The organism is Bradyrhizobium genosp. L, assembly GCF_015624485.1.
In the GTDB taxonomy this organism is placed as follows: Bacteria; Pseudomonadota; Alphaproteobacteria; order Rhizobiales; family Xanthobacteraceae; genus Bradyrhizobium.
In genome coordinates, this window is sequence record NZ_CP061378.1 from 3,011,023 (window position 1) to 3,123,947 (window position 112,925).

The following is a 112,925-nucleotide window of genomic DNA, read 5'->3' on the forward strand; positions in this document are numbered from 1 at the left end:
CCATCGGTGCGAAATACCTTGCGCGCAAGAATTCCAAGGTGCTCGGTCATATCGGGGCGCGGGGCACCGCTTATTGGAACGTCCGCCTGCTCGATCATCTCTTTGATTTCGACGAGATCCGCGTGCATTCGCGCCGCGTGGAGAGCCGCAACAGCTTTGCCGACCGGCTGAGCCGAGATCTCGGCAAGAAGGTGGTGGCGACGGATGACTGGAAATCCTGCGTCGAGGGAGCCGACATCGTGGTCGAGGCCTCCCGGCTCGACAAGCCGACGCCGATGCTGAAGACCGAATGGATCAAGCAGGGCGCGTTCGTCGTTCCCTACGGCACCATGAGCGCGATCGAGCTGTCGCTGACCGATCTGATGTCGAAGCTTGTTGTCGACGACTGGGGCCAGTGCAAGGGCGGCAAGTTCGGCAGCCTGCGCGCCCATGTCGAAGCCGGCAAGCTCTCCGAGAAGACGCTGCATGCCGAGCTTGGGCAGATCGTCGCCGGCCTCAAGCCCGGCCGTGAAAGCGACGCCGAGACCAATCTGCTCTGGCATCGCGGCCTCTCGCTGTCCGATATCGCGCTCGGACATGCGATGCTGGAGAAGGCCGAGCGGATCGGTATCGGCCAGCGCCTGCGCTTCGCCTGACCGGGAGGCCGCGGCATCAGGACATGCGCTGCGTCGCCAATGCACGGATGTACTCGGTCAATCCGCCGGCGGCCGCTGCATGGAAAGAGCTGTTCGGCTGGCTCGCGCAGGCAAGCGGCGTCGATCTCGAAATCCTCGATCACGCCTTTCCGCTTCCGCTGGCGGACCTGTGGTCGCGTCCCGATCTCGCCTGTGCTTTCATGTGCGGCTTTCCGTTCATGCTGGCGACGCAGCGGCCGCGGCCGGTCGCGGCGCCGGTGCCGGCCAAGGCGCCGATTGCCGGGCGGCCGGTCTACGCCACCTGTCTCGTGGTCCGGGCGGACGCGAATTTCCAGACCATCGAGGATACGTTCGGCGGACGCGTCGGCTACACCGTCGCGGACTCGCATTCCGGCTACAACGCATTGCGGCATCATTTGCTGCCGTATTTTCAACAAAACGGGGCAAAGCTCTATCGCGAGAGCATCGGGCCGTTGACGACGCCGCGGCGCGTCATCGAGGCGGTGCTGGCCGGCGACGTCGACGTCGGCCCGCTCGACGGCTACGCGCTCGACCTGATGCTGCGCCATCAGCCTGGTCTCGGGTCGCAGATCAGGGTGGTTGCCGTCACCAATCCGGCGCCGATCCCGTTCCTGGTCGCCTCTCCCGGTTGCCCGGACGAGATCATTGCCCGCCTGCAGGCAACTCTTGCGACGTTTGCCACTGCACCGGCGTGTGCGCATCTTCGTGAACGGCTTTGCCTCGAAGCGTTCGCTTCCGTCGTGCTTGAAGACTATGACCTGATGCTGCGGTGGGACACCGAGGCGCGCGCGGCCGGATATCCTGAGCCGGCCTGAGAGCGGCATTCGCGCAGCAGCACGAGATAGCATTTCGCAGTTGGCGTTGGCGCGATCCAGAATGCGGCGTCGCCTGTGCGCGTCAGCAGCGCGGCATCGCCTTCGGTCAGGTTCATGCTGTCTTGCAGGAAAGACAGTTCGAGCGTGCCGGAGCAGGCCACGGCGAGCGCGACGTCGCCGTCATCAAAGCCGCAACGTTGCGGCTCTCGAATACGCAACAGCCGATGCGCGAACCGGCCGCGTCGGGTCATGACATTCAGGTCGGTGATTGCACCGGCCGTGAGCCGGGCCGAAGTCGGCGTGTCACCCGCAAAGCTGATCGGACTCGAGTCGCTGTCGAGTACGATCGGCGCGGCATCTCCGATAGTGAGCGCCAATTTGCTTCCAGCGACCACTGCAAGCGTACGGTCGATGCCGGCAAATTCGGAGAAGGGGCCATCGGAGGCAACGCGTGCCATGCTGATGCGCCAGTCGAAATTGTCCAGCGACGCACCTGATGGCGCGACGGCGATCTCCGTGGTCGAGCCGCCGCCGTTCTTCCAGGCCGTGCTCCGGCAGTCGCTGGCGCGAATGATCCTCACGGCCAACTATCGTCCATCGAGGCTCGGCAGGTCGAGCTTGTTGGCCCGCGCGGATTCGATCGCGAGCTCGTAGCCGGCGTCGGCATGCCGCATCACGCCGCTGGCCGGATCGTTCCACAGCACCCGCTCGATGCGCCGCGCCGCTTCCGGCGTTCCGTCGCAGACGATGACCATGCCGGCGTGCTGCGAGTAGCCGATGCCGACGCCGCCGCCATGATGCAGCGACACCCAGGTCGCGCCGCCGGCGCAGTTCAAGAGCGCATTCAGCATCGGCCAGTCCGAGACCGCGTCCGATCCGTCGCGCATCGCTTCGGTCTCGCGGTTGGGTGAGGCGACCGATCCGGAATCGAGATGATCGCGTCCGATCACGATCGGCGCCTTCAATTCACCGCGGGCGACCATCTCGTTGAAGGCCAGTCCGAGCCGATGCCGGTCGCCGAGGCCGACCCAGCAGATCCGCGCCGGCAGGCCCTGGAACGCGATGCGCTGCCGCGCCATGTCGAGCCAGTGATGCAGCGAGGCGTCGTTCGGCATCAGCTCCTTCACCTTGGCATCGGTGCGGTAGATGTCTTCGGGGTCGCCGGACAGCGCGGCCCAGCGGAACGGGCCGATGCCGCGGCAGAACAGCGGCCTGATATAGGCCGGCACGAAGCCTGGGAAATCGAAGGCGTCCTTGACGCCTTCCTCGAGCGCCATCTGGCGAATGTTGTTGCCGTAGTCGACGACCGGGATTCCCATGCGGTGGAAGTCGAGCATGGCGCGGACATGCTCGGCCATCGAGGCGCGCGCGGCGCGGTCGACGGCCTTCGGATCGCTCTCGCGGCGCGACTGCCACTCGTTGATGGTCCAGCCCTTGGGCAGGTAGCCGTTGACCGGATCATGCGCCGAGGTCTGGTCGGTCACGGCGTCGGGCTTGATTCCGCGGCGGACCAGTTCGGGGAAGATGTCTGCTGCGTTGCCGAGCAGGCCGACCGAGACCGGCTTGCCGGTCTTGCCGGCTTCCGCGATGATCGCGAGCGCCTCGTCGAGATCCTTGGCCTGGCGATCGAGATAGCGCGTGCGCATCCGCATTTCGATGCGCGAAGGCTGGCATTCGACGGCAAGGCAGGAGGCGCCCGCCATCACGGCGGCTAGCGGTTGCGCGCCGCCCATGCCGCCCAGCCCCGCCGTGAGAATCCATTTGCCGGCAAGGCTGCCGCCATAGTGACGGCGTCCGAGCTCGGCAAAGGTCTCGTAGGTCCCTTGGACGATACCCTGACTGCCGATGTAGATCCAGGAGCCGGCCGTCATCTGGCCGTACATCATCAGGCCCTTGCGATCGAGCAGGTTGAAATGCTCCCACGTCGCCCAGTGCGGCACAAGGTTGGAGTTCGCGATCAGCACGCGGGGTGCGTCGGCATGGGTGCGGAACACGCCGACCGGCTTGCCGGACTGCACCGCGAGGGTCTCATCGCCCTCAAGGCGGCGCAGCGTCGAGACGATCCGGTCGAAACTCTCCCAGTCGCGCGCCGCGCGTCCGATGCCGCCATAGACCACGAGCTCGCCGGGCTTCTCGGCAACATCGGGGTCGAGGTTGTTCATCAGCATGCGCAACGGCGCTTCCGTCAGCCAGCTCTTCGCCGAAAGCTCCGGGCCGCGGGGCGCGCGAACAACGCGTGCATTGTCGATACGGGTCATGGCAACAGGTCCAGCGATGGTGGGAGCAGAGAGGTCATGTGGTCCGGCCTCGCCAGACCCGTGCGTGCAGCGGATTGAAGCCGATCCGGTACACCAGTTCGGCGGGGCGTTCGATATCCCAGATCGCGAGGTCGCAGCGTTTGCCGGCCTCGAGGCTGCCGATCTCATCGAACAGGCCAAGGGCGCGCGCGGCCTCGCGCGTCACCGCCGCCAGGCATTCATCCACGGTGAGGCGGAACAGCGTCGCGCCCATATTCATGGTCAGCAGCAGCGAGGTCAGCGGCGACGAGCCGGGATTGCTGTCGGTGGCGAGCGCAATCGGAACATGGTGCTTGCGCATCGATGCGATCGGGGGCGCCTGCTTCTCGCGCAGGAAATAGTAGGCGCCCGGCAGCACCACCGCGACGGTGCCGGCGACTGCCATCGCCGCGATGCCGGTCTCATCGGCATATTCGAGATGATCGGCCGACAAGGCGCCGAACCGCGCGGCCAGTGCCGCGCCGCCGAGATTCGAGAGCTGGTCGGCGTGGAGCTTGACCGGAAGATTGCAGTCGCGGGCCCGGGCGAAGACCCGCGCGGTTTCCTCGACCGAGAAGGCGATGCTCTCGCAGAATGCGTCGACGGCGTCGACCAGGCCTTCGGCGGCAAGGCGCGGGATCATGTCGCAGACGTCGGCGATGTAGCCTTTGGAATCGCCGGCGCGCTCGGGCGGCAGCGCGTGGGCGCCGAGGAAGGAGGTCCGCACCGTGATCGGATTGTTACGCGCGAGTTGCCGCGCCGCGCGGAGCTGGCGGCGCTCGGTCGCGAGCTCGAGGCCATAACCTGACTTGATCTCAAGGGTGGTCACGCCCTCTGCAATCAGCGCGTCGAGACGCCGCTGCGCGCCCGACACGAGTTCGTCCTCGCTGGCCGCGCGCGTCGCCCTGACCGTGGAGACGATTCCACCACCGCGCTGCGCGATCTCCTCATAGCTTGCGCCGGCCAGCCGCAGCTCGAATTCCTCGGCGCGATTGCCGCCATAGACGAGATGGGTATGGCAGTCGACCAGGCCCGGCGTGATCCAGCGTCCTCCGCAATCGGTCCACTCGGCCGCACCAAGCCCGGTCGGCGCGTCCGTCTTCGGACCGGCATAAACGATCACGCCGTCCTTCGCGGCGATCAAGCCGTCGTCGATGACGCCGACGCCCTCGCGCTGTGGGGCCAGGGTGGCGAGCCGACAGCTATGCCAGACATGATCGGCGACACTCATGACCAATGGAAACCCGCTATCCTTTGCGTCGGCACTTGGCACGGAAACGCCATTTGTCTATACATATTACATCGCCGACGCGCGCTGTCCAGCTTCTCGTTGACGCCGGAGACCAGATTGCCCCAGTTGCATTTCAAGCAAGCGCTGCTGCCTGACGGATGGTCACGTGACGTGCTGATATCGATCGCGGCAGGACGGATCGCAAACGTTCAGACCGGCGTCGCTGCAACCGGTGCAGACGAACGGCACGCGATCGGAGTTCCGGGCCTGCCCAATCTTCACAGCCACGGCTTTCAGCGCGGGATGGCGGGCCTGACCGAGCGACGCGGCGCTTCATCCGACAGCTTCTGGACCTGGCGCGACCTGATGTATCGCTTTGTCACCCGCATGACGCCCGAGGACGTCGAGGCGATCACGGCCCAGGCCTATGTCGAGATGCTTGAGGCCGGGTTCACGCGGGTCGGCGAATTCCACTACATCCATCACACCGCCGCGGGCGCACCCTATGCCGACATCGCGGAGCTCGCCGGACGCGTTGTCGCGGCAGCACAAGCCAGCGGCATCGGCCTGACGCTGCTGCCGGTGTTCTACGCCCATGCAGGATTTGGCGGCCGCGCACCGGACGACGGGCAGCGGCGCTTCGTCAACGACGTCGACCGGTTCGCGCAATTGATGGAGGCGTCGCGGCGCGTGGTGGCCGGATGTGACGGCGGATTGGTCGGCGTCGCGCCCCACTCGCTGCGTGCGGTCACGCCTGAGGAACTCACGGCTATCCTGCCGCTCGCGCAAGGTAGCCCCATCCACATCCATGTCGCCGAGCAGACCAGGGAGGTCGAGGACTGCCTTGCCTGGAGCGGCCAGCGGCCGGTGCAATGGCTGCTCGATCATGCGGCGGTCGACCGCCGCTGGTGTCTGGTCCATGCCACCCACATGACCGATGACGAGGGCCGCGCGATGGCGGCGACCGGCGCGGTCGCGGGGCTCTGTCCGGTGACGGAAGCCAATCTCGGCGACGGCACTTTCAATGCGCCGGTGTTCTGCGGCGCCGGCGGTCGATTCGGCGTAGGCACCGACTCAAACGTGCTGATCGCCGCGGCAGATGAGCTGCGTCAGCTGGAATATTCGCAGCGTCTCGCGCTGCGGGCGCGCAATGTCATGACGTCGGCGCGGAGCCCCTCGACCGGACGCGCGCTGTTCGATGCCGCGCTTGCTGGAGGTGCCCAGGCCCTCGGTGTCGCCGGCGGCCTCGCTGCGGGCGTTGCGGCCGACATTGTCAGCCTCGATGCCGACAGTCCGGCGCAGGCCGGTCGGTCGGATGACGCCGTTCTCGACGGCTGGATTTTCGCCAGCGCCCGTTCTGCTGTGGACTGCGTCTGGACATCCGGGCGCAAGGTTGTGACAAACGGCAGACACCATCATGGGGAATCGGTCGCGGCCGACTTCCGCCGCACCTTGCAGGGGTTGCTCGCCGGATGAAGGCCAGATCGAAACGGGACGCCGGCGGCGTCGCGCTCTATCAGCGGATCCGCAGCGACATCGAGGGCCGGATCGTGTCGGGCGAGTGGCCGCCGGGCCATCGCCTGCCGTTCGAACACGAGCTGATGGACACCTATTCCTGCGCGCGGATGACCGTGAACAAGGTGCTGTCGGGGCTTGCGGCCACCGGCTTGGTCGAACGCCGGCGCCGTGCCGGAAGTTTTGTGTCGCGGCCGAAAGTCCATTCGGCAGTGCTGCAAATTCCTGACCTGAAGGCGGAAGTCGAGAAGCGGGGGGAGCGCTACGGCTATACGCTGCTGCAACGGCACAAACGTATCGCCACGCGCGACGACAAAGCGCGGCTTGATCTCGCGCCGCGCACGCCGGTCTTGGCGCTGCGCTGCCGGCATGAAGCCGCCAAGCAGCCGTTTGCGCTCGAAGACCGCATCCTCAATCTGGACGCGGTTCCGGAAGCCGCGGAGCAGGATTTCTCGGTCGTGTCGCCGAGCACCTGGCTGGTCGACCACGTGCCGTGGACCGAGGCGGAGCATCGCATCTCGGCCGGCAATGCTGACAGCACGATGGCCGCGGAACTCAACATCGCGGAGGGCGCCGCCTGCCTGATCATCGAACGCCGCACCTGGCGGAACGGCGAGCCGATTACGTCGGTCCGCCTGGTTCATCCGGGCCCGCTCTACGATTTGATCGCCCGCTTCACGCCGAGCGGCTAGATCATTTGGCTTTCGCGGCATCGACGAACTGGTTGGTCCACAGATCATTCTCGGACGCCTTGGCGTCGAACTCCTTGCCGAAATTGGTGCCGACCTCCTTGGCGAAGGTCAGCGCATTCTGCATGCTTTCGACATCGATCTTGCCGCCCTCGGCGACGCCGCTGCTCATCGACTTGAGCGCGGCTGTGATCGCCTGCGGGTCTGCCTTGGCGAAGAATTGCTTCTGGATCGCAGCGGCGGTGTCGTCAGGCTTGCTGATCACCGCGGCGCTTGCCTGCTGCATGGCCTTTGCCGTCTTGGTGATGAGGTCGGCCGTCGCCGGGCTGATCGGCTTCTTGGCGACCAGCACGAGATAAGGCTGTTTGGCGAGCAGCGGGAATTCGTCACCGAGCGAAACCAGCACGGCGCCGGTGCCGGCCTTCTCAGCCAGGTATCCTTCCGGTGGCGACAGCATAAAGGCGTCGATCCGCTTTGCTTCGAGCGCTGCCTGGATCGCAGTCGGATTGCCGACCTGCGCGACCTTGAGGTCGTTCTTCGGATCGAGGCCACCCTTGCCGGCAAGCCAGCGCGCTGCGATTTCCTGCGCGCCGGCCAGCGCGGTGGCGCCGACCAGAGTGCCTTTCATGACCGCAAGCCGCTTCGCGAGCGGATCATTCGTCTTCACGCCAGTGCGTTCCAGCAGTGCAGTCGAGACGACGAGCTGCACCGTGACCTTCGACATCAACGAATAGACGATCTCGAACGGCTGGCCCTTCGCCGCGGCGCGCAGCATCGAATCGGGGCCGACCGCCGCGAGATCAATGTCGCCGGCATCGAGCGCGGCCAGCGCCGAAGGATCACCACCGGGCAGCGCGACGATGTTCGCGGTCAGTCCCTGCGGCTTGAATGTGTCCAGCGCCCGCGCCGACCAGATCGGCAGGAAACTCAGGGTCGGCGCGCCAAGCCCGATCCGCACCGTTTGCTGGGCCTTGGCCACGCCCGGCAGCACCAGAAGTGCCGCTCCGACGACAACGATCCTTGCCAGCACCATCACCGCACGCATGACTGTCTCCGTCTGTTCAGATGTCGATCGGACCGGCGCCCGACAACGAGCGCCAGCGCAACAGCCGGCGTTCGAGCCGTCCAGCAAGGAAGTTGGCAACGCCGACGAAGGCGAGCAGGATGACGATGCCTGCGAAGACGCCGGCAGGGTCATAGGTCGACGACGCTTCATGAATGAACAGGCCGAGCCCCTGCGCCGACGAGGTGAATTCGCCGACGATCACGCCGATCACGCTGTAGGGGATCGCAAGCCGCATGCCCAGCATCACGAACGGAGCGGCCGCCGGCAGGAAGACGTGATAGGTCAGCTGACGCTGGTTTGCGCCCATGATCCGCGTCAGATTGACCAGCTCGCGATCGACGCTGCGCACGCCGGCGAACACGTTGTAGAATACCAGGAAGAACACCATGATCGACGCCAGCGCGATCTTCGATCCGATGCCGATCCCGAACCAGATGATGAACAGCGGCGCCAGCGCAATCTTCGGGATGCCGTAGAACGCCATCACATAGGGCTCGAAAATCCGGGCCAGCTGCGGCGAGCGGCCGAGCGCGTAGCCGCCCAACACGCCACCGGCGACGCCGATCACATAGCCCAGCACCAGCTCCTGGCCGGTGGTCCACAGATGCGGATAGATTTCGCCCGATGCGAACAGCTCGTAAAGCCGCTCCACGACGGCCGTCGGCTTGCTGACATAGATCTCCTTGATCAGCCGGCCGGAGGCCCATTGCCAGAACAGCAGCAAGGCAAGCCCCGGCAGCAGCTTCAGAAGCCATTGCAGCGGTTTTGCTGCGCGCGCGGCGAGGGAGCGACGCGACACCGCGCTGCCGGAGGCGTCATAGGTCATCTCGGTCATCGGCTTGCTCTCGGTCAATGAACGCGCCCGATATCGATCTGCGAACGGAACTCGGTCCAGACCGCGTCATAGGCCGCCTCGAAGCCCGGATTGCGGAACGGCTCGAACATGTTGCGCGGTCGCGGCAGGTCGATCGGGATGTTGGCGAGCAGCCGCGATGGCCGTTGGCTCAGCACCACGACATGGTCGGCGAGCAGGACGGCCTCGGTTATGTCGTGGGTGACGAAGACGACGGTGGCGCCGGCTTCCATCGACAGGGTCTGCAGATCGCTCTGCATCACCATGCGGGTTTGGGCGTCGAGGGCGCCGAACGGCTCATCCATCAGGATGATGTCGGGCCGGTAGACCAGCGTGCGTGCGATCGAGCCGCGCTTCTGCATGCCGCCGGATAGCTGGTTTGGGAAATGCTGCTCGAAACCGTTCAGGCCGACGGCGTCCAGCGCGTTCGCGACCCGCTGTTTTCGTTCGTCGGCCCCAACGCCGCGAAGCAGCAGCGGAAGCTCGACGTTCTCGGCCAGCGTCTTCCAGGGAAACAGCTGCGCCTGCTGCGGCACGAAGCCGACTTCGGTGTTGATGGTCGTGACCTTCCGTCCGCGGTGATGAACCGCGCCGCGGGTCGGCAGCAACAGACCCGCCGCCATCTGCAGCAGCGTGCTCTTGCCGCATCCGCTCGGGCCGATCACCGCGACGAACTTGCCGCGGTCGACCTCGAAGCTGATGCCGTCGAGCACACGGATATTGGCCTTGGTACCGGGCGCAGGAAAATCCTGGCCGATCCCGTCGAAGGCAAGTAGGCGGTCGTTCATGCCGGCACTCCTCGTCCGAACATGTCTATACATAATCGAAGCCGCCGGAACGGGCAAGCCGGGATCGCTGCAGAGATTTTAGCCGTTGTTGCCCAACGCCTGATCAAGCCTTGCCGGGCGAGGACGTGGAATAAATCACCGCCCTTTGGGTGCGACCCATTTGGTTTTTCCTATCGGCAGCTTCAGCCGATCCGGATTGGGCGCGTCAGCGACCTTCGTCTAACGTTGCCTCACCTCACAGCAGCGTCTCGGCCACGACCGCAGACAATCAATGAAGAGAAACGATGGCTGACCAGGTTTTTGCAGGCACGATTGTTCTTCCCGACCGCGTGATCGACAATGGCTACGTCCTTATCGGCGACGGCAAGGTTCAGGCGGTCGGCGCGGGTGCTGCGCCGTCCGGCGAGAAGCACGGCGGTGCCGGTTTCCTCGTGCTGCCCGGCGCCATCGATGCGCAGGTGCACAGCCGCAGCCAACTCGGGCAGGAAGATTTCATCTGGTCGACGCGCAGCGCCGCGGCCGGCGGCGTCACCACGATCGTCGACATGCCCTATGACGACAATTGCCTGATCGCGACTGCAGAGCGGTTTCGCACCAAAGTGAAGGAAGCCGGCGCACAGGCGCGCGTCGACTTCGCGCTCTATGCCACGATCGATCCGACCGAGGGCGCGGCGCGAGTGGACGAACTGGTCGATGCCGGCGCCGCGGCCTTCAAGTTCTCGACGTTCGGGACGCATCCGACGCGTTTTCCACGGATTTCGCCGCAATTGCTTTATGCGTGCTTCGGCAAGGTCGGAAAGCGCGGCCTGATCGCCGGCATCCATAATGAGAACGACGAGATGGTGCGGGCATTCATGGCCGAGGTCGAGGCCAGCGGGGTCACCGACTACACCGCGCATGGCCTGTCGCGGCCTCCGGTGACGGAGGCGCTCGCGACCGCGGAGGTCTACGAGCTCGGCGCCGCGGCCGGCTGTCCCGTGCACATCGTGCATTGCTCGATCGGGCGCGGCTATGAGCTCGCTGCGGCCTACCGCGCGCAAGGACATGGTGCGACGATCGAGGCCTGCGTGCACTATCTCACGCTCGACGAGGAGAACGATGTCCGCCGGCTCGGCGGCAAGGCCAAGATCAATCCACCGCTGCGTCCCCGCAAGGAGGTCGAAGCGCTCTGGCATCATCTGGCCGCCGGCAATGTCACGATCGTCTCGACCGATCACGTCAGTTGGTCGGAAGACCGCAAGACCGATCCGAACATGCTGAAGAATGCGTCGGGGATTCCCGGGCTCGAGGCGCTCTACGGCCTGCTGCTGAAGGGGCTCGACCAGCGCGGCCTGCCGCTGACCCATGCCGCGCGGCTGCTCGCACTCAATCCCGCGGCCTTGTTCCGGATCACGCATGTCAAGGGCGCGCTCGAGATCGGCCGCGATGCGGACATCGTGCTGATGCGGCGCGATCCCCATCGTTACAGCGCAGCCGCCAGCGGCAACAATTTCGTGTCGTGGAGCCCCTATGAGGGGATCGAGCTGCCATTCCGCGTCATCGAGAGCTATGTTCGCGGTGAATGTGTCGCGGCTGATGGGGAGGTGCTTGCCAAGCCCGGCAGCGGCCGCTTTGTCAGTCCATTGCGTGCGCACTGACGGACAGGATCGGTGACGAAATCCAATCTTCCGCTCGATGCCGGCCGCCTGTGGTCCGACATCATGGCGCTGGCTGACATCACCGATCCGGCGCGCCCCTATACGCGCCGCTCGTTCACGCAGCGATTCCTGGATGGTCGCGCCTGGCTTACGCAGCGTTTCGCCGAAGCCGGCCTGACGACCCGGATCGATACTGCCGGCAATCTGATCGGGCGGATCGAGGGGCGCAATCCCGCGCTCGGCGTGATCGCGGTGGGTTCGCACAGCGATACCGTGCCGTCAGGCGGTCGCTTCGACGGCATTGCGGGCGTGGCGACCGGCCTGGAAATCGCTCGTGCGCTGCGCGAGTCCGGCACGCGATTGGATCACACGCTCGAGATCATCGATTTTCTCGCCGAGGAGCCTAGCGAATACGGCCTGTCCTGCGTCGGCAGCCGCGGTATGACGGGCTCGCTCGACGACAAGATGCTCGATCTGGCCGAGCCTGGCGGCGAGAAGCTGCGGGACGCGCTGCGGCGGGTCGGCGGCGATCCGGATCGGTTGCCGGAGGCGCGGCGCAGCGACATCAGCGCCTTCCTCGAGCTGCATATCGAGCAGGGCATTGTGCTCGAATCGCAATCGCTCGACATCGGTGTGGTGTCGTCGATCGTCGGCATCCGCCGTCTCGAGATCATCTTCGAGGGCGAGGCGGACCATGCCGGAACCACGCCGCTGCACTTGCGCCACGACGCGCTGGTGGCGGCTGCCGCCACGGTCGGCATCGTGTGCCGGGTCGCAGAGCAGCTCGACGGCGAAGGCGCGGACTATTTCGTCGCGACGGTCGGCATCCTTGGGGTCGAACCATCGGCATCGAACATCGTGCCTGGCCGCTGCCGTCTCGTCATCGATGCGCGCACCACCAATTCTGCACTAACGACACGTTTCATCACGGCCCTCGATCGCGAAAGCGAAGCGGCCGCGAGCGCGGCGCGGGTTCGGCGTAGCGCGTTCACCACGCTCTCCGACGGACCGCCGGTCGCTTGCGATCCGGCCTTGCAGGCCTTGCTGCGCGACGCTGCGCGCGATCTTGGCCTCAGCCAGACCGACCTTCCGAGCGGTGCGGGCCATGATGCCGCCTTCATGAGCCGCATCTGCCGCTCGACGATGGTGTTCGTGCCGTGCCGGGCCGGCAAAAGCCATGCGCCGGAGGAGTGGGCGGAACAGGACGCGGTCGCGGCGGGCGCCGCGGTGATCCTTCAGGCGGTGAAGGCGCTCGATCAGTCGCTGCAACCAGGCCGGTAGGTTGCCGGCGGCCTAATCGGCGCCGCCCGACTCGGACAATTTTCGTCGCAGGATATTGACGAGGCCGCGTTCCGGCTCGCTCAGGGTCCGCTCTCCGGAATAGATCACGTAGAGCCGCCGTGCGATCGTCGGCTCGATGATCGGATGCGCGACGAGGTCGCCACCTTCGATCTCCCGCGCCACCGCGGAGGCGGGAAGCACCGTGCAGAGAGGCAGGCGCGCCAGCAGCGACACCGCCATCGGCAGCGCGTCGATCTCCATGACGGGCTGGATCTTCAGGTCTCGCTCGGAGGCGGCGTTCTCCAGCAACTGGCGCAGGCCAAAGCGGTTGGTCGGCAGCGCGAGTTTGAGCTGGGCCAGATCGGCAAGGCGCACGGGGCCGCTGGGCAGCAGCCGGTGCGATCGGTGCGCGATGGCGGCGAGGCCTTCCGACGAGCCGAGCGGTAGCCGCGGCATGTGCGGCAGCGTCGTCTCGACGATCGCGACGCCGACGAGGCCGCGGATCACCCAGTCTTGCAGGGTGCCGTTGGGTGCCTCCTGAAACACCAGCTTCAGCGCCGGATAGCGCGCGCGGATTTCGATGGTGGCATCGGCAATGCGATTGACCAGGAAGCCGTGCTGGTTAACCGACGGCAGGATGCCGACCACGATTCGCCGCCCCTGCGACAGCGTCGCGCCGTCGTCGTTCGCCGACAGCCGGCGAAAGCCCGCTTCGATCAGAGCAGCGAAGCGCGCAAAGCGATTGCCCTTGATGGTGGGAACGACGCCGTCGCCCTTGCGTTCGAACAGCGCGCCGCCGAGCGAGTTTTCGAGCTTGTGCAGCTGTTCGCTCAGTGCAGGCTGGCTGATATTGGCGCCCCGCGCGGCGGCGGAGACGCGGCGGACGCGGTGGATCAGATTGAAATAATGCATCTGGCGCAGGCTGACGACCGGCCGTTCAGGGCGCCCCGGCCGCTCAGTGGCGAGCGCGGCCTTCAGGTGCCGCACGAACAGGTTGGTCGCAGCATTTGGCTCGGAAGACCGTGCCACCAGCTCCATGGTCAAGCCATGCTCCGGATTGACCAGCACGACGTTGGAAAGCCCGAGCCGGGGTGACATCAGGCTGCGCGGTACAAAGATGGCGGCATCGGCGTAGTCGTCGAGGGTGCGCGGCAGGTCGCCCGGATGATCGTTGAGAAAGCGCACGCCGGTCATCTTGTGCCGGCTGAAATAGCGATCGGCCTGCTCGACAAGAGGCGCCGCGAGCATCGGCACGACGATCCGGCCGGACAGCAATTCTGCGGCATCGGGAGGTTTGCGTGTGGTGGCGGGCAGGCGGAGTGCAAAGACCCAGGGGTCGGAGAGAAGCACCGTTTCCTGCCTCGATTTGCGGTAGCCGGCCTCGCCGAGGCCTATCGTGACGTGGCTCCGGTCGACCCCGCCCCAGTCGTCGGCGAGCGTCGTGACGTGCGGAAAATCCCTCTCGTCCTTCCATTGCGGGTCGACGAACACGTCCGGCCGCTCGGCCGCAATCTTGTCGATGGCCTGGCGGAGCGCCCGGCTGACGCCGCCGATCGTGAAGGTCAGGTTGATGTCGACGATGAGATGCCGCAGCCTGGCTTCGGCCGACGTCGCGACGTGGCGGCGCGCGAACATTTCGGCGACCAGCAGCGGCTCGGCGGCGCGCATCAGGGCCCGGGCCGCCTCGGTCGGATAGAGTGTGTTGTTGGAGCGTCTGAACAGGCTGACGCCGAGATCCTCGCCAAGCGCCTTCAAGGTCGTGCTCAGCGTTGAAACGGCGATGTCGAGTTCGTCGGCCGCGCGCGCCAAGCTCGTGGCCCTGCAGGTCGTCACGAAATAGGCGAGGGTGCGCAGTTCAACCATCGGACCTCTTGTCGCGGCAGCATAGCCACTCGACCGGTCGGCGTCATCCGGCTTTCGATTTTCCCTATGTGCTGGTTTAGTCGATAGACCGATGGACCGCACGGTTCCGGCCGATATGATCGATCTCGGGATGTCGTCCACTATGGACGCGGGAGCGAGATGGATTTGCGCGCGCAGGACACCGTGAAGCCCGAGGAAGCCGCTTCCAGGCAGTCGATGCGCGCGTTCTTGTCCGTGCTTGCCGATGCTGGCGACCTCGTCAGCATACCGGACGCGGTCAATCTCGATTACGACCTCGCCGCATGCCTCGCCGAAGCCGATAGCGGTCCAGCCCTGCGGTTTGTAGATGTCAAAGGCTCGGGCACCTCGACGCTGCCGATCGTCGGCAATCTGCTCAATTCGCTGCCACGCTTTGCCCTTGCAATGGGCAGTACCACGCGTGACATGCAGGCCGCACTGATCGCCGCGATCGAGAAGCCGCTGCCGCATCGACTCGTCTCTTCGGCCCCCAGCCAGGAGCGAATTATCTCCACGCCGTCCTTGCTGGACGAATTGCCCATTCCACGATTCTTCGAGAAGGAAGGCGGTCCTTACATCACCGCTGGCGCGATCGTTGCCAAGGATCGGGCGAGCGGGCAGACCAATCTCTCGATCGCGCGGCTGATGCCGCTCGGCGGCAACCGCGCCTTCGTCGGCATCGCACCCAATCATCACCTCGCGATCCTGGCGCGCGCGGCGCATGCACGCGGTGAGACGCTCGACATCGCGGTGTGCATCGGCAATCACCCGGCGGTGCTGATCGCGGCGTGCCTCTACCTCGGTCTCGGCGACGATGAACTGCCGATCGCAGGTGCCCTGCTCGGTGAGCCGCTCGAGGTGATCAGCTGCACGCAGTCCGATCTCTTGGTGCCCGCGCACAGCGAATGCGTGCTGGAGGGGAAGCTGGATGCCGGCGAGCCCTTCGTCGAAGGCCCCGTCAGCGAATTTCACGGTATGTACGAGACCTACGGCGCCGGCATCGTCGCGACGTTTTCGCGACTGACGCGGCGGCACGACGCGACCTTCCAGGTCATCCTGCCCGGTTATCACCCGGAGCACTGCCTGCTTGGCGGTGTCGCGATCGCGGCCGGGTTGCGCCGCGTGGTGCGCAATGCGGTACCGTCGGTATACGAAGTCGCGGTCGGCGTTGGCGGCGCCGGGCGGCTGCATGCCGTGGTAGCGCTGAGCACACCGCGCCCGGGCGAAGCCCGCAAGGCCATGTTCGCCATCTGGGCGGCCGTCAATTTGATCAAGCAGGTGATCATCGTCGACGACGACATCGATCCCTGGAATCCGATCGAGGTCGAACGGGCCTGCGCGACGCGCTCGCAGCCGGATCGCGATCATGTGGTGATACCGGGCGTTCGCGCCGACCGTTCCGAGCCGCTCGAACAAGGCGGCACCATTACCAAGCTCGGCATCGACGCAACGCGCAGAGCAGGCGACCGTGAGGACTGGGATCTGGCACGGCCGCCGGCGGCGGCGCTTGCACGCGCCCGAGATATCCTCAGCAGGCACAAGCTCATCTAGGGATGGCAACGATCAACTCTCACTTCGCGGAGAAAGTCATGTTGATACTGAACCTCAGGCCGTCGGCGCTCGGTGCAAAGAGCGTGTCGCGCCTGGCTTGCCTGATCTTCCTCGCCACCATCGCCGCGGCACCAGCCGCCCACGCCGATATCAAGATCGGATTCCAGGTGCCGTTGACCGGACCTGCGGCAACCGATGGCAAATCCGCCCAGATCGCCGGCGAGATGGCGGTCGAGGACATCAACGCGGCCGGTGGCGTGCTCGGACAGAAATTGCAACTCGTCACCTATGACGACCAGGCCAAGTCGGATCAGGCCATCTTCACCGCGAACAAGCTGATCGGCGAAGACGGCGTCAAGCTCGTGGTCAACGGCAGTTATTCGGCGTCGGGCCGCGCCGCGGCGCCGGTGTTCCAGAAGGCCGGAGTCGTGATGATCTCGGCCTATGGCGTGCATCCCGATATCACGCGCGCGGGCGACTACATGTTCCGCCTGGTGCATCTTGGGCCGCCGCAGGGTGCGGCCACCGCGCTCTATATCGGCAAGACGCTCGGGCTGAAGAAGGTCTCGACCATCACCATGGACAACGACTATGGCCAGGCGACGATGGACGGCTTCCTCGAGGCGGCGCCGAAATACAGCGTCGAGGTCGTCAACAAATACAGCTACTCTTTGAAGGACCGCCAGTTCGGTTCGATCGTGGCGAGCGTCAAGCGCGATAACCCCGACGGGATCTACGCAACAGGCTATTTCTTCACCGGAGGCCCGCTGGTGGCCCAGCTTCGCGCCGCCGGCATCACCGTGCCGATCGTCGGCTCGCAGGCCTTCGATTCCGAGAAATTCATCGAGATCGCGGGGCCTGCGGCGGAAGGCACCTACATCATCGACAGCTTCGATCGCGACCGTAAGGACGAGGCGCTGCAGAAGTTCTTCGCCGGGTTCAAGCAGCGTGCCGGCTACGCGCCCGAGGGCGTCGCCGCCATCACCTATTCGGCGGTGATGCTGATGGCCGACGGCATCAAGCGCGCCAACAGCGCCGAGCCCGACAAGGTGCGCGCCGCGCTGGCCGCCACCAAGGATTTTCCGCTGCTCGAAGGCAACATGAACGGCTTCAACAGCCTGCACGAGATGATCATGCCGATCCAGGTCAATGCGATCAAGGACGGCAAGTTCAAGCCTGCCGGCAGCATCACCGATCTGAACGCATTCGCGCCACCCGAGAAGTGATGGTGGCGGGGCGCGCGGGCCGGGGGTTCGCGCTCCCACCAGGAGGACAAATCCGGTGTATTACATCGATCTGGCCGTGACCGGCGTCAGCTTCGGCTGCATGTACGCCATGATGTCGGTCGGCCTGACCTTGGTGTACGGCCTGCTGCGGATTCTGCATGTGGCGCATGCCGCGGTGTTCGCACTGGGCGCCTACATCACCGTCCTCGCGGCCAACGCGACCGGCAGCATCGCGCTCGGCTTCGTCGCCGCTGTTCTCCTCACGCCATTGTTCGGAATGGCGATCTATCGTCTGCTGTATGAGCCGCTGCTGAAATATCGGCCGGACGTGCCGATGATCGCCTCGGTCGGGCTGCTGGTGCTGACGCAGGACGCCTTCCGCATCCTGTTCGGGGAGCAGGGGGTGACCTTTCGTCAGAATGCGCTCTCGTTCACGACGTTCGATATCCACGGCGTCACCATCAGCGCGGTGCAGATCGCGCTCATTGTGACCGCGGCGGTGGTGTTTGTCGGATTGCACGTCTTCACGACCCGGACCCGGATCGGTCTCGGCTGGCGCGCGACGGTGTCGAAGCCGAACATAGCGGCGAGCTTCGGCATCGATCCGATCAAGGTTCGCTATCTCAATTTCGCGATCGGCTCGGCGCTTGCCGCCGTCGCCGGTGGACTGGTCGCGCTGCTCAATAATCTCGTCGATCCCGCCATCGGCTTCGTCGTCAGCTACAAGGCGCTCGCCATCATCGTGCTGGGCGGGCTCGGCAGCGTGCGCGGCACGCTGGTGGCAAGCCTCGTGCTCGGCCTTGTCGAAGCTTACGGCACGATCTTCATCGGTGCCTGGCTCGACCGCGATGCGATCGCTTTCCTCGCGCTCATCATCCTGCTGATGATCCGGCCGCAGGGCTTTACGGGGGCGCGTGCGGCATGAGCGCCTATACGATCAGCATCGTCTCGATCATCGGCATCAACGTGATCCTGGCCACCAGCCTCAACATGATCTCAGGCTTTTGCGGTCAGATCAGCCTCGGTCACGGCGCATTCTTTGGTGCCGGCGCCTACGCGGCAGCGTTGGCCATGGTCGCGACCGCGAGTGTTCCGCTAGCGCTGCTGGCGGGCGCGGTCGCCGGCAGTGCGCTCGGCATCCTGGTCGGCTTCGCCTCGCTGCGGGTGCGCAGCGATTTCCTCGCCGTCTCGACCATCGGCGTCAACTTCCTGTTCGTCGGCTTTGTGCGCAAGCAGTCGTGGCTCGGCGGTGAGATGGGCATCAGCGGCATTCCTGCGACCGGGTTTGGCGCGTACGGCAACATGATCATGATCCTGGCGCTGGCTTGCGCCACCGTTGCCTTCAGCCTCTATGTCAGCCGTTCCTGGATGGGATTCGCATTCCGCGCCGTTGGAGAGGACGAGCACGCGGCGGCGACGCTCGGGATCAGCGCTGGCGCCTACAAGCTTGCGGCGTTCGGGATCGGGACGGCGCTCGCGGGTCTCGCCGGCGCGCTCTACACTTTCTTCACCCAGTTCATCACGGTCGACGCATTCGACTTCATCCTGTCGGTGATGCTGATGGCCATGGTCGTGATCGGCGGCATCGGTTCGACCTGGGGCGTCGTCGCTGCCGCGATCGGGCTGACGCTACTGCCGGAGGCGATTCGGTTCGTCAACGACTACCGGCTGCTGGTGTTCGGCGGGATGCTGGTGCTGGTAATTCGCCTCGCGCCCGGCGGCCTCGCCGCGGTGGTCCACAGTCTCTTTGCTCGGGTGAGGAAGGCATGAGCGCGGTCCTCGAGCTCGCTGACGTGGCGGTCCGGTTCGGCGGCGTGCAGGCCGTTGGCGGCGTGACGTGCGCGGTGGCTACCGGCGATTTCGTCGGTCTGATCGGACCGAACGGCGCCGGCAAGACCACGCTGATCCGCATCATCGCCGGGCTGCTGCGGCCGGATCGCGGCAAGGTGATGCTTGCCGGTTCCGACGTGACAAGCGATCCGACATCGACGCGGGTTCGGGCCGGCCTGGCGCTGACCCATCAGATCGTCCGTCCGTTCCGCGAGATGACCGTGCTCGACAACGTCATCCTGGCCGCGGGGATCGGCTATACCTCGGGACCACTGCGCGCGTTGTTGCATGTCAGCCGGCAACGCGAGGCCGAGCGTGCTGCGGAGATTCTCGGCGCGGTCGGGTTGGCGGGCACCGAGCGCAGGCTGGCCGGCGAGCTTCCGCTCGGACAGCTCAAGCGGCTCGAACTGGCGCGGGCGCTTGCCGTCGATCCCAAGGTGGTGCTGCTCGACGAGCCGCTTGCGGGCCTCAACCATACGGAGGCGTCAAAACAGGTCGAGACCATATCCGAGGTGCATCGGCGCGGTGTTACCGTCGTCCTCGTCGAGCACAATCTCGAGGAAGTCATGCGGGTGTGCCGCCGCCTCATCGTGCTGAACAATGGGATGGTGATCGGCGACGGTGAGCCACGCGAAGTGATGGTCGATCCTGCGGTCCAGGACGCCTATGTCGGAAGCGGAATGGTGACGCATGCTGACGCTTGATCATTTGAGCTGCGGCTACGGCGCCGTGGAAGCGGTGCGCGACGTCAGCCTCGACGTCCCCGCCGGCTCGATCTTTGCGCTGCTCGGACCGAATGGTGCGGGCAAGAGTTCGACGATCATGGCGATCATGGGCCATGTCGACATCCACGCCGGCCGCATCCACTTTGACGGCAACGACATCACGCGCCGCCGGGCGGTCAACCGGGTCGATCTCGGCATAGCCGTGGTGCCCGAAGGCCGGCAACTGTTTTCGGACCTGACGGTCGACGAAAATCTGACGATCGGCGGCTATGCGCATCCTTATGCGCGTGATGCGGCGAAGCGCGAGCGCGTGTTCTCTTATTTCCCGCGGCTTGCCGAGCGGCGTTCGCAATTGTCGGGATCGCTGTCGGGCGGCGAGCAGCAGATGCTCGCGATCGGCCGGGCCCTGATGGCCGAGCCGCGTCTGCTGTTGGTCGACGAGCTCTCGCTCGGCCTGATGCCGAAGATGGTCGATCTCTGCCTTGGCGCGCTGACGCAGCTCAAACGGGACGGCATGACCGTGGTGCTGGTCGAGCAAAACACCGCGCGAGCGCTCGATATCGCCGACAATGTCTGCGTGATGTCGTCGGGGGTGCAGATCTATCAGGGCACCGGGACTGAAGCGAAGGCAGCCGGTTCGCTGTTTGCCACGTTCCTCGGGATGAAAGAGCCGGGCCGGCCATAAGCAATCAACGCGCACAATAAGAAGGAAGAAGACATGGCACGAATGCTGACAGCGGACGATGTGGAGGCCGGGCTCGTCGGCGGGTTGTTCCTGTCGGCGGGCGGCAGCGGTCGCAACGCCGTTGCCAAGAACCGCGGGCTTGGCCAGATGGCGCTTGACTATGGCGGCGTGCGGCTGGTCGGCATCGACGAGCTCGATCCGGATGCGCCTGTGATCACGGCCACCGCGGTCGGCGCACCCGGCTTTGCCAATTGGGCGATCCGCCCGCGCGACAGCATCAACGCGGCACGGCGCCTGATCGAGCGATTCGAACGGCCGCCGGTCGGCGTGATCTGCGGTCATGTGCCGGGGTTCAACGCCTGGCTGGTCGCCGCCGCACTCGGGCTCGATTATGTCGATGCCGCCTCCAATGGGCGCGGTCATCCGACGGTGAAGATGGGCGGCATGGGGCTGGCGTCGCGGCTGGATCTTTCGATCACGCAGGTCGGCTGCAGCGGCAGCAGAGCGGAGAACAATGAATTTGCCGTCGTCGTCGACGGAGACATCGTCCGCACCTCGAACATGATGCGGCAGGCGGCGGTGATCAACGGCGGGCTGATCTACGCCGCGCGTGGACCGTTGAGTGCCGGCTACATCAAGGAGAATGGCGCACCGGGCGCCATCACGTTCCAGCTCGACCTCGGCCGCGCCATGCTGGCAGCGAGTGGCGCCGATCGTATCCGCGCCACCGTCGAGTTCCTCGGTGGCGAGCTGCTGGTCGAAGGCGAGGTCACCGAGAACACCGTTGCCTATGGCGGCGGTTTCGATCTCGGCCAGATGAGGGTGCGCGGCAGCGGCGGCGAAGCCGTGCTCGGCGTCTACAACGAGTTCATGACCGCCGATTTCGGTGGCAAGCGGGTCGCGACCTTCCCGGACATGATCGGGACGCTCGATCCGAACACCGGCGAGGTGATCTCGATCTCGGAATCGAAGCCGGGCGCGCATGTCGCCGTCATTGTCGCCCATCGGTCCAAATTCCCGGTCGGCAAGGGTGCGCTCGATCCCGCGGTATTCCCGGAAGTCGAGAAGGCCATGGGTGTCGATATGCGTTCATATCTCTGAGTAGGGGGACGATCATGCTGCGTCTGTACGACAGCCGGCTATCGGGAAATGCCTGGAAGGTCCGCATCCTGCTCACGCAGCTCGGTCTGCCGTTCGAGCGCGTCACGCTCGATCTCGCCAAGGGCGCGACATCAGATCCGGCGTTCCGCGCCAAGAGCCGCTTCGCGCGCGTGCCGGTGCTCGAGCTCGAGGATGGCCGCACCATCGTCGAGTCCGCTGCCATCATGCTGTATCTCGCCGAAGGAACGCGGTTTCTGCCGGATGATCGCTTCCTCCGTGCGGAGGTCGCGAGCTGGCTGACCTTCGAACAGGCCGATCTGTTGCGCGCACTGGCATTGCCGCGCTTCTATCGCATGCGTGGCATTGCCGATCAGATGGCCAGCCGCATCGCCGATTTTCAGGAAGGCGCTTATCCGGCGCTGGCGAAAGCCGATGTCTGGCTGTCATCACATGATTGGCTGGTGGACGGCCGCTACACCATCGCGGATATCGGCCTGTTCGGTTACGTCTCGATGGCGCATCAGGGCGGCTACGAGATGGAACGATTTCCGGCGATCGCGGCATGGCTCGCGCGGGTGAAGGCGCAGCCCGGCTGGGTCCCGTTGGTGGAGGAGACAGACGCATGAACATTCCCGTACGCCGTGGCAGGGACGTCAAGGCCGGGCGCGGCACCGAGCTACGCTGCAAGGGCTGGCGGCAGGAAGCGATCCTGCGCATGCTGGAGAACAATCTGGAGAATGGCGAAGCGCCCGACGATCTCGTGATCTACATGTCGGTGGCGCGCGCGGCGCGCGACTGGAAGAGTTTTGATCGCATCGTGGCGGCGCTCACCAGCATGCGCGAGGATCAGACCCTCGTCATGCAGTCGGGCAAGCCGATCGGTGTGTTTCCCGGGCAGGCGACGACACCGCTCGTGATCATGGCGAACGGCAACCTCGTCGGCGGCTGGAGCGACGAGGAGCACGTGCGCAAGTTCCACGATATGGGCTTGACCATCTACCCGGGCATGACGGCCGCCGCCTGGCAGTACATCGGCAGCCAGGGCATCTTGCAGGGCACCTACGAGACCTTCATGGCAGTTGCGCGCCAGCATTTCGGCGGCACGCTGGCCGGCCGGCTGCTGCTGACCTCGGGCTGCGGCGGAATGAGCGGTGCCCAGCCGCTGGCGGGAAAGCTCGCCGGTGCGTCGACGCTGGTGGTGGAGGTCGATGCGGCGCGGATCGACCGCCGCATCGCCAGCGGCTATTGCGATGCGACGACTGACAATCTCGACGAGGCGGTCGCGCGCTGGCTTGCCGCGCGGGATGCGCAGCAGCCATTGGCGCTGGCGCTCTGCGCGAACTCGGCGGTCGTGCTGCCGGAACTGGCCCGGCGCGGCATCGTGCCCGACATCGTGACGGACCAGACCTACCCGGATCCTTTGAAGGGATACGTGCCCGCTGAATTGTCGGTCGAGCAGGCGCGCGCGATGCGGCAGGATGATCCCGAGAAATTGATGGCGCTGGCACGGCAGTCGGTCGCCGGCCATCTTCGCGCGATCCTTGGCTTCATGGATCGCGGCGCGATCGCTTTCGAATACGGCAACAGCTTGCGCGCCGAGGCCCATTCGGCCGGCGTGGAGGATGCGTTCCGGATGGGTTCGTTCGTCGATCTCTACATTCGACCGCTGTTCTGCCAGGGAATGGGACCGTTCCGCTGGATCGCGCTGTCGGGCGACCCGCAGGACATCTATACGATCGACGAGATGATCCTCGAGACCTTCTCGTCGAACCACCCGATCTCGTCCTGGATCAGGCTGGCGCGCGAGCACGTCAAGTTCACCGGCTTGCCTGCCCGCATCGGCTGGCTCGGCTATGGCGAGCGCAGCCGGCTTGCACTGCTGGTCAACGACGCCGTTGCCAGCGGCAGGATCTCGGCGCCGATCGCCTTCACCCGCGATCACCTCGATTCCGGCTCTGCGGCGCTTCCCTACCGGGAGACCGAGAACATGAAAGACGGCTCGGATGCGATCTCGGATTGGCCGCTTCTCAACGCGCTCCTGAACTGCTCCAATGGCGCCGATCTCGTTGCCATCCACGGTCTGGGCGGCCGCGGTGTCAGCGCCGGCGTCACGATCGTCGCCGACGGAAATCCGGCCACGGCGGAAAGACTGAAACGCGTGCTCGACGGCGATCCCGGCATCGGTGTGTTGCGTCTTGTCGACGCCGGCTATGACATCGCAATCGAGCAGGCGGACCGGTTCGGCCTCTCGGCGACGGTGCCGCCGGGCTTGTCGGAGTAAAGGAGGGCCGCGCCGATGAATGCTAGTGCGCAGCGACGGCTGATCGTCGGCATTTCCGGGGCGTCCGGCGTCGTCTACGGGCTGCGCACGCTGCAACTGCTCCGCAACTCCGGGATCGAAACCCATCTGGTGATGTCGAAGACTGCGGAGGTGACCTTCGCCCACGAGACCTCAGTCAAGGTCGCCGAGGTCAAGGCGGCCGCCCACACCGCCTACCGCATCGATGACATGGCCGCGGCGATTGCCAGCGGCGGGTTTCGCACCGCTGGCATGATTGTCGCGCCATGCTCGATCCGGTCGATGTCGGAAATCGCGACCGGCGTGACCTCGACCTTGCTGACGCGGGCAGCGGATGTCACGCTCAAGGAACGACGGCGGCTGGTGCTGATGGTCCGCGAAACGCCGCTGCATGCTGGCCATCTCAGGACGATGGCCGCGCTGTCGGAGATGGGTGCGATCGTCGCGCCGCCGGTGCCGGCGTTCTATACCAAGCCGCGGTCGCTCGAGGAGATGGTTGACCATACGGTGGGGCGGATGCTGGACCTCTTCGACATAGACATCGGCGGGGTGCCCCGATGGGGCGAAGATCGGTAATCTCATGGATCGCTTCAACCTCGGCAGCCACTCGCGAAAAGTATCGACGGCGTCGCCGGACGCGCAGCGCTGGTTCGACGCCGGATTGAACTGGTGCTTCGCCTTCAACAAGGCGGAAGGCGTCAAATGCTTCAGGAGGGCGCTCGAGTTCGACCCGGACTGCGTCATGGCGCATTGGGGCGTCGCCTATGGCAGCGGGCCGTTCTACAATCTGACCTGGCGGGATCTCGGCGAGCCGGAGGCGGTTGCGGCGACTGGCACGGCCTACGCCCATATCCAAAGAGCTCGCGAACTGGCGCATGGTGCAACCGAGCTCGAGAATCGCCTGGTTGAGGCGCAGGCCAGCCGCGTGCAACGACCGCATCCGGTTGCGCCCGAGGAGTACGATCGCTGGGACGATGCCTATGCGGCGGAGATGCGTAGCGTCTATCAGCAGCATCCCCACGACAGTGACGTCGTCGCTTTGTACGTCGAGGCCTTGATCACGCGCACCCCGCGGCGTCTCTGGGATGTTCGTACCGGCGCGCCGGCATCGAACTCTGATGTCGTCGAAGCGCTCGATGCCTGCGAGCGCGGCATCGCACGTGCTCCGAAGCATGCTGCGCTGCTGCACCTGCATATCCACATCCTCGAAATGTCCGACGAACCCGAGCGTGCGCTGGCGTCGGCGCAGGCGCTTGGCCCGCTATGCCCGGATGCCGGTCATCTCAATCATATGCCCGCGCACGTCTACATGCTGATCGGGGATTACGAGAGCGCGAGGCTCACCAGCGAGAAAGCGATCGTGGCCAATGACAAGTTCCTGGCCTATGCGGGACCGCTGACCCCGTACACGACAGCCTGCGCGCACGATCTCCTGCTCATGATGCACGCCTCCATGTTCATGGGCCGGTACGGCGATGCGACCACCGCCGCGGACAAGCTGCGCAGCATGATCACGACGGACGTTCTGCGCGTTGCAGGCCGACCGAAGTTCTCGACGAGCCTCGAGGGCTATTACTCGATGACAGCGCACGTGATGGTCCGGTTCGGGCGCTGGCAGGACATCATCGACGCGCCGCTGCCCGGCGATCCAGGCCTCTATCCCGTCTCGACGGCCATGCTTCACTACGCCAAGGCGGTCGCGCATGCGACACTGAACCAGTTCCCCGAAGCCGAGGCCGAACGTACGCACTTTCATCAGTCGCTCGCGCGCATCCCGCCGCAGCGGAAGGTCTTCAACAACAGCGCACGCAGCATCCTGGGCGTGGCTGAGAAGATGCTGGACGGTGAGTTGAACTATCACCAGGGGAACTATACGCGCGCCTTTGAGTGCCTTCGTGAGGCCGTCGTTCGCGACGACAATCTGGAATATGTCGAGCCCTGGGCGTGGATGCATCCACCGCGGCATGCGCTTGCGGCGCTGTTGGCGGAGCAGGGCCATTTCGCCGAAGCCGAGCAGGTCTATCGCGACGATCTGGGGCTGAGCGGGAAAATCCAACGCTGCGCGCAGCACCCCGACAATGTCTGGGCGCTGCGTGGTCTGGCTGAATGCCTCGAACACCGCAACGAGACGGTCGAGCTGGCTTCGGTTTCGAGGAAACTGGAAGCCGCGACGGCGTTGGCAGACGTTCCGATCAATTCGTCCTGCATGTGCCGCACGACCGCCAGCTCGCTGAAGGCGAACCACTGCTGCCATTGAGCCGCGCCCAAAGGCTTGCGTGCAGGCGGGATTACGAGAAGATCGCCGGCAGCGGGACCGCCGCACTGGCTGCGATCGTGCCGCTACGCACCATCGCGATAGCCTGCTGAAGATCCGGGTAGAAGTACCTGTCGTTATCGAGATGGGGAACGTCCTTGCGTACCGTTGCGCGCACCCGCTCGAGCGCCGGGCTGGACGCAAGCGGCGCGTGGAAATCGCAGCCCTGGGCTGCCGCTAGCAACTCGATGCCGATCACCGCGACTGCATTCTCGACCATTGGCAGAAGACGCCGCGCACCGTGTGCCGCCATCGAGACATGATCTTCCTGATTGGCTGACGTGGGGATGGAATCTATGCTGGCCGGAAAGGCGCGCTGCTTGTTTTCCGAGACGAGCGCGGCGGCCGTCACCTGAGGAATCATGAAGCCGGAATTAAGCCCCGGCTTCGGGGTCAGGAATGCGGGCAGGCCCGATAGAGCGGGGTCAATCAGCATGGCGAGACGGCGCTCGGCGATCGAGCCAATTTCGCAGATCGCCAATGCGATCATATCTGCGGCGAACGCCACGGGTTCGGCGTGGAAGTTACCTCCCGAAAGCGCCGCGCCATCGTCGGGGAAGATCACCGGATTGTCGGTGACGGCGTTCGCCTCGGTTGCAAGGGTCAAGGCGGCTTGCCGCAGCAAGTCGAGGACTGCGCCCATCACCTGAGGCTGGCACCGGAGGCAATACGGATCCTGGACCCGCTCGTCGCCGACAAGATGCGACGCGCGAATCGCGGATCCCGCCATGAGTGCGCGCAGCGCATTCGCGGTCTCGATTTGGCCGACGTGTCGGCGCAGCAGATGGATGCGCGGGTCGAAGGGGGTGTCCGAACCCTTGGCAGCGTCGGTCGAAAGTGCGCCGGTAACAAGTGCGCTACGAAATAGGTTCTCGGTTTCGACCAATGCGGCAAGCGCGACGGCCGTCGAGAATTGCGTGCCGTTCAGCAGCGCCAACCCTTCTTTTGGACCGAACTCCAGTGGGGTAAGCCCGGCGTTGGCCAGGGCCGTCGCCGCCGGAACACGGGCGTCCGCTACGAAGATTTCCCCGATGCCGATCATTGCGGTGGCCAGATGCGCCAGGGGCGCAAGATCGCCTGAAGCGCCAACGGAACCCTGCGACGGGATCACTGGCGTCAATCCGCGTGCGAGAAGCGCCTCCAGCATAGCCAGGCTCGTAGGCCTCACTCCCGAGGCGCCCTGAGCAAGGCTGGCGAGCTTGAGTGCCATCATCAAGCGGGTCGTCTCGACCGGAAGGGGCTCGCCGACTCCAGCTGCGTGTGAAAGGACGAGGTTCTGCTGGAGCTTCTCCAGGTCACCGGCATCGATCCGTTCTCGGGCGAGCTTTCCGAACCCCGTATTGATCCCGTAGACAGGAGCGCCCTTCGCGACAATGGCTGCGACCGCAGCCGCGCTACGTTCAACGACAGGCAAACAGGCGGGATCGAGGCGAACGCCCGCCCCACGATAGATGCTGCTCCATTCGCTGGGGAGGACTTGTCCTGGCCGCAGAAGGATGTCGTTCACTTGCAACTCCGTGCCAGCGCAACTGTGCCCGGCCGTGCTCTCCGCCCGATTCTACCTCGCGATCATCTATGCGACCATAGCGCCGCAAAAGAATGGTGGCTCTTGCGGCTATCGGGAATTCGCGTCGTTGCCGGGCGAGCAAGTTCCGATACGCGCTGGCGTTGCGCATCGGTCTTTCCCGGAGACATCGTTCTATTGAACGTTCAGTAAAGTGTTTTGCTAAACATCCCCAAGGGCTCGGCTTCCGCCTCTTACTTCAATCTAGCGGTACGAAAAATCCGCCGAGTGCCGGATCGATGATCAAGCTGGTGGCTAATTCAGAAGGGTTTTCGCTGCACCACGGCGCTGCGTTGGCAGATGCGAAATTCCCTCCTGGGCTCGTGCGAAAGCTGCTTGACGGCCGCCGAAATTTAGTAATACGTTTAGTCAATAAGAAAAACTAAACATCGCATCGAGCTGATGTGTGGGAGGAGCCCGTCCCGTCCGAACAAAGGTTTCGGAGGGAGCTGTCTCGTCTTTCGCCCATCGCTCCTCAACTCGGCTTCAGGTTCTTGGCGTCGCTCCGGCAGGGAGGACGCAGCGTGGGTTAGATGCATCAACGAGAGAGGAAACGGACATGCGAAGATTCAAATGGCTAGGCAGCTCTGCGGCGACGGCAGTCCTTGGGGCCGCGCTGCTGGGGATATTCGGAGGAGGCGAGGCTGCCGCGCAGGGCAAGCAGCTTACGCTGTGCTGGGCGGCATGGGACCCCGCCAACGCGCTGGTCGAGCTGGGCAAGGACTTTACCAAGCAATCCGGCATCGAGATGAAATACGAGTTCGTTCCGTGGACGAGCTACGCCGACCGCTTTCTCAACGAGCTCAACTCCCATGGCAAGCTCTGCGACCTGATCATCGGCGACAGCCAATGGATCGGCGGCGCCGCCGAGAACAAGTGGTACGTCAAGCTCAACGACTTCTTCGACAAAGAGAAGATCTCGATGGAAGATTTCGTCCCGGCGACGGTGGTCGGCTATTCGCAATGGCCGAAGAACACGCCGAACTACTGGGCGCTGCCGGCGATGGCCGACGCGGTGGGCTGGACCTACCGCAAGGACTGGTTCGCGCGTCCCGAGATCCAGTCGGCGTTCAAGGCCAAGTACGGCCGCGACCTGGCGCCGCCGAAGACCTATGACGAGCTGAAGCAAATCGCCGAATTCTTCCAGGGCCGCGAGATCGACGGCAAGAAGGTCTATGGCGCCTATATCTTCACCGAGCGCGGCTCGGAAGGCATCACCATGGGCGTGACCAACGTGCTCTACAATTACGGCTTCAACTATGAGAATCCGAAGAAGCCGTACCAGATGCAGGGCATCGTCAATTCGCCCGAGGCGGCCAAGGGGCTCGAATTCTACAAGGAGCTCTACAAGTGCTGCACCGCGCCGGGCATGACCAATGCCTACATGCAGGAAGGGCTTGATGCCTTCAAGTCCGGCCAGGTCGCGATGCAGATGAACTGGTTCGCCTTCTTCCCCGGCCTCTACAAGGATCCGAATGTCGGCGGCGACAAGATCGGCTTCTTCGTCAATCCGGCCGGCCCGAAGGGGCACTTCACTCAGCTCGGCGGACAGGGCATCTCGGTGGTCGCGAGCTCCGACCACAAGGACGACGCGCTCGCTTACATCAAATGGTTCGCGCAGCCCGCCGTGCAGCAGAAATGGTGGCAGATCGGCGGCTATTCGGCGCTGAAGGCGGTGGTCGATGCGCCTGACTTCCCGAAGAGCGCGCCGTTCGCGCCGCAATTCCTGGAGTCGATGGGCATCGTCAAGGACTTCTGGGCCGAGCCGTCCTATGCGCAGTTGCTGCTCGACATGCAGAAGCGGGTGCATGACTACGTCGTCGCCGACAAGGGCACGTCGCAGCAGGCGCTCGATCTCCTGGTCAAGGACTGGACCAAGGTGTTCAAGGAGCAGGGCAAGGAAGTCGCCTCGCAATAGACCTGCGCCTTCGCAAACCAACTGAACCGGCTTCCCGGAGGGCCCCTCGGGGAAGCCGACCCAGCCCAGCCGATGGACAAGATGACGACGATCCTGCAACCCGATCATGCTATGATCCCGGGCGTGAGCGAGCCCGCCAAATCCCGCGCCGCGCGGCGCGTCCGCGGCCTCTCGGACCGCGCCATTGCGTGGCTGTTCGTGACGCCGACGATCGCGCTGCTGCTCGCGATCAACATCTTCCCGCTGATCTGGATGATCCGGCTGTCCTTCACCAGCCTCAACCTAAGCATGTCCTATCTGCCGCTGCGGTTCGTCGGAACAGATAATTTCAGCGACATCCTCTCCGATGAGGACGTCTGGTTCCGGCTGCAGACCACCGCCCAATTCGTGATCTCTTCGGTGGCATTGCAGGTCGTGGTCGGGTTCGGCCTTGCGCTCCTGATCAACCGCCAGTTCCGCGGCCACAGCTTCTGGACCACGATCATCCTCCTGCCGATGATGCTTTCGCCGGCGGTGGTCGGCAACTTCTGGACGCTGCTGCTGCAGCCCCAGATCGGCCCGTTCAACTATCTGATCAGCCTGTTCACCGGCGTGCCGCCGAGCTCGTTCAGCATGACTGGGCAGGTCTCGCTTGCACCATGGACCATCGTGCTGGTCGATACCTGGATGTGGGCGCCCTACGTGATGCTGATCTGCCTCGCCGGCCTGCGCTCGATCCCCGACTACATCTATGAAGCTGCCGAAGTCGACCGCGCCTCGCCCTGGCGGCAGTTCTGGTCGATCACGCTGCCGATGACGGTGCCGTTCCTCATGCTTGCGGTTCTGTTCCGTGCGATCGAGAATTTCAAGATGTTCGACATGGTCAATCTCCTGACCTCGGGAGGGCCGGGGTCGACCACCGAGCTCGTCTCGATCACGCTGAAGCGCGCGGCGTTCGAGAAATGGCGCACCGGCTACTCCTCTGCGCTCGCCATCATCCTGTTCGTGACCGTGTTCGGTGCCGCCAACATCTATGTCAAAACGCTCAACAAGGTGAAGCAACGATGACCGCTGCTGTTGCCAGATCCACCGCCCACTCCATCGTCGAGGCCTCTCCGCGCGCCAAGAGGTTCGCCGGCGCGCTGGTCATCCTCTATGCCGTCATCACGATCCTGCCGCTGCTCTGGATCGTCGCCACTGCATTCAAGTCGCAGAGCGACGCCATCGCCTATCCGCCCAAGGTGATCTTCGAGCCGACGCTGGAAGGCTATGTCAATTTGTTCACCGTGCGCACCCGGCAGACGCCTGACTTCATCGCCAAGCTGCCGCCGCCGGAGACCTGGTACGACAAGCTGGTCCGTAAGCACGACATGGTGATCGCGGGTCCCTCCAAGGTCGTGCCGCGCTTCGTCAACTCGCTGATCATCGGCTTCGGCTCGACCTTCCTCGCTGTGTTCCTCGGCACGCTGGCGGCCTACGCGTTCTCGCGCTTTCGCATTCCGCTAGCGGACGATCTCCTGTTCTTCATCCTCTCGACGCGGATGATGCCGCCGGTCGCCGTCGCGATCCCGATCTACCTGATGTACCGGCAGCTCAACCTGACCGACACGCGGCTCGGCATGATCCTGCTCTACACCGCCGTGAACGTCTCGCTCGCGGTCTGGCTGCTCAAGGGCTTCATCGACGAAATCCCGCGGGAGTACGAGGAGGCGGCGCTGGTCGACGGCTACACGCGGCTGCAGGCGCTGCGCAAGGTGGTGCTGCCACAGGCCGTGACCGGTATTGCGGCGACCGCGATCTTCTGCCTGATCTTCTCGTGGAACGAATACGCTTTCGCGGTGCTGCTGACGAGTGGCGAGGCGCAGACCATGCCGCCCTTCATCCCCTTCATCATCGGCGAGGGTGGTCAGGACTGGCCGGCGGTGGCGGCCGCGACCACGCTGTTCGTCGTGCCGATCGTCATGTTCACCGTGCTGTTGCGCAAGCATCTGTTGCGCGGCATCACCTTTGGAGCGGTGCGCAAATGAGCGGCTCTGTGGTTGCCAGAGGGGCCTTGCATCGCTTGTTCCAGCGCTCCCGCTGGGAGGCCGTCGCGATGACCCTGATCGGGGGCGGCATCGTCATGCTGGTGCAGCCCTGGTCGATCGATCTGTACGGCTACTCCTTCGTGACGATCCTCGCCGGCACGGTCGGCTACGTCATCGTCAGCCATTTTCCGGAATAGCGCCATGGCACAGATCCGCATCGAAAATCTGCGCAAATCGTTCGATCAGTTCACGGCGGTGGAAGGCTCGACCTTTACCATCGACGACGGCACCTTCTTCGCGCTGCTCGGGCCCTCCGGCTGCGGCAAGACCACGACCTTGCGCATGATTGCCGGCCTCGAGCTGCCAACCGAGGGCAAGATCCTGCTCGATGGCGAGGACGTCACCTTCCACCGCGCCGCCGCCCGCGACATTGCGTTCGTGTTTCAGCTGTTCGCGCTTTATCCGCACATGAATGTCGGCGAGAACATCGGTTTCCCCCTGAAGTGCCAGGGCATGGGGCGGCGCGAGATCCGCGTGCAAGTGCAGGAGACGGCGCGGCTGCTGCGGATCGAGCATCTGCTGTCGAGCAAGACCTCGAAGCTGTCGGGTGGCGACCGGCAGCGTGTCGCGCTCGGACGGGCCATGGTGCGGCGGCCGAAAGCCTTCCTGATGGACGAGCCGCTGGGCGCGCTCGACGCCGAGTTTCGTCATCTGATGTGCGGCGAGCTGCGCGACCTGCACGATCGTATCAAGGCGACCACGGTCTACGTCACCCACGACCAGCTCGAAGCGATGTCGATGGCCGACCAGATCGCGATCATGAACAAGGGGCGCGTCGAGCAGATCGGCACGCCGCAGCAGGTGTATGACCGGCCTGCGAGCATGTTCGTCGCCGACTTCATCGGCTCGCCGCCGATGAATTTTCTGCGCTTCGAGGGCGGGCTGCAATCCGGCGACTGCGCGATCAGCTTCCACAACACAAGGATCGCGGTGCCGGAGATCCGCGAGGATCGCGCCAGCGCGCCGCTGGCGCTCGGTATCCGTCCGGAGCACATCCGCTTCGCCGACGCCGGCGCCGTCCGCGGCGAGGTGTTCGGCGCGGAATATCTCGGCACCACGCAGATCGTCACCGTCGACACGGCGTATGGGCGGGTCGCGGCGCGGCTGCCGTCCAGCGCGTCGGTGCAGATCGGCGAGACCATCGGTCTCGAATTCCGACCCGAGCGGCTGGCGCTGTTCGATGTCGGCAGCGGGCTTGCGATCCGGACTGCCGGCGAGGAGGGCGTTCGCCATGGCTGACGTCACCCTGCGCAACATCAGCAAGCGCTTCGGTGCGGTAGAGGCGGTGCGGGACCTCTCGCTCAGCGTGAGCGACGGCGAGTTCGTGGTCCTGCTCGGGCCGAGCGGTGCCGGCAAGACCACGACCTTGCGGCTGATCACCGGGCTCGAGAGCCCCGACGCCGGCTCGGTCATGATCGACGGCCGCGACGTGACGCATGACCCGCCGGGCGCGCGCGATATCGCGTTCGTGTTCCAGCAATACTCGCTGTATCCGCATCTGTCGGTCTACGACAATCTGGCGTTTCCGCTACGCTCGCCTGCGCGGCGGGTGCCTGAGCCGCTGATCCGCAAGCGCGTCGAGCAGACCGCGGAGCTGTTGCATATCGCCAGCAAGCTGAACAACCGCGCCACAAGGCTGTCCGGCGGCGAGATGCAACGGGTTGCGATCGGCCGCGCGCTGGTGCGCGATCCCTCGATCTATCTGATGGACGAGCCGCTGTCCTCGCTCGACGCAAAACTCCGCGCCGAGCTGCGGCTCGAGCTGAAGCGGATTCAGCTCGAGCTTGGTGCGACCATCCTCTACGTCACCCACGATCAGGTCGAGGCGATGACGATGGCCTCGCGAATCGGTGTGATCAAGGACGGCCAGTTGCTTCAGCTCGGCACGCCCCGGGAGATCTACGAAAACCCGTCCAGCAGTTACGTCGCCTCGCGGCTCGGGACGCCGCAGATCAATTTCCTACCCGCGCGCCTGCTCTCGGACGTGGCGATACCGCAGGGGACCGAGACGGTCGGTATCCGCACCGAGCACCTTCAAATCGCCGCGCGCAATGGCGGGCAGATGGTCGGCCGGGTGCATCGTGTCGAGCACCTCGGCGAGCAGAATCACGTTCACCTGGACTATAAGGGCGAGACGCTGGTCACGCTCGCGGACCCGCATCAACCGTTGCGGGCCGGCCAGGAGGTCGAATTGCAGCTGGTGCATCCGCTGTGTTTCGACTGTGCCGGGCGGCGCATCGGCGCTGCGGTTCATTAAAGGAGCGAGAGGTTCGAATCGATGTCGGTGCAACCGGAAACACTTAAGTCGCTGCTCAAGACGGCCGCGGAGCAGGTCATCGCCAGCGCGCCGGAGCTCACGCGCCTGGACCAGGCGATCGGCGACGGCGACCATGGCACCAACATGAAGCGCGGCTTCGAGGCCGTGCTGGGCAAGCTCGATGCCATCTCGGCGCAGCCGCTCGACGAAGCCTTCAAGATGATCGGCAAGACCCTGGTGATGACGGTCGGCGGCGCATCGGGGCCGCTCTATGGCAGCTTCTTCCTCGCCGCCGGCGAGGCGCTCTCGCATGACAAAGACTTGCCCGACGATCTCGCCGAGGTCTTTGGCAGCGGCGTGAACGCGGTCAGCGCGCGCGGCCGCTCGCAGATCGGCGAGAAGACCATGCTCGATGTGCTCGTCCCGGTGCTGGAGACGCTGAAGACTGGCGCCGGCCAGCCGGATCTGATTGCGCGGGTGCGCACCACCGCGTCGGAAGCGGTCGAGCGGACCGCGCCGATGCAGGCCACCAAGGGGCGGGCGTCATTCCTTGGCGCGCGCAGCGTCGGCCACGTCGATCCGGGCGCGCGGTCGAGCTGCGTGCTGCTGGACGCGGTGTGTTCCGGCCTGGAGGCGCAGCGATGACCGACACCGTGGGCATTGTGATCGTCTCGCATTCCCTGGATATCGCCAGGGGCACCGCTGACATGGTGCGGCAGATGGTCGGCAGCGAGGTCAGGGTGGCTTTCTGCGGCGGCAATCCCGACGGTGGCCTTGGCACCAGCGTGCCGCTGATCATCGACGCCATCAACGACGCCTGGTCGTCGAAGGGCGTCGCGGTGCTCGTCGATCTCGGCGGCGCCGAGACCAACAGCGAAATGGCGGTCGAGATGCTGGAGCCGGCGCGGCGTGAGCTCGTCGTCGTCTGCAACGCGCCGATCGTAGAAGGCGCCGTGATGGCGGCAACCGAAGCGGCCGGCGGCAGCTCGCTGGCCCAGGTGAAGGCCGTGGCCGAGGAACTCTCTGCCGACTGAAGCGTCGGCGAAGCGATGATGGATGATGAGCATGCTTGATAAAGCGGACGGACAGATCTTCACCGGCAACGTGCGGCTGGTGCATGCGGTGGGCATGCATGCGCGCCCAGCGGTCAAGCTCACCAAGCTCGCCAAGAAGTTCGAGGCGCAGATTTCCGTGCGGGTCGAAGGTGCGCCGGATTGGATCAACGCCAAAAGCGTGGCCAAGATCATGGCGATGCGCGCGGCGCATGGCAGCACGATCGAGATCAAGGCCTCCGGCAGCGACGCCGAAGCGGCCGTCGCGGCGCTGGTCGATCTGGTCGCAACCGATTTTCCGGATGGAGCGCCGTAGCATGCAGGCAGGCGCTGCAACGCTGGCTTACCGCGGCAGGACCGCCTCGATCGGCTTTGCCCATGGCCCGTTCGTGCGCGTCGATGCGGGATCGGGCGGCGAGCGGGTGGCCGGCACGCTGGTCGAGGAGGCGCTGGCCCTGCGCAACGCGATCGACACCGCGAGCGGGCAGATCGCAGACCTTGCCGCCAGCGCCGGCGGCGAGGCCGCACAGATCCTCGAATTCCAGGTCGCGCTGCTGGAGGATGAGGATCTGATCGAGGCGATCTTCGCTTCGATCGGCGAGGGCAGCCCGGCCGACGTCGCGTGGCGTTCGACGCTCGACGCGCAGATCGCGGATTATAATTCCGCACCAGACGACTATCTGAAGGCGCGCTCGTCCGACCTTGAGGATTTGCGCGACCGCGTGATCCACATTTTGCGCGGCGACCAGGGCCAGCCGCTGAAAATCCCGAGCGGCGGCGTGGTCTGTGCCGACGATTTGCCGCCGTCGCGGTTCCTCGAGATCGACTGGTCCGGTGGTGGCGGCCTGGCGCTGTTGCGCGGCAGCCCGACCAGCCATGTCGCGATGCTGGCGCGGGCGCGCGGCATTCCGATGGTGGTGCAGCTTGGCACCATGCCAGATAGCGGCACGACCGCGCTGCTCGACGGCGAAGGCGGAACGCTGGAGCTCGATCCCAGCGCGGAGCAGGTTCGCCTGTTCGAGAAGCGGCGCGACAGCCATCGCAAGAGCCGGGCATCGGCGCGCGCGATCCTGCGGCGCCCGACCGCCTCATGGCGCGGCGAGCACATCAAGCTCCTTATCAACATCCAGCGCGTCGAGGATCTCGATCATGCGGACGCGCAGTATGCCGATGGCATCGGCCTGATGCGCACCGAATTCCTGCTCGCCGATCGGGCCGCCATGCCGGACGAGGAGGCGCAGTTCCAGGCCTATGATTCGGTGTTGCGCTGGGCCGGACCGCGGCCCGTCACCATCCGTACTTTCGATGCCGGCGGCGACAAGCCGGTACCGGGCTTCACGCTGGACGGCGAGGCAAATCCGTTCCTTGGGGTGCGCGGCTTGAGGCTGTGCCTGGCCAAGCCCGAAATCTTTGCGGTTCAGCTCCGGGCGCTGGCGCGGGCGGCGATGCGCGGCAATCTCAAGGTCATGTTCCCGATGGTCACGTCGGCGGATGAGCTCGAGGCGGGACGGACGCTGTTCGCCGACATCGTGCAGCGCTTGCAGGCAGACGGCATTGCCGCGATGCTGCCCGAGCTCGGAATCATGGTCGAGGTTCCGGCGGCGGCCCTGTCGGTTGCGAGCTTCAAGGCCTCCTTCCTCTCGATCGGCTCGAACGACCTCGCGCAATATGTGCTGGCCTGCGATCGTTCCAACGGAGCTCTCGCACCCCTGATGGACCCCTTGCATCCGGCTGTGCTCGAACTGATCACGCGGACCGCCGAGCATGGCCGGCGCGCCGGCATCAGCGTCAGCCTGTGCGGCGACATGGCGGGCGATCCGCGCTGCCTGCCCGCGCTGCTGAATTGCGGCTTGCGTGAATTGTCGGTGAATGCATCGGCGCTGGCGCAGATCAAGCACACGATCGACCGGCTCAGCAGCGGAGGCGGCGTTGGCTGACGCGGCGGGCGATGACGCGCCTGAAGCCGGCGCGGTTGCGGTCTACAAGCGCATCTTCAAGGAGGTGCTGGAGAGCCGCCCCTCCGGCATGCGGCTACGGCTGGCCCACGCCATGGGCAAGAACCGCAGCTTCGTCAGCCAGATCAGCAATCCGGCCTATCCGGTGCCGATTCCGGTGCAGCATCTCAACACGATCTTCGATGTCTGCCACTTCCCGCCGCAGGCGAAGACGGCCTTCCTCCGCGCCTATGCCCGCGCGCATCCGCGCCGCGTCGGGCGCTTGAGCGAAGGATCGCATGAGCGGACCTTGACCTTGCATTTGCCTGACCTCGGCAGCGCCAAGCGCAATGCCGAGCTCGATGCGCTGCTGCAGGAATTCACGCGGCGCCTGATTGCGATCATGCGGGAAAAATAGGCCGATAACGCCGACCAAAAAGGAGGGGAGGACATCATGAAGAAGTTCATCAATGCGGTCGACAATGTGCTCGCAGAGAGCCTCGACGGCTTTGTGGCCGCGCATGCCGATCTCGTCACGCTCGGCGCCGAGCGGAAATTCGTTCGCCGCCGCGAGCTGAACCCGAAGAAGGTCGCGCTGGTGTCGGGCGGCGGCAGCGGGCACGAGCCGCTGCATGCAGGCTTCGTCGGCACCGGCATGCTGGATGCCGCCTGTCCCGGCCAGGTTTTCACCTCGCCGACGCCGGACCAGATCGTCGAGGCGGCGCAGGCGGTCGCGGGCGACGCCGGCGTGCTGTTCATCGTGAAGAACTATGCCGGCGATCGCATGAATTTCGAGATGGCGGCCGAGATCGCCGAAGGCCGGACTGCGACCATCGTGACCGACGATGACGTTGCGGTCGAGAAGTCGACCTACAGCATTGGCCGCCGCGGCGTCGCCGGCACCCTGATCGTCGAGAAGATCGTCGGCGCGGCCGCCGAGAAGGGCGCCGATCTCAAAGCCTGCGTTGCGCTCGGCGAACGCGTCAACGCGCAGACGCGCTCGATGGGGGTGGCGTTGACCAGTTGCACCGTCCCGGCCGCGGGCACGCCGACTTTTGCACTGGCTGAGGACGAGATGGAGATGGGCGTCGGCATCCACGGCGAGCCGGGCCGCCGCCGCGTCAAGCTCGAACGGGCCGATGCGATCGCCCAGGAGATGACGACCGCCATCGCTGATGACCTCGGCGCGCGGCCCGGGACCGAGGCGCTGCTGCTGGTCAATGGCTTCGGCGGCACGCCGACGATCGAGCTCTATCTGATGTACAACGCGGCGCGCCGGATGCTCGAAGGGCGCGGCCTGCGCATCGCCCGCTCGCTGGTCGGCAGCTATGTCACGTCGCTCGACATGGCCGGCTGCTCGCTCACCGTGAGCCTGCTCGATGCTAAGACGATAGCGCTTTGGGACGAGCCAGTGCGCACAGCTGCGTTGAAATGGTGACCGTGGTCGCAACTTGACGAACGGCCGGCTCCGGGTCGGGCGGAAGCCAGGCTCGACGCGATCGAATTAGCGAGGCAGCTCGCTAGAAGACGGCAGGGTAGCGGCCGCCATCCAACATGACATTCTGGCCGGTCAGGTAACCGGCATGGACGCTGCAGTAAAAGGCACACACGGCGCCGAATTCTTCGACGCGTCCCATGCGCTTGGCGGGGCTGCTGGCGGCTGCCGCGGCGACTTCCTCATCGAGCGTCCGACCGCTCTTGGCGGTCAACTTCTGGATGTTGGAGCGCAGCCGATCGGTCTCGAACTGCTCGGGCAACAGGCTGTTGATCGTCACGTTCGCCCCCACATATTGGGCCGCGATAGCCTTGGTGAACCCTGTCAGCCCGATGCGCGCCGCGACCGACAGGCTCAAAGCAGCGTGCGGCTGCTTCACCATCGCGGACGTGATATTGATGACCCGCCCGAACTTGCGTTCGGCCATGCCGTCGATCACTGCGCGTATGAGCATGATCGCTGCGACCATGTTGCCGTCGGCTGCGGCCAACCATTGATCGCGCTCGAAGCTGCGCCAGTCGCCGACCGGCGGTCCGCCGGCGTTATTGATCAAGATATCGGGAACCGGACAGGCGGCCAGGGCGGCTGCGCGGCCGCCTTCAGTGGTGACGTCACCGGCGGCGGTGACAACCGTGACGGAAAATCGTTGACGGATCTCCGTCGCCGTCTGTTCCAAGAGTTCCGGACTGCGCGCCGTGATCACGAGGTTGACGCCTTCGGCGGCCAACGCTTCTGCACACGCGCGACCTAGCCCCTTGCTCGCGGCGCAAACCAGCGCGGTGCGCCCCTTGATTCCGAGATCCATTGTATTCCGATCCTGATGAAAGCGGTGGAAGCTCTTGCTCGCGTCGACCGTGGCGAAGATTCTGTCTGCCGTCCGTCCACGACCAAATCGATCATTCGAGCGGCTAGATCTGAATCACGCCGCCTTGGCCAACCCATTTCTCGCCATCGAACTGGATCAGTTCCATGGCATGGAAAGCGGCGTAGTCGGTCGAAGAATTCGACACCTTGATTCCATTCAGAAGCATCGGCAAGGCAAGGTCCTTGAGCGAGGTCGCCTGCTTCAGGAGATTGTCCCGTGTCAGCTCGTCGCCGCAACGTTTCAGCACCTCGGCGATCGCACAGGCGCAGTTGTAGCCGGGGATCGCATTGAGATCGTCCAGACTGTATCGCGGCATGTATTGGCTCGCGAATCGCTTGAATTCTTGGACGCCCGGGTCGCCGGCGAATGCCGGATCGCTTGGCGCCTTTTCCCAGCGCGCGGAAACGATGCCCTTGCAGTTCTCGACGCCCGCCGGGACCAATGTTTGTCCGATGCTCGCCGCATTGGAGCAGATGATTTGCAGCGGCTTCCAGCCTGAAGCTGCCGCCTTGCGGATACCTTGCGCGGCATAGCGTTGGTTGGTGAATTGCAGGAATGTGTCCGCACCCGCCGCCTGGATTGAAATGACGGCGCTGTCGATCGTCGGATCGGTGGTCTCATGAGACTTCTCGGCAACGATCATTGTCGACGCCTTGTCGCCAAGTCCCTGTTTCAAGCCACGCAGATAATCCCGCCCAAGATCGTCGTTCTCGTACAGCACGCCGACCTTCGCGTTCGGCTTGGTCGCAAGCAGGAAGCGCGCATATATCGCGCCTTGCGCGACATAGGAGGGATAGAGCGGAACGATCCAGGGATAGTTGGTCGGATCGTTGAAACGCTCGGAGCCCGACGTGAAGAACAGGTTCGGGACCTTCTTGGAATTGAGATACTTCTGGACCGCGGCGTTGGTCGGCGTGCCGAGCGCGCCGGCGACCGCGAACACGCCGTCGGACTCGACCAGCCGTCGGGTTTGCTCGATTGTCTTGGGCGGAGAGAAGGCGTTGTCGAGCGAGATGAAGTTGATCTTGCGGCCGTTGATGCCGCCGCGATCGTTGATCATCTTGAAATAAGCCACCTGCGCTTCGCCATAGGAGGCGATCGCCGAGACGGGTCCGCTATAGGTCGCCGTCGATCCGAGCTTGATTTCGATATCGGTGATGCCCTCGTCATTGGCGCTTCGCGCCTGGCGCGACAAGAGGAATGGTGTTGCGAGTGCCGAAGCGGTGACCGCAAGCGCGCGGCGTCGGGTGATGCTCAATCGCATGTTTCTCCCCATGTGTGGCGCCCTGACGCGCAATTATTATTCAAGCCACGCGTTGCTCCGCGTCGCCTTTTCACAGACTTGAACTAGGCAACTCGGTCTATTCGAGACGTATCGTCACCTCGCCCCGCACGGACGGAAGCAAGGCGCTATCGATGTCCTGGAAATCTGCGTCGTTGAGTTCGATGCCGGCCGAAAAGCTGAGTGGATCCATATGGCCGTCGAGAACCGTCGGGTAGGACCATTCCGCCTTGGCGACGGCGCGGGCGCCGACGCGAAACTCGATCGCCAGCGGCTGTGGCGCGCTCGATCCGCGCCCGCTCTGATAACCGTCGCCGATGCAGTAGATTTCGAACTGAAACGATCTGGGGCCGCGACGCTGGATTGAAATCTCGATGTCCAGAAGTCCGAAGGCAGGATCGGCTTTCGCGTCCTTCTGATAGAAATAGATAAAGGGTATCCGGCCGTACTTGCTTTCGCCGCGGTTGGAGTCCGATGGCACCTGAGCGTCGCTCCGACCCGGCGTACGCGGAGGGATCGGGCCGAGCAGGCACATCTGCGGCAGCGACCGGCACTCAACCACGGCGGCTCCCCTGCTTCGATCCGGTATCCCTTGCCATCGAACCCGTAAGCTCCTTCGCGTCGTGATCTCGGCCGAGAAAGGCGAAGGCATTTTCCGTGAGTGTCGCTTCGCTCAGGGTGCTCGCTGCAAATGCGCCGGGCTGCTTCTGCATGATGGTGAAGGGATAATCCGACCCGACAACGATGTGATCGCTTCCGACCGCACCGGCGAGATACGACAACGCAGAGGCGTCATAGAGGATCGTGTCGTACCAGAACTGACGGGCGGTCTTCGAAGGCGGCTGCTTCATCTGGCCCTTCAGGCCTAGCGACCATCCGACCTCGAGTCTCGGCAATATCCAGGACAGAGCCCCGCCGCCGTGGCTGAGCAATATTCTCAAGCGCGGGAAACGCTCGGGAATTCCAGCGGCGAGCAGCGACACCGACGCTAGCGCGGTTTCAAGCGGAAATGCCGCTATCGCCGCAAATTCTGGACCAGATCCGATCCTGTCCACGCCGGCCGGGTGCAGCGGATGCACAAAAAGTGCGAGATCCATCGCTTCTGCAGCCTCGTAAAGCGGAAGCAATGTATCGCTGCCAAGCGCGACCCCATTGATGTGCGTTCCGATTTCAATTCCGGAGAAGCCAAGCGCCTTGACTTTTTGCAATTGGCTGATGGCGCGGGGAACGTCCTGCGCGCAAACCATTCCGATGCCCGCAAAGTGGCGGGGAGCGCGCGAGACCATTGCGGCGATCTGTTCGTTCATGAGGTCCGCGAGGTATTCGGCATCACCGGCGGGCAGCCAATGCGACAGCAGTTCCGGCATAGGTGACAGCACCTGCATGTCGATGCCGTCCTCGCGCATGTCCGAGAGCCGCCGGTCGACGTCCCAGGACCGCGCATCGATCTTCCGGAAGACTTTGCCTGCGATCATCACCGCGGCCTGATCGCCGCCCGACAGCGCGATGCTGGGCCATCGCGCATCCCGGCCGGAATCGGCAGGAAGCCGCGAAGGCACGACATGGGTATGGACATCGATCACCGGGCCCACTGCGTCGCTCCCTGTTGCTGCTCGAAACTCTTTGCGTCGACCGGACCTGGAAAGGGTGGGCCGGTCGCGAGCAGCGTTTTTACTTTACAAACAGGATTGATTGTTTCTAATCTGGAGTCAAGACGTGTTTAAAGCGTCAGAAGGACTGCCGGATTGGCAAAGGGAATGAAACGCCGACGCTGTCGAACACGAGCGTCGGGATAGCCAGAGGGACAACGCCATGAGCGCGCATAACGCCCAGCCAGCTTTGCTCGTCGATCCGGCGCAACGGATTTTCAAGGTCGCGCGCCGCAACTTCGTCGACCATGAGATCTTCGAGGCGGAGAAGGAAAAAATCTTCGACCGCTGCTGGCTGTATCTCGGCCATTCCTCGGAATTGCCGAAGCCCGGCGACTTCCTCGTCCGCCCGGTTGCGGGCCGCAACATCCTGTTTACGCGCGATTCGAAGGGGCGGCTTCGCGCTTTGCTGAACACCTGTCCGCATCGTGGCGCGCAGGTCTGCCGCGAGCGCAAGGGCAACGCCAAGTCGTTCCAGTGCTTCTATCACGGCTGGACCTTCAGCGCCGACGGAAAGCTGCGGGGGCAGCCGGGCGAGGACTCCTATCCGGAGGACTTCAAAGGCCGCAGCACGTCGAACATGCAGCCGGTGCCCCGCTACGAAAGCTATCGCGACTTCAATTTCGTTTCCTTCGATCCTGATATCGTGCCGCTCGAGCAGTATCTCGGCAACGCCAAGGAATATCTCGATGTCATCTGCGACCAGACCGAGGCCGGCATGTCGATCGTGGCCGGCAGTCAGGAATATTCGATCCGCGCCAACTGGAAGCTGCTGACCGAAAACAGCATCGACGGCTATCATGCGGTCACGACGCATGCGAGCTACTTCGATATTCTGATGACTAGCACCGACAATATGAGCTCCGGTACCGGCGGCGGCTTCGGTTACGATCTGGGCGGCGGGCACGCGGTTCTGGAATATGGCGCGCCGTGGGGCCGGCCGGTCGCACAGTGGATCCCGGGCTGGGGCGAGGCCGGCAAAACGGAAATCGCCCGGCAATACGACAGGCTGGTCGCCCTCTATGGCAAGGACCGCGCCGACCGGATCGCGCTCAAGAACCGCAACCTGTTCATTTTCCCCAATCTCGTGGTCAACGACATCATGGCCCTGACCGTCAGAACCTATTTTCCGATGGCGCCCGACTACATGGTCATCAACGCCTGGGCGCTGGCACCGAACGAGGAAACGGCTTGGGCGCGCAAATACCGACTTAACAACTTCCTCGAATTCCTTGGCCCCGGCGGGTTTGCGACCCCTGACGATGCCGAAGCGCTCGAACATTGCCAGCGCGGGTTCAAGAATTCGAAGGAGGCGCTGTGGAACGACATCTCGAAGGGCATGGGCAAGGACAAGCCATCCCACAATGACGAGCTTCAGATGCGGGCGTTCTGGACCCAGTGGAACCGGCAGATGTTCCCGACGCCCGTTCCCAGCGTCAAAGACGTTGCCGCTTAAGGAGGCCGACATGGATTCGGTGAGCCGTGCTGACGTCGAGGATTTTCTGTTTGCCGAGGCCGATTTGCTGGATCAGTGGCGGCTGCCGGAATGGCTGACCCTGTTCACGGACGACGCCAAATATGAGGTGCCCTGCACCGACCTGCCGGCGGATGCTTCGCCTGATACCAATCTGTTCTACATCGCCGACGACCGCATCAGGCTCGGCGAGCGGGTCAAGCGGCTGATGAAGCGCACCGCGCATGCAGAGTTTCCGCATTCGAAGACCAGCCGAATGGTCGGCAATGTCCGGATCCGCAGCCGAACCGATCACGAGATCGAGGTCAGCTGCGTCTTCCAGACCCTGCGGACCAAGGACGGCACCACCGACCTGTATTTCGGGACCAGCAACTACCGCCTGGCGACCGACGGCGAAGGCCTGAAGATCCGGGAGAAGCGCTGCTTGCTCGGCAGCGAAGGGCTGCGGCCGGCCGGCCGCATCAGTATCGTGCTTTAGCCAAGGACGGGTGGCGGATGACTTCTCGTTTTGACAGCCAGGTGGTGATCGTCACCGGCGCGGCCAGCGGAATTGGCGCCGTCATCGCCAGGCATTTCGCCGAAGATGGCGCGCGCCTGATGCTGTCGGACGTCAACGAAGCGCAACTCACGGCCGTTGCCGAGGATATCGCCGTAAGCGGATACGAGATGCCGAAGGTCAAGGTCGGCGATCTCTCCAAGGAAGAGATCGCCGGCGATGTCGTCAAGTCGGCCATCGATGCCTACGGAACTCTGGATGTGCTCGTGAACAATGCCGGCGGCGGCATCATCAAGCCGTTCCTCGAACATACCCCGGCCACCTTGCGCACCACGGTCGATCGCAATCTGTGGACGACGGTGTGGTGCACATGGCACGCGGTGCCGATCATGAAGGCCAAGGGCTACGGCCGGGTGGTGAATATCGGTGCCGACTCGGTTCGCAACGGCCTCTGGGATCATGCGGCCTACAATGCCGCCAAGGGCGGCGTGCATGCCATGGTGACCGGTTTGGCCCGGGAGTTCGCCAAGGACGGCATCACCTTCAATGTCGTGGCGCCGTGCATCGTCAACACGCCCCAGGTCCAGAAGGCCACGTTGATGTCGGCGCAAGCCCTGCAAAGGTTTGTCGACGTGGTTCCGATGGGGCGGGCGGGCGACATGGACGAAATCGCATCCATGGTCTGCTATCTCGCTTCAAAGGAGGCATCGTTCGTGACCGGGCAGGTCATCAGCGTCAACGGCGGCAGCACGATGTTATGATGCGTGCGGCGGCGGAGGCCGTCTCGGTTCAAATCATCGCAGAAAGTGTCTATGTCCAACACCAAAGATCCGAAACCGATCGGCCAGCCCGGTTCTCGAACGCTGCAAGCCCCGGCTCCGCGGCAAAAACTCCGATCGCGGCGAGAGAGCTCTGCCGAACCCAAATATGCACTGCGTCGGACACAGGCGGAGCGCACCGAGGCCACGCGCAAGCTCTTGCTCGAAGCTGCGACCAAGCTCATTCGGAAAAATGGCTTCGGCGGTTTGCGGACGATGGAAGTCGCCAAACTGGCCGGCGTCTCGCGCGGCGCCTTGCTGCACCATTTCCCGAGCAAGCATGCGCTGGTGGTGGAATTGTTGACTTACGTCAATGAGATGACTTTCGCGCAGAGCACGCGTCGGGCGCGGTTGGCGCGAAGCAGTGGCGATCCGATCGGAGACATCATCGAGGACGCCAAGGATTACTTCCTTGGCGATCACTTCTTCATCGGCCTTGCGATAGCGATGAGCGATGAGAGCACGCGGCGTCTCAGGCGCGAGACCTCCGAGCTCACGCGCCAGACCCGGTTTTCGATCGAAGCTGCATGGCTCGATACCCTGATATCCTCGGGAATTCCCAAGCAGCTTGCGAGCGACATCCTCGCGCTGACCTTGAGCGTGGTCCGCGGATTTTCGGTCAGAACCCTGCTCGAAAACGATCCCGAGCAATTTGCCCGCCTGATGAACACCTGGCGTACGATCGTCGGGCAGCACATCGCGGCATCGACGTCCAGGCCGTCGAGGAAACGGACATGACCACATGAAAGCGCCAGGCATATCTCCGCTGAAACAACTGCGCTATGTCCGACTTCCGGTTCAGGCGATGCAGCCCGCGGCGGCATTCGCAACCGACATTCTCGGCCTGCAACACGTTCCGAACGATCTGGAGCCACATCTGTATCGTTCCGATGATCGTTACTACACGCTTTGTTTCGCGGCCGGCGCCGAGAGGCCGAGCATTGGTATCGAAGTATCGGACGAACATGAGTTCGATCGCATCGCCGAAGCCTTGGCGAAGGAGCAATTTCGTGCGCAGGAAGCCACGAAGGATCAGTGCGCTCAGCGTTTCGTTCGCCGAGCGCTCATCATTGAGGATGCCACCGGCAACGAAATCGATCTGGTGCTGCGGCCCTACCAAAGTGGCCGCCGGTATTTCCCGAGCCGCGATGGCGGCGTCACCGGATTGCAGGGCGCAGGCCTTCGCAGCCGCGCGATGAAAGACGATCTCAGGCTATGGTCGACGATCCTGGGTGCGAAGATCACCGACCGGGTCGGCGAGATCACCTATCTCGGTATCGACCAAATGCATCATCGCCTGGTGCTCTATCCGTCGGACAGAGCCGGTCTCGTCTATGTCTCGTACGGCGTCGAGAGCATGGATGCCTTGATGCAAAATCACTATTTCGTCGAAGAGCGTCAGATCAAGATCCTGCACGGGCCGGGACGGGAGCCGGCATCCGGCCAGATGTTCGTCAGGTTTGCCGGGCCGGAAGGTTACGTCTTCTCCTATGGCTACGGTCTTGGCGGCATCGCGCCGGATCATCGCCCGCGACAATTCACCCTGGAGGCGTCCTCACTCTGTGAATGGGGAAGCCGATGCACCGATATCATCGAACTACAGCCGGCATGACCGGCCAATCTGGCGCCGCACTCGGGAGAGACACATGATCGAGCTCAAGGACCTCTCATACGTCCGGTTTGGCACATCCAATCTCGAAGATGCGGAAAGCTTTGCGACGAAATGCCTGGGCCTGCAGGTCGGCGAAGAGACCGGCAAGGCGCTCTATCTTCGCTCGGACGATCGGGCTCACACGCTCTGCTATTTCGAAGGCGACCCCGCCGAGCAGACTGTCGGCTTCGAAGTGGAAGACGAAAGCACGCTGAGCGCTGCCGCCGCGACGCTGGACCAATTGGGCCACCCGGTTCACGCGGGAACGCCGAGCGAGTGCGCCTTGCGCAAGGTCAAGGCATTCATCGGCTTCAAGGACCCGACCGGCAACCACATCGAACTGGTGGTTCGACCGGAACGCAGCGGCAAGCGTTACTTCGCGTCCCGGGACGCAGGCATCACGGGATTCAGCCATGTCGGTCTTTTCACGACCGATCCCGTGCGGGACGAACGGTTCTGGACCCAGGTTTGCAACGCGCGCGTCAGTGACCGGATCGGTGACATTGCGCTGATGAGGGTCAACGCCATCCATCACACGATCGCGCTTGCGCCAGGACCCAAGGCGGGCGTGCACCACGTCAACCATCAGGTCGAGAGCAACGACGACGTGTTGCGGTCCTACTATCATTTGTCGGGTCAGCGTGTGCCGATCGTATTCGGCCCCGGTCGTCACCCGACATCGGGCGCAAGGTTCCTCTACTTCAAGGGCCCGGACGGAATGGTGTTCGAATATTCCGTCGGCGTGGACGAAATCGAGGACGAGGACACGCACCGGCCGCGTCAGTTTGGTTTCGAGCCATCGAGCCTTTGCATGTGGGGTTCCAAACGCAGCTGGTGAACCGACCGGAAGGCGTGAAGGGAAGGAAGCAATGCCTGCCAGCACCGAACAGTTTGACGTCATCGTAGCGGGGGCGGGGCCTGCCGGATTCTGTACGGCAATCGATCTTGGCCGGCGTGGCGTGAAGTGTCTGCTGCTGGAGCGCCGCCCCGCCACGGCACCATGGCCGAAGATGGATCGAACCAACGCCCGATCGATGGAGTTCTTTCGCCGTATCGGCATCGCCGATCGCATCCGCGAGCTCGGCTTTCCATCTGATATGCCGATGGACGTCTTCCTCATGACGCGTCTCAGCGATCCGCCAGTCGCGGTGTTGCCGTTCCCGTCGGTTGCCGAGTCGCGGAAGCGGATTGCGCGCACCCATGATGGATCGTTGCCGCTCGAGCCCTACCAACTGGTTGCGCAGAACAAGGTCGAACCGTTGTTGAAGGAGGTGGCCGAGAGCACGCCCAACGTGACGGTACGCCATGGATGCGAGGTGACTGATTTCGTGCAGGACGAGACCGGCGTGACCGTCACGGCGCGCCGCATCGATGGTGACGAAATCGAGGCGCGCGCTTCCTATCTGGTCGGCTGCGACGGCGGCGTCAGCACCGTTCGCAAACGCCTGGACATCAAGCTCGAAGGCGAGGGGTCTATTCGCGAACTTCGTCAGGTGATCTTCTATTCGCCGGATCTCTTCGACAAGATTCCCTACGGTAAGGGACGTCACTACTCGTTCCTCGATCCGGAAGGCAGCTTCACGATCGTCGTCCAGGGCGATCGCAAGGAATTCACCCTTCACACGTCGCTACCGGAAGACGCTGACTTCAAGGCCGTCATTGCAAGGCTCGTCGGCTACCCTTGCGATATCAAGATTTTGCACGTCCTGACGTGGCGCTACCACCTTCTGCTCGCGGACCGATACCGGGATCGTCGGGTGTTTCTGGCCGGCGATTCCGCGCATCTCGTCATTCCAACCGGCGGGTTGGGGATGAACACGGCGCTCGGCGATGCCTTCGACCTGTCCTGGAAGCTGGCCGGCGTGATCAAGGGCTGGGGAGGGGCGGCGCTGCTGGATTCCTATGAGCTGGAGCGGCGTCCGGTTGGCGTGCACAACGTCGCATGTTCCGGCTGGGCGGCGTCTGGCGTCCCGATCTGGCAATCCCTTGTGAAGCCTAATGTCCTCGACGATACGCCTGAGGGCGCCGATCTGCGCCACGAGATCGCGAAGTCCTTCAGGATCAATCACGCGCGCATGCATGGCATGCGCGGCGCCGAATTTGGCTACACCTATGCGGGTTCAGCCATCCTGGACGAGGAGTCCGGATCCGAGACCTGGGACGCTAATGTCTACACGCCACATACGCGGCCCGGCGCGCGCGCGCCGCATATGTGGCTGAGCGATGGGAGACCGCTGCAAGACGTGGTCGGCACCTGGTACACCCTGCTGCATTTCAATGACGGGCGCGACATCAGCGAATTCGAGGCTGCATTCCGCGCTATCGGTGCGCCATTGACTGTGGTGAAGCTGGATGAGCCTCACATGCGCAAACTGTACGATAAGTCGCTATTCCTGCTGCGACCCGACATGCACATCGCCTGGCGCGGTGACAAGGCGCCGGCAAATGTGGGCAAGCTCGCAGGCCGGGTGACCGGTCGCGCAAATTGCTAGTCGTTCCGCCCCCGTCTGCGCGTATGATGACGCCGGCGGGCAGCCGACCCGCGGCTGCGGCAACTGGCTGTTTCAGGCGGCCACGCGCCGCTTTCTCCTGGGCTTGGAACGCTGCCCCTCCTCTTCCTCGCCCTCTTTGCTGACGGCAACCGTACCGTCCGACATGGCGAGAAGGTTGTGCTTCATGGCGAGCAGCGCCTCCGAAGCCGCTTCCAATTGCTTGCGGTCGATCCCGTTGACGATCCTGGTGTTGAACTTGTCGGTTTCCTTTCGGAGTTTCTCCAGGAAGCCACGCGCTTGTTTGGTGACATAGACCCGCTTGACCCGTCGGTCGACTGGATCGGCCTGCCGGATCACGAAGCCGGAGGACTCCAGCCGGTCGATCAGGGCGCCGACGGCGACCTTGCCGACGTCGAGCTCATTGGCGAGCTGGGTCTGGGGCAGGCCGTCCTTGCGCGAGATGAACGCCAGCACCCACCATTGCGAACGCGTGATGCCGAGCGGCGACAGCGCGCGGTCAAACATCATCCTGCGGAGCCGCGACACGTCGTGGATGAGATATCCAAGCCGCAGATCCCAGTCGGGCTGATCAACCATTGATGTTTCCCATGCGGCGAGTCGGAGATTGGACGTCAACCAATACCATACACCAGCGTATTTTAAAGGGAAGACCACGGACGCCGGGACGAGGTCACCCATCGTTCGCAACGGATCGATTTACAAAATAAGTACGCTAGTGTATTAGTTGTGGAGAGCGAACGATGGTTCGGCAGGTCGCGGAAGCGGCCGGCCGCGCCGGGAATTCGGCCGCAGGGGAGGAGGTTGCCCATGTTCGACACTGCCGTCCTGAAAGGGAAGCGCATTCTGGTGACGGGCGGGGGAACCGGGCTCGGCAAGGAGATGTCGGTCGGATTCGCCGCCCACGGCGCGCATGTCTACATCTGCGGGCGGCGCAAGGAGGTGCTCGAACAGGCCGCGCAAGACATCCGTGCGCGATCGGGAGGACAGGCGACCGCGCTGCTCGCCAACGTGCGCGATCCCGACAGTATCGATGCTATGCTGACCAGCATCTGGACCGAGGGGCCGCTCACCGGCCTCGTCAACAACGCCGCCGCAAATTTCCTGGCGCCGACCGAAAGCCTGTCGCCACGCGGCTACGAGGCGGTGCGGGCGACGGTGATGGATGGCTCATTCTATGCTTCGCTTGCCTGCGGCAAGCGGTGGATCGCAGCCGGCTTGCCCGGTGTGATTATCTCCAATCTCGTTACCTGGGTCTGGACCGGCTCGGCCTATGTGGTGCCGGCGGCGATGGCGAAGGCGGCCGTGCACGCCATGACGATGTCGCTCGCGGTCGAGTGGGGCCCCAGGAACATTCGCGTCAATGCGATCGCGCCCGGGCCGTTCCCGACCGAGGGGGCCTGGGACAAGCTCAATCCGCTGGCGGAGACCGGCGTCGGCGCGACGCAAGCGGACGAGGTGCCGCTGCGCCGTTTCGGCAAGATGGACGAACTGCGCAATCTCCTGATCTTCCTGATGTCGGATGGCTGCAGCTACATCACCGGCGACACGATCAGCATCGATGGCGGTCATCATTTGGCGGCGCCCAGCACGTTCGCGGGGCTCGCGAAGCTGTCGCCGGCCGATTGGCAGCGCGCGCGCGAGGCCATGCAGGCCTCGGTGCAAAAGGAAAAGCAGGCACGGTCGATCTGACCACCGACGCCAGCGGCCCGGCTTGATGTTCAGGAACGGAGAAACGCCGATGGGATTGGCGATATCGACGACGAGCTTCGACTGCGCCATCGATGACGGCCTGGCGCATATTGGGCTCAATCGACCCGACCGCGGCAATCCCATCGATGGCGAGTTTTGCCGCGAATTCAGCCTGGCGATCGCAGAGCTCAGCGAACGCGCCGACGTCCGCGCGGTGCTGCTCTCCGCGCGTGGACGGCTGTTCGGCGTCGGCGGCGACCTGATGTCGCTGGTGAACGAGGGTGACGCCCTGCCGCGGACGATCAAGGCATGGACGGCCGACCTTCATGCGGCAATCGCCAGGATGGTCCGGATGCGTGCGCCGGTCGTCGCTGCCGTTCACGGCAATGTCGCGGGCGGGAGCGTTTCGCTGATGGCGGCCGCCGACCTCATCGTGATGGCGGAATCGGCCCGGATCTCGGCGGCGTTTTCCAGGATCGGCTTCAGCCCGGACAGCGGATCGACCACCACGGTCACGCGCCGGATCGGCGTCGCGCGCGCCAGGCGCTTCTTCCTGCTCGGTGAGACGCTCGATGCGGGGACGGCGCTGTCGCTCGGGCTGGTCGACTTCGTGGTCCCGGACGATGCGGTGCAGGGCGAGGCGGAGCGCATGGCACGCGAACTCGCCGCTGGGCCGACCGAGGCCTATGGCGCAATCAAGCGCCTGTTTTCGGAGACGCTGGAGCGATCGCTGGAAAGCCAGCTGGAGGAGGAGGCGCGGACGCTGGCTGCGATCTCGCGAACCGAAGACGCCCGCGAGGGCGTCAAGGCCTTCGTCGAGAAACGCAAGCCGGTCTTCGCCGGCAAGTGACCGCGCCGGCGGCTGGAGACGACAATGCTGCCCATTTGCAGAATATTGTAATATGAAATAAGGTACGCTAGTGAACGATAATCCGGGATTCCAAACCGGAAGGGAGCGATCAGAGGAGGGACACATGACCGTGGTCGCCGCCAAGCGCGATGCGTCTCACACCGGGTTTCGCCGGGCCGGATATTGGCTGGACAAGACCGTCGATCAGCTTCTGTCCGAAGCGGCCGCCAAGGCGCCCGACAAGGTCGCAATCGTCGCCGACCGGGCGGATCGCGACCAGAAGCGTCGACTGAGTTACGCCGAATTGGAAAGGCTCGCCGACCGCGCCGCGAGCTCGCTGCTCCGGCTCGGGGTCGGGCGCGGCGATATCGTCACCGTGCAGCTGCCCAACTGGTGGGAATTCGTGGTCACCGCGTTTGCCTGCAGCAAGATCGGCGCGGTGATGAATCCCGTGATGCCGATCCTGCGGGAACGCGAGCTGCTCTACATTCTGAACTTCTGCGAGGCGAAGGTCTTCATCGTGCCGAAGGCCTATCGTGGCTTCGACTATGTGGCGATGGCGCAGGGCATGCGCAGCGAGCTGCCGCACCTGAAGCAGGTGGTCGTGGTCGACGGCGAGGGCGAGGCGGGCTTTGATCGGATGCTGCTGTCGTCCGAAGCGGGCAAGCTTCCCGCCGGCTTGCGCCCGGACGATATGGCCGTGCTGATGTTCACGTCGGGCACCACGGGCGAGCCCAAGGGTGTCATGCACACGTCGAACTCGTTGATTGCCTGCTGCAAGGCGCTGTCGGGACGGTTCGGGCTCGATTCGAGCGACGTGCTGCTCGTGGCCTCCCCGGTGGGGCACATGACGGGCTATGCCGCGATTGTGCTGCTCTCGGTCTATCTCGGCGGCACCATGATCCTGCAGGATGTCTGGGAGGCCAAGCGTGGCGTCGGCCTGATGGCGCGCGAGGACGTCACCTACACGGCAGCGTCCACGCCGTTCCTCGGCGACATCTGTGAGGCCGTGAAGGGCGGCGCGCCGCAACCGCGGAGCCTCCGTTCATTCTTGTGCGGCGGTGCGCCGATCCCGTCCGTCCTGATCGAGAGGGCAGCCGACGAACTCGGCCTCAAGGTCTGCTCGCTCTGGGGCATGACCGAGGTTCTGTCCGGCACGCTCACCGAGCCTGCGCGCGCGGCGGAGAAGTCGGCGAGCACCGACGGCCGCTCGCTGGAGGGAATGGAGGTCAGGATCGTCGATAGCGAGGGACGGCCGGCGCCGACCGGAGAGCCAGGACGCCTGCTGGTTCGCGGCGCCCAGATGTTCAAGGGCTACTACAAGCGGCCAGAACTACTGACCTTCGACGGCGATGGCTGGTTCGATTCCGGCGATCTCGCCCATATGGACAAGGACGGCTATATCCGCATCTCCGGCCGCGTGAAGGACATCCTGATCAGGGGCGGAGAGAACGTGCCCGTCGTCGAGATCGAGAACCTGCTCTACAAGCACCCGGCGGTCGCTGCCGTGGCCGTGGTCGGCTTTCCGGATGCCCGGCTCGGCGAACGCGGCTGCGCGTTCATCGTGCCGCGCACCGGAAGCGCGATCGATCTGCTGGCGGTGCAGGCCTATCTCGGTGAGGCCAGGATGGCGAAGCAGTTTTGGCCGGAACGTGTCGAGGTTCTCGCTGAACTTCCGCGCACTGCCAGCGGCAAGATCCAGAAGTTCAAGCTTCGGGAGATCGCCGCCGCGTTTGCCGACGCAAAATAGGTCACTGGTCGGAATAACCCGGATCCCGTCGCTCGCGAAACGCGGCGACGGCCTCCGCGTGATCATCCGTCTCCAGCAGGATGACCTGCTGCCGGTCTTCCATCATCAGCGCCGCATCGAGGCTCGGCGCGTCGATCAGCATGTTGAGCGCCTGCTTCGTCATCCGCAATCCCATGGGTGAGACGCGCAGCATTTCTGCGGCGAACTCCAGGCCCTTCGCGAGCAGCTGCTCCACAGGCACGATGTCGCCGACGAGGCCGATCGCCTTCGCCCGATCGGCCTTGATGAAGCGCCCTGTCAGCAGAAACTCGGAGGCCACGGACAATCCGACAAGTCGCGGCAACAGGTAGCCCGAGCCCATATCGCAGCCGCCGACGCCGATCCGGATATAGGCGGCGTTCATCCGCGCGTCCGGCGCAGCGAAGCGCACGTCGCAGGCGAGCAGGAAGGAAAAGCCCGCGCCGCAGGCCGCGCCATGGACCAGCCCGATGATCGGCTGCGGACATGACCGCATCAGGCGGATGACACCGGAGTAGTTCTGCTGCATCTTGAGCTGGCGCTGCGGCCGGCCCTTGCCACCGGCGGCAAAGGCGTCCGATCCAAGCTCGGCGCCTGCAGAGAACTCAGGCCCGTTGCCATGAAAGATCACGACGCGCGTCGCCGGTCGGTCGTTGAGCCCGGAGAAATAGGCCGTCAGGTCCGCGATCATCTCGGGTGAGACCGCGTTAAGCTGGGCGGGGCGGTTCAAGGTCAGGATATCGATCGCGCCGCACGTCTCTATCGTGATGGTGTTCGGCCGGGTCACGGGGCGCTCCCATCGTGATTGTCGTTGATCGTATATCGTAATATAGCGTACTATCATGAGACGCAACAGCCAGAAGACCTTCAGGGAGGTGAGGAGATGCCGTATCAGTCCGTGTTCAGGCCTGAGCTGTTCAAGGGGCAGACCGTCATCGTGACCGGCGGCGGCAGCGGCATCGGACGCTGCACCGCGCACGAACTCGCCGCGCTCGGCGCCAATGTGGTGATCCTCGGCAGGACAGTGGAGAAGCTCACCGAGGTGCAGCGGGAGATCGAAGAGGATGGCGGGCAGGCGATGGGCCGTGCCTGCGACATCCGTGACGAGAGCATGGTGGCTGCTGCGATCGATGCGGTGCTGGCGAAATATGGCCGCATCGATGGTCTGGTCAACAATGCCGGTGGCCAGTACCGCGCGCCGCTGAAGGCGATCTCGACCAAGGGCTTCGAGGCGGTCGTGCGCAACAATCTGACCGGCGGCTTCATCTTCATGCGCGAGGTCTATAACCGCTGGATGGAAGCCAATGGCGGAGCGATCGTGAACATCATCGCCGACATCTGGCATGGCTGGCCGGAGTTCGGCCATTCGGCGGCCGCGCGCGGCGGCATGCTGACCTTGACCGAGACGGCAGCCTGCGAATGGTCGTCGTCGGGGGTGCGGGTAAATGCCGTCGCGCCCGGCGGCATTGTGTCGAGCGGCTTTGATACCTACACGCCCGAAATGCAGAAGAAGCTGCATGACTTCACCGAACGTGTGCCGCTGCAGCGCTTTGGCACCGAGGCGGAGATATCGGCCACCATCACCTACCTGCTGTCGCCCGCAGCCGCCTACATCACCGGCTCGTGCCTGCGCGTCGATGGCGGAACGCCAAATGCCCGCACCACCTGGAAGCTCGAGCCGCATGACAGGAGCGCGCCGTTCGAAGGCTTCCATCGCGCGAAACTGCCCGAGGCGATGCAGCGCAAGGCGAGCGCATAAGCCGGGCAATCGCTCAGTCCACGGCGATCATCAGCTTGCCGTGGTTCTCGCCTCGGTAAAGCCGGGCAATGGCGCCGGGCGCGTGATCCAGGCCCGGCAGGATCTCCTCGTCGTGGACGATCTTGCCGGCAAGCGTGAGTTCGGCCAGCCGTTCTGCCGCGGTTTCGAATTCGGCGATGTGGTCGAAGATGATGAAACCTGACCATCGCAGGCGCCGCGTCAGGATTTCCCGTTCGGGGCGCAGGCCGGTGGGGACAGGTGTCCATGACGGGTTCGCGGCCGTGCCGCACTGGATCACGCGTCCGCGCAGCCGCATGGTTCGAATGGCGGCATCGGCGATCGGGCCGCCGGTGTTGTCGAAGAAGATATCGTTTCCTTCAGGACACGCGGCGCGGATCGCCGCGCCGAGGTCGCCCGCCTCGCGGTAGTTGATCATGTCCTGATAGCCGTAGCGAGATTTGGCCAGCGCGACCTTGTCGGCGGAGCCGGTCAGCCCGACAGCCCGACACCCTGCGATCTGCGCGAGCTGGCCGACGAAGCTTCCAACGCTGCCTGCCGCGGTCGAGACAAGCACCTGTTCGCCCGGCTTGGGATCGCCCAGGCCATGAAGGGCGAGGTAAGCTGTGATACCGTTCATGCCGAGCACGCTGAGATTGGCGCTCAGCGGCAGGCTCGAACGGGTGACTCGGCGCAGCACCGCTTCCGGCTTGGTGACACAATATCGCTGCCAGCCGAACCATCCGTAGACGTGCTCGCCGGCAGGATAGTCCGGCACATTGCTCTCGATGATCTCGCCGACCGCGAGCGCGCGCATCGGGGTGTCGAGCGGCACGGGCGCACTGTAGTTTCCCTCGTCGTTGGCCCATCCACGTTGCGCCGGATCGACGGAGAGATAGCGATTCGCAATCAGGATCTCGCCCGTGCCGGGCGCGGCGACCGGTTCCGTCACCAGCGAAAAATGTTCCGACTGCGGTATCCCACGCGGCCGCGCCACGAGCCGCACCTGCCGGTTCTCACGCAGGGTCATGAGTGTTCCCCATAGTTAGTACGCTTGTGTACAATATGACGATACGGTAGAAAACAGGCGGGAGACAAGGACGTTCCGGCGGCGTCGGCCGCAGCGCAAACCCTGCAACGCAAGAGGCAAACCCATGGCGGGGCTCTACTTCGAGCAATTTTCGGTCGGGCAGACCTTTGTCCATGAAATCCGGCGCACCGTGACTGACATGGACAACATCCTGTTCTCGTCGCTGACCTACAATCCGGCGGCGGTGCATATCGACCACGAATATGCCAAGGGTACCGAGTTCGGAAAGCCCTTGATGAACTCGATCTTCACGCTCGGCCTGATCATCGGTCTGTCGGTCCAGGACACCACGCTCGGAACCACCGTCGGCAACCTCGGCATGGAGGACACGCGGTTCCCGCGCCCGGTGTTCGCTGGTGATACGCTGCGCGCCGAGACCAAGGTGGTGGCCGTGCGCGAGAGTAAATCGAGGCCGACCCAGGGCATTGTGACCTTCGAGCATCGCGGCTTCAATCAGCATGGCGAGGAGGTGGTGTATTGCCGCAGGAACGGGCTGATGATGCGGAGGCCAGCATGAAGCTACGTTCGCTGCTCTTTGTGCCGGCCGACAGCGAGCGAAAGTTCGCCAAGGCCGACGGCATCGGTGCCGATGCGCTGATCCTCGATCTCGAGGATTCAGTGGCGCCGGGGCGAAAGACGTTCGCGCGTGGTGCCGTCAAGGATCTGTTGGGCGGCGGTCCGAGGAGCTGGTCGTTCCTGGTACGGATTAATCCGTTCGGCACCGGTCTGACCTTGGAGGATTTGGCGGCGGTGGTCCGTCCGGGTCTCGACGGCATCCTGATCCCCAAGGTCAACGGCATCGAGGACGTCGACCTGGTCTCGCACTATGTCGATGTGCTCGAGGTCGCGAACGGCATCTCCCCCGGTCACGTCAAGCTGCTGACTGTCGCGACCGAAACACCTGCTGCCATGATCGGCTTTGCCGGCTATGTGCGCAAGAACAAGCGACTGGCGGCAATGACTTGGGGCGGCGAAGATCTGAGCGCTGCACTCGGCGCGCTCACGCCGCGGGAAGCCGATGGAAGCTGGACCTTTCCCTATCAGGTGGCACGCGCGCAATGTCTGTTTGCTGCCGGTGCCGCCCATGCCGCGGCGCTCGAAACTCTCTATGTGGACTTCAAGGATCAGCAGGGGCTCGCCGAAAGCTGCAGGATCGCGCGTCGCGACGGTTTTGTCGGTCGGATCGCGATCCACCCAGATCAGGTCGCAACCATCAACACCTGCTTCACGCCGTCGGACGCTGATCTGGCGCATGCGCGCCGCGTCGTTGCGGCGTTTGCGGCCGCGCCTGACGTCGGCACGATCGGGATCGACGGCAAGATGTACGACATTCCGCATCTGGTCGCGGCGCGGCGCACCCTGGCATCGGTCGGGGAAGGCAATGCGAATGGATAGATCGTTCTTCAACCAGCTCGACGTTCCCGAGGATCATGCCGCGATCCGCGAGGGCGTGCGCGCTGTCGTCACACGCTTCGACGATGAATACTGGCTCGCGCGCGACGATGACGGCGAGTTTCCGCGTGAATTCCATCGCGCCATGGCGGATGCCGGCTGGCTCGGCATCACCATGCCGGAGCAATATGGCGGCTCGGGTCTCGGCGTCACCGAAGCCGCGATCATGATGCATGAGGTGGCAAGCCATGGCGGCGGCATGACCTCGGCGTCCGCGGTCCATATCAATTTGTTCGGGCCGCACCCGATCGTGGTGAAGGGCACGGACGAGCAGAAGCGGCGCTGGGTGCCGCGGCTGGTCTCCGGCGAAGACCAGTGCTGCTTCGGCTTCACCGAGCCCGATGCCGGGCTGAACACCACGCGCATCAAGACCTTTGCGGAGAAGGTGCCGGGCGGCTATCTCGTCCGCGGCCAGAAGGTCTGGACCTCGACGGCGCAGATCGCCAACAAGATCATGTTGCTGACGCGGACCACGAAGTTCGAGGATTGCAAGCGGCCGACTGACGGCATCACCATCTTCTACACCGATCTCGATCGCTCCAAGATCGAGGTGCGCCGCATCCCGAAAATGGGACGCAAGGCGGTGGATTCCAACGCCATCTTCATCGACGGCCTGTTCATTCCGGAAGCCGACCGGATCGGCGAGGAAGGCAAGGGCTTCTCCTACATCCTGCACAGCCTCAATCCCGAACGCATCCTGATCGCGGTCGAGGCCATCGGCATCGGGCAAGATGCGCTGCGCCGGGCGACGCGCTATGCCCGGGAGCGCGTGGTGTTCGATCGCCCGATCGGACAGAACCAGGCGATCCAGCATCCGCTCGCCGAGAAGTGGATGTATCTGGAATCGGCCTGGCTGATGGCGATGCGCGCCGCCTGGCTTTACGACGCCGGCAAGCCATGCGGCGCCGAGGCCAACAGCGCCAAATTGCTCGGCGCGCGCGCCGGGCACGACGCAGCATGGCAGGCGATCATGACCCATGGTGGCTTCGGTTATGCCAAGGAGTATCACGTCGAGCGGCTATTCCGCGAGGTCTCGATCACCAGGCTTGCGCCGATCACCGAGCAGCTCATCCTGAGCTTCATCGCCGAAAAGGTACTCGATCTGCCGAAGAGCTACTGAGCGACGGTCGCTGTCAAAGGTTGCGCGAGATCAACTCGCGCATGATCTCCGAGGTGCCGCCATAGATGCGCAGCACCCGCGCATCCGCAAACAGCCGACAGATCTCGTATTCGCGCATGAAGCCGTAGCCGCCGAAGAACTGCAGGCACTGATCGACGAGGCGTCCGTGCATCTCCGTGACCCATAATTTTGCGGTCGATGCGGCATAGGTTGTGAGCTCACCGCGGATATGCTGGGCCAGGCATTGGTCGACATAGGCCCAACCAACCTGAAGGTCCGATTTCAGGTCGGCCAGCTTGAAACGTGTATTCTGGAACGTCCCGACCGTCTGTCCAAAAGCCCTGCGCTCCTGGACATAGGCCTTGGTGATGTCGAAGGCCTTCTGTGCCGACGCAATCGAATGGAGCGCGATTGTCAGCCGCTCCTGCGGCAATTCGCTCATCAGCGCCGCCATGGCTCCGCCTTCAGAGCCTAGGAGATTGCTGGCGGGCACCCGAACCTGGTCGAAGAACAGCTCCGAGGTGTCGGAGGAGAGATGACCGAGTTTGTCGAGGTTGCGACCGTGCTGGAAACCGGGACGGTCGGTCTCGACCAGGATCAGGCTCATGCCGCGTGAGCCGCCGTCCGGATTGGTGCGGACGACCACAATGACAAGGTCGCACATCTGGCCGTTCGAAATGAAGGTCTTCTGACCGGAGATGACGTAGTCGTCGCCGTCGCGCACCGCACGCGTACGGATGCCCTGCAGATCACTGCCGGTGCCGGGCTCGGTCATCGCAATCGCGCAGACGGTCTTGCCGGCGATCATGCGCGGCAGCCACGTCTTCTTCTGCTCCTCCGTCCCGTAGCTCAGCAGATAACCACAGCAAACGTCGTTGTGGACCGAGAAGTCGGTGGCAGGACCCGCGAAACCGGAATAGGCGAGCTCCTCGATGACGACGGCGTTGTGACGAAAATCACCGCCGATGCCGCCATAGAGCTCCGGCACCTGCGGACAGAGCAGGCCGGCCTCGCCGGCCGCCGGCCATAGCGCGCGGTCGATGATCCCGGCCTTCTCCCATTCCTGGAAATGCGGCGCGATGTTCGCCACGGCGAAGCGGCGGACGCTATCGCGCAGCAGCGCGTGCTCTTCGTCGTAGACCGGGCGATTTGCAAGCATGTCGGTCGAACCGTCTCTTGAAACTGGAAGGCGACCCCGTCACTTCGCGAATTTGTGGAAGTCCGGGTCGCGCTTCTCGTTGAACGCTGCGACGCCTTCTTTCGACTCAGCCGTGTCGTAGAACATCTTCACGGCGTGCAGCGCGAAATTGCTGATGCCGCGGATGTTGTCGGAATCGGCGTTGAAGGAGCGCTTGGCGAGCGCGATGGCGGTCGGCGACCGCTGCGCGAGCTTGTCGGTCCAGTCCTTCACTGCGGCATCGAGCTGCGCTATGGGGACGACCTTGTTGACCAGGCCCATCTCGCGCGCCTGCTCGGCGGTGTAGCGTTCGTTGAGGAACCAGATCTCGCGCGCCTTCTTGTCGCCGACGTGGCGCGCCAGGAAGGCCGTGCCCCAGCCGGCGTCGACCGAGCCGACCTTGGGGCCGACTTGGCCGAACTGGGCGTGTTCGGCCGCGATTGTCAGATCGCAGAGCGTGGCGAGCACGTTGCCGCCGCCGATCGCAAAGCCGTTGACCCGGGCAATCACCGGTTTCGGCACATCGCGGATCAAGCTCTGAATCTCATCGATCGGCAACCCGACGACGCCGCGGCCATCATACTGGCCTTCATGCGCGGACTGGTCGCCGCCGGTGCAGAACGCCTTCTCGCCGGCGCCGGTCAGCACGATGCTGGCGACGTTGCGATCGTTGCCGGCGAGCTGGAAGGCCTGGATCAGCTCTTCCAGCGTCTGCCCGCGGAAGGCGTTATAGACCTTGGGCCGGTTGATGATGATCCACGCGGCGCGGTCGCGCACTTCATAGATGACGTCGGTGAACTGCTTGGGGTCGGTCATGATGTTTTCCTTCAGCGCTTAGATCATGTTCATCCCGCCGGAGACGGAGATGGTTTGCCCGGTGATGAATTTACCGTCGTCGGACGCAAGCATCGCGACGATGCCGCCGTAATCGTCCGGCTCGCCCATCCGCTTCAGCGGAATGCCTCGGACCATGGCGTCCTTCCATTTCACGGCATGCTCGCCCTCACCAAGGACTGCGGCCATCATCGGCGTATTGGTGGGGCCGGGGCAAACCGCGTTGACCAGGACGTTCTTGCGCGCGAGCTCGCGCGCCAGCGATTTCGTGAAGGAGATCAGCCCGCCCTTGCAGGCAGAGTAGACCGCCTCGTCGCTGGTACCGACCCGTGCGGCATCGGAGGCGATATTGACGATGCGGCCGCCGCCGCGCTCGGCCATCAACGGAGCAACGGCCTTATGGGTGTTGAGCGGCCCATAGAGGTTGATGCGGATGATCTTGTCCCACAGCTCCTTGTCGGTCTTCAGGAACGGCATCGGCCGGTCCCAGCCGGCATTGTTGACCAGCAGCCAGATCGGGCCGAGCTCGGCTTCGACCCTGGCCACCGCGGCATCGACTGAGGCGGCATCTCCGACATCGACCGCATAGGTCTTGATCACGGCCTGCGGCGCGAGCCTCGCCGTCTCCTCGCCACCTTGCGGGTTGATGTCGAAGATCGCGACCTTGCAGCCTTCTTCGGCGAGCCGCAGCGTCAATCCTCGTCCGATGCCCTGTCCGCCGCCGGTTACGACGGCGATTGTTCCCGATAGGCCCTTCAACGCTGATCTCCCTTGTTGTTGTTTTGTGGCTTGCAGCCGTCGCTCGAAGCAGGTGGCAGGGCTTATGAGCCCGACCCGTTCTTCTGAATGTCGAACCCGCGCTGCGAATACATTTGCCGGGCAATGATCGTCTTCATGATCTCAATCGAGCCGCCCGCGATCTTGACGATCCTCGCATCCGCATAGGCCCGTGCGATCGGATATTCCCACATGTAGCCCCAGCCGCCGAACAATTGCAGGCACTCGTCGACCGTTTCGCAGTGTAGCTCCGAGGTGAACATCTTGGCCATTGCCGCGTCGACGGGATCGAGCTTGCCGTCCATGAACAGCGAGATGCACTTGTCGGTGAAGACGCGCGCGACGGCCGCCTTGGTCTTCAGCTCCGCCAGCTTGAACTGGGTATTCTGGAAGTCGGCAAGCTTCTGGCCGAACGCGCTGCGCTCGGAGGTATATTGCAGCGTCCAGTCGATGACCGTCTCGGTGACCGTCGCGGAGCGGATCGCCTGCGCCAGCCGCTCCTGTGAGAGCTTGGTCATCATCTGGGCAAAGCCTTTGCCCTCCTTGCCGAGCAGATTGTCGGCGGGGATCCGGACATTGTCGAAGAACAGCTCCGAAGTGTCCTGCGCCTTCATGCCGAGCTTTTCCAGATTCCGGCCGCGTTTGAAGCCGGGCCGGTCGCTCTCGACAATGAACAGGGTGACGCCTTTGGCGCCGGCATGGCTGTCGGTCTTGGTCGCGAGGACGACGAAGTCGCAGAGCTGGCCGTTGGAGATGAACACCTTCTGGCCGTTGATGACGTAATCGTCGCCGTCGCGGGTTGCGCGCGTCCTGATCGCCTTCAGGTCGCTTCCGGCGTGCGGCTCGGTCATGCCGAGCGAGCCGATCGCTTCGCCTGAGACCATTTTGGGCAGCCACTGGCGCTTCTGCGCCTCGGTGCCGAAGGACAGGATATAGGTCGCGACCAGGTCGGTATGGATCAGGAAGCCCGGTCCGCTGGCGCCGGAGCGCCAAAGCTCTTCGAACACGACGACGTCAAAGAGATAATCAAGCCCCATGCCGCCATACTCTTCCGGAACGGTGCAGCAGAGCAGGCCGGCGGCGCCGGCTTTCAGCCACAGGTCCCGCGGGACGATGCCGTCGTCTTCCCATTTGGCATGGAAGGGTACGATCTCGCGGTCGACGAAACGGCGGACCGTTTCCCGGAAGATTTCGTGTTCTTCGCGAAAGATCGTGCGCGCGATCATTGTCAAAAGGCATCCCGTCTGATTTAGTTCGCTAGTGTACAGTATTCGGATTGGGCATACAACCTGAAACAGCGCAGCCAAGCGTAATCGTACACCAATGAACGATAACGGGAATGAGAGAGGGAATGATGCCGGTCGGACCGGAACTGAAGCAGTTTCGATGCGAATTGTCGCCGAATGGCGTTCTGCATCTCGTCTTCGACATGCCGGGCCGCTCGATGAACGTGTTCTCGAACGCAGCGATCGAAGAGCTTGGCCTGTTCGCGGACTGGCTCGAGCAGAGCGACACAGCCGGCGTCGTGATCCGCTCCGGCAAGGCGTCGGCGTTCTGCGCGGGCGCCGACCTCGCTGAACTCGAGACGGCCTACGACATGATCATGGCGGCGCCATCCGTGGAGCGTGACCGTCTCGCCTTCGATCATTTCTTTCGGCTGAGCCATGGCCTGCGGAGGCTCGAGACGGCCGGCAAGCCGGTTGCGGTCGCGATCTCGGGCCTCGCTTTGGGCGGCGGCTGCGAATTCGCGCTCGCGGCGCATCACAGGGTGATTGCGGATCAGCCGCAAGCCACGTTCGGTCTGCCGGAGTCGCTTGTTGGATTGCTGCCGGGCGGCGGCGGAACACAGCGGCTGCCGCGCCTGATCGGAATTGCGGCGGCGCTTCCGGTGCTGCTTGAGGGTGCGCGGATCGGCGGGCAGGCCGCCATCGCGGCCGGCCTCGCGCATGAACTCGTGGCCCCGGGCGAAGAGGTCGCTGCCGCCGAGCGCTGGGTGCTGTCCCGACCGCAGGCAATTCAGCCCTGGGATCGGCCGGACTGGCGTGCCGAAGACATCCCGCGCGCCCCGGCCATCATCGGCGAGAGCCGGGCAAAGGTCCTGACCGAGACGCTCGGGCACTATCCGGCGCCACTCGCCATTCTCGATTGTGTCGAACAGGGGTTTCCGCAGGCCTTCGATACCGCAATCCGGACCGAGATGCAGATCTTTGCAAAGCTGATCCAGCGGCGTGAGCCGCGCAACATGATCAGGACGCTGTTTCTGGGTCGGCTCGATCATGATCGGCTGAAGAAGAATGGACTGAGTCCGAAGGTTACGCAGGCGGTTGCCGCCGTCTTGAGCGTGCTGGATGCGCGGTCGGAGCGCGACCAGGAACTCTCGGACGCGTTTGCGCGCGCCGGATTCCGCGTCGAGCCGCGGCAGAAGGCAGTCTTCGATGGCCGGATCGCCGAGGCGAATTTCTGGTTCGACGATGAACCGAAATCCCGCGGCAAGGAGCTGCTACGTGCGCGGCTGGCCGAAGCCGGAACGGTGGCCGCGTGCTGGCGCCCGGAGCTCGATGAGGCCGAACGCCGTGCCGCCGACTATCTCCTGGTCACGCAAGGCGGGTTCCCCGGCTATCTCGGCGGGCTGTTTGCCGTCGGTCTGGACTAATTGGCGCTCCTGGGAAGGACAGACATCATGTCACGACCGCTCGACGGCATCAGGGTTCTCGATCTCTCGAAGGTGCTCGCCGGTCCGCTGTGCGCGCAATATCTCGGCGATCTCGGCGCCGAGGTCATCAAGGTCGAAGCGCTGGGGCAGGGTGATGAGACGCGGGGATGGCCGCCGTTTCCCGCGCCCGGCCTCGGCACGGTGTTTCTCAGCGCCAATCGCAACAAGCGAAGCATCGCGATCGACATGAAGTCCGGCGAGGGTCGGCAGCTTGTGCACGAACTTGCGAAATCGTCCGACGTCGCCATCGAGAGCTTCGGCACCGGTGTCGCCGAGCGGCTCGGGATCGATGCGGCTAGCCTACGCGCGCTCAACGACCGGCTGGTCCATTGCAGCATCTCCGGTTTCGGCCGGACCGGACCGCTCAAGAATTCGCCCGGTTACGACGTGATCCTGCAGGCCTTCAGCGGCATCATGTCGATGACCGGAGACGAGGGCGGCGGATATATCCGCAGTCCGATCTCCCCGATCGATCAGATGACCGGTGTGCACGCCTTCAGCGGCATCCTGGCCTGCCTGTTCGCGCGCGAGAAATCCGGCAAGGGCGCGGCGATCCAGGTGTCGCTGTTCGACACCGCGCTTGGCCTGCTCGGTTACAATCTGCAGACCTTCTGGGAACGCGGAACGCAGCCCGCCAAATGCGGCTCCAGCCATGAATCGCTTTGCCCTTACCAGGCGTTCGAGGCGGCCGACGGGCCGATCATGATCGGGGTGGCGAACGACAATCTCTGGCGCAAATTCTGCGCGGTCGCAGGCCTGGGCGCGATCGTGGACGACCCGAAGTTTCGCACCAACGCGGACCGGGTCAGGCACCGCACCGAAACGCTGCATCATGTGCGGAACGTGATCGCGAGCAACACGGTCGCGCATTGGAACGCGGCGCTCAATGAGGTCGGCATCCCCTGTTCGCCGATCAACACGCTGGCGCAGCTGCTCGAGCATCCGCATACCAAGGCCAACAGGCTCATCATGCAATACGACCACGCGGCCGCCGGTCGGCTCAATGCCGTCGGTTACCCCGTGACCTTCGTCGATCAGGAGCAAAGCCCGGGCCTGCCGCCGCCGATGCTGGGGCAGCACACCGACGATGTCTTGAGCGAGCTCGGCCTGTCCGCCGCGGCCATCGAAGCGTTGCGCCGCGGGGGCATCGTGGGGTGAGCGAACAGCCAGACCGGGGTGGCGAGACGATCGCGCGCCGCGTCCGTTGTTTCGACCTGACTATTCCTCCAGCAGCTTCCAGGAGGTCTTCTCGAAGATCGCCATGCGCAGCGACCGGTAGGGCGCATAATTGTCCTTCGAGTTGGTGAGCTCGATACCCGGCAGCAGCATGCCGACGCGCTCCTTGCTGAAGCTTGTCGCCTGGGCCAGCAGGTTCTCGCGCGTCAGATTGTCGCCGCAGCGCTGGATGCCCTTGGCGATCGCCTGCGCATTGATGTAGCCGGACAGTGCGACGGAATCGTTCGGACTGTCGTTCGGCGCCCATTTCTTCATGAAGGCGACGTATTGCTTCACGTCGGCGTCGTCGGCCCAGGCCGGATCGCCGGCCTGCTTAGTGAACTGGGTGGTATAGGCGCCCTGAACGTTCTCCAGCCCCGCGGGCGCGAGCACGCCCTGGATGGAGTTGACCGGGCTCGCCAGGAATTGTGTCGGCTTCCAGTTCAGCTCACCGCTCTTCTTGATTCCCTGGGCTGCGAACTTCGGCGTCGCGAAATAGACGATCGTGTCGGCGCCCGATGCCTTGAGTTTGAGGACTTCGGAGTCCACCGTCGGATAGCTCAGCTCATAGGATGCTTCCGCCACGATCTTCGCTGTGCCATCGGCGCCGAGCGCCGCCTTGAAGCCGGCGAGGTAGTCCTTGCCGTAATCGTCGTTCTGATAGAGCACCGCGATCTTGGCGTTGGGCATGTGCTTGAGGATGAACTTGCCGAACGTGGCGCCCTCCATTTCGAAGGGCGGATAGAATGGAACGGTCCAGGGGAAATTCTGCGGATCATTGAAGCGGCGGCCGCCTGCCGAGATGAACACCTGTGGCACCTTGTTCTGGTTGAGATATTTTTGAACGGCCACGTTGGGGACGGTGCCGACTGTGCCGACTTCGGCGAGCACGCCGTCGTCGTCGACCAGCTTGCGGGTCTGCTCGATGGCTTTCGGCGGGCTGTAAGCGTTGTCGAGCGAGATCAGGTTCACCTTTCGGCCGTTGATGCCTCCGGCTTCGTTCAGCATCTGGAAATAGCCGGTCATGACGCGGCCGTAGCTCGAAAACGCCGATGCCGGACCGCTATACGGCACAGTCTGGCCGATCTTGATTTCGGTGTCCGTGACGCCTGGTCCGTATTGCTTTTCGGCCGCGCTGGCATCGCCGGCACATGCACCCAACAGGGCCGAGACAGCGACCAGTGTCGAAATCCTCATGCTCCCCTCCGACGTTTTTTGTTCGTCACCGATCGCGAACAATCAGTACGCATATGTACGATATACTATAAAACGGTGGTTGAGAACGGAAAATGTGTTTCGGCGTTGTTGCGATGCGAAGACGCTGTAATACCGATCGTGCGGCGGCAAGGGGAAGCTCCTTGAACCGAGGTCGCTTTGTGATACTACTCGTAATAAAGCGTACTAATTGATCTCGGACCGCCGGTGCACGTCGCCCGCAGTCCCTCGATCGTCAAGACCGCGGGGAGAGAACATGGGTGCCTCAAGCGCGACGGCCCTGGCCGCATTGAAGATCGGGGGTCGCGTCGCCTTCGAACGGCTGGTGCGCCCGAAGGCGCGGAGGCGCGACGACGTGCCGTGCTCGCCGGGCGCGATCACTCCGGAGTGGCTGACAGCGGTGCTGTGCGACAAGGTGCCGGGAGCCGTCGTGACCGGGGTCGAGGTCAAGCCCGCCAGCGCCGGAACGCATGAGCGGCACCGCCTGGTCGTCACCTACAACGAACAGGGTAGGCGCGCCGGCCTGCCGACCTCGATGTTCACGAAGTCGCTGCCGAGCGTCGTCACAAGGATGATCGGCGGGTTCAATGGCACGGCGCGCGCGGAAGGCAGCTTCTACATGCAGCTCCGGCCGCAGCTCGAGATCGAGGCGCCGGTCGGCTATCATGCCGCATTCGACACGCGAACCCTGGCCTCGATCCTGCTGCTCGAGGATCTCGTAGCCGCGAAGTCGGCGACGTTCTGCAACCACACGACATACGTCACGCGCAGCATGGCCGAAGACATGGTCGATCTTCTCGCCGTGCTGCACGCCCGCTTCCATGGCGATACGGCGCTTGCGACCAAGTACCGCTGGGTTGCGCCTTATCCGCGCTGGTTCACCATCGGCGCGCAGAAGATGGATCTTCAGCATTACACGACGAAGGCGTTTGACGTGGGGGCGCATGTCATTCCGCAGAGCGTGCTGGCCCGGCGCGACGAGGTCTGGCCGGCTGCGATGCGTGCGCTCGCAGTCCACGACAATGGGCCGCAGGGCCTACTTCATTCCGACGTGCATATCGGCAACTGGTATCAGACGGGCGCGGGCAACATGGGCCTGTGCGATTGGCAATGCTTGGCGCGGGGGCACTGGTCTCGGGACGTCGCCTATGCCGTGGCGGCGGCGCTGACACCGGAGGATCGGCGGGCGTGGGAGCGGGATCTGCTGACCCGCTATCTGGAGCGCTTTGCGGCGCTGACCGGAACCCGGCCGGATTTTGACGAGAGCTTCAACAATTATCGGCGACAGATCGTGCACGCACTCCTGATGTGGACGATCACGCTCTGTCACTCGCCGCTGCTGCCCAATATGCAGTCGAAAGAGACCACCCTGACGATGATTGAGAGAATTTCAACGGCGATGGCCGATCTGGATACGCTCAAGAGCTGACATTGTGTTCAGAGCGGACGGGTGCGCACGAGTCTGTTGCTCGCGCAAATCGAACCCCATCATGAGGTCGGTCAAGGTCACGCGGCGACCGAGAACCGAAGGCGCGATTTCTACTTCCAATTCATGCATATATGGTCCTAGAACAGCCAGGTTGCGGACGTCCCGCCAGACTGGATTTCTCAATCGGTCCAATTGCACAAAGGGTCGTTGGAATCTGAAAATATCAGCAAAATGAATAGTTTGGACCGAAAATTCTCTATTGCGCCGATGATGGATTGGACCGACCGGCATTGCCGCGTGTTCCATCGCCTGATGTCGCGGCAGGCGCGGCTTTATACGGAGATGCTGACGACCGGCGCGGTGATCCATGGCGACCGGGCGCGGCTGCTCGGCTTCGATGTGAGCGAGCATCCGCTGGCGCTGCAGCTCGGCGGTTCCGATCCAGGCGAGCTCGCTGCGGCGGCCAGGATCGGCGAGGATTTTGGCTACGACGAGATCAATCTCAATGTCGGTTGCCCGTCCGACCGCGTGAAGGACGGCCGCTTCGGCGCCTGCCTGATGGCGGAGCCTGCGCTGGTTGCCGAGGGTGTCGCGGCGATGAAGCGCGCGGTGAACATCCCGGCGACGGTGAAGTGCCGGATCGGCATCGACGACCAGGACCCGGAAGTGGCGCTCGATGTGCTGGCGCGCGGCGTGATCGCGGCCGGTGCGGATGCGCTGATCGTGCACGCCCGCAAGGCCTGGCTCAACGGGCTGTCGCCGAAGGAGAACCGCGACATCCCGCCGCTCGACTATGATCGTGTCTACCGCCTGAAGGCGGCGTTGCCGAACGTGCCGGTCATCATCAATGGCGGCATCGCCGGCGTCGCGGAGGCGAAGCAACACCTCGCTCATGTCGACGGCGTGATGCTCGGCCGTGCCGCATATCAGGAGCCGTGGCGATTGCTTGCGGTCGATCCCGAACTGTTCGGCGAGGCCGCGCCGCACGCGACGATGAAGGATGTGTTCGCGGCGATGACGCCCTATATCGAGGCGCAACTCGCACAAGGCACGCGGCTGCACGCCATCACGCGGCATTTCGTCGGTGCATTCCATGGCGTCCCCGGCGCGCGCGCGTTCCGCCGCCACCTCGCGGAGAACGGCGTCAAGCCGGGTGCAGGCCTCGAGGTGCTGCGCGATGCGATCGCGCGCGTCGACGACCGCGCCCCGGCGCCGATCGCGGCTTAGGGACTCTTCATCCCCTCCAGCAGGCGGAGCGGACTGATCGGGCCCACGGGGATCAGCTCGAAGCTCATCAGATGGGCCTGGCCGAGCGGCAGCTTCTCGAGCATGTCATGGGCGGCGGCGGGATCGGTGACGTTGAGCAGGAACACCACCCCGCGACGGTCTTGCCTCGAATACCACTGGTCGATCTTGCCGGTCAGATAAAGCTCGACGGTTTCCCGCGCCTCGTTCGGCAGGATCGCAAGTGCCTTTGCCTGATCGACACCGGGATTGAGGGTGCCGATGGCGAGGATCTTGGTGGTCGGCGTCGGAGCTGGCTGGGCAACGCCGGCGCCTGCGCCGATCATCCCAACAAGCAGCGCCAGGCCGGTGGCAAGGGCGTATCTCATTTTCCGTCTCCCATTTCCTCGGGTGCAAAGTCAACGCGTGAGCGGTGGATCGATCGCTGGAGCTGTCAGTCGTCGGATGATTTCGCGGCCATGTCGTCCACGGCCATCCGGCTCAATCCCTGCCGCAGCGCCGCTACGTCTTTCCTGCCGTTGAGCTGCTCGAATTGCCGCTGCGCCTCGTGCCAGAGCGGAGAAGCCTCGTCGTGCAGGCGACGGCCCTTGTCGGTGAGCTCGATCAGCCGGCTTCGTCCGTCGCTCGGCGAGGGACGGAGCCTGATCAGGCCGTCACGCTCCAGGAAGCCGAGCATTTTCCCCATCGCCGTCCGTTCGATGTCGAGGCGCTCGGCAAGCGGATGGATCGCGGCGCGGCCCAGCTCCTTCAGGGCGGCCAGCGTCAGGAATTGCGTGACGCGCAGGCCCGCCGGCTCGAGATGGGCATCATAGAAGCGTGTGATCTGCCGGCTCGCTTTTCGCATCGCGTTGCAGTGGCACGCGTCGACCCGAAGCGGCTGGTTGAGCGGCGACATCTCGTTCAATCCCTGTTGACGGCCGGCATCTCGATCAGGACGCGATGAGCAACTGAAAGCATATGCTCTTATCGGTCAAGCCGTCTGGAATGTCCGGCCGTACGATGCCGCTGATGTGATCGCGGATGTTTGCGTGCTCCGCGAGGAGCAAAATGCTGCGTGGCAGCAAGCCGCCCGACGCCGCCTGTGTTCAGCGCAGCATGTCTGCGCACGGTTAGACCAATTGCGAATTTGTGCTGCATTGAAGAGTGGGGCAGTCTGTCGCACCTGAGCGCCGCGGCAAGCGCCTCCTGCGATGCAGGAAGAATAGAGAGCCGCTCCACGCGCCCAATTCCAAACTGCGATGTCAAATCGCCCTCTCTCTCCGAGACCGTGATCTCTTCGAGATCATCGAGGGCAACAGGAACGAGTTTGTCTTGATGAAATAACGTCTGCAGAAAACGACAAAAGCCGGGAGGTCTGGAATGGGTACGGTTCGATTTTCGATCAATCGTCGCACGCTCATCAAGTCCGGAATTGCTCTGGCCGGTAGCCAGGCGATTGGTGCGCCCTTCATCGTCAAGTCGCTCGCGGACGAGCCGATCAAGATCGGAATGGTCAACCCACTGACCGGGGTGCTTTCCGCGCTGGCGCAAAGCGAGGTCGACGGCGCCAGATATGCCGAGGCCGAGATCAACAAAAAGGGCGGCATTCTGGGCCGCCAGATCCAGCTCCTGGTCGAGGATTCTGCGAACGACGTCGGCACCGGGGTGCAGAAGACCCGAAAGCTGATCGATCGCGACAACGTCGCCGTCATTCTTGGCGACGTGAATTCCGGCATCGCCTACGCGATGTCGCAAGTCACCAACGAGAAGAAGGTCTTCCACATCGTTCCCGGCGGTCACACCGATCCGATCACCGGCGTGAACTGCAAGTGGAACGTGTTCCGCATCTGCAACACTACGACCATGGACGCCAACGCGATCACCCCCCAGCTGGTGCAGAAGTTCGGCAAGAAATGGTTCTTCATCACGCCCGACTATGCCTACGGTCACACCTTGCAGGACGCCTTCGTCAAGGCGCTCAAGAAGGCGGGCGGCACGTTCGAGGGCGACATGCTCCCGATCAACAACACCGATTTCTCCGCGACCTTGATCAAGGCCAAGTCCTACAAGCCGAACGTTCTGCTCAACAACATGGGCGGCCTGACGCAGATCAATTGCATGAAGCAGTTCACCCAGTTCGGGATGCAGAAGGAAATGGCGCTCGGCGGCGCGTTGTTCGAGCTGGAAAGCGTCAAGGGATGTCCGCCCGACGCGCAGACCGGCTGGTGGACTATGGAGTGGTGGTGGAACCAGCCCAACGTGCCGGAGGTCGTCAAGTTCGTGAGTGATTTCCGCGCAGCAACCAAGAAGACGCCGTCGGCGCGCGACTGGTTCGGGTACGTGGCGATGCATACGGTCCGGCTTGCGGCAGGGAAGGCGAAGTCGCTCGAGGGTCCGAAAATGGCGAAGGCGCTGGAGGACTTTGAACTGCCGCCGGACGTCGCCTTGCAGCCCGGAAAGGTGCGCTACCGGGCCGGAGACCATGAGCTGATGCCAAATATTTTCGTCGGCGAAGTGCATCCGCCCAAGTCGGCGCCGGATGACGTCTTCACCACCTCGGCGCTCGTGCCCGGCGACGAGGCCGCGGGCTCGGTGGCGGACACCGGCTGCAAGATGGCGGAGCCGGCCTGATCGAGCCCGAGTGTTTTCGAGCGAAGTGGGGCTGAACAACCGGCAATGCCGAGGGCGGGATGATCCAGGTCATATTGTTCAACGTCACCAATGGTCTCATCATCGGTGCGTTCTATGTGCTGATGGCGCTGGGCCTCTCCCTGATCCTCAATCTCAGCAACGTCATCAACTTCGCGCACGGCAACTTCCTTGCGCTTGGCGGCTATATTGCCTTTACCCTGTCGCCGGCGCTGGGGTACTGGGGCGCGCTGCTGGTCTCGCCGTTCATCACCGCGCTGATCGGACTTGCGGTCGAGCGCTTGATGATCCGGCGGGTCTATAACCGGGATCCGGTCTATAGCCTGCTGCTCACGTTCGGCTTCGCCTTCGTGATGCAGGATGCCGCCCGCTACATTTGGGGACCCAACGGGCTGCCGCTCGGATTGCCCGACTTCCTGGCGCAGCCGATCAGCCCCACGCTGTTCTTCATCACCTGGTATCGCGTCTTCATGGTCGGCGTCGTGATCGTCGCGGTGCTCGGGCTGTTCGCGTTCCTGCGCTACACGCAAGTGGGGGTGCGCATCCGGGCAGGTACGCTCGATCTCGAGACGGTGGCTTCCCTCGGGGTCAACATCAGCCTGTTGCGAACGCTCAATTTCGCGCTCGGCTGCCTGCTGGCCGGCCTAAGCGGCGTGCTTGCCGCCGGGCAGATCGGCCTCAATCCCAACATGGGCGACGATTTGCTGATGCCGAGCTTCATCGCGATCATCGTCGGTGGTGTCGGCAGTCTGATCGGCACGCTGTGCGGCGGACTGCTGATCGGGGTGGCGGCGGCGCTCACGACGGTCTTCTTTCCGGCTGCGAGCGAAGCCGTCATCTATGCCATCATGATGATCGTCCTTCTCGTTCGTCCCCGTGGGCTGATGGGCGAGGAGGGGATGATGGCATGAGCACCGATGTCGGCACGCGCGTGGGCGGCGCAGCAGTCGGAGCGGGACGAACGCCGGGCGTTCCGCGATGGGTCATGCTCGTCGCGGTATGGGCCGTTCTGATCGCGGTTCCCTATTGGCTTCCATTGCTCGGCGGTTACACGGCGCTGGCAGGGCGGGTGCTGGTGTTCGGGCTGGCTGCGATGGGGCTGAACCTGTTGCTGGGATTCACCGGCGTCCTCAGCTTCGGTCATGCCGCCTATTTCGGCCTTGGTGCCTATGGCGCCGGCCTCACCTTGCGATATCTCGCCCACAGCACGCCGCTTGCCATGCTGCTCGGAACGCTGCTGGGCGGCCTGGCTGGCACCCTGTTCGGCCTTCTGATCGTGCGCCGCCGGGGCGTCTATTTTGCCATGTGCACGATCGCGTTCGGGCAGCTCTGGTACTACCTCGCCTACAGCTGGAACGACTTCACCGGCGGCTTCGACGGCTTGCGCGATTTTCACCGCGAGCCGATCGGATTGGGGCGCTTGACGCTCGACATCTCCGATGGCGGCAACAGATTCTATTTTTTCCTGCTCGCCGTGTTCGCCATTGCCGTGGCGCTGCTCGGCCTGCTGGTCCGCTCGCCGTTCGGCCACACCTTGCGCGCGATCCGGGAGAACGAGCGTCGCGCGCGCTTTCTGGCGATCCCGGTCGAGCGTCAGATCTGGCTGTCGTTCTCGATTTCCTGCTTCTTCACGGCACTCGCGGGTACCCTCTATGCCTTGCTGAACAACTTTGCCGATCCGCTGACCCTGCATTACTCGCTGTCCGGCTATTTCGTGGTGATGTGCGTCATGGGCGGCATGCGAACCTTCTGGGGGCCGCTGGTCGGTGCCGCCGTGTTTGTGGTGCTGCAGGACTACATCTCGTCGATGACCGTGAACTGGATGTCGTTCGTCGGCGCGATCTTCGTGCTGGTCGTGCTGTTCTTCCCGCGCGGCCTGCTCGGCATGCGGCGCAGGCGCGGGTCGGTGTGACATGCTCGAGGTTCGCAACATCACCAAGCGGTTCGGCAATCTGGTTGCGGTCAGGGACGTGTCGATGCACGTCAAGACCGGCGAATTGCGCGCCATCATCGGCCCGAACGGGGCGGGCAAGACGACCTTCTTCAACATGATCAGCGGCTACTTTCCCCCGACCGGAGGATCGATCCTGTTTGAAGGCCGGGATGTGACGCGCGTACCGGCACACCAGCGGGTCGGGCTCGGCATGGGACGCACGTTCCAGATCACCGAGGTGTTTCCGGAACTGACGGTCCACGAGAACGTGCTGACCGCGGCCGAGGTCGCGGCCGGACAGACGCTGCAACTGTTGCCGAATCGGGCGGGCGCCAAGCTTGCCAACGACGTCGCGGCCGAAACCCTGGCGCTGGTGGGGCTCGCCGCCAAGGCCGACCGGCTGGTCGGCGAACTCTCGCACGGCGACCAGCGGACCACCGAGATCGCGATGGCGCTGGCGCAGCTTCCTCGCCTGTTGCTGCTCGACGAACCGACGGCCGGGATGGGTGACCAGGAGACGTATGAGATCACGGCACTCATTCGTCGCCTGCACAAGGAGAGGAATTACACGATCGTGCTGATCGAGCACGATATGCGGGTGGTGTTCCATCTGGCGGATTACATCACGGTACTCGATCAGGGTGGCTTGCTTGCCGAGGGCAGGCCCGAAGAGATCGCGGCGTCCGAGGCGGTGCAGGCGGCCTATCTGGGAGAGAGCCAATGACACCGCTCGAGGTCGCGGGATTGCAGACGTTCTACGGCAAGAGCCACATCCTCCACGGTGTCGGCCTGACGGTGAACGAAGGCGAGATCGTCGTGCTTCTCGGCCGCAACGGCGCCGGCAAGACGACGACGCTCCGCAGCATCATGGGGCTCACTCCGCCGCGCGGTGGCCAGGTGAAGCTGTTCGGGGCGGACGCGACCCGCATGTCGCCTTATCAGGTTGCGGGACTTGGTGTCGGCTATGTGCCGGAAGGCCGCAAGATCTTCGCCAATCTGACCGTCGCGGACAATTTGCGGGTCCCTGTCGCGCGTCCCGGTCCGTGGAACACCAAGCGCGTGTTCGAGACCTTCCCGCGCCTTGCGGAGCGGCGCGACAATCGCGGCCGCCAGCTCTCCGGCGGCGAGCAGGAGATGCTTTCAATCGCCCGGGCCCTGCTGCTCAATCCGAAGCTTCTGCTGCTCGACGAGCCAAGCCAGGGACTGGCGCCGCTGATCGTGAAGGAGGTCTTTCAGATCATTCAGACGATGCGCAAGGAGGGGATCTCCGTGCTGCTGGTCGAGCAGAACGTTCGCGTCAGCCTCGCCATCGCGGATCGCGCCTATGTGCTGGACGACGGCGCCATCATCTACAGCGGCAGCGCCGCCGAACTCGCCAACGACGAGGAGCGCGTCCGCTCGATGGCTGGCGCCAGCGCGAAGGAATGGGTTACGAGTGATCATTAAAGCGCGATGAGATCGGGTTGAACCATCATCGCGCTTCAGCGTCTTGTCTGAGCATGGTCTTTCGGAAAACCGCGTCGCAACTTTCCGGATCATGCTCTAAGCATGAGGCGAATCGCGATCTTCAGAGCCAGGAGGGAAAAGATGCTGACGTTCGTCGAAGGACATCCCAACACCGATGCCATGATGCTCTACGTGATCGCCGCAATCACGATGGGCATCCTGCTCTATCGCTTCCATCAAAGGCGGATCTGACGAAGCCGATCTGTTCAAGGCGATGTGCTCTAACGCCGCGTGAATTTTTGCGCGATCTTGAGGAAGTTGAAGAGCTGCGGCATTCGATTGTCGCGCCGGTAGTTCAGCGAAAGCGCCGTACCGGGATTATGTCCTTCATAGGCACGGTAGGTGACACCGGGCCGTTCCGACTGCGACACCGATTGCGGCACCAGCGCAATGCCGACGCCGACGGACACCAGGCTGATCGCGGTCTGATAATCCTGGGCCAGGATCTGTGACTTGGGGATGAAGCCTTCCTCGAGGCAGATCCTGAGGATGTGGTCGGCGAAGCTCGGGCGCGGCTTGCGGGGATAGAGAATGAAAGTCTCGGTCTTGAGCGCCGACAGTCGCGTGACGTGCTGGTCGAGCAGGGGCGAGGTGTCGGGCACCGCGATGATCAGCGGCTCGTGCAGCAGCGGCTCAGACTTCAGTTCCTCATCCTCGAGCGAGGGGCGGGCGATGGCGATATCGATCTCGCGCTGGATCACGGCGCGCTTCAGCTCGGCATTGTTCATCGCCGATAGCGCGAGCTCCACATCGGGATAGGCCGAACGAAACGCCTTGATCACGTTGGGCAGGACGCCGTAGGTCGCGGAGCCGACGAAGGCGACGCGCAGGTGACCCGAAAAGCCTTCTCCGATCCGCTTGATCTCGCGCTGCGTCCGGTCGAGTCGCTCGAGGACATCGCGCGCACGCTCCAGAAGAACATTGCCCGCCTGGGTCAACCGGATCTGGCTTCGGCTGCGATCAATCAGCATGACGCCCAGATCGCTCTCCAGCTGGGCGATCTGCCGGCTGAGCGGCGGTTGAGCGATCGCGAGCCGCGATGCAGCCCGTCCGAAATGCAATTCCTCGGCAACGGCAACAAAATAAGCTAGTCGCCTGAGGTCCATGACATCGTCGCGACCGGTCACGGGCTAACCGGACGTTTGTTCACGCGCTTCCAGGGAAGCTTGTCGGGTTTCGGACCTGGCGGGCATCGGGGCAGCATCGAGACGATGGTTCCGGGCCAAAGACTGGGCGTGGGTCGCTGGTTTGTCAATTGTCCGCTGGCGTGGCGCCATTCGGCTACTCCTTCCGAGCGAAGGCTTGAATCTTGTCCTCGTCGATCTCCACGCCGAGACCGGTGCCATCAGGGACGCAGATCTCGAATTCATCGAATCTGACCGGGTTGGTGACGAGGTCCTCGACGAGAATCCGCGGACCGAAATGTTCGGTGCCCCATTCGAGCTTGGGCAAGGTGGCGAAGGCGGCGAGATGCGCTGCTGCGCCGATGCTGCTCTCCAGCAGGCAACCGCCATAGAGCTCGAGACCATGCGCCGCCGCGACCGCTGCTGCTCGCTTCATTTCGAACAGGCCGCCGCTTTTGACGAGCTTCAGGGAATAGACACTGCCGCATCCCATCCTGGCCGCGCGGGCGATTTCTTCCTTGGCGAAAGCCGCTTCGTCGACGAGCAGGGGGATCGAGGTGCGCGCCGCAACACGGGCCATCACTTCGAGTTGCAGCGCCGAGACCGGCTGCTCGACGAGGGCAACGCCGAGCTCCTCCAGCGCTGGCATGAAACGGATGCATTCCGCCTCGCTCCAGCCCTGGTTGACATCGACGATCAGGCGCACGTCGTCGCCGAGACCGGTGCGCAGCGCCTGTAGCCGTTTCAGATCGGCTTGCGGCTGGTTGAAGCCGAACTTGATCTTGAACTGCCGGTGTTCGCGGCGCCGCAGCTTTTCCCTGGCTTCCTCCAGCTCCTGGCAGCTGTCGCCGGACGCCAGCGCCCAGATCACCTCCATGCGCTCGCGAACCGCGCCGCCCAGCAGTGCGCTGGCGGGCAGGCCGAGCGTCTTGCCGGTCGCGTCCAGCAGGGCGGACTCGACGGCGCCCTTGGCCGCAAAATTGCGGCTCGCGGCCTTGCCCATGCGGATCGCGTTGGCCTCGAAGGCGAGGGCAGATTGGCCATGGAGCGCCGGCGCCAGATAGTTCATGACTGCGGCCTGGATCGATTCCACACTCTCCTCGGCCCAGCGCGGACCGCCGAGCGTCGACGCTTCACCGACACCCGACACGCCGTTGTCGAGCAGGATCCGCACCAGCACGTAGCCCTGATGCGTGACCTCGGTGTTCGAGAGCTTGTGCCGCCGGCGCGTCGGGGCCTCCACGATGGTGGCCCGGACGCTGCGAATCGCCGTGTCCTTGGCGAGAGCCCGTGGCGGCACCACCGGCTCGGTGATTTCGATGATGGGACGACCCATGGTTCCTCGCATGTCCGATCGGGGTAAGCCCCGCCAGGGGTGTGCCTGGCAGGGCGCAACGTGTATCACTCGGCCGCAACCAGTCGCTCGACCGTGGCCTTCTTGAGTTTGAAGTCGAACTCGAGAACGAGATCGGTATCGGCGCCGGCCGGGGCCTTCCTGAACTGGCCGATCAGGCTTTGCTTGACGGCGAAGACCGAGTCGTTGTCGAGATACTTGGTCTCGGAATCGTAGATCTGCGAGATCAGCGACTGATAGCCGTCTTTCGAGAGCATGAAGTGGATGTGCCCGGGACGCCAGGGATGGTGACCCATGTACTTGAGGAGTTCGCCGCCGGCGCCGTCATAGGGGATCGGGTACGGCTCGGGACGGAGTGCCACGAACGCATATTCGCCGTTGGCGTCGGTCGTGAGGCGGCCGCGCAGATTGTAGGCCGGCTGCTCCGGATCTTGCAGATCATAGAGGCCGTTCGGCGCGTCTTCCCAGACGTCGATGGTGACGCCCTCGATCGGCCGTCCCATGGTATCGGTGATCCGGCCGCTGACCTTGACGGTCTGCGCATTGTCGAAGGTCTTCTTGATGATCGAGGCCCCCTTGGGCAGGACCGGCGGATTCTCCCGGTAGAACGGTCCGAGTACCGTGGATTCACTCTCGCCGTCGGTGACCCGGTGGTCGAGCATATCGACCAGCACTTCGATGCCGAGAATGTCGGCGATCAGGATGAACTCGTTGCGCTTCTCGTCCGAGATATCGCCGGCGCGCCGCAGGAACTCGCAGGCGGCGAACCATTCGGCGAAACTCAGATCGACCTCTCGGCAGAAGTCGTGCAAGTGGCGGATCAGGCTCGTCAGGATTTTGCGGTTGCGCGGCGGAATATCCTTGTCGAGAGCAGCGATCACCAGATCGGTAATGCTGTCCTTGTTGACGTTCAGCATGGTCGTTTCCTCCTTTTGTTGCAGTTGAACCAGTTTGGCTTCTCGTTTCCGGGAAGATCGAGGCACCTGCGCTCACCAGATGAACTCGTAGCCGGCATTCTCCAGCAGCGCGGGGGCAGGATGCGGGTCGGCGAGACCGCCGAAGCGGCCGCGGAAAAACAGCAGCGGCTTCTTGTCGTGCTCGAGCGACATCTGGCGGACATGGCCGAGGAAGATGGTGTGGTCCCCTGCGACGATCTCACTGGCGAGATCGGTCACGAAATACGCCGCCGCATTGGCGATGACAGGCAGATCGTCGCGCCGTTCGAAGACGTCACAGAGGTCGAGCTTCGGCTTGCCCGCGAAATGCCAGGCGAGGTCCTCCATGCCCTCGGCGAGGACGCTGACGGCGAAGCGGCTGGTCCTCTGGATGTTGGAAAGCATTTTCGCGCTTCTGGCGATCGAAATCGCCACCAGCGGTGGATCGAGCGACACCGACATGAACGCATTGGCGGTCATTCCGTGATCCCGTCCCTCATGGTGCGTTGTGATGATCGTGACACCGGTGCCGAACTGGCCGCAAGCGTCGCGCAGCTCTCGCGGATCGATGGTGGTCATTGGTTGGCTGTCCGGAATTGGGTTGGACGGGGCAGATTGACCGGCGGCGCGGTCAGGACGTCCTTCCAGTTCTCCAGCGTCGCCGCGGCGGCCGCCAGACCTGATCGCCGCAGCGCCCGGATGCGGGTGCTCGACACGATCTCGCCATTGCCGCATCGCACCGGCGGCAGAACACGCGTGTTGAAGCGTTGGCGCAGCATCAGGGCGCTTCCGCCCTTGCAGGACCCGAAACGAAAATCCTCGCCGATGATGATCTCATGAGGACGCAGCCGTTGTAGCTCAGCGATGAAGTCGAGCGCGGTGCGCTGGACGTACGCCTGGTTGAAATCTGCAACGATCACGTGGTCGGGAGAAAATGTTGCGATGCGCTCGAGCTTTTCGGTCAGTGAGCTTAACGCCTCGGCCCGACCGAAATAAACCTTCGGCGGAGGATCGAAAGTGTAGACCACGGCGGGAACACCGCGACGTTGCGCCGCCGCAGTCGTCTGCCGAAGCAGCTCCTGATGACCGCGGTGCACGCCATCAAATGCGCCGATCGTCACGACGCTCGCACCGAGATCAAGTTCGTTGGCATGGTGTAAAGCAACAGCCGAGCTGCCTAGACCCTTGCCCATGGTTCCGCTCCCTTGCCGTGTTAGCAAACGCTTTGTCCGCTGCGGCGTTGCGTCGGCCGGAAGGTCGCTGCCGTCAGGTCCGCGCCACCTAGTCATAGCGCGACCGTGGCGGTCCGCACGGTATCGTGTGATACCTTTCGCCTGCTCCGGTGGAGCGCGTAGTTCTTCGTCCGATGTCACGCCGACCAAGAGCGTGGCGAATGTTTTCGGGCGGTGCGGCAATCGTCGCCCGTCCGACGACGCAGCGGAGGAGAAGCGACCATGACTACTGCAGCGCTGCGGGCCGATGCGCCCGCGTCGACGACCAGCGTCTATACCGGCGGCGAATTCCTGGACAGCATCCAGGACGGGCGCGAAATCTATATCTACGGCGAGCGCGTCAAGAACGTCGTCACGCATCCGGCCTTTCGCAATTCGGCACGGATGGTCGCGCGGTGGTACGACCGCTTTCACGAGAAGAAGGATGAAATTGGTGTCCTGACCGATACAGGCTCGGGACAAATGACCCATCCGTTCTTCCTGGGGTCGCGGACGGCCGAGGATCTGATCAAAGGCCGCGATGCAATCGCCGAATTGCAGAAAGTTGCCTTCGGCTGGATGGGCCGCTCACCGGACTACAAGGCGGCATTTCTTGGAACGCTCGGCGCGAATTCAGCCTTCTACGGCGAGTATGCCGGCAATGCCCGAAAGTGGTATGCGCGGACCCAGGAACGGCTCGACTTCTGGAACCACGCGATCGTCAATCCGCCGATCGACCGCGACCGGGCGATCGAGGACGTGCGCGACGTCTTCATGCATGTCGAGAAGGAGACCGATGCGGGCCTGATCGTCTCAGGCGCCAAGGTGGTCGCGACCGGGTCGGCGCTGACGCACTACAACTTCATCGCCCACTACGGCATCCCGATCAAGGACAAGTCGTTCGCGCTGATCTTCACGGCGCCGATGGATGCGAAGGGCGTCAAGCTGATCGCCCGCTCGTCCTACGAGTTCACGGCGGCGGCGACCGGCTCACCGTTCGACTATCCGCTGTCCAGCCGTTTTGACGAGAACGACTCCATCCTCGTCTTCGACAAGGTGCTGGTGCCCTGGGAGAACGTCTTCATCTATGGCGACGTCGACAAGATCAACCAGTTCTTCCCGGCGTCGGGCTTCGTGCCACGGTTCACGCTGCATGGCGTGACGCGCTTTGCCGTCAAGCTCGACTTCATCGCCGGCCTGTTCTCGATGGCGGTGGAGGCGACGGGATCGAAGGATTTCCGCGGCGTCCAGACCGCGGTAGGTGAGGTGATCGCATGGCGCAATCTGTTCCACGGGATTGCGGATGCGATGGTGAAGTCGCCGATCACCTGGCAGGGCACGGAGGGCTACAACCTGCCCAATCTGAACTACGGGCTCGCCTACCGCGTGTTTGCACCGATGGCCTATCCGCGGATCAAGGAACTGATCGAGCGCCACGTGGCGAGCGGCCTGATCTATCTGCCGTCGAGCTCGGCGGATCTCGAGAGCGAGGCCATCAGGCCGTATCTGGACCGGTTTGTCCGCGGCTCGAACGGCTATGCCGCAATCGATCGGATCAAGCTGCTGAAGCTGCTCTGGGATGCGGTAGGCTCGGAGTTCGGCGGACGCCACGAGCTCTATGAGCGCAACTATGCGGGCAACTACGAGAACCTGCGCGTCGAGACGCTGACGGCCGCGGCCGCGACCGGCGACCTCGGCGCCATGCAGGATTTTGTGCGCAACTGCATGGGCGACTACGATGTGTCGGGCTGGACTGCGAAGGATCTCGTCAATCCCGACGATATCAATCTTGTCAGCCGTGGTTTGGTGCAGGGCTGATCTCGCCGACCAAGACAGGTAATTGCCGGGGCCGCCGCGATCGCGTGGCGGCTCCGGTCCGTTTTCCCCGCCGCGGTTTGTTCGGCTCGTCCGACGGTTTGAAGGAGCTCATCGTCATGCTGTTCCACGTCGAAATGGATGTGCGGATTCCACACGATCTCCCCGTCGAACGGGCCGACGCGCTGAAGCAGGCGGAACGTGCCCGCGCCACGGAGTTGCAACGTGCGGGCGTCTGGCGTCACTTGTGGCGCGTCGCTGGACGCTATGCCAATGTCAGCATATTCGATGTATCTGGCGCGCAGGAATTGCACGACATCCTGTCCAACCTACCGCTCTTTCCGTTCATGGAGATACGGGTCACCCCGTTATGCCGGCATCCGTCATCGATCCACGACGATGACCGATAGGCGCTGCGCCATGCGATCCGGCTAGTTGACCACCGTGTGTGGACGCCGGTGGCGGCTGGCGCTGCCGATGCTGCCAGTGACATCGGGGTAGCCGTTCAGCATCAGCGTGTCGGCGCGCACGCCCCAGCTTTCGAGCCGGTCGAGGAAGCTCATGCCGAGCAGATTGGTCTTCATCTGGCCGCGCTGCACCACCAGCGCCGGCACCGATTTCTCGACCAGTCTGCCGACCGCAAGGCGATCGAGCGTCAGCCGCGCCGCCTTGGTATGGCCGCCGGCGGTTTCGAGATCGACATTGTATTCGAGCATCTCGATCGGCAGCCCGATCGCCTTCGCGGTTTCCCAGGTCAGCACCACCGAGGTCGCGCCGGTGTCGATCACCATCGGCGCGCTGATGCCGTTGATCTTGGCGCGGAATGCGAACTCGCCGCTCTGGCTGCGCGCGATCTGCACCCCAGGCGCGGGAGCAGGCGAGGCCGCCGCCGGTGCCGCGCTGCGGCCGAACAGCTGCGTGAGATTTTCCCTCGCGCGCGCGATCTGATCGGGATCGCCATAGGCGACGACGGCGCCGGCGGTTGCCATCAAGAGCAGGATGACGAGGAGGATGCGGCTCACAGCGCGCCTCCACCGATCGCATCGATCAGGCGCGTTTCGGACGCGGCTCCAGCCGTTCGAGCCCGGCGGCATCCATCCGCGCCGGCAATGTCGCCATAACCGCCAGCCGCTCCGCGCGGTCCATCTTGTGCCAGCGCGCGATCTCCGGAAGCGTGCGCCCGCATCCGAAGCAGAGCTTGGTCTTGGGATCCATCATGCAGACTGCGATACACGGCGTCTCGGTGCTCATTGTCAGGTGTTTGAACGGTTTTGGCCGCTCACGCAAGCCGGCGGAAGCGCGATGGTCGCCATCGCGCGTCCGCTCTTTGTTTTGAGCATGACCTCTCGGAAAACCGCGTCACACTTTTCCGGGCCATGCTCTAGAGTCCGGTACCTGCACTCATGATCGACTTGCGCCGCACGCGTTTGCGGTCGGCGTTCGGCGCGGTCTCCACGGGCTCCGGCTGCACCGGCGGGGCCTCTTCGGCCATCGGCGCCAGCGCGCTCATGACGCGCTCCGGCGGCAAGGTGACGATCACCTCGGTGCCGATGCGCAGCTTCGATTTCAGCGTGAAGGTGCCGCCATGCATATCGATCAGGCTTTTCGCGATCGGCAGCCCGAGGCCCGCGCCCTGTTCCGCCGACTTGATCGAGTTGGAGCCCTGACCGAACGAGGCAAGCACGACCGGGATCTCGTCCTCGGCGATGCCGCTTCCGGTGTCCTTGACGCTCAGATATTGCCCGCCGGATGCGGTCCAGCCGACCTTGAGCCAGATCTCGCCGCCCTGCGGGGTGAACTTGATCGAGTTGGAGAGCAGGTTCAGCACGACCTGGCGGATGGCGCGCTCGTCGCCCCAGATCCTGGGCATGCCGTGCTCGAACACCTCATGGATGGTGATGCCGCGGCTGGAGGCGCGCAGCTTCAACAGATGATGGCAGTCGGCGACGACATGCACCAGCGCCACCGCTTCCTCGTTCAATTCGTAGCGGCCGGCCTCGATCCGCGACAGGTCGAGGATCTCGTTGATGAGATTGAGCAGGTGCACGCCGGAATTATGGATGTCGGCGGAATACTCCTTGTACACCGCGACCGCATGCGCGCCGAAGATCTCGCTCTTCATCACCTCGGAAAAGCCGAGGATCGCGTTCAGCGGCGTGCGCAGCTCGTGGCTCATCTGGGCGAGGAAGCGCGACTTGGCGACGTTGGCGGATTCGGCACGGTGGCGCGCCTCGTCGGAGATCGCCTTGGCCTGCTCGAGCTCGCCGATCAGCGCGTCCTTCTCGGCGCGTGCCTCGAGCGTCGCCAGCGTCGTCGAATGCAGGCGGTGGGCGAGCAGCGCGAAGTAGCCTTCGGCAGCCAGCGCGAGCAGCGCCAGCACGTAATTGTCGAACGAGCCGCTCAGCACGAGATCGAGCGCAATCGCCACCGTCACCGGTGCGGTTGCCGCGAGGGCCGCGATCGGCAGGCTTGCCGCCAGCATGCTGGAGACCGCGATCACCAGCAGCATCAGGAACATCATCAGCGTGTTGGACGATAGATCCCGGCCGGCGGGATGGATCAGGATCACGGTCCAGCACAGGCCGTAGAGCAGGTCGAGCAGCACGAAGCGGGTCCGCCATTTGCGGGTCATCGCAAGCGAGGGCGGCTCGGCGAGGAAGCGGGAACAACTGCGGATGATGGCGGCATGGACGCAGAGCATGCCGACAGTCCAGGCCCCGGCCACCATCGACTGCATCCACAGGGCAAACAGCATGCCGGTCGCAACCACCAGCAGCATGACGACGTAGGACGCCGACATCCTGGTCTGGGCGTATTGCCGGAGCAGTTCGGCGTCGAACGCCGGGCGGGTTCCGCTGGTCGACGTTAACCGATCGCGCGCCTCGCGCACCCGCTGCGCGGCAGCGCGCCGGCTGTTCACCGGCGCCGCCACCTGAGGTCCGGCCGGAAGCGCGACAACTTCAGGCTTTTCTGCGGGATCACTCATAAACAACACAAATCCTGCCCGCAAACGCACGGGCGTTTTGCATCGTCTATCTGTGCTCTCAAATTCTTAAGCGATGCCTTAAAGAGCTAAAGAAACTCCTTAACGGGGAGTTAAATTAACTCTTTCGATGACCTCGCCCCGCTTGCGGGCGAGGTCATCGCATGTTGCCTTTGCGGCCTCTCGAGCCGACATTTCCTCGTATCGTCATGGCCGGGCTTGACCCGGCCATCCACGTCTTTTTTCAAGTCGAAGACGTGGATGCCCGGGTCAAGCCCGGGCATGACGAGTTGCGCAGAACGACTGACCGAACCCCGAGGGCGAGAATCTAGCGCTGCAGCCGCGCCAGCAGGCTCGACGTATCCCAGCGCTTGCCGCCCATCTTCTCGACCTCGGCGTAGAACTGGTCGACCAGCGCGGTGGCGGGTAGCGTAGCGCCGTTGCGGCGGGCTTCGGCCAGCGCGATCGACAGGTCCTTGCGCATCCATTCGACCGCGAAGCCGAAATCGTACTTGCCTTCGTTCATGGTCTTGTAGCGGTTTTCCATCTGCCAGGACTGCGCGGCGCCCTTCGAAATGGTCTCGATCACGTCTGCGACGTCGAGGCCCGATTTCTTGGCGAAGTGGATGCCCTCGGAGAGACCCTGCACCAGGCCGGCGATGCAGATCTGGTTGACCATTTTCGTCAGCTGGCCGGCGCCTGCCGGTCCGAGCAATTTGCACATCCGCGCATAGGCGCCGGTGATGATCGGCTCGGCCCCGGCATAGGCATCCGCAGCGCCGCCGCACATCACGGTCAGCACGCCGTTCTCGGCACCGGCCTGGCCACCGGAGACGGGGGCGTCGACGAATTTGAAACCGGCCTTGGTGGCGGCGGCATCGAGCTCGCGGGCGACCTCGGCGGAGGCGGTGGTGTGGTCGACGAAGGTCGCGCCCTTCGTCATGCCGGCAAACGCGCCGTCGGCGCCGATCGTGACCGCGCGCAGATCGTTGTCATTGCCGACGCAGCACATCACGAAGTCCTGGCCTTCGGCAGCGGCCTTCGGGGTTGCCGCGGTCTTGCCGCCGAACTTGTCGGCCCATTCCTTCGCCTTCGCCGCGGTCCGGTTGTACACGGTGACCTGATGGCCGCCCTTTTTCACGAGGTGTCCCGCCATCGGGAAACCCATCACGCCGAGACCGAGAAAAGCGACTTTAGCCATGTCTGCTACCTTGTAATTTGCCTTGGTGATCGCCCCAGAGGCCTGCCGGCAAGGCCGGGCGGGCAGGGCATTCCGTCCATGGAGGGAGCCGCACCATACCCCCTGTGCAGCGGAGGGCAACGGCTTCGTGGGATGCCAGCTCCCGGTTTTGTGCTAGGATCGCCTCACCAAAACAACTTCACAAAAACGGGAGTGTTTCGCATGGGCATGAGCGTCGGTGTGCTCGATCATTTCAACATCCGGACCCGGAATCTCGCCGATACGGTCCACTTCTACGAGGACATTCTGGGGCTGGAGAAGGGCCCGCGGCCGAACTTCGCATTCGCTGGCGCGTGGATGTACAGCGAGGGCAAGGCGGTGGTGCATCTGGTCGATATTTCCAAGACCGACGAGGCACAAAAGCCGGATTCCGGCGTCGTCCATCACGTCGCCTTCGCCAGTCAGGGTTTTGCCGGGATGAAGAAGCGGCTGGAGACCAAGGGCGTGGCGTACGACTCGCGCCAGGTTCCGGGCGGCGATCTCTGGCAGATCTTCGTCAACGACCCCAACGGGGTCATGATCGAGCTGAATTACGAAGCTGCCAAGGAAGACGGTGGCGCCGCGCCGGTCGAGCGGCGGGACGACGTCGGAGCGAGGTAGCCTTTTGCGCCGCAACGCTCTAATGCGTGGTCTCTTGAACCTTCCAGGAGACGTGCCGTGAGCGTGACGCAGCAACAGGTTTTGGATGCCTTGGCCAAGGTGATGTCGCCGCGCGGCGTCCCCTTGACCAATGCCAATGTGCTGTCGGCGATCACGGTCACCGACGGCAAGGTATTCTTCTCGATCAACGTCGATGCCGCCGAGGCGCGCGCCTGGGAGAGCGTGCGTGCGCAGGCCGAGAATGCGGTACGCGCCATTCCCGGCGTCAGCGTCGCGATGATCGCGCTGACCGCCGAACGCAAGGCCGGCGGCGCGGCTCCGCCGCCGCGGCCGGCCGGCGGCGTACAGCCGGCCTCGACCCATCGGCACCCGCATCCGCCCGGCGCCGCCTCGCCGATGGCGCGGCAGGCCGAGATCCCCGGCATCTCCGCGATCATCGCGGTCGCCTCCGGCAAGGGCGGGGTCGGCAAATCGACCACGGCGCTCAACCTTGCGCTCGGCCTGCGCGACCTCGGCCTCCGGATCGGGCTGCTCGATGCCGACATCTACGGCCCCTCGGTGCCGCGGCTGACCGGCATCCGCGAGAAGCCGCAGCTCAACGACGACAAGAAGATGATTCCGCTCGAGCGCTTCGGCCTCTCGATCATGTCGATCGGCTTTTTGGTCGAGGAAGACACCGCGATGATCTGGCGCGGGCCGATGGTGATGTCGGCGATCACCCAGATGCTGCGCGACGTCGCCTGGGGCACGCTCGACGTGCTGGTCGTCGACATGCCGCCCGGCACCGGCGATGCCCAGCTCACGCTGGCGCAGAACGTTCCGCTCAAGGGCGCCGTGATCGTCTCGACGCCGCAGGACCTCTCGCTGATCGACGCGCGGCGCGGACTTGCCATGTTCACGAAGGTCAACGTGCCCGTGCTCGGCATCGTCGAGAACATGAGCTACTTCCAGTGCCCGCATTGCGGCACGCGCTCGGACATCTTCGGCCATGGCGGCGCGCGCCACGAGGCCGAGCGGCTCGGCGTGCCGTTCCTCGGCGAAATCCCGCTGCATATGGCGATCCGCACCACCTCCGACTCAGGCAATCCGGTGGTGGCGAGCGAGCCTGACGGCCCGCATGCGGCGATCTACCGCGCCATCGGCGCCAAGGTTCGCGAGCAGCTCAAGGGTGCGATCACCGCAGCTTGACGGCTGCCGGCCTCGAGGCCGGCACGGTCGTTCTTCACAGGACGGGTGCGCTGGACGATTGCCGGATCGCCGGCAGCCTGTATGTTTGTCCGGATATTGGCGAATCGTGCGACCCGGTCCGACCGTTTGACGGAGACCGTGGAGAGGCCGAAATCGCCGGAGGGGCCGCAAGGCTGCGATCGACATGGCAGCGTCACGCGAAGTCAAGCGCCGCAAGCATCTCACGCGCGAGAAGCGCGCAGAGGCGTCCCGTATGGCGTTCAACATGGCGAAGAAATCCGACTCGCTGGGAGAGGCTGCGGCCGTGGTCGCCAAGACCTATGGTGTCAGCTTCACGACGGCGCAAAGCTGGATCCGGCGCGGGCGTCATCTCGCCGATAAAGCCAAGAAGGCAAGGCAAGCGGCGAAGCGCTGACTGGCGCGGAGGCGTTTCGAGAAGCAACTTCAGGTCGCAATCGCTGTAGTCCCCGCGGCGCATCTTCCAGGACATCGCTGCACCATCAGACTTTCGTTTAATGGGCGCAGTCATGCCATTGTCGCGTTTCCGACAGGCCGCTTCCGTGTTAAAGGGCCGAGCCAGAGCGTCCCGGCATCCCCTCGGAATCGCCGGAGGAAATGCTTGCGGTCACTGGGAAAACGCCCTCAAGGAGAAGGCTTACGATGAAGCGTCGTGATTTTTTGAAAGTTTCTGCGGCCGGTGCTGCCGCGACCGCCGTCGCCTCGCCGGCGATCGCGCAGTCTTCGCCTGAAATCAAGTGGCGCCTGACCTCGAGCTTCCCGAAGTCCCTTGACACCATCTATGGCGGCGCCGACCAGCTGGCGAAGTACGTCGCCGAAATGACCGACAACAAGTTCCAGATCCAGGTGTTCGCGGCCGGTGAAATCGTGCCCGGCCTGCAGGCGCTGGATGCGACCTCGAACGGCACCGTCGAGATGTCGCACACGGTCTCCTACTACTATGTCGGCAAGGACCCGACCTTTGCGATCTACTCGTCGGTCCCGTTCGGTCTCAACGCGCGGATGCAGAACTCCTGGTGGTACCAGGGCGGCGGTGAGGCACTCGGCAACGAGTTCTTCAAGAAGTTCGGCGTGATCGGCTTCCCCTGCGGCAACACCGGCACCCAGATGGGCGGCTGGTTCCGCAAGGAGATCAAGACCGTCGCCGACATGTCGGGCTTGAAGATGCGGATCGGCGGCATCGCCGGTCAGGTGCTGCAGAAGGTCGGCGTGGTGCCGCAGCAGCTCGCCGGCGGCGACATCTATCCGGCGCTGGAGAAGGGCACCATCGACGCTGCCGAGTGGGTCGGTCCTTATGACGACGAGAAGCTCGGCTTCCAGAAGGTCGCCAAGTACTACTACTATCCGGGCTTCTGGGAAGGCGGCCCGACCGTGCACGCCTACGCCAATCTGGAAAAGTGGAACGCGCTGCCGAAGAACTACCAGGCCATCCTGACCAACGCCTGCGCCAACGCCAACAGCTGGATGGCCGCGCGCTACGACATGCAGAACCCCTCGGCGCTGAAGCGGCTGGTCGCCGGCGGCACGCAGCTCCGTCCGTTCACCAACGAGGTGCTCGAGGCCTGCCTCAAGGCGACCAACGAGCTGTGGGGCGAAATCTCCGCCAAGAACGCCGACTTCAAGAAGTCGATCGATGCCATGCAGGCCTACCGCTCCGACCAGTATCTCTGGTGGCAGGTCGCCGAATACACTTTCGACAGCTTCATGATCCGCTCGCGCACCCGCGGCTGATCGGCGCAGCGTTCTCCTCAGGAGAATGCTGCAAGACAACGGGCGCGGGCTTCAGGTCCAGGACTTGAGCCCGCAACACCTCGACTTAAGTAGCCCGGCCGTCGCGAGACGGCCGGGCTTTTTGCGTCTGGCGTTCGGTGAGGGGATGTTCCATGCTCTCGCCCAAGCCTCTGCACGAAGGCGGCGCGCGACCAGCGATGGATCGCGACGGCCAAGAAAAGCGAGCGCGGCGCCGCATTGCGCGCATCGACGCTCCTGCAACACAAACACAAAGGGCAGGATTCAAATGAAGCGAAGAGATTTCATCAAGGTCACAGGTTTAGGCGTCGCGGGCGCCGCAGCAGTTGCAGCCCCCGCGATCGCGCAGTCGATGCCCGAGATCAAATGGCGGATGACGACGAGCTGGCCGAAGTCGCTCGACACGCTGCACGGCGCCGCCGAGCAGATGGCCAAGGTGGTCGGCGAGGCGACCGACAACAAATTCCAGATCCAGACTTTTGCGGCCGGCGAAATCGTGCCCGGCCTCCAGGTGCTCGACGCCGTGCAGAACGGCACGGTCGAGATGGGTCACACCGCGTCCTACTATTATTTCGGCAAGGACCCGACCTTCACCTTCGGCTCGTCGATCCCGTTCGGTCCGAACGCGCGCCTCAACCAGGCCTGGTACATGCTGGGCGGCGGCAAGGAGCTGCTCAACGAGTTCTACAAAGGTTACAACGTCACCTCGCTGCTCGCCGGCAACACCACCTGTCAGATGGGCGGCTGGTTCCGCAAGGAGATCAACACCGTCGACGATCTCAAGGGCCTGAAATTCCGCATCGGCGGCTTTGCCGGGCGCGTGATGCAGAAGCTCGGCTGCGTGCCGCAGCAGCTCGCCGGCGGCGACATCTATCCGGCGCTCGAGAAGGGCACCATCGATGCCGCGGAATGGGTCGGCCCCTATGACGACGAGAAGCTCGGCCTGCAAAAGGTCGCGCCGCATTACTACTATCCCGGCTGGTGGGAAGGCGGCCCGATGCTGCTGGCGATGATCAATCTCGACAAGTGGAACGCGCTGCCGAAGTACTATCAGAACATCCTCGAGCAGGCCGGCCACTACGCCAACAACTGGATGATGGCGAAATACGACACCGTGAATCCGATCGCATTGAAGAAGCTGCTCGCCGGCGGCGCCAAGCTGCACGGCTTCTCGCCGCCGATCATGGAGGCGAGCTTCAAGGCGGCGCGCGAGCTGCATGCCGAAGTCGCGGCCGGCAACGCCAACTTCAAGAAGCTGCTGGACTCGCTGACATCCTATTCGAGCACCGGCTACCAATGGTTTCAGGTCGCCGAGGTCGGCTACGACAACTTCATGGCCCGCCACGCGCAGACCTGATGTCTTTGCGCAACTGACCTATCCACGTCATCATGCCCGGACGAACCCGGGCATGACGAACGATGGACCCTGGGGCTGACAGCCCGATGCGATCGCCTGCCGTCGTGGGGGGGCACTGCCAAAACATCGAAAACAACCCCATGCAAAGGAGCCGGGCTGCCGGCGTTCGGCACGGCCACGTTCGGCACGGCCACTTGACATGTCGGGCAACTCAGCGGTATTATTCCATTATTCCGAAATCGTGCGGGCTTCCATCGCCCCGAGGCTACCGCATGTGGCAGGACGAGCTTACGACTTCGCTGCAACCCGCGTCTCGAACACGCAACTGCGCCAATCGCTGGTCGGGCAATCGGTCGGCCAGCCGCCGCCGAGCGCCATGAACAGCGCTGCGGTGTCGGACAGCCGCGTCGCCACCGCCTGCACGCGGGTGATCGCGGCGTTGAGGTAGACCTGCTGCGCGTTCAGCACGTTGACCTGATTGACCTGCCCGAGCACGAGCTGCTTCTGCACGATGTCGAGGCTGGCCTTCGCGGCGTTCTCCGCCCTGATCGCGGCCTGCACGGCGCGGGCATCGGCCTGCAGGCTGCGGATCGCGTCGGCGACGTTCTGCAACGCCGTGACGACCGCCTGGCGGTACTGCGCGTTGGCCTGGTCGAGCGCGGCCTCCGCGGCCTTCTGCTTGTGGTACAGCGTGTAGCCGTCGAACAGCGTCTGCGTCGCGCTGCCCGCGACCGTGTAGAACAGCGTGCCGGGCGTGAACAGTTGGCCGATGTTGAAGGCGGTGCTGCCGGGATTGGCCGAGATGACGAAGTTCGGAAGCCGGGCGGCGATCGCGACGCCGACCAGCGCGCTGGCCGAATGCAGGCTCGCTTCGGCGGCCCGCACGTCGGGGCGCTGCGCCACCATCGTGCTCGGCAGGGTCACCGGCAGATTGGCGGGCAGCGTCAAGCGCTCGAGGTCGAACTTCTGCAAGATCTCGTCGGCGGAGAACTGTCCGGCCAGCGCGGTGAGGAGGTCGCGCTGGATCGCGAGCTGCTTCTGTAAGGGCGGCAAGGTCTGTTCGGACTGCGCCAGCGCGGCCTCCTGCGCCAACACGTCGACCTGCGCCGCCTGACCCGCATTGAACTGGTTCTTGAGGATGCCGAGGATGTCGCGTTCGATCTTGATGATGCGCTCGGTGGCGGCGATCTGGCCGCGCAGCGAGCCCTCCTGGATCGCCGCCGTCACGACATTGGCGGTCAATGTCAGATAGGCGGCCTCGAGCTGGAACTGGGCCTGCTCGGTGACGGCGTCGAGGTTCTCGACGTTACGCATGTTCTCGCCCCAGACGTCGGGCACGAAGCTGATATTGAGCTGGGCGGTGTGCAGCGCATAGGAGTCCTGCGCGGTATTGCCGGGGCCCGAGGACGCATTGGAGATCAGCTGCTGCGAGGCGGTATAGTTCGCCCCGACCTGCGGGAAGAACAGGCCGCGCTGCGCCAGCGCGTTGAAGTTCGCGACCTTGATCGCCGCCTCCGCCGATTGCAGCGATGGATTGTGCTCGACCGACAGGCGGATCAGCGCGTTGAGCGGCGCGGAGCGGAACGCTGCCCACCACAGCGTCGGCATGTCTGCGCCACTGACGAAGCGCTGCGTCGTCACGCGCGGGCCGGAGGCGTCGGTGCCGGGCGATTGCAGCTTCTCGGGCGTGTAGCCGGCGACGTCGGGCGCCGGCGGTGACGAGAAATTGGGGCCGACCGCGCAGCTTGCAAGCATCAGCGCGCCGGCCGCCGTGGCCAGCCCGCGCATCGCTGAGGCGGCATGATGAGAGGTTCTTGTCCTGAGGTCGTGCATGACAGGCGCCTAATGTGCCGCTTCGGGCGGCGCCGAAGCCGGCGTCTCGTCGACGGCCGGCACCCGCTCGCGCGACAGGAAGATCTTGCGCAGCGCCGGCGCCACGACCAGCAGCAACAGCGGCCCGATGAACATGCCGCCGACCGCGACGGTCGCGAGCGGCCGCTGGACCTGGCTGCCGATGCCGTGCGACAGCGCCGCCGGAAACAGGCCGACGCCGGCGGAGAGCGCCGTCATCAGCATCGGCCGCATGCGCTGCTCGGCGCCGTTGAACACCGCCTCCGCGATGCTCATGCCGGAGGCGCGCAATTCGCGGAAATAGGTGATGTTGAGGATGCCGTCCATCACGGCGACGCCGAACAGCGAGATGAAGCCGATCGCGGCCGAGATCGAGAAATCGAGCCCTGCGAAATACAGCGCGATCAGGCCGCCGCCGACCGCGAACGGGATGCCGGCCAGCGCCAACAGGCTGTCGCGCAGCGAATTGAACAGGCTGTAGAGCAGGACGAAGATCAAGAGCAGCGTCACCGGCACCACGATCATCAGCCGCGCCTTGGCGGCCTCGAGATTGTCGAACTCGCCGGACCAGATGATCCGGTAGCCGGTCGGCAGCGGCACCGCCTCGGCGATCTTGGCCTGCGCCTCCGACACCGTGCTGCTGAGGTCGCGGCCGCGCACGCTGAACTTGATCGGGATGTAGCGCTGGCTGCGCTCGCGATAGATGAACAGCGCGCCGGTATCGAGCGAGATGTCGGCGAGCTCGCTCAACGGGATATAGGCGTTGCTGCCGGACGGGTTGGCATAGGCGACCTTGATGTCGCGCACCGCATCGATGCTCTCGCGGAATTTCGGATCGAGCCGCACCACCACGGCGAACTGCCGGTCGCCTTCCAGCACCGTCGTGGCGTTGGCGCCGCCGAGCGCCGCCTGCACCACGGTGGTGACGTCGCCAGTGTTGAGGCCGTAGCGCGCCGCCTTCTCCCTGTTGACGCGGATGTTGAGGTTGGGCTGCCCGACCAGATGGAAGATGCCGAGATCCTCGACGCCGCGGATCTTGGCCATCTCCTGCGCCACCTTGGTCGCGAGCCCTTCGAGCACGTCGAGATTGGGCCCGATGATCTTGATCGAGTTGGCGCCCTTGACGCCCGACAGCGCCTCCTCGACGTTGTCCTGGATGTATTGCGAGAAGTTGAGGGTGACGCCGGGCAGCTCGTCGTCGAATTCCTTCTGCAACTCCTCGGTGAGCTTCTCCTTGGTGAGGCCCGGCGGCCACTGGTCGAACGGCTTGATCGGCGCGAACAATTCGACATTGGAGAACGGCGAGGCGTCGCTGCCATTGTCGGGGCGGCCGTGCTGCGACACCACGGTGATGACTTCGGGATGACGCAGCAGGATCTCGCGCATCTTGCGGGTCGGCTCGGTGCCGGCATCGAGCGAGATGGTCGGCGGCAGCGAGGCGCGGATCCAGAAATTGCCTTCCTCCAGCGCCGGCAGGAACTCGCTGCCGAGCCGGCTTGCCGCAAGCCCGCTGAGGCCGAGGAAGATGAGGCCGGCCACGACCGCGACCTTCACGTTCGACAGCGACCAGCGCAGCAGCGGCGTGTAGCTCTTGCGCAGCCAGCGCACGATGACGGTTTCGGTCTCCTCGATGTGCCGCGGCAGCAGCAACGAGGCCAGCACCGGCGTCACGGTGAAGGTCGCGAGCAACGCGCCGGCCAGCGCATAGCCATAGGTGCGGGCCATCGGCCCGAAGATCTGGCCTTCGACGCCCTGCATGGTGAACAGCGGCACGAAGGCGGTGACGGTGATCGCCGCGGTGAAGAACACCGCCTTGTCGACCTGCAGCGCGCTGACGAAGATCATGCGCAGGCGCTCGGTCCAGCCCGGCGCAGGCTGGCCGTTCGGCGCGGCGGTCGGATCGCCGCCCCAATAGCCCTGCGCCAGCTGCTGCAGCACCCGCAGCCGGTTCTCCGGCGCGGACTGGAAGTTGCGGAAGATGTTCTCCATCATGATGACGGCGGAATCGACGATGATGCCGAAATCGACCGCGCCGAGCGACAGCAGATTGGCGTCTTCGCCCTGCAGCACCAGGATGATGATGGCAAAGAACAGCGCGAACGGAATATTGGCGCTGACGATCAGCGCGCTACGGAGGTCGCCGAGGAACACCCATTGGATGATGAACACCAGGACGCAGCCGAACACCAGATTGTGCAACACCGTGTGCGTCGTGACGCTGACCAGCGACGTGCGATCGTAATAGGGGACGATCCGGACGCCGGGAGGCAGCGTACCGTCGCTGTTCATCCTGGCGACTTCCTCCTCGACCTTCGGAATGATGTCGTTGGTGTGCTGGGTGCGCCCCATCACCACGATCGCCGCCGCGACGTCGTCGTCCCGGTCCTTGCCGGCAATGCCGAGCCGCGGCACGTAGCCGACCGAGACCTTGGCGACGTCCTTGATCTGGATCGGCAGCCCGTTGGACTGGGTCAGGACGATGTTCTCGATGTCCTGGACCTTGGTGCCCTTGGTGACGTCGTCGTCGCCGCCGGAATTGATCAGGCCGATGCCGCGGATGTTGACGGATTGCTGGCCGATCGCGATCTCGCGGCCGCCGACATTGACGTTGGCGTTGCCGAGCGCGCTGATCAGCTGCGGCACCGTGATGTTGTAGGATTCGAGCTTGGCGAGGTCGGCGTCGACGTTGAACTGCTTGGTGGTGCCGCCCCAGGAATTGATCTGCACCACGCCCGGTATCGTCATCAGCCGGCGGGTGACGACGTAGTCCTGCAGGGTCCGAAGATTGGTCAGGCCGAAATTCGGCGGCCCGACCATCTGGTAGCGGTAGATCTCGCCGACCAGGCTCGACTGCTGGATTTGCGGGATCTGGTTGGCGGGAAGCTGGACGTTCTGGGTGAGGCTGTTGGTGGCCTGCGTCAGCGCGAAATAGTAGTCGACGCCGTATTTGAACGTGACCCGCACGAACGACAGGCCATAGAACGAGGTCGAGCGGATGCTGACGACGCCGGGCGTCGGATAGAGCCCGACTTCCATCGGGATCGTGTAGTACTTCTCCATCTCCTCGGCGGAGAGGCCGGCGGCCTGCGCGGTGATCTCGAGAATGACCGGTGCCGGGTTCGGGTAGGCCTCGATGTTCAGCCTGGCGAATGCGGCGAAGCCTGCGGCGCAGAACACCGCAAGGCCGAGCACGATGACGGCGCTTCGGGTCAGGCCGAATTGGAGGAGGCTCTTGATCACGGTGCTGCTTCTTCTCCCTCTCCCCGTTCTTACGGGGCCGCGACGAGCGGAGCTCGCGCTGAGAGGATTGGGGTGAGGGGCTGTTGCGGCAAATACGGCTGAGCGATGAGTTCGCGGAGGCTCTCCCTCACCCGGAATTCAAGCGGTGCTTGAATTCCGGCCTCTCCCCGCGAGCGGGGAGGGGCGAAAGTGGAGCCGTCGTCATGCCCCGCCCGTGGTCGCGTTGGCGAACTTGTTGCTGAGGAAAATCGCGCCGGTGGAGGCGACTTTCTCGCCGGCGCCAAGGCCGGCCAGGATCTGGCGCCAGCCGTTCTGCTCCGGCCCGATCGTCACCGAGCGCCGATCGAACCTGCGGCTGTCGCTCGTGACCCACACCGTCATCGTGCCGTCGCCCTCGCGCACGATGGCGTCGGCGGGGACGCTGACCGACATCTCCGGCGGCTCGGTCTCGATGGTGAAGCTTGCCAGCATGCCGGCGCGCAGCTTGTGCTGGGGATCCTCGATCACCGAGCGCACCAGCTGGCGATGCGAGTTCGGATCGATGTTGAGCCCGAGCGTCGTCACCCGTCCGCGAAACACCTCGCCGGGATAGGCCGGCACCCGCACCTCGACCGGCTGGCCGATCCGGTAGGCGGGCGCATCGGTCTCGATCACATAGGCGAGCATCCACATCGTCGAGATGTCGGCCAGCGAATACGGCGCCGGTGCGTTGCCGGGCTGCACGTAGAGGCCGGGCGCGGCATTGCGCGCGATGATCCGCCCCGAGATCGGGCTCGGCACCACCAGGATGGAATCGACCTTGCGATCGGCCACGATGCGATCGATCTCGGCGTCGGTCTTGCCGAAGATGCGCACCGCGTCGCGCGCCGCCTTGAAGTTGCCTTCGGCGGTCTGCTGGTCCGAGATGGCCTGGTCGACGTCCTTCTGGGCGCCGCCGCCGGTCTTCAACAGCTGCTTGACCCGGGCGAGCGTGCGGGTCTGCAGCTCGAGCACGCCGGCCGCGGCCAGCAGCGCGGATTCCGCCTGCAGCAAATCGGGGCTGTCGATCGTGAACAGCGTGTCGCCCTTCTTCACCTCGTCGCCGACATTGAGAAGCGTGTCGACGATGCGGCCCGGATTCGGGGTGAAGGACTGCACCAGCATGTTCTGATTGAAATCGATCGAGCCGACCGCATTCTTCAGGGTCCGGAAGGAGCGCTGCGCCGCCGCTTCGACCTTGAGGGTCGCGGCTTGCTTGTCGGTCAGCACGACGTATTGCTGTTCGATGTTGACGTCCTGGGGGGCTTTGTCCGCAGCCCTCGCGCTCTGCACGCCGTCGGCGCGCATCGTCAGCCACGCGCCGGCGAGAACCGCCGCGAGCACGGGCATCGCCGCATAGCCTGCATATCTGACCCGAAATGACATCGCCCGCCCGATCATCGCCACATTGGAGCGAGCACGTGTTATCAGGGCCAGCTGACGCCAGCCTTACGCTGCTTCGCGCAATTGCGTGCGCGCCGTGCGAATTTTGATTGCAGCGCCGGCGCGATTATCTATTTTCCATAAGGGGCCGGCGATGTCGGCCATCGCGAAAACATAGCGTATGTCGCGCGCGCACCGCGGTGTGCAAACGGAGCACGGATCGAATGAAGGCGGGATCGTTGCCATGCGACTTCTGATCGTCGAGGACAATGCAGAGCTGTCGCGCCTGCTCGCCAACGGGCTGATGGCGGCCGGCTATGCGGCCGATATCGTCAGCAGCGTTGCCGAGGCGCGCGACGCATTGCGCAGCGTCAGCTATGCGGCGATGATCCTCGATCTCGGCCTGCCCGACGGCGACGGCCTGTCGGTGCTGTCGGAGCTTCGCCGCAAGACCGACCCGCTTCCGGTCCTGGTGCTGACCGCGCGCAACGGCTTGCAGGATCGCGTCTCGGGCTTGCGCACCGGTGCCGACGACTACCTGGCGAAGCCGTTCGCGCTGGAGGAGCTGGTGGCGCGGCTTGAAGCCATCCTGCGCCGGCCCGGCCAGTTGCTCGGCTCCTCGCTCAACCTCGCCAATCTGATCTACGACACCGAAAGCCGCCAGGTCTTCATCGACGGCGCGCCGCACGTGTTCTCGGCGCGCGAGACCTCGGTGCTGGAGATCCTGCTGCGGCGGCAGGGGCGGGTGGTGCCGAAGAAGAATGTCGAGGACCACATTTTCGGGCTGGCCGGCGAGGTCGCCTCGAACGCCGTCGAGGTCTACGTCTCGCGGCTGCGCAAGCTGTTGGCCGAGCACCGTGCCAGGATCGTCATCCACACCATCAGGGGCGTCGGCTACCTGATGGCGGAGGAGAAGTAGCGTGTTCCGCTTCAAGTCGCTGACCTCGCGGATCGTGTTCCTGCACATCGTAGCGGTCGCGGTCGCGGCGATCTTCCTGCCGCTTCTGCTGCTGTGGCTGCTGAATTCGGAGATCGACCAGCTGCATCGCGAGGCGATGCGGGACCAGGCCGATGTGCTCGGCGAGAAGCTCGCGACCGGCCCGGACGGCAAGCTGACCCTCAATCTTCCCGAGAGCCTCAAGGACCTCTATTCCGAAGCCTATGGCCGCTATCGCTACGACATCTACGCCGCCGACGGGCGGGTGCTGTTTTCGTCGCATCACGGCAGCCCGGCGAAGCAGGCATCGTCGGATACGATTGCGGGTGCGAGCGTGATGCGCGACATCGACGGCGACAGCCTGCGCATCCACGTCGCCGAGGACCTGTCGCATCGCGACGTCATCACCGACGACATCGTGGCGAATTTCTTCCGGCGCGTCGGCTGGATCACGATCCCGATCCTGCTGATCCTGCTCGCCGCCGACATCCTGATTTTCCGCCGTGCCGTGATTCCGCTGTTGCAGGCCTCGGAGACGGCGCGCAGCATCGGACCGGCGCGAACCGACATTCGGCTGCCGGCGGACGGAATTCCGAGCGAGATCCTGCCGCTGGTGACCGCGGTCAACCAGGCCTTCGATCGCCTCGAGCATGGCTTTCGGGTGCAGCGCCAGTTCACGGCGGATGCCGCGCATCAGTTGCGCACGCCGCTCGCGATCCTGCGGACCCGGATCGAGACGCTGCAGGCTGGCGAGGGCATCACGGAGCTGCACGCCGACATCGAAAGCATGAGCCGGATCGTCAGCCAGCTGCTCGAGATCGCCGAGCTCGACACCCAGATCGTCGATCCCGACGAGACGGCGGATCTGCGCGCGGTGTGTGCCGAGGTGGTGGGCTCGATCGCGCCGTTTGCACTGGCGCAGCAGAAGGACATCGCGCTGCGCGGCACCGACGAGCCGGTGCAGGTCAGGGGCAATGCGGAGATGCTGCAGCGCGCGATCTTCAACCTGGCGGAGAACGCCATCAAATACACCGCCGATGCCACCGCCGTGGACGTCGAGGTGCGCGAGGACGGCTCGGTGCGGGTGCGCGACTGCGGGCCCGGTATTCCGCCCGCCGAGCAGGGCCTGATCTTCCAGCGCTTCTGGCGCGGCGACCGCCGGCGCACCGACGGCGCAGGCCTCGGGCTTTCGATCGTGCGCAGCGTCGTCGACGATCATTCTGCCGCGGTCGAGGTGGAGAATTTACCGGAGGGCGGCGCGCAGTTCACGCTGAGTTTTCGGCTGGCGGAGGCGGGATCGTGAAGCAGCAGCTCCAACCTCACCGTCATTGCGAGCAGCGATTGTTCGCCGGTCGTTCGTCAACAGCAACTGTCGTCCCTGCGAAAGCAGGGACCCATACTCCGCGGCTCGCAATGTGAACGGGACTCGTCGTTCCGGCGTAAAGAAACAATCAATATTTGTGGTTATGGGTCCCTGCTTTCGCAGGGACGACACCGAGTTTGTGGTGCAGGCCAAAGCTCCGTCATTGCGCGGAACGCCCGCTACTGCTTCGGCTGCCCGAAATCGAGCGGTGGCAGGTCGATCTGCGGCACGTCGATCTTGACCTTGTCGAGGTCGACATTGGCCGGCTTGTCGAGCAGGCCGGTCACCACGACCGGGAACGCGATCACCAGGATCACCATGATCGCCTGCAGGCCGATCCAGGGCATTGCGCCCCAGTAGATGTCGGAGCTCTTCACTTCCTTCGGCGCCACGCCGCGCAGATAGAACAGCGCGAAGCCGAACGGCGGATGCAGGAACGAGGTCTGCATGTTGACGCAGAGCATGACGCCGAACCAGATCAGCGCGGCGTCGGGGCCGACCACCGGCGCCAGCACCTTCTGCGCGATCGGCGCGATCATCGGCAGGATGATGAAGGCGATCTCGAAGAAATCGAGGAAGAACGCCAGGAAGAAGATGAACAGGTTGATGAAGATCAGGAAGCCCCAGACGCCGCCGGGCAGCGAGGTCAGCAGGTTCTCCAGCCAGACGCCGCCGGAGACGCCGAGAAACACCACCGAGAAGCAGGTCGAGCCGATCAGGATGAAGGTGACCATGCAGGTGATGCGCATGGTGGTTTCGTAGCCCTGCTTGATCAGGTCGCGCAGGTCCGGAATCTTGACCGCCTCGATGCAGATCCAGGCGACCGCGAGATAGGTGATCGCAAAGGCGAGCTTGAAGATCAAGTTCTCGGTGAAGAGCATCGCGATGATGGTGCCGATGCCGCCGGCAATCACGCCGATGATCAGTATTTTCTTGCCGGTCGCGCTGAAATCCTTGTGGTGGATCGCGGCGAGCACGATGGCGCCGACCGCGCCCATCGCGCCGGCTTCGGTCGGGGTCGCAAGCCCCATCATCATGGTGCCGAGCACGACGAAGATCAGCACCGCCGACGGGATGATGCCGAGCAGGCACTTCTTCCACAGCGCCCAGCCGGTCAGCGTGCGGGCTTCCTTCGGCACCGCGGGCAAATGGCTCGGCTTGATGATGCTGAGCAGGAAGGTGTAGCCGGCGAACAGCAGGATCTGGAATACCGACGGGCCCCAGGCGCCGAGATACATGTCGCCGACCGACTTGCCGAGTTGGTCGGCCAGCACGATCAGGACGAGAGAGGGAGGAACGAGTTGCGTGATGGTGCCGGAGGCGGCGAGCACGCCGGTGACGTAGCGGATGTTGTAGCCGTAGCGGATCATCACCGGCATAGAGATCAGCGCCATCGCGATCACCTGCGCCGCCACCGTGCCGGTGATGGCGCCGAGGATGAAGCCGACGATGATCACGGAATAGCCGAGGCCGCCCCTGATCGGACCGAACAGCTGGCCCATCGAGTCCAGCATGTCCTCGGCGAGCCCGCATCTCTCCAATATCGCGCCCATGAAGGTGAAGAACGGGATCGCGAGCAGCAGCTCGTTGGACAGCACGCTGCCGAAGATGCGGCCCGGGATCGCCTGCAGGAAGTTGAGGTCGAAGAAGCCGAGGTGGATGGCGAGGAAGCCGAACGACAGGCCGACCGCGGCCAGCGTGAACGCCACCGGATAGCCGATCAGCATCGCCATGATCAGGCCGCCGAACATCAGCGGCGGCATCATCTCCAGCGTAATCGTCATTGCGTCGGCCTCTCGTACTTCGCGTCGATCGTCACGTAGCCCTGCAGCGCGGCGATCCGCTTGATCACCTCGGAGACGCCTTGCAACGCGAGCATCACGAAGCCGGACGGGATAACGAACTTGATCGGCCAGCGGATCAGGCCACCGGCATTGCCGCTCATCTCACCGACCGAATAGGACTGGTAGAAGAACGGCCAGGACAGATAGGCGAGCAGCAGGCAGGCCGGGATCAGGAAGAGCAGCGTGCAGATCAGGTCGAGCCAGAGCTGGCCGCGCTCGGACAGCATCAGATAGAGGATCTCGACCCGGACATGCTCGTTGCGCTTGAAGGTGTAGGACGAGCCGAACATCACCAGGATCGCGAACATGTACCACTGCGCCTCGAGCCAGCCGTTCGAGGAGGAACTGAAGGCGTAGCGGATCATGGCGTTGCCGGCGCTGACCAGGCAGGCGAGCAGGACCAGCAGGTTGCAGATGGTTCCGATCTTTTCGTTGAGCTTGTCGATGGCCTGACTCAGTGCCAACAATGGGCGCATCACGATCTCCGCGGCCGCGCCGTCCGCGCGCCGAATATCTTTTCAAGCATCATCTGGCCGCCGCGCGCACGCGCGCGGAGCCGCGGCTCACTTTCAGGAGCATTTGCAAACCGTCGTCCTCCCCCGAAAACGCTTTCCCCGTTCTTGGCTGCGCCCGTCGGGGCAGCGGCCTGTCCGACCGGCCGGCATGAAAGCCGCCGCACCAAATCAGCGCGGCGAAACGCCGTCAATTGGAAAATGGGCAAATTGACGATGTGGCAAGCCGTTGTCCCCGCTTGGTAAATCGGGGACGGGAGGGGACGATGGGGCAGGTGGTATCAGGTTTGTCCGTCACGGCGGGGCGCCGGAACCCGCCCCGGCGGACGATACGCCTTAACCGCCGGTGACGCTCATGTGGCGGCTGACGCTCGGGCGGTTGTGGCGGCGGTCGATGATGAAATCATGGCCCTTCGGCTTCAGCCCGATGGCGCGGTCGATCGCGGCCGAGAGCAGGCCGTTGTCGTCAGAGGCGCGCAACGGACGGCGCAGGTCGGAGGCGTCCTCATGGCCGAGGCAGGTGTGCAGCGTGCCGGTGCAGGTGATCCGCACCCGGTTGCAGGCTTCGCAGAAATTGTGGGTCATCGGCGTGATGAAGCCGAGCTTGCCGCCGGTCTCGGCGACACGGACGTAGCGGGCCGGACCGCCGGTGTTGTCGTCGAGATCGGTCAGCGTGTAGTGCTTCTCGAGCCGCGCGCGGAGCAGCGACAGCGGCACATACTGATCGATGCGGCCTTCGCCGATGTCGCCCATCGGCATCACCTCGATCAGGGTCAGGCCCATGCCCTTGCCATGCGCCCACTCCATCAGGGCCGGGATCTCGTCCTCGTTCATGTTCTTCAGCGCGACCGCGTTGATCTTGACCGCAAGACCCGCGGCGCGTGCCGCCTCGATCCCCGACAACACCTTGTCGAGATCGCCCCAGCGGGTGATAGCGCGGAACTTGGCCGCATCGAGCGTGTCGAGCGAGACGTTGACGCGGCGCACGCCGCAATCGGCGAGCTCGCTTGCGAAGCGCGCGAGCTGCGAGCCGTTGGTGGTCAGCGTCAACTCATCGAGCGCGCCGCTCGAGAGGTGCCGCGACAGCGCGCGCACCAGGCCCATCACATTGCGGCGGACCAGCGGTTCGCCGCCGGTGAGACGGATCTTGCGCACGCCCTTGTCGATGAACGCCGAGCAGAGCCGGTCGAGCTCTTCCAGGGTCAGCAGATCGGCCTTCGGCAGGAACGTCATGTCTTCCGACATGCAATAGAAGCAGCGCAGATCGCAGCGGTCGGTGACGGAGACGCGCAGGTAACGGATCGTCCGGCCGAACGGATCGGTCATCGGACGAAACAGCGTATCGGAAAGCGCCTCTGTGGATGCGTTCATTCAACCCGGGCCCTGCAACTTGTTCCCTGCCTGCCGCGCCGCGCGCGGCGCCGACACCGACAATGTATGCATGTTGGCACGTTGTCACAATGCGTTCCAAGGGAGGATCGAGCGCGGATCAAGCAACGATCCGCGACATGCAAAATGGATTTCGCGCGATAGGCGAGCCATATCGCGCGATGCGTGATCGCAATCGCCGGGACTTCACGACAGAAACGGAAGAACCCGGCGCTGGCCGGGCTCTTGTGCGGTGCAATTGAATGCGGTGCGCCTTAGCGCGTCGGCGCGGCAGGAGCCGCCGGCGGCGGTGGCGCTGCGCTCGGATCGGCGGGGGCCGCGCCGGCAGGGGCTGCGGCGGCCGGCCTCGGCCGCTTCTTCTTCGGCCGCATCGGCTTGCGCGTCGCGCGGGGCGGCGGCCCGGCCGGCTGTAGCGCGGCGAACACCGGGCTCGGATCGAGCGTGGTCGTGGCCGGGGTGGTGAAGTCGCCTGGCACGCGGGTGACCGTCACCGGCACCGTCGCAGGCTGGAATTTCGGCGCGTTGAAGGTGACGGAGAAATTGGTCTCCGGCGTCGGGATCGACACCGAGCAGGGCGTCTTGCAGCCCGGCCCGAGCGAGGTCACGGCGTCTGCGCCCTGCGGCGCCGAATCTAGCTGCACCTGCATCGGCGGCGGCGCCGACTTGAAGTAGTCCATTGAGAATGACGAGCAGCCGCCCAGACTCAGTCCGGCGACGGCAATCGCGATGACACGACGCATGATCCACACTCACCTGCGGCTATCAGCCACAATCCCCGCGGGCGACCATAGGGGCGTCGGAACAGGGGCGCAACAGCGCGGGGCCTGTTCGTTAAAGGATGGTTAACAGCAAAATCGCATGGAAAAATATTTCCACGCGATATCAATATGTTACATAAAAACTATGATGCCGCCAGGCTGGCGACGGCCTCCGGCAGATCGCGCATATGACTGATCAGCCGGTCCGGTTTGAGCTCCGCCATCGGCACGTCGGTATAGCCGAAATCGACGCCGATCACCGGGACCTGGGCCCGCCGCGCCACGCCGACATCGGTGCCGGCATCGCCGACCATGATCGCGCCCGGCAGCCGGCCGCCGGCGCGCGCCACCGTCTCGCGCAGGAACGCCGGATCGGGTTTGGCGACCCCGAAGGTGTCGGCGCCGCAGATCGCGGCAAAGCGCGGCGTCAGTTCGAGCCGGTCGAGCAACAGCTTCGACAGCCATTCCAGCTTGTTGGTGCAGACCGCGAGGCGATGCCCCTTCGACGCAAGGACGTCGAGCGCGACTTCCAATCCGTCGAACGGGTGCGAGCCGTCGGCGATGTGGTCCGCGTAATAAGCGACGAAGTCGCTGGTCATGCGGTCGAGTTCGGCGACCGTGACCGCGCGCCCTTCCACCTCGAGCCCGCGCTCGATCAGCTTGCGCGCGCCGGCGCCGATCATGTTGCGCGCGGCGGCCAGCGGAACCGGCTGCAAGCCTTCGCGGTCGAGCACGTAATTCAGCGCGGCGATCAGATCGGGCGCAGTCTCGACCAGCGTGCCGTCGAGATCGAACACGATGATGGGGGGAGAGGAGGTGGACATGATGCATTTGGCTATCGGGTGTCGGGCCACGATGCAAGGGAAGATGCCGATCCTCATCGTCCGCAGTGGAATTGGCCCCGTTTCGCTGCAAATCGACCCCGAAATCCCTCATTAAATCGGTCCGGGACGCCTTTGTTGGTGCTATTCCTGCCCGCCAAACGACGCTAGATATGCGCCCGCCGGTCGGGGCGGATTCCAGGCCCCGGGCGCAGCAGAACAGGGGCTCGGTCGGCACGTGGACATGGATGCACTGAAACGCCAGGCGGCGGCGCGCGCGCTCGACGAGGTGCGCGACGGCATGAAGCTCGGGCTCGGCACAGGCTCCACGGCGAAGCATTTCGTCGAACTGCTCGGCGAGAAGGTCAGGTCCGGCCTGAAGGTGGTGGGCGTGCCGACCTCGGAGGTGACCCGCGCGGATGCGATCCGCTGCGGCGTTCCCCTGACCACGCTGGACGAGATCGACCATCTCGACCTCACCGTCGACGGCGCCGACGAGATCGATCCCGCGCTCAATCTGATCAAGGGCGGCGGCGGCGCGCTGCTGCGCGAGAAGATCGTGGCCGCGGCCAGCGCTCGCATGATCGTGATCGCCGACGACAGCAAATGGGTCGATGCGCTCGGCCGCTTTCCGCTGCCCGTGGAGGTGATCCCGTTCGGGCTCGCGGCGACGCAGGCGGCGATCACGCGCGCCTTTGCCAGGGCCGGCGTGTCCGGCCAGATGGTGATCCGCAAGGCCAAGGACGGTCACGTTTTCGTCACCGATGGCGGCCACTGGATCGTCGACGCTCACCTTGGCCGGATCGGCGATCCGCCGCATCTCGCCGGCCTGCTCAGCGCAATTCCTGGTGTCGTCGAGCATGGCCTGTTCATTGGGCTCGCGAGCCGCGCCGTGCTGGCCGGCGCGCAGGGAATTCGGGTTGTTGAACGGCGATGACGCCGCAAGCAAGGAGACTTGGAATGAAGCGTTTCTCGGGACTTTTGTCGGCTGCGACCGTGGCCGTCGGACTGGCGCTTGCGGCCGCGCCGGCGATGGCGCAGCAGCAGGCGCCGGCCGCGGGCGGCGCGCCCGCCGCGCCTGCCGTCAAGCAGTCGTCGCCCGCGGCGATCGGCTACGCCAAGGAGATCCTGGCGATGAAGAACGTCGCCGCCATGTATGCCGGCGCCGTTCCGGGCATCATCGAGAAGACCAAGACCGGCCTGCTGCAGCAATATCTGAACTATCAGAAGGACCTCAACGAGGTCGCGGTGATCATCGCGAAGGCCCAGGCCGGGCGCGAGAAGGAGATCGGCGAGGGCATGGCGCAGATCTACGCCAGCGAGTTCACCGAGCAGGAACTGAAGGACCTGGTCGTGTTCTACAAGTCGCCGCTCGGTCAGAAGCTTTTGACCTCCGAGCCCAAGGCAATCAATGAATCGCTGAACTATATGCAGCAGTGGGCGCAGCAGTTTGGCGTCCTCGTCGCCGGCCAGTTCAAGACCGAGATGAAGAAGCGCGGCAAGGATATCTAAAGTTACCTCGCCCCACTTGCGGGGAGAGGTCGATCGCGGAGCGATCGGGTGAGGGGACCCTCCACGACCTGAGATAGTGGAGGTAGCCCTCACCCCGACCCTCTCCCGCAAGAACGGGGAGAGCGGGAAGAAAGGTGGTTGCCATGGCCGAGTATGATGTCGACCTGTTTGTCATCGGAGGCGGTTCGGGCGGGGTTCGCGCCGCCCGCATCGCCGCCGGCTATGGCGCCAAGGTCATGGTCGCCGAAGAGTACCGGATGGGCGGCACCTGCGTGATCCGCGGCTGCGTGCCGAAGAAGCTGTTCGTCATGGGCAGCCACGTTCACGACGAGATCGCGGATGCCGCCGGCTTCGGCTGGAGCATCGGCAACGTCTCGTTCGACTGGGCGACGCTGGTCGCCAACAAGGACAAGGAGATCGACCGGCTCGAGCGCGCCTACACTACGAATGTCGAGAAGTCCGGCGCCAGGATCGTGAAGACCCGCGCCGTGCTGGAGGATGCTCACACCCTGCGCCTGGCCACCGGCGAGAAGGTCACCGCAAAATACATCCTGATCGCGACCGGCGGCGCGCCCAATCACGGCACCGAGATCCCCGGCATCGAGCACGTGATCTCCTCCAACGAGGCATTCCATCTGAAGCAGCTGCCGAAGCGCATCGTGATCCAGGGCGGCGGCTATATCGCGCTGGAGTTCGCCGGCATCTTCAACGGTTACGGCTCCGACGTCACCGTGGTCTATCGCGGCGACAACATCCTGCGCGGCTTCGACGAGGACGTACGCAAGCATGTGCGCACCGAGATGGAGAAGCGCGGCATCACCATCATCACCGGCTGCACGGTGACCAAGGTCGAGAAGCACGGCAGCGAATTCACGTCACACCTGTCCGGCGGCTCCAGCATTGCCTCCGAGCAGGTGATGTTCGCGATCGGCCGCCACCCCAGCGTCGCCAATCTCGGGCTCGAGACCGCCGGCGTCGCCATCAATCCGAAGAACGGCGGCATCCAGGTCGATCACTGGTCGAAGACCTCGGCCGACAACATCTATGCGATCGGCGACGTCACCCATCGCCACAATCTGACGCCGGTCGCGATCCGCGAGGGCCACGCCTTTGCCGACACCGTGTTCGGCAAGCGCCCCGTGCAGGTCGATCACGCCACGATCCCGACCGCGGTGTTCTCGCAGCCCGAGGTCGGTACCGTGGGTCTGACCGAGGAGGAGGCGCGGGCGCAGTTTGCCCATGTCGACATCTACAAGACCGATTTCCGCCCGATCAAGGCGACGATGTCCGGCCGCGACACCCGCGTGCTGATGAAGGTCGTGGTCGACGGCGCGAGCGACCGCGTGCTCGGCTGCCATATCGTCGGCGATAGCGCCGCCGAAGTCACCCAGGTGGTTGCGATCGCGATCAAGATGAAAGCGACGAAAGCGGATTTCGACGCCACCATCGCGCTGCATCCAACGGCCGCCGAAGAGCTGGTGACCATGCGCACCCCGACCGCGCGCCACGTGCGGCAGGCGGCGGAGTAGGGGCACGGTTCGCCGCCTTACCTCCCCCGTCGGGGAGAGGTCGATTTGCGCAGCAAATCGGGTGAGGGGCCGCAGCTCAACGAGGGACCCGTCAACCCTCACCCGGGGCTGCGCCATAACCGAGGCTTCGCTTCGGCGTTCTCCGAAAGAACGGCCGCCAAAGGCGGTCTGCGCCTCTCCCAAGGGAGAGGTGAGCCTCCGACGACGTGCCAGCCTGACCTGATCTCATCACGCCTTCGATCGCGGCGGCCTCTAATCAGCGGAACCAGCCGCCCCGGTTGCGCGTATACGCTCCAAGCCCCGCTCTGATTGTTGCTTCGCAGCACGCGCGCCGAAAGTGCGTTTCTCCAAAATAGAACTTGCGTCGGTGTCGGGTGAGGAGAATCATTCGGAGACCGGGATCCAGGCTCGTAATCTTGATGGCAGGCCGCATTGGCCGCGATCGAAGGAGATGTCGCCATGACTGATCTGGGTTTGATGACGCGAAAGTCGGTCGCCACCATCATCGCCGAAGCGGGGGAGCACACGCTCGGCAAGACGCTCGGGGCGCTCAGCATCACCGCACTCGGCATCGGCTGCATCATCGGCGCCGGCATCTTCGTCCTCACCGGCACCGCGGCGGCGCATTATGCAGGCCCCGGCATCATGCTCTCCTTCATCGTCGGCGGCATCGCCTGTGCCTTCGTCGGCCTGTGCTACGCCGAACTCGCTGCGCTGTTGCCGGTGTCCGGCAGCACCTACACCTACACCTATGCGACGCTGGGCGAACTCGTCGCCTGGGTCATCGGCTGGGACCTGATCCTCGAATACGCGATGGGCGCCTCCACCGTCGCGGTCGGCTGGTCGGGCTACATCGTCTCGCTGCTGCATAATTTCGGCATCAACATTCCCCCGCAATTTGCCGCCGCGCCGTGGACCGAGACCAAGCTGCCTGACGGCACGACCGTGGCCGGGGTCATCAATCTGCCCGCCGCGCTCATCGTGCTGGCCCTCACGGCCATGCTGATCGGCGGCACCAAGGAATCGGCCCGGCTCAACAACATCATGGTCGGCATCAAGCTCGTCGTCGTGTGCGCCTTCATCCTGCTCGGCGTCGGCTACGTCACGCCGGCGAACTGGCACCCGTTCGTCCCCGACAATACCGGCACCTTCGGTCAGTTCGGCTGGAGCGGCGTGATGCGCGGCGCGTCGGTCGTGTTCTTTGCGTTCATCGGCTTCGACGCCGTCTCGACCGCGGCACAGGAGGCCAAGAATCCGCAGACCGACATGCCGATCGGCATCCTCGGCTCGCTGTTGATCTGCACCATCCTTTATGTCGCGGTCGCCGGCGTGCTCACCGGCCTCGTGCCCTACACCGAGCTCGGCGTGCCCGATCCGATCGCCAAGGGCGTCGACGTCATCGGGCTGACCTGGTTCTCGGTGCTGATCAAGATCGGCGCGCTTGCCGGCCTCACCACGGTGATCCTGGTGCTGCTCTATGGCCAGAGCCGGATCTTCTTCCAGATCGCCAAGGACGGCCTGCTGCCCAAGATGTTCTCCGACGTGCATCCCTCGCTCGGGACGCCGCACAAGAGCCAGCTGCTGATCGGGATCGTGGTGGCCGTGGTCGCGGCGCTGACCCCGATCGACATATTGGGCGAGATGGTCTCGATCGGCACGTTGTTCGCGTTCGTGCTGGTCTGCGGCGCGGTGATCTATCTGCGCAAGAGCGATGCGGATATCGCCCGTCCGTTCAAGACGCCCGGCGTTCCGGTGGTGCCGGTGCTCGGCATGGCGTTCTCGCTGATGCTGATGGTGTTCCTGCCTTTGGCGACGTGGCTGCGTTTGATCGTGTGGCTGGTGATCGGCCTTGCCTTGTATTTCGCCTATGGCCGCAGTCACTCGGTGCTGCTCAATGGTGAGGCATCGCGCTAGACTAGCCGCGCGCCGCTGCTGCCCGCGGTGCCGCTTCAGTGAGGTGCCATGATGCCGGTGTGCAGCGGCGTCATGGTGCGCATTTTGGAACCTTGTGCAGCGTCGGATGTTCCAACTCTCAAATACTTAGTTGTCACAGATATTGAGGGAGCCGCCCATGACAGGTCCCACCGAACAAGAGATCCGGACCCGCGCCTACGAATTGTGGAAAGACGCCGGCGAACCCCAGGGCACCATGGATCAGCTCTGGTACCAGGCCGAACGCGAGCTGTTGGAGCGCAAGGCCGCCAACGGCAACGGCAAGGCGGCAAACGGCAAGCCGAACGGCGAAATGAACGGTCATCACAAGCCGGCAACGTACCAGTAGGGCGAATGAGCGAAGCGTAATCCGCCGTTTGGCGTATGACACGACAGCAGTGGCGGGTTACGCTACGCTAACCCGCCCTACGCACGATAGGCGGGCTACCTCGAGGCCCGATGAGCGACCCGATCGATCTCGCCGAAAAACTCTCGACCTTCTCCGAGCACTGGTCGCCGCGCACGGTGGCGCAATTCAATGCCTGCGACGTCATGGTCGTGAAGGTGCAGGGCGAATTCGTCTGGCACAAGCATGACGACACCGACGATTTCTTCCTGGTGCTGAAAGGCGTGCTCGACATCGAGCTGCGCGACCGCATCGTCACGCTGCGTGCCGGCCAGATGTTCGTCGTGCCGAAGGGCGTCGAGCATCGCCCGGTCGCGCGGGAGGAAGTGCACCTGATGCTGATCGAGCCGACGGGGACGCCGAACACGGGAAATGAAGAAACAGCGGCGCCGCGAAAGTTGGCGTGAGGGCAGCCGACGTCGCGGCTACTTGATGCAAACGCCCTGGATCGAACCTCGCTTGAAGCAACGACTGCCAGGACCGCAATCGGTGTCGCACGAACAGGTGTCGCCGTAGGTCCCGTTGATATCGAGGGGAAATTGCGCCCGTTGCTGATCGTTGGCGTTACCCGGCGACAGGCCGCCGGCGCAGACGCCGTAAATGCTCGTTGACGCCTTCAGGCACTCGCTGCCCGGCCGGCAATCGGTATCAAACTGGCATGCCATCGCGGGCGTCGCCGCGAGCAGAACGGCCAGAACAAGGTATCTCATCGAAACAGCCTGCCGCCGGTGGGATGCCCGATCGCAGACGCCGAGGCGGGTGCGATCTCTTCCACGCTACTTTGCATTGCGCGACCGGATAATCAATCGCATTGATTCTCGTCGTTCCGGGCTCTCGCTTCGCGATCCCCGGAATGACGAAGGATGGGTTATCCGCAGACAACGGAGCGTGCTGCGCTACCCCTCCGCCTCGAGCCACTCCGCCGCACCGCGCCACAGCGCGTCGCGGTGCTCGCTGCGGAAGAAGCCGAGATGACCGATCTTGATCGCACCCACGTCGGCCGGGCGGATCGAGATGATCTCCGGCGTCGTCGAGGTGAATGCGGAGCACAGCAGTTCGACGGCGGGCCGCGTCGCCCAGGTGTCGTCGGTCATCGCCAGCGCGCGGAGCCCGCCCTTGAATTTTGCAAAATTCTCGCGCGCGGTGAGGGTGGAGTCGTCGAGCAGGTAGCGGTCCGACATCACCCAGCGGGTCCATTGCTCGAACACGCCCTTCGGCAGGTCCATGCCGAGGCCGGCCCAACCCGGCGCGTAGCCGAGCACGCGGGTCAGGGGCAGGCCGACGCCGTTCATGAAGGCGACCACGCGGTAGCGCTCGGGCGAGGCCATCAGCTTCCAGGTGGCGGCCTGCGCCGCGACCAGCAGCGCGCGCGGGATCTCCGCATTGTTGGCGAGCAGCCCGAGTGCCTGGCCGCCGAAGGAATGGCCGACATAGGCGAAGGGCAGGTCGCGGTAGCGCTCGCGCATCCACCTCACCGTCGCGGTGACGTCGAGCGCGGCCCAGTCGGTCATCGTGGCCTTGAATCCGACCAGCGACTTCGGCTGGTTGAGGCCGGTCATCGCCTGTTGCCTGGAATCGCCGGTGCCGCGGTAATCGTAGGTCAGCACCGCCGAGCCGCGGCGGGCGAGGTAGCCGGCAAAGCCGCGATAGAGCTTTCGGGGGACTGCAGTCGCCGAACTGATCAGCACGGCGTGGCGTTTGGTGCCGCGGGGCAGGAACAGGGTCGCGCCGAGCGGATAGCCGTCGGCGGCGGGCACCACGATGTCGTCGCTAAAAACGTCGTCCAGCGCGGCCTCGGCCACGGCACTTCCCCCGGCATTCATGCTATGGTGTAACAAATGCGAATTCGGCTTTCCCCGCAAGAGCTTGACGGAATTGCGGGAATTCGCGTCTAGCGGGGAAGGGGGCGGCTGTGTATATAGCGGACCTTTCCTCCCCGTCACGTAAGTTGCGGTTTTTGCTCAGGAGTTGACCTCATGTCCGAGCGGTGGACACCCGATAGCTGG

109 protein-coding genes (2 of these 109 only partly in view) are annotated in these 112,925 nt (G+C 64.3%); 68 read left to right on the forward strand and 41 right to left on the reverse strand.

Translation table 11 applies throughout. The annotated features are described in order from the left end of the window. Nucleotides 1-635 carry the 3' portion of an ornithine cyclodeaminase family protein gene (locus IC762_RS13970; protein WP_195789353.1) on the forward strand. It extends 367 nt beyond the left edge of the window, so 635 of the gene's 1,002 nt are visible here — the last part of the coding sequence; its start codon lies off the left edge, out of view; the stop codon is at nucleotides 633-635. Between the two features lie 23 nt (nucleotides 636-658). After that, the gene (locus IC762_RS13975; protein WP_195789354.1) at nucleotides 659-1,471 is read left to right on the forward strand and encodes a phosphate/phosphite/phosphonate ABC transporter substrate-binding protein; all 813 of its coding nucleotides are present in this window, start codon (nucleotides 659-661) and stop codon (nucleotides 1,469-1,471) included. On the opposite strand, the gene IC762_RS13980 is transcribed toward IC762_RS13975, so the two are convergent. From IC762_RS13980 to hutI, 3 genes are read right to left on the reverse strand one after another with little or no spacing between them, the layout of a single operon-like run. Then, nucleotides 1,408-2,052 carry a HutD/Ves family protein gene (locus IC762_RS13980; RefSeq protein ID WP_195789355.1) on the reverse strand — a complete coding sequence of 215 codons (645 nt, stop codon included), beginning with the start codon at nucleotides 2,050-2,052 and terminating at the stop codon, nucleotides 1,408-1,410. The two genes, IC762_RS13975 and IC762_RS13980, sit on opposite strands and share 64 nt — an antisense overlap. 6 nt (nucleotides 2,053-2,058) lie before the next feature. Next, a complete protein-coding gene (hutU, locus tag IC762_RS13985) occupies nucleotides 2,059-3,729 on the reverse strand; it encodes a urocanate hydratase (RefSeq protein WP_195789356.1) in 1,671 nt (556 codons plus the stop codon). A 34-nt stretch (nucleotides 3,730-3,763) separates the two neighbouring features. Then, nucleotides 3,764-4,978 carry an imidazolonepropionase gene (gene hutI / locus IC762_RS13990; protein WP_195789357.1) on the reverse strand — a complete coding sequence of 405 codons (1,215 nt, stop codon included), beginning with the start codon at nucleotides 4,976-4,978 and terminating at the stop codon, nucleotides 3,764-3,766. A 117-nt stretch (nucleotides 4,979-5,095) separates the two neighbouring features. Between hutI and IC762_RS13995 the strand changes: the two genes are divergently transcribed. Both IC762_RS13995 and hutC read left to right on the forward strand, forming a co-directional pair. Then, nucleotides 5,096-6,454: a formimidoylglutamate deiminase gene (locus tag IC762_RS13995; protein ID WP_195789358.1), complete on the forward strand. Its 1,359-nt coding sequence runs from the start codon at nucleotides 5,096-5,098 to the stop codon at nucleotides 6,452-6,454. Then, nucleotides 6,451-7,185, forward strand: coding sequence for a histidine utilization repressor (gene hutC, locus IC762_RS14000; protein WP_195789359.1), 735 nt, complete (start codon nucleotides 6,451-6,453; stop codon nucleotides 7,183-7,185). The genes IC762_RS13995 and hutC overlap by 4 nt, the downstream gene beginning before the upstream one ends. Nucleotide 7,186: 1 nt before the next feature. Here hutC and IC762_RS14005 read toward each other — a convergent pair whose 3' ends face one another. From IC762_RS14005 to IC762_RS14015, 3 genes are read right to left on the reverse strand one after another with little or no spacing between them, the layout of a single operon-like run. Continuing rightward, nucleotides 7,187-8,227 (reverse strand): ABC transporter substrate-binding protein, encoded by a 1,041-nt coding sequence (locus tag IC762_RS14005; protein WP_195789360.1) that lies wholly within the window; start codon nucleotides 8,225-8,227, stop codon nucleotides 7,187-7,189. Nucleotides 8,228-8,243: 16 nt separating this feature from the next. Beyond that, complete coding sequence (locus IC762_RS14010; RefSeq protein ID WP_195789361.1) at nucleotides 8,244-9,083, reverse strand: ABC transporter permease; 840 nt, start codon at nucleotides 9,081-9,083, stop codon at nucleotides 8,244-8,246. Nucleotides 9,084-9,097: 14 nt separating this feature from the next. Next, nucleotides 9,098-9,889 (reverse strand): ABC transporter ATP-binding protein, encoded by a 792-nt coding sequence (locus IC762_RS14015; protein ID WP_195789362.1) that lies wholly within the window; start codon nucleotides 9,887-9,889, stop codon nucleotides 9,098-9,100. A gap of 284 nt (nucleotides 9,890-10,173) precedes the next feature. Here IC762_RS14015 and IC762_RS14020 point away from each other — a divergent pair, with 284 nt between their 5' ends. Continuing rightward, on the forward strand, nucleotides 10,174-11,526 hold the full coding sequence (locus tag IC762_RS14020) for a dihydroorotase (protein ID WP_195789363.1): 1,353 nt from the start codon (nucleotides 10,174-10,176) through the stop codon (nucleotides 11,524-11,526). A gap of 12 nt (nucleotides 11,527-11,538) precedes the next feature. After that, the gene (locus IC762_RS14025; RefSeq protein ID WP_433995891.1) at nucleotides 11,539-12,807 is read left to right on the forward strand and encodes a Zn-dependent hydrolase; all 1,269 of its coding nucleotides are present in this window, start codon (nucleotides 11,539-11,541) and stop codon (nucleotides 12,805-12,807) included. Between the two features lie 12 nt (nucleotides 12,808-12,819). Here the strand turns inward: IC762_RS14025 and IC762_RS14030 are convergent, their stop codons facing one another. Continuing rightward, the gene (locus IC762_RS14030; protein WP_195789364.1) at nucleotides 12,820-14,670 is read right to left on the reverse strand and encodes a LysR family transcriptional regulator; all 1,851 of its coding nucleotides are present in this window, start codon (nucleotides 14,668-14,670) and stop codon (nucleotides 12,820-12,822) included. Between the two features lie 216 nt (nucleotides 14,671-14,886). Between IC762_RS14030 and IC762_RS14035 the strand changes: the two genes are divergently transcribed. Genes IC762_RS14035 through IC762_RS14085 form a run of 11 tightly spaced genes read left to right on the forward strand, consistent with a single transcriptional unit; the run spans nucleotide 14,887 to nucleotide 26,362 of the window. Beyond that, complete coding sequence (locus tag IC762_RS14035; RefSeq protein ID WP_246801655.1) at nucleotides 14,887-16,239, forward strand: UbiD family decarboxylase; 1,353 nt, start codon at nucleotides 14,887-14,889, stop codon at nucleotides 16,237-16,239. Nucleotides 16,240-16,277: 38 nt separating this feature from the next. Continuing rightward, nucleotides 16,278-17,465, forward strand: a complete 1,188-nt coding sequence (locus IC762_RS14040; protein ID WP_195789366.1) for an ABC transporter substrate-binding protein — start codon at nucleotides 16,278-16,280, stop codon at nucleotides 17,463-17,465. A 55-nt stretch (nucleotides 17,466-17,520) separates the two neighbouring features. Beyond that, the gene (locus IC762_RS14045) at nucleotides 17,521-18,390 is read left to right on the forward strand and encodes a branched-chain amino acid ABC transporter permease (protein WP_195789367.1); all 870 of its coding nucleotides are present in this window, start codon (nucleotides 17,521-17,523) and stop codon (nucleotides 18,388-18,390) included. Continuing rightward, nucleotides 18,387-19,235: a branched-chain amino acid ABC transporter permease gene (locus IC762_RS14050; RefSeq protein WP_195789368.1), complete on the forward strand. Its 849-nt coding sequence runs from the start codon at nucleotides 18,387-18,389 to the stop codon at nucleotides 19,233-19,235. The genes IC762_RS14045 and IC762_RS14050 overlap by 4 nt, the downstream gene beginning before the upstream one ends. After that, nucleotides 19,232-19,999, forward strand: a complete 768-nt coding sequence (locus tag IC762_RS14055; RefSeq protein WP_195789369.1) for an ABC transporter ATP-binding protein — start codon at nucleotides 19,232-19,234, stop codon at nucleotides 19,997-19,999. Before IC762_RS14050 ends, IC762_RS14055 begins: the two co-directional genes overlap by 4 nt. Further along, nucleotides 19,986-20,705 carry an ABC transporter ATP-binding protein gene (locus IC762_RS14060; protein WP_195789370.1) on the forward strand — a complete coding sequence of 240 codons (720 nt, stop codon included), beginning with the start codon at nucleotides 19,986-19,988 and terminating at the stop codon, nucleotides 20,703-20,705. Before IC762_RS14055 ends, IC762_RS14060 begins: the two co-directional genes overlap by 14 nt. A 33-nt stretch (nucleotides 20,706-20,738) precedes the next feature. Then, entirely contained in the window at nucleotides 20,739-21,806 is a 1,068-nt protein-coding gene (locus IC762_RS14065) for an S-methyl thiohydantoin desulfurase domain-containing protein (RefSeq protein ID WP_195789371.1), read from the forward strand. Nucleotides 21,807-21,820: 14 nt separating this feature from the next. Next, the gene (locus tag IC762_RS14070; protein WP_195789372.1) at nucleotides 21,821-22,432 is read left to right on the forward strand and encodes a glutathione S-transferase family protein; all 612 of its coding nucleotides are present in this window, start codon (nucleotides 21,821-21,823) and stop codon (nucleotides 22,430-22,432) included. After that, nucleotides 22,429-24,087, forward strand: a complete 1,659-nt coding sequence (locus IC762_RS14075) for a urocanate hydratase (protein ID WP_195789373.1) — start codon at nucleotides 22,429-22,431, stop codon at nucleotides 24,085-24,087. The genes IC762_RS14070 and IC762_RS14075 overlap by 4 nt, the downstream gene beginning before the upstream one ends. Nucleotides 24,088-24,102: 15 nt before the next feature. Then, nucleotides 24,103-24,681, forward strand: a complete 579-nt coding sequence (locus tag IC762_RS14080; RefSeq protein WP_195789374.1) for a UbiX family flavin prenyltransferase — start codon at nucleotides 24,103-24,105, stop codon at nucleotides 24,679-24,681. 4 nt (nucleotides 24,682-24,685) lie between these two features. Then, nucleotides 24,686-26,362, forward strand: a complete 1,677-nt coding sequence (locus tag IC762_RS14085; protein WP_195789375.1) for a tetratricopeptide repeat protein — start codon at nucleotides 24,686-24,688, stop codon at nucleotides 26,360-26,362. Between the two features lie 31 nt (nucleotides 26,363-26,393). Here the strand turns inward: IC762_RS14085 and hutH are convergent, their stop codons facing one another. Then, on the reverse strand, nucleotides 26,394-27,926 hold the full coding sequence (gene hutH, locus IC762_RS14090) for a histidine ammonia-lyase (protein ID WP_195789376.1): 1,533 nt from the start codon (nucleotides 27,924-27,926) through the stop codon (nucleotides 26,394-26,396). A 616-nt stretch (nucleotides 27,927-28,542) separates the two neighbouring features. Here hutH and IC762_RS14095 point away from each other — a divergent pair. From IC762_RS14095 to dhaK, 12 genes are all read left to right on the forward strand, one after another. Continuing rightward, nucleotides 28,543-29,901, forward strand: a complete 1,359-nt coding sequence (locus tag IC762_RS14095) for an ABC transporter substrate-binding protein (RefSeq protein ID WP_195789377.1) — start codon at nucleotides 28,543-28,545, stop codon at nucleotides 29,899-29,901. Between the two features lie 111 nt (nucleotides 29,902-30,012). Beyond that, nucleotides 30,013-30,948 (forward strand): carbohydrate ABC transporter permease, encoded by a 936-nt coding sequence (locus IC762_RS14100; protein WP_195790125.1) that lies wholly within the window; start codon nucleotides 30,013-30,015, stop codon nucleotides 30,946-30,948. Then, nucleotides 30,945-31,907: a carbohydrate ABC transporter permease gene (locus tag IC762_RS14105; protein ID WP_195789378.1), complete on the forward strand. Its 963-nt coding sequence runs from the start codon at nucleotides 30,945-30,947 to the stop codon at nucleotides 31,905-31,907. The genes IC762_RS14100 and IC762_RS14105 overlap by 4 nt, the downstream gene beginning before the upstream one ends. Beyond that, nucleotides 31,904-32,104 carry a hypothetical protein gene (locus IC762_RS35775; RefSeq protein ID WP_195789379.1) on the forward strand — a complete coding sequence of 67 codons (201 nt, stop codon included), beginning with the start codon at nucleotides 31,904-31,906 and terminating at the stop codon, nucleotides 32,102-32,104. Before IC762_RS14105 ends, IC762_RS35775 begins: the two co-directional genes overlap by 4 nt. Before the next feature lie 4 nt (nucleotides 32,105-32,108). Beyond that, nucleotides 32,109-33,206, forward strand: a complete 1,098-nt coding sequence (locus tag IC762_RS14115) for an ABC transporter ATP-binding protein (protein WP_195789380.1) — start codon at nucleotides 32,109-32,111, stop codon at nucleotides 33,204-33,206. Further along, entirely contained in the window at nucleotides 33,199-34,224 is a 1,026-nt protein-coding gene (locus tag IC762_RS14120) for an ABC transporter ATP-binding protein (RefSeq protein WP_195789381.1), read from the forward strand. The genes IC762_RS14115 and IC762_RS14120 overlap by 8 nt, the downstream gene beginning before the upstream one ends. A 21-nt stretch (nucleotides 34,225-34,245) precedes the next feature. Further along, nucleotides 34,246-34,869, forward strand: a complete 624-nt coding sequence (gene dhaL, locus IC762_RS14125) for a dihydroxyacetone kinase subunit DhaL (RefSeq protein ID WP_195789382.1) — start codon at nucleotides 34,246-34,248, stop codon at nucleotides 34,867-34,869. Further along, entirely contained in the window at nucleotides 34,866-35,258 is a 393-nt protein-coding gene (gene dhaM / locus IC762_RS14130; protein WP_195789383.1) for a dihydroxyacetone kinase phosphoryl donor subunit DhaM, read from the forward strand. Before dhaL ends, dhaM begins: the two co-directional genes overlap by 4 nt. Nucleotides 35,259-35,289: 31 nt before the next feature. Continuing rightward, nucleotides 35,290-35,592, forward strand: coding sequence for an HPr family phosphocarrier protein (locus IC762_RS14135; protein WP_246801557.1), 303 nt, complete (start codon nucleotides 35,290-35,292; stop codon nucleotides 35,590-35,592). A 1-nt stretch (nucleotide 35,593) separates the two neighbouring features. After that, nucleotides 35,594-37,213: a phosphoenolpyruvate--protein phosphotransferase gene (ptsP, locus tag IC762_RS14140; RefSeq protein WP_195789385.1), complete on the forward strand. Its 1,620-nt coding sequence runs from the start codon at nucleotides 35,594-35,596 to the stop codon at nucleotides 37,211-37,213. Beyond that, on the forward strand, nucleotides 37,206-37,628 hold the full coding sequence (locus IC762_RS14145) for a hypothetical protein (protein ID WP_195789386.1): 423 nt from the start codon (nucleotides 37,206-37,208) through the stop codon (nucleotides 37,626-37,628). Before ptsP ends, IC762_RS14145 begins: the two co-directional genes overlap by 8 nt. A 36-nt stretch (nucleotides 37,629-37,664) precedes the next feature. Further along, complete coding sequence (gene dhaK, locus IC762_RS14150) at nucleotides 37,665-38,648, forward strand: dihydroxyacetone kinase subunit DhaK (protein WP_195789387.1); 984 nt, start codon at nucleotides 37,665-37,667, stop codon at nucleotides 38,646-38,648. An 82-nt stretch (nucleotides 38,649-38,730) separates the two neighbouring features. Here dhaK and IC762_RS14155 read toward each other — a convergent pair whose 3' ends face one another. From IC762_RS14155 to IC762_RS14170, 4 genes are all read right to left on the reverse strand, one after another. Next, entirely contained in the window at nucleotides 38,731-39,510 is a 780-nt protein-coding gene (locus IC762_RS14155; protein ID WP_195789388.1) for an SDR family NAD(P)-dependent oxidoreductase, read from the reverse strand. Nucleotides 39,511-39,613: 103 nt separating this feature from the next. Next, nucleotides 39,614-40,834 carry an ABC transporter substrate-binding protein gene (locus tag IC762_RS14160; protein ID WP_195789389.1) on the reverse strand — a complete coding sequence of 407 codons (1,221 nt, stop codon included), beginning with the start codon at nucleotides 40,832-40,834 and terminating at the stop codon, nucleotides 39,614-39,616. 97 nt (nucleotides 40,835-40,931) lie between these two features. Beyond that, nucleotides 40,932-41,333, reverse strand: coding sequence for a hypothetical protein (locus IC762_RS14165; RefSeq protein WP_195789390.1), 402 nt, complete (start codon nucleotides 41,331-41,333; stop codon nucleotides 40,932-40,934). Between the two features lie 73 nt (nucleotides 41,334-41,406). Continuing rightward, the gene (locus IC762_RS14170) at nucleotides 41,407-42,444 is read right to left on the reverse strand and encodes an amidohydrolase family protein (protein WP_195789391.1); all 1,038 of its coding nucleotides are present in this window, start codon (nucleotides 42,442-42,444) and stop codon (nucleotides 41,407-41,409) included. Between the two features lie 220 nt (nucleotides 42,445-42,664). Between IC762_RS14170 and IC762_RS14175 the strand changes: the two genes are divergently transcribed. Genes IC762_RS14175 through IC762_RS14205 form a run of 7 tightly spaced genes read left to right on the forward strand, consistent with a single transcriptional unit; the run spans nucleotide 42,665 to nucleotide 49,432 of the window. Next, nucleotides 42,665-43,957: an aromatic ring-hydroxylating oxygenase subunit alpha gene (locus IC762_RS14175; RefSeq protein ID WP_195789392.1), complete on the forward strand. Its 1,293-nt coding sequence runs from the start codon at nucleotides 42,665-42,667 to the stop codon at nucleotides 43,955-43,957. A gap of 10 nt (nucleotides 43,958-43,967) precedes the next feature. Further along, nucleotides 43,968-44,453 carry an aromatic-ring-hydroxylating dioxygenase subunit beta gene (locus IC762_RS14180; RefSeq protein WP_195789393.1) on the forward strand — a complete coding sequence of 162 codons (486 nt, stop codon included), beginning with the start codon at nucleotides 43,968-43,970 and terminating at the stop codon, nucleotides 44,451-44,453. Nucleotides 44,454-44,494: 41 nt separating this feature from the next. Continuing rightward, complete coding sequence (locus IC762_RS14185) at nucleotides 44,495-45,232, forward strand: SDR family NAD(P)-dependent oxidoreductase (protein ID WP_210338442.1); 738 nt, start codon at nucleotides 44,495-44,497, stop codon at nucleotides 45,230-45,232. Between the two features lie 3 nt (nucleotides 45,233-45,235). Beyond that, complete coding sequence (locus IC762_RS14190; protein ID WP_195789395.1) at nucleotides 45,236-46,027, forward strand: TetR/AcrR family transcriptional regulator; 792 nt, start codon at nucleotides 45,236-45,238, stop codon at nucleotides 46,025-46,027. 4 nt (nucleotides 46,028-46,031) lie between these two features. Continuing rightward, nucleotides 46,032-46,901 (forward strand): VOC family protein, encoded by an 870-nt coding sequence (locus IC762_RS14195; protein ID WP_195789396.1) that lies wholly within the window; start codon nucleotides 46,032-46,034, stop codon nucleotides 46,899-46,901. 34 nt (nucleotides 46,902-46,935) lie between these two features. Continuing rightward, nucleotides 46,936-47,778, forward strand: a complete 843-nt coding sequence (locus IC762_RS14200; RefSeq protein ID WP_195789397.1) for a VOC family protein — start codon at nucleotides 46,936-46,938, stop codon at nucleotides 47,776-47,778. 31 nt (nucleotides 47,779-47,809) lie between these two features. Next, nucleotides 47,810-49,432, forward strand: a complete 1,623-nt coding sequence (locus IC762_RS14205; RefSeq protein ID WP_195789398.1) for an FAD-dependent monooxygenase — start codon at nucleotides 47,810-47,812, stop codon at nucleotides 49,430-49,432. Between the two features lie 72 nt (nucleotides 49,433-49,504). Here the strand turns inward: IC762_RS14205 and IC762_RS14210 are convergent, their stop codons facing one another. Beyond that, nucleotides 49,505-50,029, reverse strand: a complete 525-nt coding sequence (locus IC762_RS14210) for a MarR family winged helix-turn-helix transcriptional regulator (protein WP_195790126.1) — start codon at nucleotides 50,027-50,029, stop codon at nucleotides 49,505-49,507. A gap of 231 nt (nucleotides 50,030-50,260) precedes the next feature. Here IC762_RS14210 and IC762_RS14215 point away from each other — a divergent pair, with 231 nt between their 5' ends. The 3 genes from IC762_RS14215 (at nucleotide 50,261) to IC762_RS14225 (ending at nucleotide 53,742) form a co-directional block, all read left to right on the forward strand. Beyond that, complete coding sequence (locus tag IC762_RS14215) at nucleotides 50,261-51,142, forward strand: SDR family oxidoreductase (protein ID WP_195789399.1); 882 nt, start codon at nucleotides 50,261-50,263, stop codon at nucleotides 51,140-51,142. Between the two features lie 49 nt (nucleotides 51,143-51,191). Further along, the gene (locus tag IC762_RS14220) at nucleotides 51,192-51,992 is read left to right on the forward strand and encodes an enoyl-CoA hydratase/isomerase family protein (protein ID WP_195789400.1); all 801 of its coding nucleotides are present in this window, start codon (nucleotides 51,192-51,194) and stop codon (nucleotides 51,990-51,992) included. A 124-nt stretch (nucleotides 51,993-52,116) separates the two neighbouring features. Next, nucleotides 52,117-53,742 (forward strand): AMP-binding protein, encoded by a 1,626-nt coding sequence (locus tag IC762_RS14225; RefSeq protein WP_195789401.1) that lies wholly within the window; start codon nucleotides 52,117-52,119, stop codon nucleotides 53,740-53,742. A 1-nt stretch (nucleotide 53,743) separates the two neighbouring features. On the opposite strand, the gene IC762_RS14230 is transcribed toward IC762_RS14225, so the two are convergent. Then, nucleotides 53,744-54,547, reverse strand: coding sequence for an enoyl-CoA hydratase/isomerase family protein (locus IC762_RS14230; RefSeq protein WP_210338443.1), 804 nt, complete (start codon nucleotides 54,545-54,547; stop codon nucleotides 53,744-53,746). A gap of 96 nt (nucleotides 54,548-54,643) precedes the next feature. Between IC762_RS14230 and IC762_RS14235 the strand changes: the two genes are divergently transcribed. Then, a complete protein-coding gene (locus IC762_RS14235) occupies nucleotides 54,644-55,519 on the forward strand; it encodes an SDR family oxidoreductase (RefSeq protein ID WP_195789402.1) in 876 nt (291 codons plus the stop codon). 13 nt (nucleotides 55,520-55,532) lie between these two features. Here IC762_RS14235 and IC762_RS14240 read toward each other — a convergent pair whose 3' ends face one another. Further along, nucleotides 55,533-56,546 carry an NADP-dependent oxidoreductase gene (locus IC762_RS14240; RefSeq protein WP_195789403.1) on the reverse strand — a complete coding sequence of 338 codons (1,014 nt, stop codon included), beginning with the start codon at nucleotides 56,544-56,546 and terminating at the stop codon, nucleotides 55,533-55,535. Between the two features lie 124 nt (nucleotides 56,547-56,670). Between IC762_RS14240 and IC762_RS14245 the strand changes: the two genes are divergently transcribed. The 3 genes from IC762_RS14245 to IC762_RS14255 are packed head-to-tail and all read left to right on the forward strand — an operon-like array spanning nucleotide 56,671 to nucleotide 59,178. Further along, nucleotides 56,671-57,123, forward strand: a complete 453-nt coding sequence (locus IC762_RS14245) for a MaoC family dehydratase (RefSeq protein WP_195789404.1) — start codon at nucleotides 56,671-56,673, stop codon at nucleotides 57,121-57,123. Further along, nucleotides 57,120-58,001: an HpcH/HpaI aldolase/citrate lyase family protein gene (locus IC762_RS14250; RefSeq protein WP_195789405.1), complete on the forward strand. Its 882-nt coding sequence runs from the start codon at nucleotides 57,120-57,122 to the stop codon at nucleotides 57,999-58,001. Before IC762_RS14245 ends, IC762_RS14250 begins: the two co-directional genes overlap by 4 nt. Beyond that, entirely contained in the window at nucleotides 57,994-59,178 is a 1,185-nt protein-coding gene (locus IC762_RS14255; protein WP_195789406.1) for an acyl-CoA dehydrogenase family protein, read from the forward strand. The genes IC762_RS14250 and IC762_RS14255 overlap by 8 nt, the downstream gene beginning before the upstream one ends. A 13-nt stretch (nucleotides 59,179-59,191) precedes the next feature. Here the strand turns inward: IC762_RS14255 and IC762_RS14260 are convergent, their stop codons facing one another. From IC762_RS14260 to IC762_RS14275, 4 genes are all read right to left on the reverse strand, one after another. Beyond that, nucleotides 59,192-60,337 carry an acyl-CoA dehydrogenase family protein gene (locus tag IC762_RS14260; RefSeq protein WP_195789407.1) on the reverse strand — a complete coding sequence of 382 codons (1,146 nt, stop codon included), beginning with the start codon at nucleotides 60,335-60,337 and terminating at the stop codon, nucleotides 59,192-59,194. A gap of 39 nt (nucleotides 60,338-60,376) precedes the next feature. Then, nucleotides 60,377-61,171, reverse strand: a complete 795-nt coding sequence (locus tag IC762_RS14265) for an enoyl-CoA hydratase-related protein (RefSeq protein WP_195789408.1) — start codon at nucleotides 61,169-61,171, stop codon at nucleotides 60,377-60,379. Nucleotides 61,172-61,189: 18 nt separating this feature from the next. Further along, nucleotides 61,190-61,948, reverse strand: coding sequence for an SDR family oxidoreductase (locus IC762_RS14270; protein ID WP_195789409.1), 759 nt, complete (start codon nucleotides 61,946-61,948; stop codon nucleotides 61,190-61,192). 62 nt (nucleotides 61,949-62,010) lie between these two features. Then, nucleotides 62,011-63,273, reverse strand: a complete 1,263-nt coding sequence (locus tag IC762_RS14275) for an acyl-CoA dehydrogenase family protein (protein WP_246801558.1) — start codon at nucleotides 63,271-63,273, stop codon at nucleotides 62,011-62,013. Nucleotides 63,274-63,317: 44 nt separating this feature from the next. On the opposite strand from IC762_RS14275, the gene IC762_RS14280 reads away from it, so the two are divergent. Then, a complete protein-coding gene (locus IC762_RS14280; protein WP_210338444.1) occupies nucleotides 63,318-64,619 on the forward strand; it encodes an enoyl-CoA hydratase-related protein in 1,302 nt (433 codons plus the stop codon). Between the two features lie 27 nt (nucleotides 64,620-64,646). Continuing rightward, nucleotides 64,647-65,837: a CaiB/BaiF CoA transferase family protein gene (locus IC762_RS14285; protein WP_210338445.1), complete on the forward strand. Its 1,191-nt coding sequence runs from the start codon at nucleotides 64,647-64,649 to the stop codon at nucleotides 65,835-65,837. 60 nt (nucleotides 65,838-65,897) lie between these two features. Here the strand turns inward: IC762_RS14285 and IC762_RS14290 are convergent, their stop codons facing one another. After that, entirely contained in the window at nucleotides 65,898-67,091 is a 1,194-nt protein-coding gene (locus tag IC762_RS14290; RefSeq protein ID WP_195789411.1) for an ABC transporter substrate-binding protein, read from the reverse strand. A 274-nt stretch (nucleotides 67,092-67,365) separates the two neighbouring features. Between IC762_RS14290 and IC762_RS14295 the strand changes: the two genes are divergently transcribed. Together IC762_RS14295 and dusA are read left to right on the forward strand one after the other, a co-directional pair. Continuing rightward, on the forward strand, nucleotides 67,366-68,538 hold the full coding sequence (locus IC762_RS14295; protein WP_195789412.1) for a phosphotransferase family protein: 1,173 nt from the start codon (nucleotides 67,366-67,368) through the stop codon (nucleotides 68,536-68,538). Nucleotides 68,539-68,805: 267 nt separating this feature from the next. Beyond that, entirely contained in the window at nucleotides 68,806-69,765 is a 960-nt protein-coding gene (gene dusA / locus IC762_RS14300; protein ID WP_246801657.1) for a tRNA dihydrouridine(20/20a) synthase DusA, read from the forward strand. On the opposite strand, the gene IC762_RS14305 is transcribed toward dusA, so the two are convergent. Further along, a complete protein-coding gene (locus IC762_RS14305) occupies nucleotides 69,762-70,151 on the reverse strand; it encodes a hypothetical protein (protein ID WP_210338446.1) in 390 nt (129 codons plus the stop codon). The genes dusA and IC762_RS14305 overlap by 4 nt on opposite strands. A gap of 65 nt (nucleotides 70,152-70,216) precedes the next feature. Continuing rightward, nucleotides 70,217-70,678, reverse strand: a complete 462-nt coding sequence (locus IC762_RS14310) for a MarR family winged helix-turn-helix transcriptional regulator (RefSeq protein WP_195789414.1) — start codon at nucleotides 70,676-70,678, stop codon at nucleotides 70,217-70,219. Nucleotides 70,679-71,142: 464 nt separating this feature from the next. Here IC762_RS14310 and IC762_RS14315 point away from each other — a divergent pair, with 464 nt between their 5' ends. The 5 genes from IC762_RS14315 (at nucleotide 71,143) to IC762_RS14335 (ending at nucleotide 75,790) form a co-directional block, all read left to right on the forward strand. Continuing rightward, nucleotides 71,143-72,393 (forward strand): ABC transporter substrate-binding protein, encoded by a 1,251-nt coding sequence (locus IC762_RS14315; RefSeq protein WP_195789415.1) that lies wholly within the window; start codon nucleotides 71,143-71,145, stop codon nucleotides 72,391-72,393. A 59-nt stretch (nucleotides 72,394-72,452) separates the two neighbouring features. Next, entirely contained in the window at nucleotides 72,453-73,322 is an 870-nt protein-coding gene (locus tag IC762_RS14320; protein WP_195789416.1) for a branched-chain amino acid ABC transporter permease, read from the forward strand. Then, nucleotides 73,319-74,323 carry a branched-chain amino acid ABC transporter permease gene (locus tag IC762_RS14325; protein WP_246801561.1) on the forward strand — a complete coding sequence of 335 codons (1,005 nt, stop codon included), beginning with the start codon at nucleotides 73,319-73,321 and terminating at the stop codon, nucleotides 74,321-74,323. Before IC762_RS14320 ends, IC762_RS14325 begins: the two co-directional genes overlap by 4 nt. A 64-nt stretch (nucleotides 74,324-74,387) precedes the next feature. Further along, nucleotides 74,388-75,068: an ABC transporter ATP-binding protein gene (locus IC762_RS14330; RefSeq protein ID WP_246801563.1), complete on the forward strand. Its 681-nt coding sequence runs from the start codon at nucleotides 74,388-74,390 to the stop codon at nucleotides 75,066-75,068. Beyond that, a complete protein-coding gene (locus IC762_RS14335) occupies nucleotides 75,065-75,790 on the forward strand; it encodes an ABC transporter ATP-binding protein (RefSeq protein WP_195789418.1) in 726 nt (241 codons plus the stop codon). The genes IC762_RS14330 and IC762_RS14335 overlap by 4 nt, the downstream gene beginning before the upstream one ends. A gap of 281 nt (nucleotides 75,791-76,071) precedes the next feature. Here the strand turns inward: IC762_RS14335 and IC762_RS14340 are convergent, their stop codons facing one another. The 5 genes from IC762_RS14340 to IC762_RS14360 form a co-directional block, all read right to left on the reverse strand. After that, entirely contained in the window at nucleotides 76,072-76,977 is a 906-nt protein-coding gene (locus tag IC762_RS14340; protein WP_349629754.1) for a LysR family transcriptional regulator, read from the reverse strand. Between the two features lie 154 nt (nucleotides 76,978-77,131). Beyond that, on the reverse strand, nucleotides 77,132-78,310 hold the full coding sequence (locus IC762_RS14345) for a muconate/chloromuconate family cycloisomerase (RefSeq protein ID WP_195789419.1): 1,179 nt from the start codon (nucleotides 78,308-78,310) through the stop codon (nucleotides 77,132-77,134). Between the two features lie 65 nt (nucleotides 78,311-78,375). Continuing rightward, nucleotides 78,376-79,245 carry a dioxygenase gene (locus IC762_RS14350; protein ID WP_195789420.1) on the reverse strand — a complete coding sequence of 290 codons (870 nt, stop codon included), beginning with the start codon at nucleotides 79,243-79,245 and terminating at the stop codon, nucleotides 78,376-78,378. A gap of 72 nt (nucleotides 79,246-79,317) precedes the next feature. Continuing rightward, on the reverse strand, nucleotides 79,318-79,842 hold the full coding sequence (locus IC762_RS14355) for a flavin reductase family protein (protein ID WP_195789421.1): 525 nt from the start codon (nucleotides 79,840-79,842) through the stop codon (nucleotides 79,318-79,320). Beyond that, complete coding sequence (locus IC762_RS14360; RefSeq protein WP_195789422.1) at nucleotides 79,839-80,456, reverse strand: FAD synthetase; 618 nt, start codon at nucleotides 80,454-80,456, stop codon at nucleotides 79,839-79,841. Before IC762_RS14360 ends, IC762_RS14355 begins: the two co-directional genes overlap by 4 nt. A 261-nt stretch (nucleotides 80,457-80,717) precedes the next feature. Between IC762_RS14360 and IC762_RS14365 the strand changes: the two genes are divergently transcribed. Beyond that, nucleotides 80,718-82,292, forward strand: coding sequence for a 4-hydroxyphenylacetate 3-hydroxylase N-terminal domain-containing protein (locus tag IC762_RS14365; RefSeq protein ID WP_195789423.1), 1,575 nt, complete (start codon nucleotides 80,718-80,720; stop codon nucleotides 82,290-82,292). Between the two features lie 116 nt (nucleotides 82,293-82,408). Further along, nucleotides 82,409-82,699, forward strand: a complete 291-nt coding sequence (gene catC / locus IC762_RS14370; protein WP_195789424.1) for a muconolactone Delta-isomerase — start codon at nucleotides 82,409-82,411, stop codon at nucleotides 82,697-82,699. A 21-nt stretch (nucleotides 82,700-82,720) separates the two neighbouring features. Here the strand turns inward: catC and IC762_RS14375 are convergent, their stop codons facing one another. The 4 genes from IC762_RS14375 to IC762_RS14390 all read right to left on the reverse strand — a co-directional run bounded on the left by IC762_RS14375 (nucleotide 82,721) and on the right by IC762_RS14390 (nucleotide 86,473). Further along, on the reverse strand, nucleotides 82,721-83,311 hold the full coding sequence (locus tag IC762_RS14375; protein WP_195789425.1) for a TIGR02281 family clan AA aspartic protease: 591 nt from the start codon (nucleotides 83,309-83,311) through the stop codon (nucleotides 82,721-82,723). A 25-nt stretch (nucleotides 83,312-83,336) separates the two neighbouring features. After that, nucleotides 83,337-83,540, reverse strand: coding sequence for a DUF1289 domain-containing protein (locus tag IC762_RS14380; RefSeq protein ID WP_195789426.1), 204 nt, complete (start codon nucleotides 83,538-83,540; stop codon nucleotides 83,337-83,339). 130 nt (nucleotides 83,541-83,670) lie between these two features. After that, nucleotides 83,671-85,275, reverse strand: coding sequence for a sensor histidine kinase (locus IC762_RS14385; protein WP_195789427.1), 1,605 nt, complete (start codon nucleotides 85,273-85,275; stop codon nucleotides 83,671-83,673). A gap of 325 nt (nucleotides 85,276-85,600) precedes the next feature. Next, entirely contained in the window at nucleotides 85,601-86,473 is an 873-nt protein-coding gene (locus IC762_RS14390; protein WP_195789428.1) for an NAD(P)-dependent oxidoreductase, read from the reverse strand. A gap of 201 nt (nucleotides 86,474-86,674) precedes the next feature. On the opposite strand from IC762_RS14390, the gene IC762_RS14395 reads away from it, so the two are divergent. The 5 genes from IC762_RS14395 (at nucleotide 86,675) to IC762_RS14415 (ending at nucleotide 91,424) form a co-directional block, all read left to right on the forward strand. Beyond that, the gene (locus IC762_RS14395) at nucleotides 86,675-87,112 is read left to right on the forward strand and encodes a VOC family protein (protein ID WP_195789429.1); all 438 of its coding nucleotides are present in this window, start codon (nucleotides 86,675-86,677) and stop codon (nucleotides 87,110-87,112) included. A 57-nt stretch (nucleotides 87,113-87,169) separates the two neighbouring features. Then, on the forward strand, nucleotides 87,170-88,300 hold the full coding sequence (locus tag IC762_RS14400) for an Mrp/NBP35 family ATP-binding protein (protein WP_195789430.1): 1,131 nt from the start codon (nucleotides 87,170-87,172) through the stop codon (nucleotides 88,298-88,300). A 184-nt stretch (nucleotides 88,301-88,484) separates the two neighbouring features. Next, complete coding sequence (locus tag IC762_RS14405; protein ID WP_195789431.1) at nucleotides 88,485-88,715, forward strand: hypothetical protein; 231 nt, start codon at nucleotides 88,485-88,487, stop codon at nucleotides 88,713-88,715. Nucleotides 88,716-88,960: 245 nt separating this feature from the next. Next, nucleotides 88,961-90,049, forward strand: a complete 1,089-nt coding sequence (locus tag IC762_RS14410) for a TRAP transporter substrate-binding protein (protein ID WP_195789432.1) — start codon at nucleotides 88,961-88,963, stop codon at nucleotides 90,047-90,049. Nucleotides 90,050-90,335: 286 nt separating this feature from the next. After that, nucleotides 90,336-91,424, forward strand: coding sequence for a TRAP transporter substrate-binding protein (locus tag IC762_RS14415; RefSeq protein ID WP_195789433.1), 1,089 nt, complete (start codon nucleotides 90,336-90,338; stop codon nucleotides 91,422-91,424). A 288-nt stretch (nucleotides 91,425-91,712) separates the two neighbouring features. On the opposite strand, the gene IC762_RS14420 is transcribed toward IC762_RS14415, so the two are convergent. The 3 genes from IC762_RS14420 to IC762_RS14430 form a co-directional block, all read right to left on the reverse strand. After that, complete coding sequence (locus IC762_RS14420) at nucleotides 91,713-93,212, reverse strand: efflux transporter outer membrane subunit (RefSeq protein WP_246801565.1); 1,500 nt, start codon at nucleotides 93,210-93,212, stop codon at nucleotides 91,713-91,715. Nucleotides 93,213-93,266: 54 nt separating this feature from the next. Further along, entirely contained in the window at nucleotides 93,267-96,515 is a 3,249-nt protein-coding gene (locus tag IC762_RS14425) for an efflux RND transporter permease subunit (protein WP_195789435.1), read from the reverse strand. A gap of 201 nt (nucleotides 96,516-96,716) precedes the next feature. Further along, nucleotides 96,717-97,919 (reverse strand): efflux RND transporter periplasmic adaptor subunit, encoded by a 1,203-nt coding sequence (locus IC762_RS14430; RefSeq protein WP_246801566.1) that lies wholly within the window; start codon nucleotides 97,917-97,919, stop codon nucleotides 96,717-96,719. Between the two features lie 241 nt (nucleotides 97,920-98,160). On the opposite strand from IC762_RS14430, the gene IC762_RS14435 reads away from it, so the two are divergent. Both IC762_RS14435 and IC762_RS14440 read left to right on the forward strand, forming a co-directional pair. Further along, entirely contained in the window at nucleotides 98,161-98,835 is a 675-nt protein-coding gene (locus IC762_RS14435; protein WP_195789436.1) for a response regulator, read from the forward strand. A 1-nt stretch (nucleotide 98,836) separates the two neighbouring features. After that, nucleotides 98,837-100,156 carry a sensor histidine kinase gene (locus tag IC762_RS14440; RefSeq protein WP_195789437.1) on the forward strand — a complete coding sequence of 440 codons (1,320 nt, stop codon included), beginning with the start codon at nucleotides 98,837-98,839 and terminating at the stop codon, nucleotides 100,154-100,156. A 239-nt stretch (nucleotides 100,157-100,395) separates the two neighbouring features. Here the strand turns inward: IC762_RS14440 and IC762_RS14445 are convergent, their stop codons facing one another. The 5 genes from IC762_RS14445 to IC762_RS14465 form a co-directional block, all read right to left on the reverse strand. Next, on the reverse strand, nucleotides 100,396-102,000 hold the full coding sequence (locus IC762_RS14445) for a TRAP transporter large permease (RefSeq protein ID WP_195789438.1): 1,605 nt from the start codon (nucleotides 101,998-102,000) through the stop codon (nucleotides 100,396-100,398). After that, nucleotides 101,997-102,536 carry a TRAP transporter small permease subunit gene (locus tag IC762_RS14450; RefSeq protein WP_195789439.1) on the reverse strand — a complete coding sequence of 180 codons (540 nt, stop codon included), beginning with the start codon at nucleotides 102,534-102,536 and terminating at the stop codon, nucleotides 101,997-101,999. The genes IC762_RS14445 and IC762_RS14450 overlap by 4 nt, the downstream gene beginning before the upstream one ends. 372 nt (nucleotides 102,537-102,908) lie before the next feature. Continuing rightward, nucleotides 102,909-103,943, reverse strand: coding sequence for a GTP 3',8-cyclase MoaA (gene moaA, locus IC762_RS14455; RefSeq protein ID WP_195789440.1), 1,035 nt, complete (start codon nucleotides 103,941-103,943; stop codon nucleotides 102,909-102,911). A 272-nt stretch (nucleotides 103,944-104,215) separates the two neighbouring features. Continuing rightward, entirely contained in the window at nucleotides 104,216-104,701 is a 486-nt protein-coding gene (locus IC762_RS14460; RefSeq protein ID WP_195789441.1) for a hypothetical protein, read from the reverse strand. A 161-nt stretch (nucleotides 104,702-104,862) separates the two neighbouring features. Next, nucleotides 104,863-105,543: an HAD-IA family hydrolase gene (locus tag IC762_RS14465; protein ID WP_195789442.1), complete on the reverse strand. Its 681-nt coding sequence runs from the start codon at nucleotides 105,541-105,543 to the stop codon at nucleotides 104,863-104,865. A gap of 235 nt (nucleotides 105,544-105,778) precedes the next feature. Between IC762_RS14465 and rpiA the strand changes: the two genes are divergently transcribed. The 6 genes from rpiA to IC762_RS14495 all read left to right on the forward strand — a co-directional run bounded on the left by rpiA (nucleotide 105,779) and on the right by IC762_RS14495 (nucleotide 111,326). Further along, on the forward strand, nucleotides 105,779-106,477 hold the full coding sequence (gene rpiA, locus IC762_RS14470) for a ribose-5-phosphate isomerase RpiA (RefSeq protein WP_195789443.1): 699 nt from the start codon (nucleotides 105,779-105,781) through the stop codon (nucleotides 106,475-106,477). Nucleotides 106,478-106,500: 23 nt separating this feature from the next. After that, nucleotides 106,501-107,052: a DUF2059 domain-containing protein gene (locus IC762_RS14475; protein ID WP_195789444.1), complete on the forward strand. Its 552-nt coding sequence runs from the start codon at nucleotides 106,501-106,503 to the stop codon at nucleotides 107,050-107,052. A 143-nt stretch (nucleotides 107,053-107,195) separates the two neighbouring features. Next, nucleotides 107,196-108,581, forward strand: coding sequence for a glutathione-disulfide reductase (gene gor / locus IC762_RS14480; protein ID WP_195789445.1), 1,386 nt, complete (start codon nucleotides 107,196-107,198; stop codon nucleotides 108,579-108,581). Between the two features lie 459 nt (nucleotides 108,582-109,040). Next, the gene (locus tag IC762_RS14485; RefSeq protein ID WP_195789446.1) at nucleotides 109,041-110,495 is read left to right on the forward strand and encodes an amino acid permease; all 1,455 of its coding nucleotides are present in this window, start codon (nucleotides 109,041-109,043) and stop codon (nucleotides 110,493-110,495) included. 157 nt (nucleotides 110,496-110,652) lie between these two features. After that, nucleotides 110,653-110,862 (forward strand): DUF2934 domain-containing protein, encoded by a 210-nt coding sequence (locus tag IC762_RS14490; protein ID WP_195789447.1) that lies wholly within the window; start codon nucleotides 110,653-110,655, stop codon nucleotides 110,860-110,862. Nucleotides 110,863-110,972: 110 nt separating this feature from the next. Then, nucleotides 110,973-111,326 (forward strand): cupin domain-containing protein, encoded by a 354-nt coding sequence (locus IC762_RS14495; protein ID WP_195789448.1) that lies wholly within the window; start codon nucleotides 110,973-110,975, stop codon nucleotides 111,324-111,326. 18 nt (nucleotides 111,327-111,344) lie between these two features. On the opposite strand, the gene IC762_RS14500 is transcribed toward IC762_RS14495, so the two are convergent. Next, nucleotides 111,345-111,629, reverse strand: a complete 285-nt coding sequence (locus tag IC762_RS14500) for a hypothetical protein (RefSeq protein ID WP_195789449.1) — start codon at nucleotides 111,627-111,629, stop codon at nucleotides 111,345-111,347. Between the two features lie 186 nt (nucleotides 111,630-111,815). Further along, nucleotides 111,816-112,742, reverse strand: coding sequence for an alpha/beta hydrolase family protein (locus IC762_RS14505; protein WP_195789450.1), 927 nt, complete (start codon nucleotides 112,740-112,742; stop codon nucleotides 111,816-111,818). Between the two features lie 153 nt (nucleotides 112,743-112,895). Between IC762_RS14505 and IC762_RS14510 the strand changes: the two genes are divergently transcribed. Continuing rightward, on the forward strand, nucleotides 112,896-112,925 hold the 5' portion of the coding sequence (locus IC762_RS14510; RefSeq protein ID WP_195789451.1) for a class II 3-deoxy-7-phosphoheptulonate synthase. 1,359 nt of this gene lie beyond the right edge of the window; the window shows 30 of its 1,389 coding nt (coding positions 1-30); it begins with the start codon at nucleotides 112,896-112,898; its stop codon lies off the right edge, out of view.

Excerpts from the sequence above, each read along its gene's own strand:
- IC762_RS14495 (WP_195789448.1), top strand. The coding sequence starts at position 110,973 with ATGAGCGACCCGATCGATCTCGCCGAAAAACTCTCGACCTTCTCCGAG.
- IC762_RS14475 (WP_195789444.1), top strand. The coding sequence starts at position 106,501 with ATGAAGCGTTTCTCGGGACTTTTGTCGGCTGCGACCGTGGCCGTCGGA.
- catC (WP_195789424.1), top strand. The coding sequence starts at position 82,409 with ATGCTGTTCCACGTCGAAATGGATGTGCGGATTCCACACGATCTCCCC.
- IC762_RS14280 (WP_210338444.1), top strand. The coding sequence starts at position 63,318 with ATGATGCCGGTCGGACCGGAACTGAAGCAGTTTCGATGCGAATTGTCG.
- IC762_RS14345 (WP_195789419.1), bottom strand. The coding sequence starts at position 78,310 with ATGGGTCGTCCCATCATCGAAATCACCGAGCCGGTGGTGCCGCCACGG.
- IC762_RS14265 (WP_195789408.1), bottom strand. The coding sequence starts at position 61,171 with ATGACCGACCCCAAGCAGTTCACCGACGTCATCTATGAAGTGCGCGAC.
- IC762_RS14160 (WP_195789389.1), bottom strand. The coding sequence starts at position 40,834 with ATGCGATTGAGCATCACCCGACGCCGCGCGCTTGCGGTCACCGCTTCG.
- IC762_RS14290 (WP_195789411.1), bottom strand. The coding sequence starts at position 67,091 with ATGAGGATTTCGACACTGGTCGCTGTCTCGGCCCTGTTGGGTGCATGT.
- IC762_RS14115 (WP_195789380.1), top strand. The coding sequence starts at position 32,109 with ATGGCACAGATCCGCATCGAAAATCTGCGCAAATCGTTCGATCAGTTC.
- IC762_RS14415 (WP_195789433.1), top strand. The coding sequence starts at position 90,336 with ATGAAGCGAAGAGATTTCATCAAGGTCACAGGTTTAGGCGTCGCGGGC.
- IC762_RS14360 (WP_195789422.1), bottom strand. The coding sequence starts at position 80,456 with ATGGGCAAGGGTCTAGGCAGCTCGGCTGTTGCTTTACACCATGCCAAC.
- IC762_RS14015 (WP_195789362.1), bottom strand. The coding sequence starts at position 9,889 with ATGAACGACCGCCTACTTGCCTTCGACGGGATCGGCCAGGATTTTCCT.
- IC762_RS14315 (WP_195789415.1), top strand. The coding sequence starts at position 71,143 with ATGGGTACGGTTCGATTTTCGATCAATCGTCGCACGCTCATCAAGTCC.
- dhaK (WP_195789387.1), top strand. The coding sequence starts at position 37,665 with ATGAAGAAGTTCATCAATGCGGTCGACAATGTGCTCGCAGAGAGCCTC.
- IC762_RS14490 (WP_195789447.1), top strand. The coding sequence starts at position 110,653 with ATGACAGGTCCCACCGAACAAGAGATCCGGACCCGCGCCTACGAATTG.
- IC762_RS14355 (WP_195789421.1), bottom strand. The coding sequence starts at position 79,842 with ATGACCACCATCGATCCGCGAGAGCTGCGCGACGCTTGCGGCCAGTTC.
- IC762_RS14085 (WP_195789375.1), top strand. The coding sequence starts at position 24,686 with ATGGATCGCTTCAACCTCGGCAGCCACTCGCGAAAAGTATCGACGGCG.
- IC762_RS14260 (WP_195789407.1), bottom strand. The coding sequence starts at position 60,337 with ATGCTTGCAAATCGCCCGGTCTACGACGAAGAGCACGCGCTGCTGCGC.
- IC762_RS14305 (WP_210338446.1), bottom strand. The coding sequence starts at position 70,151 with ATGAGATACGCCCTTGCCACCGGCCTGGCGCTGCTTGTTGGGATGATC.
- IC762_RS14420 (WP_246801565.1), bottom strand. The coding sequence starts at position 93,212 with ATGCGCGGGCTGGCCACGGCGGCCGGCGCGCTGATGCTTGCAAGCTGC.
- IC762_RS14030 (WP_195789364.1), bottom strand. The coding sequence starts at position 14,670 with ATGGTTGAACTGCGCACCCTCGCCTATTTCGTGACGACCTGCAGGGCC.
- IC762_RS14195 (WP_195789396.1), top strand. The coding sequence starts at position 46,032 with ATGAAAGCGCCAGGCATATCTCCGCTGAAACAACTGCGCTATGTCCGA.
- IC762_RS14035 (WP_246801655.1), top strand. The coding sequence starts at position 14,887 with ATGCGCGCGTTCTTGTCCGTGCTTGCCGATGCTGGCGACCTCGTCAGC.
- IC762_RS14075 (WP_195789373.1), top strand. The coding sequence starts at position 22,429 with ATGAACATTCCCGTACGCCGTGGCAGGGACGTCAAGGCCGGGCGCGGC.
- IC762_RS14065 (WP_195789371.1), top strand. The coding sequence starts at position 20,739 with ATGGCACGAATGCTGACAGCGGACGATGTGGAGGCCGGGCTCGTCGGC.
- IC762_RS14100 (WP_195790125.1), top strand. The coding sequence starts at position 30,013 with ATGATCCCGGGCGTGAGCGAGCCCGCCAAATCCCGCGCCGCGCGGCGC.
- IC762_RS14105 (WP_195789378.1), top strand. The coding sequence starts at position 30,945 with ATGACCGCTGCTGTTGCCAGATCCACCGCCCACTCCATCGTCGAGGCC.
- IC762_RS14225 (WP_195789401.1), top strand. The coding sequence starts at position 52,117 with ATGACCGTGGTCGCCGCCAAGCGCGATGCGTCTCACACCGGGTTTCGC.
- IC762_RS14120 (WP_195789381.1), top strand. The coding sequence starts at position 33,199 with ATGGCTGACGTCACCCTGCGCAACATCAGCAAGCGCTTCGGTGCGGTA.
- IC762_RS14350 (WP_195789420.1), bottom strand. The coding sequence starts at position 79,245 with ATGCTGAACGTCAACAAGGACAGCATTACCGATCTGGTGATCGCTGCT.
- IC762_RS14460 (WP_195789441.1), bottom strand. The coding sequence starts at position 104,701 with ATGCGTCGTGTCATCGCGATTGCCGTCGCCGGACTGAGTCTGGGCGGC.
- moaA (WP_195789440.1), bottom strand. The coding sequence starts at position 103,943 with ATGAACGCATCCACAGAGGCGCTTTCCGATACGCTGTTTCGTCCGATG.
- IC762_RS14450 (WP_195789439.1), bottom strand. The coding sequence starts at position 102,536 with ATGCGCCCATTGTTGGCACTGAGTCAGGCCATCGACAAGCTCAACGAA.
- IC762_RS14250 (WP_195789405.1), top strand. The coding sequence starts at position 57,120 with ATGAAGCTACGTTCGCTGCTCTTTGTGCCGGCCGACAGCGAGCGAAAG.
- IC762_RS14055 (WP_195789369.1), top strand. The coding sequence starts at position 19,232 with ATGAGCGCGGTCCTCGAGCTCGCTGACGTGGCGGTCCGGTTCGGCGGC.
- IC762_RS14445 (WP_195789438.1), bottom strand. The coding sequence starts at position 102,000 with ATGACGATTACGCTGGAGATGATGCCGCCGCTGATGTTCGGCGGCCTG.
- IC762_RS14180 (WP_195789393.1), top strand. The coding sequence starts at position 43,968 with ATGGATTCGGTGAGCCGTGCTGACGTCGAGGATTTTCTGTTTGCCGAG.
- IC762_RS14040 (WP_195789366.1), top strand. The coding sequence starts at position 16,278 with ATGTTGATACTGAACCTCAGGCCGTCGGCGCTCGGTGCAAAGAGCGTG.
- IC762_RS14410 (WP_195789432.1), top strand. The coding sequence starts at position 88,961 with ATGAAGCGTCGTGATTTTTTGAAAGTTTCTGCGGCCGGTGCTGCCGCG.
- IC762_RS14395 (WP_195789429.1), top strand. The coding sequence starts at position 86,675 with ATGGGCATGAGCGTCGGTGTGCTCGATCATTTCAACATCCGGACCCGG.
- IC762_RS14240 (WP_195789403.1), bottom strand. The coding sequence starts at position 56,546 with ATGACCCTGCGTGAGAACCGGCAGGTGCGGCTCGTGGCGCGGCCGCGT.
- hutU (WP_195789356.1), bottom strand. The coding sequence starts at position 3,729 with ATGACCCGTATCGACAATGCACGCGTTGTTCGCGCGCCCCGCGGCCCG.
- IC762_RS14220 (WP_195789400.1), top strand. The coding sequence starts at position 51,192 with ATGGGATTGGCGATATCGACGACGAGCTTCGACTGCGCCATCGATGAC.
- IC762_RS14070 (WP_195789372.1), top strand. The coding sequence starts at position 21,821 with ATGCTGCGTCTGTACGACAGCCGGCTATCGGGAAATGCCTGGAAGGTC.
- gor (WP_195789445.1), top strand. The coding sequence starts at position 107,196 with ATGGCCGAGTATGATGTCGACCTGTTTGTCATCGGAGGCGGTTCGGGC.
- IC762_RS14200 (WP_195789397.1), top strand. The coding sequence starts at position 46,936 with ATGATCGAGCTCAAGGACCTCTCATACGTCCGGTTTGGCACATCCAAT.
- IC762_RS14155 (WP_195789388.1), bottom strand. The coding sequence starts at position 39,510 with ATGGATCTCGGAATCAAGGGGCGCACCGCGCTGGTTTGCGCCGCGAGC.
- IC762_RS14205 (WP_195789398.1), top strand. The coding sequence starts at position 47,810 with ATGCCTGCCAGCACCGAACAGTTTGACGTCATCGTAGCGGGGGCGGGG.
- IC762_RS14010 (WP_195789361.1), bottom strand. The coding sequence starts at position 9,083 with ATGACCGAGATGACCTATGACGCCTCCGGCAGCGCGGTGTCGCGTCGC.
- IC762_RS14235 (WP_195789402.1), top strand. The coding sequence starts at position 54,644 with ATGCCGTATCAGTCCGTGTTCAGGCCTGAGCTGTTCAAGGGGCAGACC.
- IC762_RS14320 (WP_195789416.1), top strand. The coding sequence starts at position 72,453 with ATGATCCAGGTCATATTGTTCAACGTCACCAATGGTCTCATCATCGGT.
- IC762_RS14310 (WP_195789414.1), bottom strand. The coding sequence starts at position 70,678 with ATGTCGCCGCTCAACCAGCCGCTTCGGGTCGACGCGTGCCACTGCAAC.
- IC762_RS14245 (WP_195789404.1), top strand. The coding sequence starts at position 56,671 with ATGGCGGGGCTCTACTTCGAGCAATTTTCGGTCGGGCAGACCTTTGTC.
- IC762_RS14080 (WP_195789374.1), top strand. The coding sequence starts at position 24,103 with ATGAATGCTAGTGCGCAGCGACGGCTGATCGTCGGCATTTCCGGGGCG.
- IC762_RS14325 (WP_246801561.1), top strand. The coding sequence starts at position 73,319 with ATGAGCACCGATGTCGGCACGCGCGTGGGCGGCGCAGCAGTCGGAGCG.
- IC762_RS14095 (WP_195789377.1), top strand. The coding sequence starts at position 28,543 with ATGCGAAGATTCAAATGGCTAGGCAGCTCTGCGGCGACGGCAGTCCTT.
- IC762_RS14050 (WP_195789368.1), top strand. The coding sequence starts at position 18,387 with ATGAGCGCCTATACGATCAGCATCGTCTCGATCATCGGCATCAACGTG.
- dhaM (WP_195789383.1), top strand. The coding sequence starts at position 34,866 with ATGACCGACACCGTGGGCATTGTGATCGTCTCGCATTCCCTGGATATC.
- IC762_RS14365 (WP_195789423.1), top strand. The coding sequence starts at position 80,718 with ATGACTACTGCAGCGCTGCGGGCCGATGCGCCCGCGTCGACGACCAGC.
- IC762_RS14060 (WP_195789370.1), top strand. The coding sequence starts at position 19,986 with ATGCTGACGCTTGATCATTTGAGCTGCGGCTACGGCGCCGTGGAAGCG.
- IC762_RS14385 (WP_195789427.1), bottom strand. The coding sequence starts at position 85,275 with ATGAGTGATCCCGCAGAAAAGCCTGAAGTTGTCGCGCTTCCGGCCGGA.
- dusA (WP_246801657.1), top strand. The coding sequence starts at position 68,806 with ATGATGGATTGGACCGACCGGCATTGCCGCGTGTTCCATCGCCTGATG.
- IC762_RS14500 (WP_195789449.1), bottom strand. The coding sequence starts at position 111,629 with ATGAGATACCTTGTTCTGGCCGTTCTGCTCGCGGCGACGCCCGCGATG.
- IC762_RS14485 (WP_195789446.1), top strand. The coding sequence starts at position 109,041 with ATGACTGATCTGGGTTTGATGACGCGAAAGTCGGTCGCCACCATCATC.
- IC762_RS14210 (WP_195790126.1), bottom strand. The coding sequence starts at position 50,029 with ATGGTTGATCAGCCCGACTGGGATCTGCGGCTTGGATATCTCATCCAC.
- IC762_RS14255 (WP_195789406.1), top strand. The coding sequence starts at position 57,994 with ATGGATAGATCGTTCTTCAACCAGCTCGACGTTCCCGAGGATCATGCC.
- IC762_RS14005 (WP_195789360.1), bottom strand. The coding sequence starts at position 8,227 with ATGCGTGCGGTGATGGTGCTGGCAAGGATCGTTGTCGTCGGAGCGGCA.
- IC762_RS35775 (WP_195789379.1), top strand. The coding sequence starts at position 31,904 with ATGAGCGGCTCTGTGGTTGCCAGAGGGGCCTTGCATCGCTTGTTCCAG.
- IC762_RS14405 (WP_195789431.1), top strand. The coding sequence starts at position 88,485 with ATGGCAGCGTCACGCGAAGTCAAGCGCCGCAAGCATCTCACGCGCGAG.
- IC762_RS14390 (WP_195789428.1), bottom strand. The coding sequence starts at position 86,473 with ATGGCTAAAGTCGCTTTTCTCGGTCTCGGCGTGATGGGTTTCCCGATG.
- hutC (WP_195789359.1), top strand. The coding sequence starts at position 6,451 with ATGAAGGCCAGATCGAAACGGGACGCCGGCGGCGTCGCGCTCTATCAG.
- IC762_RS14175 (WP_195789392.1), top strand. The coding sequence starts at position 42,665 with ATGAGCGCGCATAACGCCCAGCCAGCTTTGCTCGTCGATCCGGCGCAA.
- IC762_RS14335 (WP_195789418.1), top strand. The coding sequence starts at position 75,065 with ATGACACCGCTCGAGGTCGCGGGATTGCAGACGTTCTACGGCAAGAGC.
- ptsP (WP_195789385.1), top strand. The coding sequence starts at position 35,594 with ATGCAGGCAGGCGCTGCAACGCTGGCTTACCGCGGCAGGACCGCCTCG.
- hutI (WP_195789357.1), bottom strand. The coding sequence starts at position 4,978 with ATGAGTGTCGCCGATCATGTCTGGCATAGCTGTCGGCTCGCCACCCTG.
- IC762_RS14380 (WP_195789426.1), bottom strand. The coding sequence starts at position 83,540 with ATGAGCACCGAGACGCCGTGTATCGCAGTCTGCATGATGGATCCCAAG.
- IC762_RS14135 (WP_246801557.1), top strand. The coding sequence starts at position 35,290 with ATGCTTGATAAAGCGGACGGACAGATCTTCACCGGCAACGTGCGGCTG.
- IC762_RS14295 (WP_195789412.1), top strand. The coding sequence starts at position 67,366 with ATGGGTGCCTCAAGCGCGACGGCCCTGGCCGCATTGAAGATCGGGGGT.
- dhaL (WP_195789382.1), top strand. The coding sequence starts at position 34,246 with ATGTCGGTGCAACCGGAAACACTTAAGTCGCTGCTCAAGACGGCCGCG.
- IC762_RS14215 (WP_195789399.1), top strand. The coding sequence starts at position 50,261 with ATGTTCGACACTGCCGTCCTGAAAGGGAAGCGCATTCTGGTGACGGGC.
- IC762_RS13975 (WP_195789354.1), top strand. The coding sequence starts at position 659 with ATGCGCTGCGTCGCCAATGCACGGATGTACTCGGTCAATCCGCCGGCG.
- IC762_RS14505 (WP_195789450.1), bottom strand. The coding sequence starts at position 112,742 with ATGAATGCCGGGGGAAGTGCCGTGGCCGAGGCCGCGCTGGACGACGTT.
- IC762_RS14430 (WP_246801566.1), bottom strand. The coding sequence starts at position 97,919 with ATGTCATTTCGGGTCAGATATGCAGGCTATGCGGCGATGCCCGTGCTC.
- IC762_RS14020 (WP_195789363.1), top strand. The coding sequence starts at position 10,174 with ATGGCTGACCAGGTTTTTGCAGGCACGATTGTTCTTCCCGACCGCGTG.
- IC762_RS14435 (WP_195789436.1), top strand. The coding sequence starts at position 98,161 with ATGCGACTTCTGATCGTCGAGGACAATGCAGAGCTGTCGCGCCTGCTC.
- IC762_RS14330 (WP_246801563.1), top strand. The coding sequence starts at position 74,388 with ATGCACGTCAAGACCGGCGAATTGCGCGCCATCATCGGCCCGAACGGG.
- IC762_RS14465 (WP_195789442.1), bottom strand. The coding sequence starts at position 105,543 with ATGTCCACCTCCTCTCCCCCCATCATCGTGTTCGATCTCGACGGCACG.
- IC762_RS14285 (WP_210338445.1), top strand. The coding sequence starts at position 64,647 with ATGTCACGACCGCTCGACGGCATCAGGGTTCTCGATCTCTCGAAGGTG.